This window comes from Devosia sp. LC5 (genome assembly GCF_000735585.1).
Classification (GTDB): Bacteria; Pseudomonadota; Alphaproteobacteria; order Rhizobiales; family Devosiaceae; genus Devosia.
Map to the genome: position 1 here is coordinate 222,981 of NZ_JNNO01000012.1, position 89,600 is coordinate 312,580.

The 89,600-nt window shown below is 62.6% G+C and carries 87 protein-coding genes, 2 tRNA genes and 1 pseudogene (1 of these 90 only partly in view); 50 read left to right on the forward strand and 40 right to left on the reverse strand.

Going from position 1 to position 89,600, the window contains the following annotated elements; genetic code table 11:
- The 3 genes from rpsA to aroA form a co-directional block, all read right to left on the reverse strand.
- On the reverse strand, window positions 1–1,364 hold the 5' portion of the coding sequence (gene rpsA / locus FF80_RS08550) for a 30S ribosomal protein S1 (RefSeq protein ID WP_035099273.1). 355 nt of this gene lie to the left of the window's left edge; the window shows 1,364 of its 1,719 coding nt (coding positions 1–1,364); the start codon lies at window positions 1,362–1,364; the stop codon falls past the left edge of the window.
- Window positions 1,365–1,519: 155 nt separating this feature from the next.
- Window positions 1,520–2,170: a (d)CMP kinase gene (locus FF80_RS08555; RefSeq protein ID WP_035099275.1), complete on the reverse strand. Its 651-nt coding sequence runs from the start codon at window positions 2,168–2,170 to the stop codon at window positions 1,520–1,522.
- Window positions 2,171–2,278: 108 nt separating this feature from the next.
- Window positions 2,279–3,628 (reverse strand): 3-phosphoshikimate 1-carboxyvinyltransferase, encoded by a 1,350-nt coding sequence (gene aroA, locus FF80_RS08560; protein WP_348270323.1) that lies wholly within the window; start codon window positions 3,626–3,628, stop codon window positions 2,279–2,281.
- A 179-nt stretch (window positions 3,629–3,807) separates the two neighbouring features.
- On the opposite strand from aroA, the gene FF80_RS08565 reads away from it, so the two are divergent.
- The 3 genes from FF80_RS08565 (at window position 3,808) to FF80_RS08575 (ending at window position 4,845) form a co-directional block, all read left to right on the forward strand.
- A complete protein-coding gene (locus tag FF80_RS08565; RefSeq protein ID WP_035099276.1) occupies window positions 3,808–4,212 on the forward strand; it encodes a TIGR02300 family protein in 405 nt (134 codons plus the stop codon).
- Window positions 4,213–4,350: 138 nt separating this feature from the next.
- Window positions 4,351–4,426, forward strand: a tRNA-Ala gene (locus FF80_RS08570).
- 179 nt (window positions 4,427–4,605) lie between these two features.
- Window positions 4,606–4,845, forward strand: coding sequence for a GIY-YIG nuclease family protein (locus tag FF80_RS08575; RefSeq protein ID WP_035099278.1), 240 nt, complete (start codon window positions 4,606–4,608; stop codon window positions 4,843–4,845).
- On the opposite strand, the gene dmeF is transcribed toward FF80_RS08575, so the two are convergent.
- Together dmeF and FF80_RS08585 are read right to left on the reverse strand one after the other, a co-directional pair.
- Entirely contained in the window at window positions 4,842–5,798 is a 957-nt protein-coding gene (gene dmeF, locus FF80_RS08580) for a CDF family Co(II)/Ni(II) efflux transporter DmeF (protein ID WP_152558307.1), read from the reverse strand. The genes FF80_RS08575 and dmeF overlap by 4 nt on opposite strands.
- A gap of 10 nt (window positions 5,799–5,808) precedes the next feature.
- Complete coding sequence (locus FF80_RS08585) at window positions 5,809–6,075, reverse strand: metal-sensing transcriptional repressor (RefSeq protein WP_035099281.1); 267 nt, start codon at window positions 6,073–6,075, stop codon at window positions 5,809–5,811.
- Window positions 6,076–6,188: 113 nt separating this feature from the next.
- Between FF80_RS08585 and FF80_RS08590 the strand changes: the two genes are divergently transcribed.
- From FF80_RS08590 to FF80_RS08600, 3 genes are all read left to right on the forward strand, one after another.
- Window positions 6,189–7,331, forward strand: a complete 1,143-nt coding sequence (locus tag FF80_RS08590; protein WP_035099460.1) for a crosslink repair DNA glycosylase YcaQ family protein — start codon at window positions 6,189–6,191, stop codon at window positions 7,329–7,331.
- Between the two features lie 95 nt (window positions 7,332–7,426).
- A complete protein-coding gene (gene pncB / locus FF80_RS08595; protein WP_035099282.1) occupies window positions 7,427–8,737 on the forward strand; it encodes a nicotinate phosphoribosyltransferase in 1,311 nt (436 codons plus the stop codon).
- A gap of 125 nt (window positions 8,738–8,862) precedes the next feature.
- On the forward strand, window positions 8,863–9,123 hold the full coding sequence (locus tag FF80_RS08600) for a hypothetical protein (protein ID WP_035099283.1): 261 nt from the start codon (window positions 8,863–8,865) through the stop codon (window positions 9,121–9,123).
- On the opposite strand, the gene FF80_RS08605 is transcribed toward FF80_RS08600, so the two are convergent.
- The 4 genes from FF80_RS08605 to tsaB all read right to left on the reverse strand — a co-directional run bounded on the left by FF80_RS08605 (window position 9,120) and on the right by tsaB (window position 11,152).
- Window positions 9,120–9,383: a hypothetical protein gene (locus tag FF80_RS08605; RefSeq protein WP_035099284.1), complete on the reverse strand. Its 264-nt coding sequence runs from the start codon at window positions 9,381–9,383 to the stop codon at window positions 9,120–9,122. The two genes, FF80_RS08600 and FF80_RS08605, sit on opposite strands and share 4 nt — an antisense overlap.
- Before the next feature lie 207 nt (window positions 9,384–9,590).
- Window positions 9,591–10,031 carry a Fur family transcriptional regulator gene (locus tag FF80_RS08610; protein ID WP_035099286.1) on the reverse strand — a complete coding sequence of 147 codons (441 nt, stop codon included), beginning with the start codon at window positions 10,029–10,031 and terminating at the stop codon, window positions 9,591–9,593.
- Window positions 10,032–10,064: 33 nt separating this feature from the next.
- Window positions 10,065–10,544, reverse strand: a complete 480-nt coding sequence (gene rimI / locus FF80_RS08615; RefSeq protein ID WP_052153319.1) for a ribosomal protein S18-alanine N-acetyltransferase — start codon at window positions 10,542–10,544, stop codon at window positions 10,065–10,067.
- Window positions 10,541–11,152, reverse strand: coding sequence for a tRNA (adenosine(37)-N6)-threonylcarbamoyltransferase complex dimerization subunit type 1 TsaB (gene tsaB, locus FF80_RS08620; RefSeq protein WP_052153320.1), 612 nt, complete (start codon window positions 11,150–11,152; stop codon window positions 10,541–10,543). Before tsaB ends, rimI begins: the two co-directional genes overlap by 4 nt.
- Window positions 11,153–11,266: 114 nt before the next feature.
- Between tsaB and lnt the strand changes: the two genes are divergently transcribed.
- The 4 genes from lnt (at window position 11,267) to FF80_RS08640 (ending at window position 15,648) form a co-directional block, all read left to right on the forward strand.
- The gene (gene lnt, locus FF80_RS08625; protein WP_035099288.1) at window positions 11,267–12,880 is read left to right on the forward strand and encodes an apolipoprotein N-acyltransferase; all 1,614 of its coding nucleotides are present in this window, start codon (window positions 11,267–11,269) and stop codon (window positions 12,878–12,880) included.
- A gap of 141 nt (window positions 12,881–13,021) precedes the next feature.
- Window positions 13,022–14,278, forward strand: coding sequence for a methionine adenosyltransferase (metK, locus tag FF80_RS08630; protein WP_035099289.1), 1,257 nt, complete (start codon window positions 13,022–13,024; stop codon window positions 14,276–14,278).
- Window positions 14,279–14,424: 146 nt separating this feature from the next.
- Window positions 14,425–15,129, forward strand: coding sequence for a tRNA (guanosine(46)-N7)-methyltransferase TrmB (trmB, locus tag FF80_RS08635; RefSeq protein ID WP_035099291.1), 705 nt, complete (start codon window positions 14,425–14,427; stop codon window positions 15,127–15,129).
- A 132-nt stretch (window positions 15,130–15,261) separates the two neighbouring features.
- Window positions 15,262–15,648 (forward strand): helix-turn-helix domain-containing protein, encoded by a 387-nt coding sequence (locus FF80_RS08640; protein ID WP_052153321.1) that lies wholly within the window; start codon window positions 15,262–15,264, stop codon window positions 15,646–15,648.
- Between the two features lie 55 nt (window positions 15,649–15,703).
- Here the strand turns inward: FF80_RS08640 and FF80_RS08645 are convergent, their stop codons facing one another.
- Window positions 15,704–15,991, reverse strand: a complete 288-nt coding sequence (locus tag FF80_RS08645) for a hypothetical protein (RefSeq protein WP_035099293.1) — start codon at window positions 15,989–15,991, stop codon at window positions 15,704–15,706.
- Window positions 15,992–16,591: 600 nt separating this feature from the next.
- Here FF80_RS08645 and rimP point away from each other — a divergent pair.
- From rimP to FF80_RS08670, 5 genes are all read left to right on the forward strand, one after another.
- Window positions 16,592–17,215, forward strand: coding sequence for a ribosome maturation factor RimP (gene rimP, locus FF80_RS08650; protein WP_035099295.1), 624 nt, complete (start codon window positions 16,592–16,594; stop codon window positions 17,213–17,215).
- Window positions 17,216–18,814, forward strand: coding sequence for a transcription termination factor NusA (nusA, locus tag FF80_RS08655; RefSeq protein WP_035099297.1), 1,599 nt, complete (start codon window positions 17,216–17,218; stop codon window positions 18,812–18,814).
- Window positions 18,815–18,837: 23 nt separating this feature from the next.
- Window positions 18,838–19,518 carry an RNA-binding protein gene (locus tag FF80_RS08660; protein WP_052153322.1) on the forward strand — a complete coding sequence of 227 codons (681 nt, stop codon included), beginning with the start codon at window positions 18,838–18,840 and terminating at the stop codon, window positions 19,516–19,518.
- Window positions 19,519–19,532: 14 nt separating this feature from the next.
- Window positions 19,533–22,373, forward strand: a complete 2,841-nt coding sequence (gene infB / locus FF80_RS08665) for a translation initiation factor IF-2 (protein ID WP_035099298.1) — start codon at window positions 19,533–19,535, stop codon at window positions 22,371–22,373.
- A 74-nt stretch (window positions 22,374–22,447) separates the two neighbouring features.
- Window positions 22,448–22,990 (forward strand): histidine phosphatase family protein, encoded by a 543-nt coding sequence (locus FF80_RS08670; RefSeq protein ID WP_035099300.1) that lies wholly within the window; start codon window positions 22,448–22,450, stop codon window positions 22,988–22,990.
- A 398-nt stretch (window positions 22,991–23,388) separates the two neighbouring features.
- Here FF80_RS08670 and FF80_RS08675 read toward each other — a convergent pair whose 3' ends face one another.
- The 10 genes and pseudogenes from FF80_RS08675 to FF80_RS08720 all read right to left on the reverse strand — a co-directional run bounded on the left by FF80_RS08675 (window position 23,389) and on the right by FF80_RS08720 (window position 33,240).
- Window positions 23,389–24,003 (reverse strand): L,D-transpeptidase, encoded by a 615-nt coding sequence (locus FF80_RS08675; RefSeq protein ID WP_244445742.1) that lies wholly within the window; start codon window positions 24,001–24,003, stop codon window positions 23,389–23,391.
- Window positions 24,004–24,249: 246 nt separating this feature from the next.
- Window positions 24,250–26,388, reverse strand: a complete 2,139-nt coding sequence (pnp, locus tag FF80_RS08680; protein WP_035099304.1) for a polyribonucleotide nucleotidyltransferase — start codon at window positions 26,386–26,388, stop codon at window positions 24,250–24,252.
- A 329-nt stretch (window positions 26,389–26,717) separates the two neighbouring features.
- Window positions 26,718–27,070: pseudogene (rpsO, locus tag FF80_RS08685) on the reverse strand (30S ribosomal protein S15).
- A 53-nt stretch (window positions 27,071–27,123) separates the two neighbouring features.
- Window positions 27,124–28,821, reverse strand: a complete 1,698-nt coding sequence (locus FF80_RS08690) for a sensor histidine kinase (RefSeq protein WP_052153323.1) — start codon at window positions 28,819–28,821, stop codon at window positions 27,124–27,126.
- A gap of 101 nt (window positions 28,822–28,922) precedes the next feature.
- Entirely contained in the window at window positions 28,923–30,434 is a 1,512-nt protein-coding gene (gene rpoN, locus FF80_RS08695; protein WP_035099307.1) for an RNA polymerase factor sigma-54, read from the reverse strand.
- A 121-nt stretch (window positions 30,435–30,555) separates the two neighbouring features.
- The gene (lptB, locus tag FF80_RS08700) at window positions 30,556–31,314 is read right to left on the reverse strand and encodes an LPS export ABC transporter ATP-binding protein (RefSeq protein WP_035099308.1); all 759 of its coding nucleotides are present in this window, start codon (window positions 31,312–31,314) and stop codon (window positions 30,556–30,558) included.
- A complete protein-coding gene (locus tag FF80_RS08705; protein WP_035099309.1) occupies window positions 31,311–31,763 on the reverse strand; it encodes an LptA/OstA family protein in 453 nt (150 codons plus the stop codon). Before FF80_RS08705 ends, lptB begins: the two co-directional genes overlap by 4 nt.
- Window positions 31,760–32,398: a hypothetical protein gene (locus FF80_RS08710; protein WP_035099310.1), complete on the reverse strand. Its 639-nt coding sequence runs from the start codon at window positions 32,396–32,398 to the stop codon at window positions 31,760–31,762. Before FF80_RS08710 ends, FF80_RS08705 begins: the two co-directional genes overlap by 4 nt.
- 22 nt (window positions 32,399–32,420) lie before the next feature.
- Window positions 32,421–33,035: a ribonuclease D gene (locus FF80_RS08715; RefSeq protein ID WP_035099311.1), complete on the reverse strand. Its 615-nt coding sequence runs from the start codon at window positions 33,033–33,035 to the stop codon at window positions 32,421–32,423.
- 120 nt (window positions 33,036–33,155) lie between these two features.
- Window positions 33,156–33,240 (reverse strand) — tRNA-Leu (locus FF80_RS08720).
- Between the two features lie 234 nt (window positions 33,241–33,474).
- Here FF80_RS08720 and FF80_RS08725 point away from each other — a divergent pair.
- The 5 genes from FF80_RS08725 (at window position 33,475) to FF80_RS08750 (ending at window position 40,383) form a co-directional block, all read left to right on the forward strand.
- Window positions 33,475–34,503 (forward strand): complex I NDUFA9 subunit family protein, encoded by a 1,029-nt coding sequence (locus FF80_RS08725; RefSeq protein ID WP_052153324.1) that lies wholly within the window; start codon window positions 33,475–33,477, stop codon window positions 34,501–34,503.
- Between the two features lie 313 nt (window positions 34,504–34,816).
- Window positions 34,817–35,554, forward strand: a complete 738-nt coding sequence (locus FF80_RS08735; protein ID WP_052153325.1) for a PadR family transcriptional regulator — start codon at window positions 34,817–34,819, stop codon at window positions 35,552–35,554.
- 91 nt (window positions 35,555–35,645) lie between these two features.
- Complete coding sequence (locus FF80_RS08740) at window positions 35,646–38,576, forward strand: FAD-binding and (Fe-S)-binding domain-containing protein (RefSeq protein WP_052153326.1); 2,931 nt, start codon at window positions 35,646–35,648, stop codon at window positions 38,574–38,576.
- 82 nt (window positions 38,577–38,658) lie between these two features.
- Window positions 38,659–39,852, forward strand: coding sequence for a class I SAM-dependent RNA methyltransferase (locus FF80_RS08745; RefSeq protein WP_035099313.1), 1,194 nt, complete (start codon window positions 38,659–38,661; stop codon window positions 39,850–39,852).
- Between the two features lie 111 nt (window positions 39,853–39,963).
- Window positions 39,964–40,383, forward strand: coding sequence for a hypothetical protein (locus FF80_RS08750; protein WP_035099314.1), 420 nt, complete (start codon window positions 39,964–39,966; stop codon window positions 40,381–40,383).
- Here FF80_RS08750 and FF80_RS08755 read toward each other — a convergent pair.
- The 3 genes from FF80_RS08755 to FF80_RS08765 form a co-directional block, all read right to left on the reverse strand.
- Complete coding sequence (locus FF80_RS08755) at window positions 40,380–41,204, reverse strand: sugar phosphate isomerase/epimerase family protein (RefSeq protein ID WP_035099315.1); 825 nt, start codon at window positions 41,202–41,204, stop codon at window positions 40,380–40,382. The genes FF80_RS08750 and FF80_RS08755 overlap by 4 nt on opposite strands.
- Entirely contained in the window at window positions 41,204–42,373 is a 1,170-nt protein-coding gene (locus FF80_RS08760; protein ID WP_035099317.1) for a dihydrodipicolinate synthase family protein, read from the reverse strand. The genes FF80_RS08755 and FF80_RS08760 overlap by 1 nt, the downstream gene beginning before the upstream one ends.
- A gap of 169 nt (window positions 42,374–42,542) precedes the next feature.
- Complete coding sequence (locus FF80_RS08765) at window positions 42,543–43,694, reverse strand: Gfo/Idh/MocA family oxidoreductase (RefSeq protein ID WP_035099319.1); 1,152 nt, start codon at window positions 43,692–43,694, stop codon at window positions 42,543–42,545.
- Between the two features lie 211 nt (window positions 43,695–43,905).
- Here FF80_RS08765 and FF80_RS08770 point away from each other — a divergent pair, with 211 nt between their 5' ends.
- The 11 genes from FF80_RS08770 to FF80_RS08820 all read left to right on the forward strand — a co-directional run bounded on the left by FF80_RS08770 (window position 43,906) and on the right by FF80_RS08820 (window position 54,055).
- Window positions 43,906–44,568: a TetR/AcrR family transcriptional regulator gene (locus FF80_RS08770; RefSeq protein WP_035099320.1), complete on the forward strand. Its 663-nt coding sequence runs from the start codon at window positions 43,906–43,908 to the stop codon at window positions 44,566–44,568.
- A 254-nt stretch (window positions 44,569–44,822) separates the two neighbouring features.
- Window positions 44,823–46,115, forward strand: a complete 1,293-nt coding sequence (locus FF80_RS08775; protein WP_035099322.1) for an extracellular solute-binding protein — start codon at window positions 44,823–44,825, stop codon at window positions 46,113–46,115.
- 63 nt (window positions 46,116–46,178) lie between these two features.
- Window positions 46,179–47,468, forward strand: coding sequence for an extracellular solute-binding protein (locus FF80_RS08780; RefSeq protein ID WP_035099324.1), 1,290 nt, complete (start codon window positions 46,179–46,181; stop codon window positions 47,466–47,468).
- A 2-nt stretch (window positions 47,469–47,470) separates the two neighbouring features.
- The gene (locus FF80_RS08785) at window positions 47,471–48,412 is read left to right on the forward strand and encodes a sugar ABC transporter permease (RefSeq protein WP_052153328.1); all 942 of its coding nucleotides are present in this window, start codon (window positions 47,471–47,473) and stop codon (window positions 48,410–48,412) included.
- A 34-nt stretch (window positions 48,413–48,446) separates the two neighbouring features.
- Window positions 48,447–49,292 carry a carbohydrate ABC transporter permease gene (locus FF80_RS08790; protein ID WP_152558318.1) on the forward strand — a complete coding sequence of 282 codons (846 nt, stop codon included), beginning with the start codon at window positions 48,447–48,449 and terminating at the stop codon, window positions 49,290–49,292.
- Window positions 49,293–49,296: 4 nt separating this feature from the next.
- Window positions 49,297–50,316 (forward strand): Gfo/Idh/MocA family oxidoreductase, encoded by a 1,020-nt coding sequence (locus FF80_RS08795; protein ID WP_035099330.1) that lies wholly within the window; start codon window positions 49,297–49,299, stop codon window positions 50,314–50,316.
- On the forward strand, window positions 50,313–51,398 hold the full coding sequence (locus FF80_RS08800) for a Gfo/Idh/MocA family oxidoreductase (RefSeq protein WP_035099331.1): 1,086 nt from the start codon (window positions 50,313–50,315) through the stop codon (window positions 51,396–51,398). Before FF80_RS08795 ends, FF80_RS08800 begins: the two co-directional genes overlap by 4 nt.
- Window positions 51,399–51,409: 11 nt before the next feature.
- Window positions 51,410–52,468, forward strand: coding sequence for a sn-glycerol-3-phosphate ABC transporter ATP-binding protein UgpC (gene ugpC, locus FF80_RS08805; RefSeq protein ID WP_035099333.1), 1,059 nt, complete (start codon window positions 51,410–51,412; stop codon window positions 52,466–52,468).
- Window positions 52,469–52,855: 387 nt separating this feature from the next.
- On the forward strand, window positions 52,856–53,194 hold the full coding sequence (locus FF80_RS08810; protein WP_035099337.1) for a metalloregulator ArsR/SmtB family transcription factor: 339 nt from the start codon (window positions 52,856–52,858) through the stop codon (window positions 53,192–53,194).
- Complete coding sequence (locus tag FF80_RS08815) at window positions 53,191–53,610, forward strand: SRPBCC domain-containing protein (RefSeq protein WP_035099339.1); 420 nt, start codon at window positions 53,191–53,193, stop codon at window positions 53,608–53,610. Before FF80_RS08810 ends, FF80_RS08815 begins: the two co-directional genes overlap by 4 nt.
- Window positions 53,611–53,632: 22 nt before the next feature.
- Window positions 53,633–54,055, forward strand: coding sequence for a DUF1801 domain-containing protein (locus tag FF80_RS08820; protein ID WP_035099340.1), 423 nt, complete (start codon window positions 53,633–53,635; stop codon window positions 54,053–54,055).
- Here FF80_RS08820 and FF80_RS08825 read toward each other — a convergent pair.
- Both FF80_RS08825 and FF80_RS08830 read right to left on the reverse strand, forming a co-directional pair.
- Window positions 54,052–54,516 (reverse strand): glutathione peroxidase, encoded by a 465-nt coding sequence (locus FF80_RS08825; protein ID WP_035099342.1) that lies wholly within the window; start codon window positions 54,514–54,516, stop codon window positions 54,052–54,054. The genes FF80_RS08820 and FF80_RS08825 overlap by 4 nt on opposite strands.
- Complete coding sequence (locus FF80_RS08830; protein WP_152558309.1) at window positions 54,479–55,057, reverse strand: hypothetical protein; 579 nt, start codon at window positions 55,055–55,057, stop codon at window positions 54,479–54,481. Before FF80_RS08830 ends, FF80_RS08825 begins: the two co-directional genes overlap by 38 nt.
- Window positions 55,058–55,320: 263 nt before the next feature.
- Between FF80_RS08830 and FF80_RS08835 the strand changes: the two genes are divergently transcribed.
- From FF80_RS08835 to FF80_RS08845, 3 genes are all read left to right on the forward strand, one after another.
- Window positions 55,321–56,301, forward strand: coding sequence for a hypothetical protein (locus tag FF80_RS08835; RefSeq protein ID WP_035099345.1), 981 nt, complete (start codon window positions 55,321–55,323; stop codon window positions 56,299–56,301).
- 83 nt (window positions 56,302–56,384) lie between these two features.
- A complete protein-coding gene (locus FF80_RS08840) occupies window positions 56,385–56,858 on the forward strand; it encodes a hypothetical protein (RefSeq protein ID WP_152558310.1) in 474 nt (157 codons plus the stop codon).
- Between the two features lie 54 nt (window positions 56,859–56,912).
- The gene (locus tag FF80_RS08845; RefSeq protein WP_035099348.1) at window positions 56,913–57,824 is read left to right on the forward strand and encodes an HNH endonuclease; all 912 of its coding nucleotides are present in this window, start codon (window positions 56,913–56,915) and stop codon (window positions 57,822–57,824) included.
- A gap of 302 nt (window positions 57,825–58,126) precedes the next feature.
- Here FF80_RS08845 and FF80_RS08850 read toward each other — a convergent pair whose 3' ends face one another.
- From FF80_RS08850 to FF80_RS08865, 4 genes are all read right to left on the reverse strand, one after another.
- On the reverse strand, window positions 58,127–58,468 hold the full coding sequence (locus tag FF80_RS08850; RefSeq protein ID WP_035099350.1) for a hypothetical protein: 342 nt from the start codon (window positions 58,466–58,468) through the stop codon (window positions 58,127–58,129).
- Window positions 58,469–58,550: 82 nt separating this feature from the next.
- Window positions 58,551–60,356, reverse strand: coding sequence for a translation elongation factor 4 (gene lepA, locus FF80_RS08855; RefSeq protein ID WP_035099353.1), 1,806 nt, complete (start codon window positions 60,354–60,356; stop codon window positions 58,551–58,553).
- A 94-nt stretch (window positions 60,357–60,450) separates the two neighbouring features.
- A complete protein-coding gene (locus FF80_RS08860) occupies window positions 60,451–61,194 on the reverse strand; it encodes a SprT family zinc-dependent metalloprotease (RefSeq protein ID WP_035099355.1) in 744 nt (247 codons plus the stop codon).
- Between the two features lie 226 nt (window positions 61,195–61,420).
- Window positions 61,421–61,894, reverse strand: a complete 474-nt coding sequence (locus FF80_RS08865; RefSeq protein WP_052153329.1) for a DUF2852 domain-containing protein — start codon at window positions 61,892–61,894, stop codon at window positions 61,421–61,423.
- 145 nt (window positions 61,895–62,039) lie between these two features.
- Here FF80_RS08865 and FF80_RS08870 point away from each other — a divergent pair, with 145 nt between their 5' ends.
- The 4 genes from FF80_RS08870 (at window position 62,040) to FF80_RS08885 (ending at window position 66,451) form a co-directional block, all read left to right on the forward strand.
- Window positions 62,040–63,347 (forward strand): ActS/PrrB/RegB family redox-sensitive histidine kinase, encoded by a 1,308-nt coding sequence (locus tag FF80_RS08870; protein ID WP_052153330.1) that lies wholly within the window; start codon window positions 62,040–62,042, stop codon window positions 63,345–63,347.
- A 331-nt stretch (window positions 63,348–63,678) separates the two neighbouring features.
- Window positions 63,679–63,897, forward strand: a complete 219-nt coding sequence (locus tag FF80_RS08875) for a hypothetical protein (RefSeq protein WP_035099357.1) — start codon at window positions 63,679–63,681, stop codon at window positions 63,895–63,897.
- 109 nt (window positions 63,898–64,006) lie between these two features.
- Window positions 64,007–64,558, forward strand: a complete 552-nt coding sequence (locus FF80_RS08880; protein WP_035099475.1) for an ActR/PrrA/RegA family redox response regulator transcription factor — start codon at window positions 64,007–64,009, stop codon at window positions 64,556–64,558.
- A 237-nt stretch (window positions 64,559–64,795) separates the two neighbouring features.
- The gene (locus FF80_RS08885; RefSeq protein ID WP_081917335.1) at window positions 64,796–66,451 is read left to right on the forward strand and encodes an MBL fold metallo-hydrolase; all 1,656 of its coding nucleotides are present in this window, start codon (window positions 64,796–64,798) and stop codon (window positions 66,449–66,451) included.
- A gap of 336 nt (window positions 66,452–66,787) precedes the next feature.
- Here FF80_RS08885 and FF80_RS08890 read toward each other — a convergent pair whose 3' ends face one another.
- Entirely contained in the window at window positions 66,788–67,699 is a 912-nt protein-coding gene (locus tag FF80_RS08890) for a LysR substrate-binding domain-containing protein (RefSeq protein ID WP_035099359.1), read from the reverse strand.
- 105 nt (window positions 67,700–67,804) lie between these two features.
- On the opposite strand from FF80_RS08890, the gene FF80_RS21860 reads away from it, so the two are divergent.
- The 4 genes from FF80_RS21860 (at window position 67,805) to FF80_RS08905 (ending at window position 69,683) form a co-directional block, all read left to right on the forward strand.
- Entirely contained in the window at window positions 67,805–67,951 is a 147-nt protein-coding gene (locus tag FF80_RS21860; protein ID WP_160172816.1) for a hypothetical protein, read from the forward strand.
- A gap of 68 nt (window positions 67,952–68,019) precedes the next feature.
- A complete protein-coding gene (locus FF80_RS08895) occupies window positions 68,020–68,481 on the forward strand; it encodes a hypothetical protein (RefSeq protein WP_035099361.1) in 462 nt (153 codons plus the stop codon).
- 75 nt (window positions 68,482–68,556) lie between these two features.
- Complete coding sequence (locus FF80_RS08900) at window positions 68,557–68,907, forward strand: hypothetical protein (RefSeq protein WP_152558312.1); 351 nt, start codon at window positions 68,557–68,559, stop codon at window positions 68,905–68,907.
- A gap of 80 nt (window positions 68,908–68,987) precedes the next feature.
- On the forward strand, window positions 68,988–69,683 hold the full coding sequence (locus tag FF80_RS08905; RefSeq protein ID WP_035099479.1) for a L,D-transpeptidase: 696 nt from the start codon (window positions 68,988–68,990) through the stop codon (window positions 69,681–69,683).
- A 245-nt stretch (window positions 69,684–69,928) separates the two neighbouring features.
- Here the strand turns inward: FF80_RS08905 and FF80_RS08910 are convergent, their stop codons facing one another.
- The 4 genes from FF80_RS08910 to FF80_RS08925 form a co-directional block, all read right to left on the reverse strand.
- Window positions 69,929–72,451 carry a PBP1A family penicillin-binding protein gene (locus FF80_RS08910; protein ID WP_052153331.1) on the reverse strand — a complete coding sequence of 841 codons (2,523 nt, stop codon included), beginning with the start codon at window positions 72,449–72,451 and terminating at the stop codon, window positions 69,929–69,931.
- A gap of 266 nt (window positions 72,452–72,717) precedes the next feature.
- Window positions 72,718–73,011, reverse strand: coding sequence for a type II toxin-antitoxin system HicB family antitoxin (locus FF80_RS08915; protein WP_244445738.1), 294 nt, complete (start codon window positions 73,009–73,011; stop codon window positions 72,718–72,720).
- A gap of 6 nt (window positions 73,012–73,017) precedes the next feature.
- Complete coding sequence (locus FF80_RS08920) at window positions 73,018–74,040, reverse strand: LLM class flavin-dependent oxidoreductase (protein ID WP_035099364.1); 1,023 nt, start codon at window positions 74,038–74,040, stop codon at window positions 73,018–73,020.
- A 107-nt stretch (window positions 74,041–74,147) separates the two neighbouring features.
- Window positions 74,148–74,675: a GNAT family N-acetyltransferase gene (locus tag FF80_RS08925; protein WP_035099484.1), complete on the reverse strand. Its 528-nt coding sequence runs from the start codon at window positions 74,673–74,675 to the stop codon at window positions 74,148–74,150.
- Window positions 74,676–74,799: 124 nt separating this feature from the next.
- Between FF80_RS08925 and FF80_RS08930 the strand changes: the two genes are divergently transcribed.
- A complete protein-coding gene (locus tag FF80_RS08930; protein WP_244445739.1) occupies window positions 74,800–75,696 on the forward strand; it encodes a DMT family transporter in 897 nt (298 codons plus the stop codon).
- A gap of 4 nt (window positions 75,697–75,700) precedes the next feature.
- On the opposite strand, the gene gyrB is transcribed toward FF80_RS08930, so the two are convergent.
- The 4 genes from gyrB to dnaA all read right to left on the reverse strand — a co-directional run bounded on the left by gyrB (window position 75,701) and on the right by dnaA (window position 82,656).
- The gene (gene gyrB, locus FF80_RS08935) at window positions 75,701–78,127 is read right to left on the reverse strand and encodes a DNA topoisomerase (ATP-hydrolyzing) subunit B (RefSeq protein WP_035099366.1); all 2,427 of its coding nucleotides are present in this window, start codon (window positions 78,125–78,127) and stop codon (window positions 75,701–75,703) included.
- Window positions 78,128–78,399: 272 nt separating this feature from the next.
- A complete protein-coding gene (gene recF / locus FF80_RS08940; protein ID WP_035099369.1) occupies window positions 78,400–79,512 on the reverse strand; it encodes a DNA replication/repair protein RecF in 1,113 nt (370 codons plus the stop codon).
- Between the two features lie 152 nt (window positions 79,513–79,664).
- Complete coding sequence (dnaN, locus tag FF80_RS08945) at window positions 79,665–80,786, reverse strand: DNA polymerase III subunit beta (RefSeq protein WP_035099372.1); 1,122 nt, start codon at window positions 80,784–80,786, stop codon at window positions 79,665–79,667.
- A gap of 418 nt (window positions 80,787–81,204) precedes the next feature.
- Window positions 81,205–82,656, reverse strand: coding sequence for a chromosomal replication initiator protein DnaA (dnaA, locus tag FF80_RS08950; protein WP_244445740.1), 1,452 nt, complete (start codon window positions 82,654–82,656; stop codon window positions 81,205–81,207).
- Between dnaA and FF80_RS22145 the strand changes: the two genes are divergently transcribed.
- Window positions 82,655–82,798, forward strand: a complete 144-nt coding sequence (locus FF80_RS22145; protein ID WP_160172817.1) for a hypothetical protein — start codon at window positions 82,655–82,657, stop codon at window positions 82,796–82,798. The genes dnaA and FF80_RS22145 overlap by 2 nt on opposite strands.
- Window positions 82,799–83,579: 781 nt before the next feature.
- On the opposite strand, the gene rpsT is transcribed toward FF80_RS22145, so the two are convergent.
- The gene (gene rpsT / locus FF80_RS08955) at window positions 83,580–83,843 is read right to left on the reverse strand and encodes a 30S ribosomal protein S20 (protein ID WP_035099374.1); all 264 of its coding nucleotides are present in this window, start codon (window positions 83,841–83,843) and stop codon (window positions 83,580–83,582) included.
- Between the two features lie 348 nt (window positions 83,844–84,191).
- Window positions 84,192–85,079 (reverse strand): bifunctional DNA-formamidopyrimidine glycosylase/DNA-(apurinic or apyrimidinic site) lyase, encoded by an 888-nt coding sequence (gene mutM, locus FF80_RS08960; protein WP_035099375.1) that lies wholly within the window; start codon window positions 85,077–85,079, stop codon window positions 84,192–84,194.
- Between the two features lie 98 nt (window positions 85,080–85,177).
- Here mutM and ubiE point away from each other — a divergent pair, with 98 nt between their 5' ends.
- The 6 genes from ubiE to FF80_RS22190 all read left to right on the forward strand — a co-directional run.
- The gene (gene ubiE, locus FF80_RS08965) at window positions 85,178–85,942 is read left to right on the forward strand and encodes a bifunctional demethylmenaquinone methyltransferase/2-methoxy-6-polyprenyl-1,4-benzoquinol methylase UbiE (protein ID WP_035099488.1); all 765 of its coding nucleotides are present in this window, start codon (window positions 85,178–85,180) and stop codon (window positions 85,940–85,942) included.
- Between the two features lie 160 nt (window positions 85,943–86,102).
- Window positions 86,103–87,647, forward strand: a complete 1,545-nt coding sequence (ubiB, locus tag FF80_RS08970) for a 2-polyprenylphenol 6-hydroxylase (protein ID WP_035099490.1) — start codon at window positions 86,103–86,105, stop codon at window positions 87,645–87,647.
- Window positions 87,648–87,702: 55 nt separating this feature from the next.
- Window positions 87,703–88,305, forward strand: a complete 603-nt coding sequence (locus tag FF80_RS08975; RefSeq protein WP_035099377.1) for a hypothetical protein — start codon at window positions 87,703–87,705, stop codon at window positions 88,303–88,305.
- Window positions 88,302–88,754: a dUTP diphosphatase gene (dut, locus tag FF80_RS08980; RefSeq protein WP_035099379.1), complete on the forward strand. Its 453-nt coding sequence runs from the start codon at window positions 88,302–88,304 to the stop codon at window positions 88,752–88,754. Before FF80_RS08975 ends, dut begins: the two co-directional genes overlap by 4 nt.
- Window positions 88,708–89,451 (forward strand): DUF2259 domain-containing protein, encoded by a 744-nt coding sequence (locus FF80_RS08985; protein WP_052153333.1) that lies wholly within the window; start codon window positions 88,708–88,710, stop codon window positions 89,449–89,451. Before dut ends, FF80_RS08985 begins: the two co-directional genes overlap by 47 nt.
- Before the next feature lies 1 nt (window position 89,452).
- Window positions 89,453–89,600 (forward strand): ThiF family adenylyltransferase (locus tag FF80_RS22190; protein WP_200877184.1); only part of this gene is annotated, 148 nt, incomplete at its 3' end.

Below are 89,600 nucleotides of genomic sequence, written 5' to 3' on the forward strand. Positions count from 1 at the left end.
TCGCCCGACGCAGCGGTCGCTTCGCCAGCGGCGAGCTGCTTGATGCCCAGCGAGATGCGTTCCTTTTCGACGTCAACATCGAGGACCTTGGCCGAAACCATGTCACCGCGGTTGTAGTCTTCCAGGGCCACTTCGCCCGACTTCTGCCAGTCGAGGTCGGAAAGGTGAACCATGCCGTCCACATCGCCGTCGAGGCCGATGAACAGGCCGAATTCGGTCTTGTTTTTGACTTCGCCTTCGATGACCGAACCGACGGGGAACTTCTCGGCGAAGCTCTCCCACGGATTCTGCAGGGTCTGCTTGAGACCGAGCGAAATGCGGCGCTTGTCGGGATCGACCTCGAGCACGACGACTTCGACTTCCTGGGAGGTCGAGACGATCTTGCCGGGGTGAACGTTCTTCTTGGTCCAGCTCATTTCCGAAACGTGGATCAGGCCTTCAATGCCCGGCTCCAGTTCGACGAACGCACCGTAATCGGTGATGTTGGTCACGCGGCCGGTGAACTTGGCCTCGATCGGATACTTGGCTTCGATGCCATCCCACGGATCAGCCTGAAGCTGCTTCATGCCGAGCGAGATACGGTGGGACTCGTGGTTGATGCGAACGATCTGGACCTTGATGGTCTCGCCAATCGTCAGCACTTCGGACGGATGGTTGACGCGACGCCATGCAATGTCGGTGACATGCAGCAGGCCGTCAATGCCGCCCAGGTCGACGAACGCACCGTAATCGGTGATGTTCTTGACCACGCCGTCGACAACCTGGCCCTCTTCGAGCTGCTGGACGATTTCCGAACGCTGTTCAGCGCGCGATTCTTCGAGGATCGCACGACGCGACACGACGATATTGCCGCGGCGCTTGTCCATCTTCAGAATCTGGAACGGCTGCGGCACGTTCATGAGCGGCGCAATATCGCGGATCGGGCGGATATCGACCTGCGAACGGGGCAGGAAGGCAATGGCGCCTTCGAGGTCGACGGTGAAACCACCCTTGACCTGGTTGAAGATGGTGCCTTCAACGCGCTCATTGTTGTTGTACATTTCCTCGAGCTTGACCCAGCTCTCTTCGCGGCGGGCCTTCTCGCGCGACAGCACGGCTTCACCGGCGGCGTTTTCGACGCGGTCGACATAGACCTCGACGATCGAGCCAACCTGGATGGTGCCGTCACGGCCGGCCTGGCCGAATTCCTTGAGCGCGATGCGCCCTTCGGTCTTCAGACCAACGTCGATGATCGCCAGATCCTTTTCGATCGCGACCACGGTGCCCTTAACAACGGCGCCCTCTAGGGGTTCGTTGTCGATGAACGAGTCCATCAGAAGGGATTCAAAATCTTCTTTCGTCACAGTTTGCTGTGCCAAATTCATATCTCCAGTGCACCGGGGGCTTGAGGTTGAGACCGGAAACCCGCCACTTCGCAAACGCAAAATGCCGGCGCGCGAGCGCCCGATCGATGTCTATTGGGTATGTTTCCGGACCAAAGTTTGGGTGATTGGCGGGACCGAAACACGCAAGGAGGAAATTAGGGCCTTTTGAACCCTGCCTTGTGCGCCATGGTCGTCTCGACAATCGCGATGGCTGCGCGGAGTGCGGTCTCTATATCGAGAAGCGTCGTATCGAGCAAGTGCGCGTCGTCCGCTTTATAGAATCCACCATTGGGATTGGCCATGTCGCGTGCGTCCCGCTCTTCTATCTGGTGATAGAGGGCGTAGCGATCAACCTCCAGGCCGCGCGATTCCAACTGACGGGCACGGCGCTCCATGCGCGCCTTGGAATCGGCCTGGATGAACAGTTTCACATCGGCATCGGGGCAGATATTGGTGCCGATATCGCGGCCATCGAGCACGGCGCCGCCCGGCTGGGTGGCAAAATTGCGCTGATAATCGAACAGAGCCGCCCGCACCGGGCCGATCACCGCGACCTTGCTGGCGAGCACGCCCGAGCGGGCCGAGGTCAGCTCAGTGACGTCGGCCAGGTGGCTGGCGTCGAGCGCCCGAGCGGCGGCGATGGCGGCGTCTTCAAAGCCGGGCTGGTCTTCCCTATCGGAAACGGCACGGCCGACAGCGCGATAGAGCAGGCCGGTATCAAGATGGGGCAGCCCATAATGGCGGGCGAGGCCCGAGGCCAGCGTGCCCTTGCCGGATGCGGCGGGTCCGTCAACGGCAATGATCATGGCAGCTCCCCTCGCATGCGCGTTTGTTACTTATTGGCTTTGGCATAATCACCGGCCGAAAAGAACCGGCAATCGCGCGAAATCCCCGTGCCGTGGCCGGCAAGCGCCCTACCCCGCCGAAAAGCTGGCGCCCACTGCGCTTAGTGCAGCAACAAAGCCGGGAAAGCTGGCGGCGATGGGGCGGGCGTCATCAATGGTGACGGTTTTTTTGCTGGCCAGGCCCAGCACCAGAAAGCTCATGGCGATGCGGTGATCATGGTGGGTATCGACCCGCCCGCCGCCGGACACGGTGCCATTCGCCTTGATCAGCAATTGATCGCGGCCCTCGAGGCATTCAACGCCATTGGCGGCGAGCCCCGCTGCCGTCACGGACAGGCGGTCGCATTCCTGCTCGCGCAGGACAGCAATACCTTCGATCATCGTTGAGCCATCGGCATAGGCTGCCGCGATGGCCAAGGCGGGGATATCGTCGAGCATGGCACCGGCATGGCCGGCTGTTACATGCACGCCCCGCAGCCGCGAGGAGCGGACACGCAGATCGGCGATATGTTCGCCCCCCGCCTCGCGCTGATTGATAAAGGCAATATCGCCACCCATTTCGAGCAATGCATCGATCAGTCCCGTGCGGTTGGGATTGATCAGCACATTTTCGATCACCAGATCCGAGCCGGGCACGATCAGCGCCGCGACAATGGCATAGGCGGCCGAGGATGGATCCCCCGGCACGATAACGCGGCGCGGCTTGAGTTCGGGCTGGCCGGTCAGTGTGATTGTGGCGGCACCAGCCGCGTCAAGAACCGTCGAAATCCGGGCGCCAAAATCGGCCAGCAGCTTTTCGGTATGATCGCCGGTCGGCACCGGCTCGATAATGGTGGTGATGCCGGGGCTGTCAAGACCCGCCAGCAGCAGCGCCGATTTGATCTGCTCGGATGGCGCCGGCATGGTGTGGCGGATCGGGGCGGTGGCCAGCGGCCCCTGGATGGCGATCGGCAAATGCCCGTCATCGCTATCCAATACGCTCATGCCCGTAGCACCCAGCGCATCGAGCAAAGGCTGCATCGGCCGCCGGGTCAGAGTCGGCCCGCCCGTAAAATGGCTGATGAAGCGATAAGGCGCCAAAACCCCCAGCATCAGGCGCACGCCGGTGCCGGCATTGCCGAAATCGAGCGGTGTGGCCGGCGCGAGCAGGCCATTGATCCCAAGGCCATGCACATCACAGCCGCTATCGTGCAGTTCGATGACCACACCCAGCGCGCGCAGAGCGTTTGCTGTGGACAGCACGTCCTGGGCCGCCAGCAGGCCCTCGATGCGCGTGCGGCCGACGGCTAGCGCCCCAAGGATCAGAGCCCGATGGGAAATCGCCTTGTCGCCGGGGGTGGGGAAACGCCCGGAAAGCGGGGCGGCGCGCTGGGCGGAGAGCGGCTGGGCGTGCGGATCGGCGTCGGGCATGGCGGCCATGGGCTGGTTTGCGGCGGGGCGGGTTTAGCATGGCCCGGCCGCCCGAAGCCACCGCCGAGATGGCCCGGCGCCAGCGCGCCCGCATTTTCGGTTTGACAGGGGCTTGGTTTGCCCATAACCGGACTGACCGAAGCGGCGGCACCTGCCCCCCGCAAACCCAATCCCCACGAGGAACATCGATGGCCAGTTCCGAACGCGGCACCAAGCGGACCGATCCCGATACCGGGAAGAAGTTCTACGACCTCAACATGGATCCGATCGTCTCGCCCTATACCGGCAAGAGCTATCCGCGCTCCTATTTCGAGCAGCTGCTGGTCGGCAAGCCCTCTCCCGCCACCGCCCGCAAGGTGGATGACGAGGATGAGGTCGAAGAAGAAGAGGAAGTCGAGGACGTCGCAGCGCCCGAAATCGTCTCCCTGGAAGATGCCGACGCCGAAGAATCCGGCGACGAAACCATTCCCGATACCGACGATGTCGAAGTTGACGAAGAACTCGGCGACGATGATGCGGACGTCTTCCTCGAGGAAGACGAGGACGAAGACGACGAGCTCGGCTTCGATGTCGGCGGCGACGAAGACCGCTGATTTCAAACGACTTTTCCGCCGGATTCACAAAAAATCCGGCGGGACAAAAAAGTGTCAAATAGGCACTTGCATGGGGGCGGATCATCCAATAGGTTCCGCCTCGCTCCGGACGGGAACACCCTCTGGAACCCTTGGAATGGGGCCTTAGCTCAGCTGGGAGAGCGCTTGCATGGCATGCAAGAGGTCAGCGGTTCGATCCCGCTAGGCTCCACCAGCCTTCGCTGCTCCGCAGCTTCGGCTCGGCAGGCCTTTGAGGCCTGGCCCAAAGCCTGCGGATATCACTGCGAAGGCTGTCGCGCCAAAGTTGCGTAGCAACGGCGGCGGACGAGATTGGCACTTGGGCCTCCCCTCCTCTGATATTGAAACCGCCTCGCGGTGCGCTAAACTTACGCCATGCAATATGTGTACATCCTGCGCAGTCTCGATGAGCCAGACCGGCATTATGTTGGCACAACCGGCGATCTCAAGGCGCGCCTGGCCAAGCACAATAGTGGCCAGGTGACCCACACCGCCAAGTTTATGCCATGGGCTGTCAAAACCTATTTGGGATTTGACGACGAGGCGCAGGCATGCGCCTTTGAAAAATATCTCAAGACGGCGTCCGGCCGGGCTTTTGCGAAGAAACGGCTCTAACGCCGCGTCACCTCCACCGTGACATGGGATAGCCCGGCAAGGCCGGCGAGGCGCTGCTTGTACCAGTCGGCATCATGCGCGGTTGGGGTCAGCACCGAAACGATCAGGCCGGCATGGCCGGGACCCAGGCGCCAGAAGTGGAGGTCGGTCACCGTGTCGCCGTCCGATTCGATATTGGTGCGCACTTTTTTTGCCATGGTCTGGTCGGGCACCGTATCGAGCAGCGTTGCCGAGGATTGACGGATCAACATCCACGACCAGCGCGCAATGACGGCAGCGCCGACCAGACCCACCAGCGGGTCCATCCAGAGCCAGCCGAAACTGCGGCCGGCCACCAGACCGATAATGGCGAGGACCGAGGTCAATGCATCGGCCAGCACATGCAGATAGGCCGCTCGCAGATTGGAATCATGTCCGTGATCATGGTGATGGTGATCAGCCTCGTGATCATGGTCATGATGATCATCATCATGCGCGTCGTGGTCGTGGTGATGATGGCCGTTCGAATCATGCAGCAGGAAGACGCTGACGATATTGACCACGAGTCCCAGTACGGCGACCGCGATGGCTTCATCGAACCGGATCGGGGCGGGCTGCAACAGACGTAGCACGCATTCATAGGCGATGAGCAGCGCCACCCCGCCCAGAATCACTGCGCTGGCAAAGCCGGCCAGTTCTCCGACCTTGCCGGTGCCAAAGCTATAGCGCGGATCATGGGCGTGGCGGCGGGCATAGAGATAGGCGCCGGCCGCAATGGCGAGCGCTCCGGCATGAGTGGCCATATGAAAGCCGTCGGCGAGCAGGGCCAGCGATCCGAAAGCCGCGCCGGCGGCGATTTCCGCGACCATCATGGCGGCCGTCAGCAGGATGACCCAAAAGGTCCGCCGCGCATTGCGATCGTGATCGGCACCGAGAAAGACGTGGTCGTGGGTTTGGTCAGCAGCAAGGCTCATCGGACGATACTCAGAGATATTTGGTAATTTCGCGGAACACGGCGAGCCGCGATTTGATTTCGGGCGGCAGGGGCGCGTCGCTATCGGCCAGGTGATGGTCGATATGGTCGATGATGATCAATTGCTTGGCCTTTTCGAGCGCGCTGATCACGGCCGTCATCTGCTGGGCAATGGCCAGGCCGTCCTGGCCCTCGGCGACCATCTTGACCACCTTGTTCAAATGCCCCTCGGCGCGGCGGAGACGGGCGTGGATTTGGGGGTCATCGATATGGCTCATGAGCATATCCTATCCCCCTGGAGGGGATATTGGCAAGGCGGACGAAAGCGGGTGGCGGAGACCTCTGCGCCATTCTAGGTTTGTTTCCGAAAAATCCCTTTACCGAGTCGCCCTTGCCGAAATCCCGCGCCCTGTCACCCGATCATGCTCGCCACATCTGGCTGAGCGCGCAGCGCCTCGACACTGCGGCGCCCTTTGGCGCGGGGCCGGAAGCGGTGCTGCCGGCTATTACTCATCTGGGCTATGTGCAGATCGACACCATCAATGTCATCGAACGCTGCCACCATCATATCCTGTGGTCGCGCATGCCTGATTATGCCCGCGCGCACCTGGCGCAGGCGCAATCGGCCGATAAATCGATCTTTGAATATTGGACCCACGCGCTGAGCTACGTGCCGGTGGCCGATCTGCCGTTCTTCCTGCCGGCGATGAAGCAATATCGGCAGACACCCAGCCGCTGGTTCGGCTCGGTGACCCCGCTCGAACTCCGCAAGATGGCCAAGCGGCTGCGGGACGAGGGACCGCTGTCGATTCGCGATATTGGCGATGACGAGCTGGTCGACAAGGATCATCCCTGGGCCAGCCGCAAGCCGAGCAAGCGCGTGCTGGAGATGATGTTTTTTCAGGGGCTGGTGACGATCGGCACCCGGCAGGGCATGGTCAAGACCTATGACCTGATCGGCCGCCATTTCGGCTGGGACAAGGCACCCAAGCCTGCGACCGAGCGGCAGATCACCGCTTATCTGCTCGATCGCGCGCTGCGCAGCCAGGGCATGGTCAGCCTTGATTCGGTCTGTCATCTGGATGCGCCGCGCAAAAAGGCGGTGCGCGAATTGATCGAGAGCCGGGTGCGGCGCAAGCTATTGGTGCCGGTGCATATCGAAGGCCACGACAAGGCAGAGCATTGGGCCGCGCCCGAAACGCTGGCGCATGAGCGCGTGGCGCCGCCGGGGCTCACCCATATCCTCTCGCCCTTTGATCCGCTGGTCATCCAGCGCAAGCGGCTCAAACTGTTCTTCGGCTATGAGCACCTGTTCGAGGCCTATGTGCCAGCGGCCAAGCGCAAGCTGGGCTATTTCGCCCTGCCCGTGCTGGTCGGGGACCGCATCGTCGCGGCTGTGGATCTCAAGGCAGACCGGGCGGCGGGCAAACTGCTGATCCAGAACTGGACCTGGCTGGAAGATGCCGGGGCAGAGGCCAAGGCGGCCATCGATGAGGCCCTGGGGCGGTTCGAGCGGTTCCAGTTCGGGGACTGATTGCCGGCGCCAATTGGACGGCTTTGCCCATCCCCGCCTTTCCATCCCCCGTTCGGCGCGCTACAAGGCCAGCCGCGCATTGGGGGCCAAGAGCCATGGCGACTTATACCGATATAGCCCGGCGGGTGTATAACCACACCTGGAAGCTCGATCCCATCGTGCGCAGCCTGCTCGATACCGATTTCTATAAGCTCTTGATGTTGCAGATGATCTGGGGGCTTTACCCGCGGGTCAATGCCAGCTTCTCGCTGATCAACCGCACCAGATCGGTCAGATTGGCGCAAGAGATCGACATTGATGAATTGCGGGCGCAACTCGATCATTGCCGCACTTTGCGCTTTACCAAGAAGGAAATGATCTGGCTGGCCGGTAACAGTTTTTACGGCTCCAAGCAGATTTTCGAGCCGGCCTTTCTCAAATGGCTGGAAGAATTCCGCCTGCCTGAATACCGCTTGGAACAGCGCGACGGCCAATTCGTGCTGGAATTTCCCGGGCTCTGGGTCGAGACCTCGATGTGGGAAATCCCCGCGCTCGCCATTATCAACGAATTACGTTCGCGCGCGGCGCTGAAGAATTACGGCCCCTTCGCGCTCGACGTGCTCTATGCCCGCGCCAAGGCCAAGATGTGGGAAAAGGTCGAGCGGCTGCAAAAGCTGCCCGATCTCAAGATTTCCGATTTCGGCACGCGGCGGCGCCATTCCTTCCTCTGGCAGCGCTGGTGCGTCGAGGCGCTCAAGGAAGGTATTGGCGAGGCTTTTACCGGCACCTCCAATGTCAAATTGGCCATGGACAATGATCTGGAAGCCCTGGGCACCAATGCCCATGAACTGCCCATGGTGCTGGCCGCCCTCGCCCAGACCGACGAGGCGCTGAAGGCGGCGCCTTATCAGGTGTTGCAGGATTGGGAGAGCTATTATGGCGGCAATCTCAAGATCGTGTTGCCCGATGCTTTCGGCACCGACAGCTTCTTGAAAAACGCGCCCGATTGGGTGGCCGACTGGACCGGGTTCCGTCCCGATAGCGCGCCGGCCATCGAGGGCGGCGAAAAGATCATCGCCTGGTGGCAGAGCCGGGGCCGCGACCCACGCGAAAAGCTGCTGATCTTTTCCGATGGGCTCGATGTCGACATGATCGAGGAAGCCTATCTGCATTTCGACGGCCGCGTGCGGATGACCTTTGGCTGGGGCACTAATCTCACCAATGATTTTGAAGGCTGCGCACCCGATGGCCCCAATCCGGGGCTCGATCCGATTTCCATCGTCGCCAAGGTCAGCGAGGCCAATGGCCGCCCGGCGGTTAAGCTCTCGGACAATCCGGCCAAGGCAACCGGCACGCCGGAGGAAATTGCCCGCTATCTCGGCATTTTTGGCGATGACGGCATGGCGCTGCATGCTGTCAAGGTGTGAATTCGCCTAAAAAGTGAACCGCCTGCCCGCAAAAGCGGAGAATCGGCTAGTCCCTGCCATGGCGATTAACCCGCCGTGAACCATCCGCTATTACCGTTTGCATGGGGGCTCCTCTCGGGGCCGGAATGACTTTTCAACTGATCGACATCGAAGTGCAAAGCCGGGCGGCGCATCAGCGGCTGGCCGGACGCACCACCGGACGCGTCCGCGCGGTGCTCAGCGAAACGCGTGATGGGCGCGAACAGACCCATGAATTATCGATTCCCGTCTGGGCCGACCTGCCCGCCGATGCCAGTGATGGCGATATCGACATGGCATTAATGCTCAAGGCGGCCGATATCGTGGCCCGGCTCAAGGCGCAACTTGAAGTGGGCGTGGTGAGTTAACGTGGCTCGATGCCCAGAGCCCGCTGGAAATAGGCCCGGTCACTGTGCCGGATGGCGCTGGAGCGCGGCTTGGGCAATGGGATGGCTTCGGGCCGATTGATTTGGCGGCGCATGGGGACGTGAGCGTAATAACGGGCTGCGCGAACCAGCGCCCGTTCGCTCTCCAGCCGGCGTTCGTCGCGCACGAACCAGACGATCGTGCTCACCACGATTGCCCAGATTGCCAGCAACTGCCAGGCGATTTGCACATCCATCATCATGGATGGGTTTATAGCTAACAGCAGGTTAACGCCCAAGTGCGGGCTGATATTAGGCTTAATCCGTCGCGTTTTATCGAACCCGTCTCAGGCCGCCCTGGCCCACAGCTTATGGCCGCAATTGAGCGCCACCAGCATGGCAGCTCAAAGCCTGCAGCGGGATAATCACGATCATCACCGGCACGAAGACCAAGAACGGCACGCGGAAGATCACTTGGCCTTATCCTTGCCCTCCACCGGCACGGCATAGAGTTCGAGCCGGTGATCGACCAGCCGGTAGCCCAGGCGCTTGGCTATGACATCCTGGATGGCCTCGATTTCCTCATTGCGGAATTCGATGACCGTGCCGGAGCGGATATCGATCAGGTGGTCGTGGTGCTCGTCCGGGATCAGTTCGAACCGGGCGCGGCCATCCTTGAAATCGTGCTTGGTGACGAGCCCGGCTTCTTCGAACAGGTTCACCGTGCGGTAGACGGTGGAGAGCGAAATACGCTCGTCGATTGCCGAGGCACGGCGATGGAGCTCCTCGACATCGGGGTGATCCGAGGATTCCTCGATCACCCGGGCAATGATGCGGCGCTGGTCGGTCATGCGCATGCCCTTGGCAACGCAGGCTTCTTCCAGCGTGGGGTCAGTCTGGGTCTTGCTCATGCCAAATGCTCCACTGGTCGGCCCGTTTCGGGGTTATCCAAGATCGCGAGCCATGACAAGCGCGGTTGCCGCACTGCCATCGGGCCGCGGATAATAGCCCTTGCGGCTCGAAATAGCGGCAAAACCTTCCTTGCCATAAAGCCGCACCGCCGGCGCATTCTGCTCGTCGACCTCAAGGAACATGCGCCGGGCCGGGCTCATGCGCAAATCCTCGAAGGCGGCACGCAACAGCGCCTGCCCCACCTTCTTGCCGCGCCATTTGGGATCGACCGCAATGGTCAAGAGTTCGGCCTCGTCGGCCGCGATGCGAATCAGGGCGAAACCGGCAATGCGGCGCTTGGCGTCGCAGGCCACATAGACCGGGGTGCTGCCTTCGGAGAGGAAGGACAAAAATTCCTCACGCGGCCAGCCGCGATAAAAGCCGGCCTTGTGGATACGCGCCAGCGCATCGGCATCGCGCGTCTGGCCGGGCTCGATATGCAGGCCCTGCGGCGCCATCCAGAGCTTCATCATGAATTGAGCCTTTCGATCCGCGCCGCCGTTTGCGGCTTGGCATCGGCATCGCGCACATAAGTTGCCTCGGGCACATGGGCAAGCGGGTCGGCCGCTGCGCCATAGCGGGCGAGTGCGGCGATATCGACAAAGGGCGTGGTGAGAAGAAGCGAATTGGGCAGCACCGCCTGCTGCGCCACCGCCATCGGCAGCAATTGCGGTCCGCCATCGGGCACGCCGGGGGCCAGGAAAGTCTGGAAATAAGCCTCGCCACGCCGCGCATCGAGCAGCACGGTGGTCGCGCCATTTCCGGCCAGCGACAATGCCAAAAGGCTGGGCACCCCGAGCACCGCAATATCGCGTGCTAACCCGATGCCGCGCGCTGCCGACAAGCCGATGCGCAGACCGGTGAACGAGCCGGGGCCGGTCGTGGTCACCACGCGCTGCAGATCGGAATAGCCGACACCATTGTGCGCCAGCAGCGTCGCGATCCGCTCGAAGATCAATTCGGCGTGGCCGGTGGCGATTTCGTCCACGGAAACGTCGGCGCTGCCATCGGCCCGCAGCAGCGCCAATTGCAGGCGCGGCGCGGCTGTGTCGATGGCAAGGGTGATGGGCAGAACACTCATGGCACCGCTCTAGCGCCATGGCTGAGGATTGTCGACTGAGAGCGATGACATTGACTGTCCAGGCCGACATCGCCAGCTTGCCCCCATGCGCCCTGATTCGATGACAGCTTTCCGATGACCTGGCTGGCCGAGACCGCAATGCTCAGCCATGGCTGGCGGCGTTTCCTGTTGCTGGTCGTGGCGGGTGCGCTTGCCGGCCTCTCCATCCCGCCATTGTTCATCGTTCCCACGCTGTTCGTTGCCTTTCCCATCTGGGTCTGGTGCCTTGATGGCGCCGAGCGCAAAAGCGGGCTAAGGCGGCTGTTCGGCCCGGCCTTCAGCATCGGCTTTGCCTTTGGCTGGGGCTATTTTACGGTGGCTTTCCATTGGCTGGGCGCGGCCTTTTTCGTCGATGGCGGGGTGATGATCGCGCTGATGCCCTTCGCCATTCTGGCGCTGGCGGCGTTGATCGCCCTGTTCTGGGGTGCCGCCAGCGCGCTGGCGCATCTGCTCTGGAGCCATGGCTCCTGGCGAATCCTGACGCTGGCCACGTTCGTTACCATCGCCGAATGGGCGCGTGGCCATGTGCTGACCGGGTTTCCCTTCGATCTGCTCGGCTATGCGCTGACCCCCAATGACGAAATGATGCAGATCACTTCGGTGATCGGAATTTATGGGCTGACTTTCGTCGCCGCGCTCCTGGCCATGACGCCGGCCCTGATCTGGCCGGCCGATAATCGCCCGCTCAGCCGGCGGCTATTGCCGATCTTCCTCGCCCTCGGCGTCATCGCCGCCCAGCTCGGTTACGGTTATAACAGGCTGGCCGGCACCACCGCGACACCGCGCCAGGATGTATCGATGCGGCTGGTGCAGCCCATGGTCTATGAGCATGCCGATTGGGGTAGTGCCGATCCGGTGGCGCTGATCGACCGGCTGCTCATGCTATCCGACATGCGGATGAACCCCGAAGACCAGGGCCTGGCCGATATCACCCATCTGGTCTGGCCCGAATCGAGCCTGCCCTTCTTTCTCTCGGCCTATCCCGACGCCTTGGCGCGCATTGCCCGCATGCTGCCCGACGGCGCCATGCTCCTTGCGGGAGCGCCGCGCCAGCAATATGAGCCAGGCGATGCCACGAGCGGTCAGCCGTTCAATTCCCTGCTCGCCATCGACAACAATGGCGAGGTGGTCGCCTCCTACGACAAATCCCATCTGGTGCCATTCGGCGAGTTTCTGCCCTTCCAGGAATTCTTCGGACGGCTGGGCATCAAGCAATTCGTGCCGGGCGCCGAAGGCTGGGGGCATGGGGATGCGCGGCGGCGGCTGATGAACCTGCCCAATACGCCCAAATTCCTGGCACTGATCTGCTACGAAATCCTGTTCTCGGGCGATCTGGGCGACACGGCGGGCGCGCAATATATTCTCAACATCACCAATGACGCCTGGTTCGATGGCTCGATCGGCCCGGCCCAGCATGCCCATCACGCCAGAGTCCGGGCCGTCGAAGAAGGCATGAGCCTGATCCGCGCCGCCAATTCGGGCCTGACCTTTTCTACCGACCCGCTGGGCCGCATCACGGCCGAGCTTGCTCCCCTGCAGATGGCGGCTCTCGATGTGCGCCCCGACCAGCGCCTGGCCAGCACGGTTTTTTCGCAGGTGCGATATTGGCCGCTGCTGATCGTGCTGGGAGCGGGGCTGCTGGTTTCGGTGGCGGTGTCGCGCGGCGGGCGCAAGCGCCGGACCCGCTAGGCGGGGCGCCAAACCATTCCGCTTGCAATGGCCCTGGCATATCAAGGTTTCTTTATATCCGCTTGACCGCGCGTCGCCCAAGTGTCAAAAACCAGCCCGAATAGCTCATTTTTGGCAGTTTTCGACAGATTCGAGGATAGTGTGGCGCGGTCGTCTTATCTCTTCACTTCGGAATCGGTGTCCGAAGGCCATCCCGACAAGGTCTGCGACCGCATCTCCGACGAAATCGTCGATCTGGTGTTCCGCGAGGCCAAGAAGGCCGGTATGGACCCCTCCCAGGTCCGCATCGCCTGCGAAACGCTGGCCACCACCAATCGCGTCATCATCGCCGGTGAAGTGCGTGTGCCCGAAACCCTGCTCAAGAAGGGCAAGGATGGCGCCATCGTCAAGGATGCCGCCGGCCACCCGCTGGTAAACCCGTCCAAGTTCAAGTCCACGGCCCGCAAGGCGATCCGCGCCATTGGCTATGAGCAATCGGGATTCCACTGGAAGACCGTCAAGATCGATGTGCTGCTGCATGGTCAATCTGCCGATATCGCGCAGGGCGTCGATGAATCGGGCAACAAGGATGTGGGCGCAGGCGACCAGGGCATCATGTTCGGCTATGCCAGCCGGGAGACCCCCGAGCTGCTACCGGCCCCGATCTATTATGCACACAAGATTCTCGAGACCCTGACCATTGCCCGCAAGGCCAATAACAGCGCGGCCGGCAAGCTGGGGCCCGATGCCAAGAGCCAGGTCACCGTGCGCTACGAAGACGGCAAGCCGGTGGGCGTGACCCAGATCGTGCTGTCGACCCAGCATCTGGACGAAAGCCTGACTTCGGCCGATGTGCGCGTCATTGTCGAACCCTATATCCGCCAGGCCCTGCCCGATGGCTGGATCGATGAAGCCACCGTGTGGCACGTCAACCCGACCGGCAAATTCGTCGTTGGCGGTCCCGATGGCGATGCGGGCCTGACCGGCCGCAAGATCATCGTTGATACCTATGGCGGCGCGGCTCCGCATGGCGGCGGCGCCTTTTCGGGCAAGGATCCGACCAAGGTGGATCGCTCGGCAGCCTATGCGGCGCGCTATCTGGCCAAGAATGTGGTTGCCGCCGGCATTGCCGATCGCGCCACCATCCAGCTCAGCTATGCCATTGGCGTGGCCCAGCCGCTTTCGATCTATGTCGATCTGCATGGCACCGGCAAGGTGGACGAGGCGGTGGTGGAACTGGCGCTGGCCAAGGTCATGGACCTCACCCCGCGCGGCATCCGCACCCATCTCGATCTCAATAAGCCCATCTATGCCAAGACCTCGGCCTATGGCCATTTCGGCCGCAAGGCGGGCCGCGATGGCAGCTTCTCCTGGGAAAAGACCGATCTGGTCGGCGCGCTGAAGGCTGCGGTGAAGTAATTCTCGCTGCCGAAAGCGCGGCATCTTTAGTAGACCTCATGGTGAGCCTGTCGAACCACGAGGTCGTGCCACGATAGTATCATTCTGCCACGACCTCGCCCCTCGACAAGCTCAGGGTGAGATCTACTGCGATATTGAGTAATTCGATGACCGACCATCAGCTTCCCAAAACCCGCTCGGGTGAACCGCGGGCCTTTTTCGGCCGCCGCTCCGGCAAGAAGCTGCATGGCGGACAGCAAGCCGTGTTCGACGCCACCCTGCCCGATCTTGAAATCAAGCTCGACGGCAAGCTCGATCCGAAAAGCCTGTTCCCGCAGGCGGAAAAGCTCATCATCGAAATCGGCTATGGCGGTGGCGAGCATCTGGCGCTTGAGGCCAGCCGGCACCCCAAGACCGGCTATATCGGCTGCGAGGTATTTACCGGCGGTATCGGCAAGATGGTGCAAACCATTGTGGCCGAGAACCTGAACAATATCCGGCTCTTTACCGATGATGCGCTCAAGCTGCTGTTCGCACTGCCGGACGCTTCGATCGACGAGATCTATTTGCTCTATCCCGATCCCTGGCCCAAGACGCGCCACCACAAGCGGCGCTTCGTCTCGCCGACCACGCTCAGGGAGCTGGCGCGGGTGATCCGGCCGGGTGGCCTGTTTCATTTCGCCACCGATATCGAGGATTACGCCAATTGGACACTGGCCCATATCGTACGCTCGCCCGATTTCGTCTTCCTGCCGGAACGACCGGGCGGCTGGCACGAGCCTTATGAGGGCTGGCAGGCGACGCGTTATGAGCAAAAGGCCCGGCGCGAGGGGCGGATGATCAGCTTTTATTTCAGCTTTCCGCGGCGTTGAGCCCCGCGCATCGTTCGCTGCAAGCGAACAGGCTGAATAGCTGCTATGTCAAAGTTTAATCGAACACTGGCCTAGAACCGGCCGGATTCAGCCCCATATGCGAAGCTCCGCCAGCGTCATCGAGGTTTCGTCATGTCAGCATTATCTGCCAGCCATGGAGCCGATCACGATCGCCTTGTGGTCAAGCCGGGCAAATGGACCCTGGTCGTGGTCATGCAATTGCGCAGCGAAACGCGGCGCTTCAGCGAATTGCGGCGTGGCATTGGCGAGATATCCCAGAAGACGCTGACCGTCACCCTGCGCGAACTGGAGCGCGACGGGTTTGTGTCGCGCACCATCTTTCCCACCATTCCGCCGCGGGTCGATTATGAATTGACCGCTTTGGGCCGCGAATTGCTTGAGCTGGCCGATGGCTGGCGCCAGTTTGCCGCCCGCAACCGCGTAGCGGTGGAGGCGGCCCGGCATCGATTCGACTCGGCCGCCGGTGATCCAGCCATAAGGCTGATCTCCAGCAGCTGAGAGTTATCCGGGCGTCGCCGGCCATCCGGCGGCGCCTGGAGCAGAACCGGCACGGTTACAGGTTAACCGGTGCCAGGGTGTCGCGGTCGAAATACTGCATGGTCTGCTTGCCGGACTCGTCAGAGACGAAGGCACGCACATAACCATTCCAGTCTTCAGCAGTGACGGCATTGATGCCCTTGGCGCGCAGCTTGGCAACGTCAACCTGAGCGTCCCAGGTGCTGTAACCGCCATTGTCATGCGAGGAGAACGAGGAGGTCAGCGAGTCGCTGGCATAAGTGGGAAGAGCCACGCCAACGAGACCAGCAGCGGCAACCAGGGCAAGCATTGTGTTCTTGATCATTTTAGTGTTCCTTTCGTTTGAACACCCTGGAAATGGGACCATTGCCGAACAACGGCAAGGCCTCAAATTTGTGCGTTTGCCCCTTGAAATTTGAAAACGCGTTCAGAGGGTTTTGCTAAGGAAATCAAGCGCTTCCAGTGTAACCTGGTTTCTTCCACGCCACCTGGTTTCGTCCCCGACACGATCAGCAATGGCGGGGGTTTGCGGTGGTTTGAGCCAGCTCGAGCCAAGCCATTTTGCTCCCGAACGGGCGCGCAAAACCCGAATTCCCGGGTTCGAAATCGCTCTCAAAAACGGGCGAAAACGCCGCCGATAAAAAACGAAAAAATTTCACTTTTTATCTGGCGAGTGCGCTTGCGGGAGCATTTTGCGGGGTTCGGGAACCCGGCGAACGCCTCTTATGGCCGTTGCGTGACACAATGACGACGCCGCCCGCGTTTGGCCGACCTTATATATGATATATGGCGTGGCGAAATGGGAGGGCTCCTCCCCACCCTTGCGGTATGGCGCTAACGGCGCTATATAGGCGAACAACATCTCTGGCAGTTTGCAGAGTGGGAGCCGCCCGGCCCCGCTCTTTTTTATTATCCGAAGGGACCCATGGGTTTCGATCTTACAGAGAAACGCTACATCAAGGAGACGGGCCTGGAAGCCCGGATCGCCCGCATCGTCGAGCCCGTGGCCAATGGTCTGGGCTTTTCGCTGGTGCGCATCAAGGTGACCCAGGAAAACGGCTGCACCTTGCAGATCATGGCGGAGGACGAGCATGCTCGTTTCACCATCATGGATTGCGAGGCGCTCTCCAAGGACCTCTCGCCCGTGCTCGACCTGGAAGACCCGATCGATCGCGAATATCATCTGGAAGTCAGCTCCCCCGGTATCGACCGGCCGCTGGTGCGCCGGCGTGACTTCGAGGCCCATATCGGGCACGAAGCCAAGATCGAGCTTTCCGACATGATCAATGGCCGCAAGCGCTATCGCGGCTTCATCAAGGCGACCGATGAGACGGCGGTGACCATCACGCTGCCCGACGCACCGGCCGGGACCGATCCCGACCATCGCCTGCTCTTTACCACCCTGGCCGACGCCAAATTGGTGATGACCGACGCCCTCATGGAAAAGGCGCGGCTCGACCAGGAACTCCACCCGATCGACGACGACGAGACCGAAACGGTCGAAATCGCCGCCAATGACGACGAAGATATCTCCAAGGAGACACATTAAATGGCAGTCAGCGCGAACCGCCTCGAGCTTTTGCAGATCGCAGATGCCGTTGCCCGTGAAAAGTCGATCGACCGCATGGTCGTGATCGAGGCGATGCAGGACGCCATGGAAAAGGCCGCCAAGGGTCGTTATGGCGCCGAAACCGAGATCAAGGTCGAGATCAATCCGCGTTCGGGCGAAACCCGCATGTGGCGCCTGCTCGAAATCGTCGACCAGGTCGAGGAAACCAGCCGCCAGGTCGATCTCAAGACCGCCCAGCTCAAGTCGCCCGAAGCCAAGGTCGGCGATTTCCTGACCGAGCCGCTGCCGCCGATGGAATTCGGCCGCATCGCTGCCCAGTCGGCCAAGCAGGTCATCGTGCAGAAGGTGCGCGATGCCGAGCGCGACCGCATGTATGAAGAATATTTCGGCCGCATTGGCGAGATCGTCAATGGCAGCGTCAAGCGTGTCGAATATGGCAATGTCATCGTCGATCTGGGCCGTGGCGAAGCCATTATCCGCCGTGACGAGCTGATCCCGCGCGAAATGTTCCGCTATGGCGACCGTGTTCGGGCCTATGTCTATGACGTGCGCCGCGAACAGCGCGGGCCGCAGATTTTCCTTAGCCGCACCCATCCGCAGTTCATGGCGAAGCTCTTCATGCAGGAAGTGCCCGAGATCTATGATGGCGTGATCACCATCCGCTCGATCGCCCGCGACCCGGGTTCGCGCGCCAAGATTGCCGTGACCTCCTCGGACAGCTCGATCGATCCGGTCGGGGCTTGCGTTGGTATGCGTGGTAGCCGCGTGCAGGCCGTGGTGGCCGAATTGCAGGGCGAAAAGATCGACATCATTCCCTGGACCGATACCATTGCCGACCTCGTGGTTTCGGCCCTGCAGCCGGCCGATGTGGCCAAGGTGGTGCTGGACGAGCAGGCCGAGCGCATCGAAGTCGTGGTGCCCGACGAACAGCTCTCGCTGGCCATCGGCCGCCGCGGCCAGAATGTGCGCCTTGCGAGCCAGCTGATCGGCTGGGATATCGACATCCTGACCGAGCAGGAAGAGAGCGAACGCCGCCAGAAGGAATTCACCGAACGCTCGACTTTGTTCATGAATGCCCTTGATGTCGATGAGATGGTTGCCCAGCTATTGGCTTCGGAAGGCTTCTCCTCGGTCGAGGAACTGGCCTATATCGAGCCCAATGAAATCGCCTCGATCGAGGGCTTCGACGAAGAAACGGCCGGTGAAATCCAGAACCGCGCCACCGAATACCTGGCCGAGATCGATCGCGCATTCGACGAGGAGCGCAAGGCGCTCGGCGTCGAGGACGAGCTTTACGAGATCGCCGGGCTCAATGCGGCCATGCTGGTTGCGCTGGGCAAGGATGACGTCAAGTCCGTGGAAGATTTCGCCGGTTGCGCTGCCGACGACCTGGTGGGTTGGTCGGAGCGCAAGGATGGCGAGACCAAGCGCTTTGAAGGCACGTTCAAGGATTTCCCCGTATCGCGCGAGGAAGCCGAGGACATGATTTTGCAGGCCCGCATCAAGGCCGGCTGGATCAATGCCGAAGACCTGCCGGTTGCCGATGATGGTGAATTCACCGAAGAGGCCTCGGCCTGATCGGTTCCGAGCGGGAGGGCAACATGGCCCAGCGCGAAGAAACGAGCCGCATGTGTGCCCTCACCAGGGCCGAAAAGCCGGTAGCGGAATTGATCCGCTTCGTGCTCGGCCCCGATGGGGTGCTGGTGCCCGATACCGAGGCGAAAGCCGAAGGCCGGGGCGTATGGATCAGCCTCAGCCGCGATGCGGTGGCCGAGGCGGTCAAGAAGAAGGTCTTCGCGCGCAGCCTCAAGACCGAGGTTGTGTTGCCCGAGGATCTGGCCGGGCTGACGGAATTGCGGCTGGTGCAGCGCTATCTGGGCGCGCTCAGCATGGCCAGGAAGGCCGGGCAGTTCATCAGCGGCGCGATGAAGGTGCGTGGCTTGCTCGATACGGGCAAGCTGATCGCGCTGATCACCGCGAGCGATGCCTCTGCCGATGGGCGCAGCAAGATGGTGGGTCCGCTTAAGGCCCTGCATCACGCGGCCCGCGAGGAGGGAATTTCGGGCTTTGAGGTGCCCCATTTCGAATTGCTCAGTTCTGAGCAATTGGGTTTGGCACTTGGACTCGAAAATGTGATACATGCTGCCCTAACGAGAGGGGCGGCAGCCCAAGCGGCGGTAGAAAAGGCCCGAAGACTGGCCCTTTATACCGCCAAACCGACGGATGAAGGCACCGGCCGCCCTGCGGTTGACGGTGACCTTTTGCCGAACGGACAAGTTTGAGAGACGCGAGAAGTATGGCTGATAACGACGACAAGCGCACGGACGACACTGGCGCCAAGAAGACGCTGACACTCAAGGGCGGCCCGGGCCTGGGCAATCGCCCCGGCATGTCGCGTGCACCGTCGCGCAGCACAGTGGTCGTCGAAAAGCGGACCCGCCGCGTACCGACGCCCGGTGCCCCTTCCGGCGCGCCGCAGCGCCCGCAATCGTCTGTCCCCTCGCAAGGGCAGCGCCCACAGCAAGGCCGCCCGGGCGCCCAGCAGCGTGCCCCGCTTGGCCTGAGCGCGGCCGAAGCCGAAGCCCGGCGCCAGGCGCTTGCGCTGGCCGGCGCCCGCCAGGCCGAGGATCGCGAGCGCTTTGCGGCCGAAGAGGCCCGCCGCATCGAGGACGATGCGCGCCGCCGCCAGATTCGCGAAGAAGCTGCACGCCTTGAGGAAGAGCGCCGTCAGGCTGCCGAGCCCGAGACCGGCCCGGCTGAAGCCCCGGCCGCCGCGGCAGGATCGCAGCCCGAACAGGCTTCCGCTCCGCAGGCGCCGGCAGAACCCGCCGAGCCGGTAACCCCGGCTAGCCAGCGCAATGCCGGTCCGTCCAGCGTGCGTGTCGTGGCCGGCCGTCCTGGCCAGCCGCCGCGCCCGCCGCGTGTCGAACGCCCAAGCAATACCCGCCCCGAAAGCGAACGCGGCGCCAATGCGCTGATTCGTCCCGGTGCCGCCGGTGCCCGTCCGGGCGCTCCTGGCGCGCGTCCTTCGGGCACTGCCGGCCGCCCGGCCGGTGAACGCCGTCCGGCTGGTGCCGGCATGGCCCCGATCGGCAATGTGCCGCCTGCCGGCCCCAACGAGGCTGACGGCCGCAAGGTTCGCACCGGCTCGCCTTCGGCGCGTCCGACGACGGAAGCCGAACTCGAAAATGCCCGCCGCGCCTCGCGTGCTGCCCCGGAACGTCCGACCCGTCGCGTTGGCGAAGAAGCCAATGCGCGTGGCCGCCTGACAGTCACCAATGCCGGCACCGAAAGCGATCGCGACAAGGGCCCGTCCCTGGCCGCCATGCGCCGCCGCCGCGACAAGAAGATGGGCCGCAACCAGCAGGTTGCGCCCAAGCTCAGCCGTGAAGTGGTCATTCCGGAGGCCATCACGGTCGCCGAACTGGCCAACCGCATGGCCGAACGCTCCGTCACCGTCATCAAGATGCTGATGGCGCAGGGCCAGATGGCCACCATCAACGACGTCATCGACGCCGACACCGCCGAGCTGATCGCAGCCGAGCTGGGCCACACGGTCAAGCGCGTTTCCGATGCCGACGTGGAAGAAGGCCTCTATGACATCCCCGCCGATGACAAGGCCGAGGATCTGACCGATCGTGCGCCGGTCGTGACCATTATGGGCCACGTCGACCACGGCAAGACCTCGCTGCTCGACGCGATCCGCGAAGCCAATGTGGTCTCGGGCGAAGCCGGTGGCATCACCCAGCATATCGGCGCCTACCAGGTCGAAAAGAACGGCAACAAGATCACCTTCCTCGATACCCCGGGCCACGAGGCGTTCACCGCCATGCGTGCCCGCGGCGCCCAGGCCACCGATATCGCGGTTCTGGTCGTGGCGGCCGACGACGGCGTGATGCCGCAGACCATCGAGTCCATCAAGCACGCCAAGGCGGCCGGGGTTCCGATCATCGTGGCCATCAACAAGATGGACAAGCCCGAAGCCAACCCGACCCGCGTTCGCACCGAGCTGCTGCAGCACGAAGTGTTCGTGGAATCCATGGGCGGCGACGTGCTGGACGTGGAAGTGTCGGCCAAGACCCAGGCGGGTCTCGACAAGCTGCTCGAAACCATCCTGCTGCAGGCCGAAGTGCTCGAGCTGCGCGTGGCCCGCGATGGCCGTGCCGAAGGCCTGGTCATCGAAGCCAAGCTCGATCGCGGTCGCGGTGCGGTCGCCACCGTCCTCGTGCAGCGCGGCACTCTGGCCATCGGCGACATCCTCGTCGCCGGCACCGAATTTGCCCGTGTGCGCGCCCTGATCAACGACAAGGGCGAGCAGGTCAAGGAAGCCGGTCCCTCCATTCCGGTGGAAGTGCTGGGCTTTACCGGCGTGCCGAGCGCGGGCGACCGGTTCTCTGTTGTGGAGACCGAGGCCCGCGCCCGCGAAGTCACCGAATATCGTCAGCGTGCCATCCGTGAAAAGACGGCCGGCGGCGGTGCGACGAGCCTCGAGCAGATGATGAATCAGCTCAAGGTCGCCGGCATCTCCAAGTTCCCGCTGATCATCAAGGGCGACGTGCAGGGTTCGGTCGAAGCCATCGTTGCTTCGCTCAACAAGCTGTCGACCGATGAAGTCTCCGCGCAGATCCTGATGAGCGGCGTGGGCGGCATCACCGAATCCGACGTGACCCTGGCTTCGGCCTCGAACGCCATCGTCATCGGCTTCAACGTGCGTGCCAACAAGCAGGCTACCGATCTGGCCACCCGCGACGGCATCGAAATCCGCTATTACAACATCATCTACGACCTCGTGGATGACGTGAAGGCGGCCATGTCCGGCCTGCTCAAGCCCGAGCGGCGCGAAACCTTCATCGGCAATGCCGAAATTCTGGAAGTCTTCTCGATCACCAAGGTCGGCAAGGTTGCCGGTTGCCGGATTACCGAAGGTATCGTCGAGCGCGGCGCCGGTGTGCGTCTTATCCGCGACAACGTCGTTATCCACGAAGGCAAGCTCAAGACGCTCAAGCGCTTCAAGGACGAAGTCAAGGAAGTCCAGACCGGCCAGGAATGCGGCATGGCCTTCGAGAACTACGAAGACATGCGCGCCGGCGACGTCATCGAATGCTTCCGCGTCGAGACCGTGCAGCGCACGCTGTAGGTCAATCGGCAGGCGAGATATTGCAAGGGGCGCGGCCAGCTGGCTGCGCCCTTTGTCATTGCGAGGAGAGGTAGATGGGCAAGCTGATCCTGATCCGGCACAGCGCGCCGCTGATCGATCCGGCAGTGCCGGCTCGTGACTGGATGCTAAGCACAGAGGGCCAAGCTGCCTCCGTGACGCTTGCCGAACGGCTGGCCAATCATGGCATAGGCGCCGTAATCTCCAGCGACGAGCCTAAGGCCTGCCAAACTGCCGAGGCGATCGCCGCCACCCTGCAATTGCCGCTGGAGGTCGACCGTGACCTGCGCGAGCACGAGCGGGCCAATGTCGGTTTTCTGCCAAGGCTCGAATTCGAGGCGGGTATCGCCCGTTTCTTCGCGCACCCCGGCGAACTGGTCTTCGGCGAGGAGACGGCCGACCAGGTCTTCTTGCGCTTCTCGGCAGCCGTAGAACGCAGCATGGGACAAAACCGCGGCACGATCGCGCTGCTCACCCACGGCACCGCGCTGACCCTCTATCTCGCCCGCACCACCGGTATTGCTCCGCTGCCCTTCTGGCGCGCGCTGACCCTCCCAATGGCCATAGCGGTGGAAGGCCGCGCGTTGACAGTCCTGTAGCAGGGCTCGAGGCCGCCGGCATTCCCCAGGCTGACTTGGGAAAAACCACCTTGGGCAGAGGTCTCACGGCCCTGCGAGGCTCTCCCCATCATCAGCCTTCTCCCCACCGTCATTACCCGGCTCGTCCAGGTAATCCATCTCTCCGCGCATGTTGTGGCATGGATTGCCCGGACGAGCCGGGCAATGACGGTGGGGGTGTGAGCTAGATACTTGGCCGCGCGGGAAATCTGCCATAAGCGGCAGGGTCAAAGCCTCACAAACCAAAAGACCCAGCTCTTGCAAGCTGGGTCTTCGTGAAATTTCCGGGCCATTGTCGCGGCAGCGGCAATCTTTTATTCGGTGACTACGGATTCCGAAACAAGGATCCCCGCTGTCGCGATAATGGCCCGAAGGCCGTTTTAGTTGATCACCACGACGCGGGTGCCGGTGGGAACGCGGGCATAAAGATCCAGAATGTCCTGGTTCATCAGGCGGATACAGCCCGAGGAAACATTGGTGCCGATCGTATAGGGCTCGGTCGTGCCATGCATGCGGAACAGCGTGTCCTGGCCATTCTTGTAGAGATAGAGCGCGCGCGGGCCCAGCGGATTGGTCGGACCGCCTTCCATGCCGCCGGCATAGGGGCCGTAGCGCTCGGGTTCGCGCTTGATCATGGACTGGGTGGGGGTCCAGCGCGGCCACTGGGCCTTGCGGCCGATCGTGGCGGTGCCGCGGAACACCAGGGCCTCGGTCTTGCCCACGCCGATGCCATAGCGCAGCGCCCGGCCGCCCTCGAGCACCAGATAGAGGAAGCGGGCCGGGGTATCGACAACGATGGTGCCGACCGGCTCGGAGGTCATATAGGGGACTTCCTGGCGCCACCATTGCGGGTCGACACGGCGCAGATCCATCGCTGCGATGGGGAAGGGCTCGTTATACACAGCGCCATACATGGCCTGATAATAGGGGTCGATACGGGGTTCTTCGACCACCGGGGCACGCGAAGTGGTGCAGGCGGCCAGAGCGAGGGGCATACCGATCATGAACAAACGGCGATTAAGCACAGCGAATCCTATGGGACGACGCAATTAGGTTGAGTTAGCAATGACCTATGCAGCCAAAGTGGACTTGCATAGTGCAGGAAAGCATCACTTGCCGAACGGGATGCAGGCCCATCGGTTCCTCGCAGGAAAGTGAAGCACTTATGCTTGTTGCAAAGTTACCACAAAAACGAAAAGGCCCGGAAAAATCCGGGCCTTCCAGTGGTCTAGCCGGCCGGATTATTCGGCGGCGGCTTCTTCGGACTTGATTTCCTTGCCGCTCGCCTGGTCGACGACCTTCATGGAGAGGCGGACCTTGCCGCGCTCGTCAAAGCCCAAGAGCTTGACCCAGACCTTGTCGCCTTCCTTGACCACGTCGGTGGTCTTGGCAACGCGCTGGTCGGCCAGCTGGGAGATATGCACCAGGCCATCCTTGGCGCCGAAGAAGTTCACGAAGGCGCCGAAATCGGCGGTCTTGACGACGGTGCCCTGATAGATGGCGCCCACTTCGGCTTCGTCGGTGATCGACTTGATCCACTTGATGGCCGCATCGATCTGCGCGCCGTCGCTGGAGGCAATCTTGATCGTACCATCGTCGTCGATATTGATCTTGGCGCCGGTCTTTTCGACGATCTCGCGGATCACCTTGCCACCGGTGCCGATCACTTCACGGATCTTTTCGGTCGGGATCTTGATGGTCTCGATACGCGGAGCGAACTCGCCCACTTCCGAACGGGACGCGGTGATGGCCTTGGCCATTTCGCCCAGGATGTGGATACGGCCGTCCTTGGCCTGACCCAGCGCGATCTGCATGATCTGCTCGGTGATGCCGGCGATCTTGATGTCCATCTGCAGGCTCGTGATACCCTGATCGGTACCAGCCACCTTGAAGTCCATGTCGCCCAGGTGATCTTCGTCACCCAGGATATCGCTCAGCACGGCGAATTTTTCGCCTTCGAGGATCAGGCCCATGGCAATACCCGCCACCGGACGCGCCAGCGGCACGCCGGCATCCATCAGCGCCAGCGAGGTGCCGCAGACGGTTGCCATCGAGGACGAACCATTGGATTCGGTGATCTCGGAGACGATTCGGATCGTATAGGGGAATTCCTCGACCGAAGGACGGATCGGGTTGATCGCGCGCCAGGCGAGCTTGCCATGGCCGATTTCGCGGCGGCCAGGCGAACCCATGCGGCCAGCTTCACCCACCGAATAGGGAGGGAAGTTGTAATGCAGCAGGAAGTTCTGCTTCTGGGTGCCTTCGAGCGAGTCGATATACTGCTCGTCTTCGCCGGTGCCCAGGGTTGCAACGACCAGCGCCTGGGTTTCCCCGCGGGTGAACAGCGCCGAACCATGGGTGCGGGGCAGCACGCCGACTTCGGAAACGATCGGGCGGACGGTCGACAGATCGCGGCCATCGATGCGCAGGCCGGTATCGAGCACGTTCCAGCGCACAACCTTGGCCTGCAGGTGCTTGAACACTGCGCCAACGTCTTCGGCCGAGATTTCGCCGGCTTCGATGCGGGCGGCGAAGTGGGCCTTGGCGACGGCCTTGACGGCGTCGACGGCCGCGTAGCGCTCTTCCTTCTTGGTCAGCTTATAGGCAGCGCGCAGATCGGCTTCGACCACGCCCAGCATTTCGGTTTCGATGGCGGAATGATCTTCCGGCTCGAAATCGCGGGCATCCTTGGCGGCGAGTTCGGCCAGCTTGATGATGGCGTCGATCACCTTGCGGCTCTCGGCATGGCCGAACATCACGGCGCCCAGCATGACTTCTTCGCTGAGTTCCTTGGCTTCGGATTCAACCATCAGCACGGCATCGGCAGTGCCGGCCATGACCAGGTCGAGCTTGCTGTCGGCGCGGCGGTCGACGGGCAGGTTCAGAACATATTCGCCATCGACATAACCGACGCGGGCGGCGCCGATCGGGCCCATGAAGGGAACGCCCGAAATGGTGAGGGCAGCCGAGGCCGCGACCATGGCCAGCACGTCTGGGTTGTTCTCCATGTCATGCTGGAGCACGGTTACGATGACCTGGGTCTCGTTCTTGTAGCCATCGGGGAACAGCGGGCGGATCGGACGGTCGATCAGGCGGCTGGTCAGCGTCTCGGCTTCGGTCGGGCGGCCTTCGCGCTTGAAGTAACCACCCGGGATCTTGCCGGCGGCAAAATACTTTTCCTGGTAGTTGACGGTCAGCGGGAAGAAATCGATGCCCGGCTTGGGCGATTTGGCTGACACCACGGTCGCCAGCAGCACGGTTTCACCCAGCGTGGCGAGGACGGCGCCATCGGCCTGGCGGGCAATCTTGCCGGTTTCGAGCGTCAGGGGCTGGCCGCCCCAGTTGAGCTCGACTTTATGGTGGTCGAAATTGATGGTCATCTTGTTCGTCTTTCCATTCTGCCGGCTGAGCGGGAACGCGGGGGCGTAGCAAAACCCCGCGAACTCATCCGGTGTGCCCGCACCCTTGACGCACCCCATGTGCGCAAAAGGCTCAAAATCAGGCACTGTTACGGCTGGCTAGGACGAAACATGGGCAAGACAACAAGCAGCTCCCCGGCGGAAGCGGCCAATAATCCTGCCATGCTCCGGCACTCGCCGGTCTACGCTGGCGCCCCATTTCCGCTCTCCCGATGAACGGGCTCCGGGCGGAATCTGCGGCAAAGGCGAATGCGGAGAATCCCCCGCATTCGCAAGTTCAGAAGCTGCGCTTAGCGGCGCAGGCCGAGCTTTTCGATCAAGGTCTTGTAACGGGCGTCGTCGATCTTCTTGACGTAGTCAAGCAGGCTGCGACGGGTCGAAACGAGCTTGAGCAGGCCGCGGCGGGAATGGTTGTCCTTGCCGTGATCCTTGAAGTGCTCGGTGAGATTGGCAATGCGCTCGGAGAGGATGGCAACCTGCACTTCGGGCGAGCCCGTATCGTTCGGCTTGGTTGCGTATTCCTGGATCAGAGCAGTCTTGCGCTCGGGCGTAATCGACATCGGAAATATCCTTTCAAAGGAGGATTGGGTCGCCCCGGCCGGGATGTCGTCCAGGCGGGGCCGTTGACGCCCGGTGCCCGCAAAGGCGCCGAACCTGGGGCTGCATATAGGGCAAAGCGGGGGATAACGCCAGAATTTATTCCGAATCAGGCTCGCCGGCCGGGGCAGGGGCCAGCGCCGGGTCGATGCCGGAAAGGGGTATGAGGAAGCGCCACTCCAGCCCATCGGCGCGATAGATCCGCTCGACCTTGGCATTGAGCGAGCGCCCGACCATGGATTTGAGCACTGTGGTGCCAAATCCGGTGCGCTCGCTGGCTTCCAGCCCCCGCACCAGGGTTTCCCGCCAGATCAGGTCGAGCCGCTCGCCGTCCTTTTGCCAGGTGACCGACAAATGCCCCGCGTCATCGAGAAATGCGCCATATTTGACCGCATTGGTCGCCAATTCATGCACGGCCATGCCCAGGGTCTGCGCCGCCTGGCCATTGAGCCGCACGGCGGGGCCGGCAATGTGTACGCGGCGGTCCGTAACCGGGCGGAAGGGCTCGATATGGTGCTCGATCAATTCTCCCAGCAGCACGCCGGCCGTGCCATGGGTGAGCAACAGGTCGGTCGAGCGGGCCAATCCCAGGATGCGCCGCTCGAAAGCCTGCACATAGCTGGGCAGATCGGTGGCGCCGCGGGCGGTCTGCTTGGCCATGGCGGCAATCACGGTCATCTGGTTCTTGGAGCGGTGTGCCAGTTCGCGCAGCAGGAACCGCACTTCGCGTTCGGCCGCCTGGCGGACCTCGGACGCCTGTTCCAGCGCCTCGGAGACTTCGGCAATTTCCGAGACCGGATAGGGTTTGGCGACCACGGGCTCGCCTGCGCCCAGCCGCCGCGCGTCGCGCGCCAGGCCCCGCACCGAACTGCCGATGCGCTTGCTGCCCCAGAACAGGGCCGCCAGGATCAGCCCAAGCAGCACGATGCCGCCGGCGATCAGCGTCAGCACGGCGATCAGCAATGGCTGGGAAATGCTCGACACCGGGGCCCAGGCCACCAGGCGCCAGCCGGTGGTGACTGAGCGCTGGATCACGCCCAAAGCGGCGCCCTGATCGGTGTCCAGATGTTGCCAGCCCAGGGAGAAGGCCTGCGCCATGGCGTTGAACGGGGCAAATTCCTCACCCGCTTCGCCCACGCCGGGCGTGGCGGCGATGATCCGGCCCTCATTGTCGAGTAGTGCCGTGTTCCAGCCCTCGGGCAGGCTATTGGCCGACAGCGCGCCGGCAAAATTGTTGGCCGGCTGGTTGAGCGCGATGAGCTTGGTGCCCTCGGGCCCCAGATCGACCGGCAGCAGGATATTGTAGACCCATTGCTGGGATACCGCGCCAAGCACCAGATCGGTGATCACCGGCTCGGTGCCGGCAAAGGCCCGCTCGCTGGAGGCAATGTCATTGGTCAAGCTGGGCGGGCTGTCGAAGGGCTCGCGTGTGCTGGCAAAGGTGGTGAAATCGGGATTGACGATGAACAGATTGGCATTGGTGCCGGCCAGAGCCACGACGCTGGTATTATGAAACCTGCGATAATCGCCGGCGCGCAGGGCAGGGGAGGCGGCCAGCACGCGCAGCGTCGTGATATTGGCGGCGATTTCGCGTTCCATGGCTTGCACGATGGAGCGCGACGTCGCCACGATCAGCGTTTCGACAATGCTTTCCTGCGCCGCTTGATTGCGCTGGATCAGGATGCCGGCAAACACAAAGCTGGGCACGATACCGGCAAAGGCCAGCACCAGCAGGTAGAATATGATCGAACGGGATCCAGACCGGGTGTGGATCGTCTTGGTTTCCGCCTTGCCCATGCACACTCAAATCCGGTGGCAGCAGGCGCGCGATTCGTCCCACTTCTGCCCACAAGGACCATAGGGGCTATGCCCCATATTGGGCAATCGCAAAGGCGGCTCTAGGGGGTATGCTCCAGATTCTTCTTCTGCCGGCGGCGGACCACCGAGGAGGGGATATTCATGCCCTCCCGGTATTTGGCCACAGTGCGCCGGGCCAGCTCGATCCCCTGCTCCTTGTGCAGCAGCGCGGCAATGGTGTCGTCCGAAAGCACATCGGTGATGACCTCGGCCTCGATCAATTGGCGGATGCGGTGGCGCACCGCCTCGGCGGAGTGATCCCCGCCGCCATCGCTGGAAGCGATCGCGGTGGTGAAGAAATATTTCATCTCGAACAGGCCGCGGGGCGTCGCCATATATTTGTTCGACGTTACCCGGCTGACGGTCGATTCATGCATGTCGATGGTTTCGGCGACCATTTTGAGCGTCATCGGCCGCAAATGAGCAATGCCATGCACCAGGAACTGATCCTGCTGCCGCACGATTTCGGCCGCCACTTTCAAAATCGTCTGTGCCCTTTGGTCCAGACTCTTGGTCAGCCAATTGGCGGTGGCCAGGCAATCGGACAGGAATGCCTTTTCGGCCGGCTCGCGGGTCTTCTTGGTGACGCTGGTATAATAGACGCGGTTGACCAGGACGCGCGGCAGCACTTCGGTATTGAGCTCGATCTGCCAGGCGCCATCCGGCCCCGGCCGCACGAAGACATCGGGCACCACCGCCTCGATTGGCCCGCTGTCAAAAGCCAGGCCCGGCTTGGGGTCAAGCCGGCGGATTTCGCCCAGCATGTCGGCCAGGTCCTCGCGATCGCACCCCACCGCGCGCAGCAATCCCGCCACATTATGCTCGGCCAAAAGCCCGATATTGTCGAGCAGCGCCTGCATCATCGGGTCAAGCCGGTCGCGCTCGCGCAATTGCATGGCCAGGCATTCCGGCACATTGCGGGCAAATACTCCCACCGGATCGCAGCCCTGCAGTGCCCCCAGCACGGCCTCGACATCGGCCAGTTCGGCCCCCAGCAATTCGGCAATGCTGTCCAGCTCGACCGCCAGATATCCGGCCTCGTTGAGATTGTCGATCAGGTGCCGCGCAATCATCCGGTCGGCCGGCATGCGCAGGATCAGATTGGCCTGCGCCTCCAGATGCTCGGAGAGCAAAGGCCGCGAGGCCACGAATTGATCGATATCGGGCGCGTCCCCGCCTTCGCTGGCCCCGTTGCGGTCGAGCCGGCTGGTGGGGATCAACTGGTCCTGCGCCGCCTGGTCGGGAAATACATTCTCCACCGCAGTGTCATAGCCATCGGCAATCGAGCCGGCATCCTGGATGCGCTCGCCGCGCTCCACCGTATCCTCATAGGCGCTGATTTCGGTGGTGCGCTCGGGCACCTCAACCGGTTCGGCTTCGCCCGGCTCGGCCCCGTCCTCGCGCTCGAGCAGCGGGTTGCGCAGCAATTCGGCATCGACGAAATCGTTGAGTTCGAGATGGCTCAATTGCAGCAGCCGGATCGACTGCATCAATTGCGGCGTCAGCGTCAGGCTTTGAGCCTGCCGAAATTCGAGCCGCGGCGAAAGTGCCATCCATCCGTCCCTGAAATGCAAAAATCCTGGCCGTTTCCGGCCATTTCCCGGCGGCACCATGCCCCATTTCGCGGCAGGGGGCAAGCGATAGGGCAAGTTCCGTGCCAAGTGCGGTCGCGGGCTAAATCTCGAAATTCTCGCCCAGATAGACGCGGCGGGCATCGGGGTCGGCGCTGATGGTTTCGGGTCGCCCCTGGATCATCACCTTGCCACCATGGATGACATAGGCGCGGTCGACCAGGCCCAGTGTTTCGCGCACCGCATGATCGGTGATCAGCACGCCAATGCCCCGCCGCGTCAATTGCTTGACCAGCGCCTTGACCTCGGCCACCGCGATCGGATCGACGCCCGCAAAGGGTTCATCGAGCAGCATGAACACCGGATCGGCGGCCAGCGCCCGGGCGATTTCGACGCGCCGGCGCTCCCCGCCCGACAGGGCCAGCGCATTGGCCTTGGCCAGATGTTGAATCGAGAATTCCTCGAGCAGGGATTGCAGCCTTGCCTGGCGCGCGGCCCGACCCTTCACGTGGTTTTCCAGCACCGCCATGATATTGTCGGCGACGCTCATTCCGCGGAAAATCGAGGGCTCCTGCGGCAGATAGCCAATGCCCAATTGGCCGCGCTGGAACAGGGGCAAATGGGTGATCGGCCTGCCATCGAGCCTTATGTCGCCGCTATCGGGCTTTACCAGCCCCATGATCATGGTGAAAACCGTGGTCTTGCCCGCGCCATTGGGTCCGAGCAGCCCTACGGCCTCGCCGCGCCGCACGGCCAGCGACACATCACGCACCACACTGCGCTTGCCAAAGCTCTTGGCCAGGCTATGCGCCACCAGCCACCCGGTCTGGTCGATCCGGGGTTTTGCCGCTGCATCATTCATTGTGAGTTGAAGACCCCGGTCACCCTGCCGCCGCCAGTGCTGGAAAAGGTCGATACATTGGTCTCGAGATTGACCACCAATTCGCTCGAATTGACCGTGCCGCCCGAATTGACCACCACCACATTGCCCGTCAGCCGCAGCAATTGATCGGACGGCGTGAAGACGGCGCGCTGGCCGGTCGCGGTCTGGTCCTTGGTCTCCAGCTTGACGTCGCCGGTGGCTTCAAAGCTCTTGATGTCATTGGTGCCGCCTTCGCCATAAATGGCCACGACATGGGGCGCCCACACAGTCACCGTGGGATGCTTGACCACCACATTGCCCTCGAACACGGCTTCCCGCCTGGTTTCCTCGATGGTGAATTTGTCGGCGGTGATCTCAACCTTTTGCTGCGCCCAGGCCGGACTGGCCAGCAACAGCAAGCTCATGGCGAGCAGGAGGCGCGGCATCATGGAATGGTTTCTCCAGGGGTCGAAGGCAGGGTGACAATGGCCCTGGTAAATGTCCAGGTCTGCTGTTTGGCATCATAGACCATGCCATCGGCACTGATATCGCTGCCGTCCGAATAATTGATGGTCACCGGGCCCTTGGCGGTCAGCACCGAACTGGCCCAGTCGAATTCCGATTGGTGCAATATGCCTTTGGTGCCGGTCGTATCGGTGAAATGGGCCACCCCGTCGATAAAGACCACTTGACTGGTGGTGTCGAGCAGCGCCGCTGCCGAGATGGCGCGCATGGACACCCCGCTGGTGCGGTCCACTTCGAGCACGGCATCGCTCAATTCGATCCGGTCGGTGGCATTCATCGCCGCCCGCGCCGCGCTGGCCGTCACGCGATAGGCGGCGCCATCCTCGAGCAGGCCCGCATATTCGGGAGCATCCACCGAAACCCCGTCGCGCGTCACCGAAATCTGGCCGACGCCGAAGCGGGTGCCAATGCTGGACAGATAAATCTGCCCGGCCAGCAGCACCAGCGTCAGCGCCCCCAAAGCGGGTACGCCAATACGCAGGATCGACACGATCCGGTTGCGCCGCATCAGGCGCCGATAGGTGGCCAGCCGTTCCGGCGCGTCGGCATGGATTGTCATCGCAACCCCTTGGGTTTCGCTCTCAGCTATGGGCGAAAATATCGGTTTCGTCCCAGCCCAACAGATCAAGCTCGCACCGCGTCTTGAGGAAATCAAAGCATTGGCGGGCCAGCTCGGTGCGGTTTTCGCGCTGCAGCATGCGGTCCAGGTGGCGCTTCAGATCATGCAGATAGAGTACGTCGGAGGCCGCATAATCGAGCTGGGCATCGCTGAGCTTGTCCGCCCCCCAATCCGAGCTCTGCTGCTGCTTGGACAGGTCCACATTGAGCAGTTCGCGCACCAGATCCTTGAGCCCATGCCGGTCGGTATAGGTGCGCACCAGCTTGGACGCGATCTTGGTGCAATAGATCGGCCCGGTCACCACGCCAAAGCGGTTCTTGAGCACAGCGACGTCAAAACGCGCATAGTGAAAAATCTTGGTGACTGCAGGGTCGCCCAGCAGTTTGACGAGATTGGGCGCTTCATTGCTGGCTTGGGGGATTTGCACCACATCGGCGCTGCCATCGCCGGGCGACAGCTGGATCACGCAGAGCCGGTCGCGATGGGGATCAAGACCCATCGTCTCGGTGTCGATGGCCACTTCCCTGCCATAACGGGAAAGGTCAGGCAGGTCGCCGCGATGCAGTCTGATGGCCATGGGACGTCTCGAAAATTGCACGTTCCGCTCCTCTTGGCACAGCAAGAGGGCATTGGAAAGGCGGCTCCCCGAAAAGCGAAGCGCCGGTCACGACTTCCGTCATGACCGGCGCTCAAAATTTGGTGCCCAGAAGAAGACTCGAACTTCCACACCTTGCGGTACACGGACCTGAACCGTGCGCGTCTACCAATTCCGCCATCTGGGCAAGTGGCGGTGTAACTAGGGTGCCCGTCGGCGCTTGTCAACGGGCTTTTGCGCCCATACTCAAAAGTTCGCGCCGTCCCGGTGCGTGACCGTGTTTGCGGTCCGCCGCCGGGGCGCCATCGAGGCGGTCCACCCAGAGCCAATCCGGGTTCGATGCCCTCGACAGCCACGCCCTGCCTGCGCTAGAACCCGATCAACTTGCCGCGCGCCCTCGCGCCTTTGCCGGAGCTTTTGCATGCACAGCCTCGAACCCAAACTCGTCACCATCTTTGGCGGTTCCGGCTTCGTGGGAACCCAGATCGTGCAATTGCTGGCCGATCGCGGCCATCGCATCCGCGTCGCTGTGCGCCGGCCGGACCTTGCCGGGCACCTCAAGACACTGGGCATGGTCGGGCAGATCCTGCCCATCCAGGCCAATGTGCGCAACGAGGCGTCCATCGCCCGCGCCGTCGCCAAGGCCGATATCGTCATCAATCTGGTCGGCATCGGCTATGAACGCGGTGCCCAGACCTTCAAGGTGGTGCATACCGAAGCAGCTGGGCTGATCGCTGCCGCTGCCAAGGCCGCGGGTGCCGAAACGCTCGTGCATATGTCAGCTCTCGGCGTCGATCAGGCTGCCGCCGTCAGCGCCTATGCCAGCTCCAAGCTCGAAGGCGAGGCCGCCGTGCTCGCGGCTTTCCCCAATGCCGTCATCTTCCGCCCCTCGATCATGTTCGGCCGCGATGACGGCTTCTTCAATCTCATGGGCGGTCTGGCCCGGCTGTTCCCGGCGCTGCCGCTGATCTCAGGCGATACGCGCTTCCAGCCCGTCTATGTCGGCGATGTCGCCCAGGCCTTCACCAAGGCGGCCGAAGGCGAGCTCAAGACTGGCCGCATCTACGAACTTGGCGGGCCGACGGTGGAAACCCACCGTGCCCTCTTGCAGCGCATCCTGCGCGAAGCCGGCCGCAAGAATTCGCTGCTGCCGCTCTCGCCCGGCTTTGCCAAGGCGCTGGCCGCCCCCCTCGCCATCCTGCCCTTCCCGCCACTGCTGACTGCCGACCAGGTCGATCTGCTGGGCGTCGACAATGTGGTGTCCGATATCGCTATCAAGGAAAAGCGCACCCTGGCCGGCATCGGCATCGCGCCCACTTCGATGGACACTATCCTGCCCACCTATATGTACCGCTTCCGCAAACACGGCCAATTCGACCGCGACCCGGGCCTCGACGACAAAACCTCGTTCAAGGCCGATCCCTCGCACTACGAGAAGGTCAATATCTAGCCTTCGAGCAAACCGCCGGATCTTAAGAGCCACCGCCTAGTGCGGTGGCTTTTTGTTTGCGGTTCTAATTTTTGCCGGTGTGCCCGTATCTCTCAAACCCCACCGTCATTACCCGGCTCGTCCGGGCAATCCATGCCGTCGCGTGCGCTGAGATATGGATCCCGGACGAGCCGGGCGATGACAGCGACGAGGAGATCGAGACCGGCCGCTCCCTCGCCACCTACAAAAACAATCGTAAGATATATCTTGAAATCGCCGTTATCCGCAACGATCTTAGCTTCAACGCAATTCAAAGATATATCGGAGACACATCATGGGACAATATTGGCGCGATGGAGAGCCCAATTGGCGCCGGCTTGAAGCCATGGCCCGCCGCAGCTGGGGACAGTTTGCCGGCGGCGCTGGTGGCGATGGCTGGGGCAATATGGGCGGCAATTTCCGCATCGGGCGCATGCTCGCCTCGGGCGACCTGCGGCTGGTGGCGCTCTATCTCATCGAGCAGCAACCCCGCCATGGCTATGATCTGATCAAGGCCATCGAGGAAAAATCGGGCGGCTTTTATTCGCCCAGCCCGGGCATCGTCTACCCGGCGCTGACCTTCCTCGAGGAAGCCGGCTACGTCACCTCGGAAGCTGATGGCAATAAAAAGCTCTATACCATCACCGATGAAGGCCGCACCCATCTGGCCGACAATCGCGAAGCCATTGAATCAACCCTGTCATTCCTGGCCAAAGCCGGCGAGCAGATGAACCGCTTCCGCGAATTCGCCAAGGCCGACTGGCCGTTCAACCGCGAACAGGGCCCCGATGTCGGCAATCGTCCCCATCATCGTGGTCGCGGCTTTGGCTTCGGTCCCGGCAGTCATGAGCCCGATGCCGACCGCGACCTGCGCGATGTCGTGCCCGAGCTCAACGACGCCCGCCGCGATCTCAAGGCTGCGCTCAAGAAGGCCCGCGCCGGCTCGCCCGAGCAGCAGCGCGAGGCTGCCGATATCCTGCGCCACGCTGCCGCCCAGATCGAGGCCATCGGCGAAGACGACGTCGATATCTGAGTAAATTATGGGGCGCCGCAAGTATGGCGCCCCATAATACCTATCTAATACCTCTTTCGCCGGCCCCAGCTGACATGTTAGCCTCGCCGCCATGCAGCAAGCCGCCCTCTCATCCTCCCCCGTCCATCAGCCCACGCCCGACCGCATCGCGGCCGGCGAGCGCCTTGTCGCCCGCCTCAAGGGGCAAATTGGTGGGCGCATGTTTACCGATGCGTTGATGACCTATGCCTGGAGCGGGGACGCCAGTTCCTACCGGCTGGTGCCGGCCGCCGTGGTCTTCATCAATTCCGAGGATGAGGTGCGCGCGGTGATCAAGGCCTGCCGCGCCGAACAGCTACCCCTCACTTTCCGCGCCGCCGGCACTTCGCTCTCGGGTCAGGCCGTCACCGATGGCGTCCTGGCCGTATTGGGCGATGGCTGGCGCAAGCTCGATATCCATCCCGGCGCTGACCAGATTACGCTGGGGCCGGCCATCATTGTCGCCCAGGCCAATGCCGCGCTCAAGAAATTCGACCGCAAGATCGGTCCCGATCCCGCGAGCCAGGCCACCTGCAAGATTGGCGGCGTGGTCAACAATAATTCCTCGGGCATGTGCTGCGGCGTTGCCCAGAACACCTATCACACCATGGCGCGCCTGCGGATCGTGCTGGCCGATGGCACCGCACTCGATTCAGGCGATCCGGCTTCCTGCGACGCCTTCCGCATCAGCCACGCCAATATGCTTGACGCCATCCATGACCTGCATCACCAGGTCATGGCCGACCCCGATCTGGTCGCGTTGATCAAAAAGAAATACCGCATCAAGAACACGGTGGGCTATTCGCTCAATGCGCTGGTCGATTATCACGACCCGCTCGATATCCTGATCCACCTCATGGTGGGCTCCGAAGGCACGCTCGGTTTCGTTTCCGAGGTCACCTACAATACAGTCCCCGAACACCCCTTCAAATCGACCGCATTGGTGCCCTTTCCAGACCCCTATGCTGCTGCCAGTGCTATCAGTGTGTTAGCCAATAATGGGGTTCAGGTGACAACTGGTGTCACCGCCGCCGAATATATCGAGCGCCGCGCGCTGGCCACGGTGGAGCACCTCGCCCCCATGGCGCCGCTCCTGCCCTGGCTCACCGACAACTCGCCCGCCGTACTCATCGACGTCACGGCGCCCACCGCCCAAGAGCTTGAAACAGAAGTCGAAAAAGCCGTTGCGATCCTCTCGGCCAATGGCGCGACCCATATCGATTTTTCGACCGACGAAGCCCGTTCCCACGCTCTCTGGGATATCCGCAAGGGCTTCTTCGCCTCGGGCGGCGCTGCCCGTCCCAAGGGCACCTCCATGCTCACCGAGGACGTCGCCGCGCCCATCGATCGGCTGGCCGATTTCGTCATCGCCATGCGCAATCTGCTTGATGATCACGGCTATGAAGACGCCATCATTTTCGGCCACGCCTTGGCAGGAAACCTGCATTTCCAGATGAGCGACGATTTCGCGGCGCCCGGCGCGGCGGAAAAATTCGATATGTTTTCCAAGGCCCTGTCCGGCCTGGTCTCGATCCAATTCGGCGGCTCGCTCAAGGCTGAACATGGCACCGGCCGCGCCATCGCGCCCTTTGTCGAGGCCGAATGGGGCCCCAAGGCCTATGGCCTGATGCACCAGATCAAGGCCCTGTTCGATCCCGAAAACCTGCTCAATCCCGGCGTGCTGCTCAATGCCGATGACAAGGTGCATATCAAGCATCTCAAGGTCATGCCGCTGGCCGATGAACTGGTGGACATGTGCATCGAATGCGGCTTCTGCGAGCCGGCCTGCCCCAGCCACCAGATGACGCTATCGCCGCGCCAGCGCATCGCCGTCACCCGCGAGCGCGAACGCCTGCGCGTCAGTGGCGAAAATCCCGAACGGCTGGCGATCCTCGACCGCGACTTCCAATATCCCGGCCTCGACACTTGCGCCGCCTGTAATCTCTGCTCCCTGCGCTGCCCCGTCGGCATTGAAACCGGCACCATGATCATCGGCCAGCGCGGTCAGCGCCGCGGCAGCACCGCCCGTTCGGTGGCCGGCTTTGCCGCCGATCACACCGGCAGCGTCGAAGCCTTCATGCGCGGCGGCGTGGCCCTGGCCGATATGGCCCGCGCCATCATCCCCGCGCCCGCGCTGGAGGCCATCACCGAAACCGCCCGCCGCGCCAGTGGCAATCGCATTCCGCGCCTCTCCCGTGCGCTGCGTCACGGTCCCGGCGCGCCCAAGGCACCGGCAAAAGTCTCGCGGGACGATCCACGCGACACCGGCTTCCCTCTGCCCATCGTGCAAGGCGACCGGCAGAAAATCGTCTATTTCCCCTCCTGCGCCAGCCGCATGTTCGGCGCGCCGCAAACCGGCGAGAACTTGCTGCCGGTCACTGACGCCATGCTGGCTTTGCTCGACCGGGCCGGGTTCGATGTCACCATGCCCGAGCATCTGAATGGCCAATGCTGCGGACAGCCCTTCCAGTCCAAGGGTTTCCCCGAACAGGCAACTGAGGTGGGCGGCGCGCTCAAGCGCGAGCTCTCCGCTCTCAGCGATGGCGGCGCGGTATCGGTCGTCACCGACGCTTCCACCTGCGCCAAGCACCTCAAGGAATTCCCCGGCACTGCGCCCGTACTCGACTCGGCGCAATTCCTCGTCACTCATGTGCTGCCGCGCCTGACCATCACGCAGAAGCTGCCGACGGTGGCCGTACACCACAATTGCTCGGCCCAGCGCCTCAAGGAACAGCCCTCCACCGAAGCCATTGCCTGCGCCTGCGCCGAGCATATTGCCGTGCTCAGTTCCGTCACCTGCTGCGGTTATGCCGGCGACAAGGGCCTGTTCTTCCCCGAACTCAACCAGCACGCCACCCGCTTCGCCAAAAATGACATACCTGCAGGATGCACGCTGGGCGTCTCGACAGTCTCCACCTGCGCCTCGGGGCTGAGTGAGCATGCGGGCGTGCCGTTCGTGGGCCTGGCGAGTTTGTTGGAGTGGGCCAGCCGGCCGCTGCACTAAGCCGGGTGAGGGGGCAAAAGCCCCGCCCTTCACACATCGCCCGCAAAAGGCTACTGAACCCTTCAGCAAGCCCCGGACGTTCATGACCATCACCACACACATTACCAGCCTCGGCCACAAGGGCGAGGGTGTCACCGAGATCGACGGCACCAAGATCTTCGTGCCGCTGACCCTGCCCGGCGAAATGGTGGAGATCACCGCCGACGGCGAACGCGGCACGCTGGTCTCGGTGCTCGAATCGGCCGCCAGCCGCATCACGCCATTCTGCCCGCATTTCGGCGCCTGTGGCGGCTGCCAGCTGCAGCACATGGACAGAGCCAGCTACGAAACGTTTAAGACCGGGCTGGTTGAAATCCCGCTGCGCTTCGCCGGGCTCGACCACAAAGTCACCCGTTTCATCGACGCCGCCGGCAATGGCCGCCGCCGCGCGACGCTCCATGCCCGCAAGGAAGGCGCCGGCTATATGCGGCTGCGCAGCCATCAGGTGCATGATCTGGATGCCTGCCCGATCCTGGTGCCCGAACTGGCCCGCGCCCCCGATATCGCTCGCGCCGTCATGGCGGCTCTGGGCGAGGCCGATGTGAGCTTTACCGCGACCGTTTCCGGCCTCGACGTCGCCGTGCGCACCGAGAAGAAGCAGGCCCGCGCCGATCGGCTGCAGCCGCTGGTCGGCCGCTTCCGGCTGGCGCGATTGGCGCTCAACGGCGAAATGATCCTGCAAGCCCAGGCGCCGATCATCGCCATGGGCCGCGCCCAGGTCGAACTGCCCATTGGCAGCTTTTTGCAGGCCACCGAAGCCGCCGAGACTATCCTGTCCGAATACGTGCTGAACGCCGTCGGCAAGGCCAAGAGCGTGGCCGACCTGTTCTGCGGCATCGGCCCCTTTGCCCTGCGGCTGGCCGAACAACGGCCGGTTTCGGCTTTCGACAGCGACAAACCCGGCATTCTGGCGCTCGACAAGGCCCGCCGCTTCACCAAGGGCCTGCGCGAGATCATCGCCAAGCCGCGCGACCTGTTCCGCGACCCACTCACCCAGTTCGAATTGCCCTATGAGGCAGTGGTGCTCGATCCGCCCCGCGCCGGCGCCGAGGCGCAGGTGCGCGAACTGGCCAAGTCCAAGGTGAAGACCGTGGTGATGGTCGCCTGCGATAGCAGGACCTTTGCTCGTGATGCTGCGATCTTGGTGGGCGCCGGCTATGTCATGAGCGATCTGGTGGCGGTCGACCAGTTCACCCAATCCACCCATATCGAGATCGCGGCCACCTTCCGCCGCTGATCATCACATTGTTCCGGCGGGCGCAACCCTTGCCACGGGACCGCGTTGGGAAACCCATCAAGCAAACAAGCGACTGCGTGGGGCGGGCGTTGTTGTGAATGGAGCAAACCCATGCAATTTCTAAATACTAGCCTTGTCGCCGGCCTGCTCTTGGCCAGCTCCATCCCCGCTTTCGCCCAGGATGCAGCGCCCGCCGAGGGTGAGGCAGCCCTTGCCGCCGATCCGAGCGGCGATTTCGTTGATGAATACGGCACCTCGTTCAGCTTCACCCTTTGCGGCGACAGCGGTACCGACCTTTGCGGTGTGCTGACCAATCTCGAGGGTGAATCGGCCACCGAGGAAAACCTGGCCTTTGTCGGCAAGCAGGTGATGCAGGCCCAGCAAACCGCTCCCAATGAATGGAAGGGTTCGCTGAGCGCCGGCGGGCTGACAGCCGATGCCACCATTACCCAGACCGGCCCCGATACGATCGAAATCCAGGGCTGCCGCGCCGGCATTTTGTGCCAGACGCTGGCCTATAACCGGGTCTAGCAGACCGTAGCGACGCGGTCCTTGATCACGGCGAGAACCTCGTCGCCGGGGCGTTTCCACCAATTGTCGGCGGAGAAGATTTCCACTTCCTGCGGCCCGAAAAACCCGGCATCTTCAATCATTTGGCGGATGCCAGGCAGGTCGATGACGCCGTCGCCCATCATGCCGCGATCGAGCAGCATGTCCTTGGTGGGCACCAGCCAATCGCAGATATGGTGGGCGAAAATCCGGTTCATGCGGCCGGCGCGGGCGATGGCCTGGGCCAGCCTTGGGTCCCACCAGACGTGGTAGACGTCGATGGCGACGCCGACGGTTTCGCCCAGCGTTTCGCAGATATCGAGCGCCTGATCGATCGTGTTCACGCAGGCGCGGTCGGCGGCATACATGGGGTGCAGCGGCTCAATGGCAATTCTGACGCCCGAGGCCTTGGCATGGGGCAGCATGGCGGCGATGCCGTCGCTGACCATTTGCCGCGCGCCCGTTAAGTCCTTGGAACTCCCCGGTAATCCGCCGACGACCAGCACGAGGCAATCGGCATTGAGCGCGGCTGCTTCATCGATCGCCCGCAAATTATCGTCGATATTGGCCTGCCGTCCGGCAGCACTTTCGGCCGGGAACATGCCGCCGCGGCAGACGCCGGTGACCTGGATCTTGTTGTCGCGCACAATGCGGGCGGCTTCGTCCAGGCCAATGGCGGCGATCTGGTCGCGCCAGGGGGAAATGGCGGTGATTCCGGCCTTGAGGCACCCGTCCACGGCTTCCTTGAAGCCCCAGACCTGACGGGTAGTGGCCAGGTTCAAAGAGATAGCACGCTGGGTCATTACGCTAACACACTGTTGACGTTGAGAACCGCTTTCATGCGTGAAACCGCCAATTCAGGGTCACTCAAAACCCGCGCCTTGTCGGCGAGGCGGAACAGCTGCGCGAGATGCTGCACCGAGCGGGTTGATTGCTGCCCGCCGATCATCTGGAAATGGTTCTGCAGCCCATTGAGATAGGCGAGGAAGACCACGCCGGTTTTGTAGAACCGGGTGGGGGCTGCAAAGATATGCCGGCTGAGCGGCACGGTGGGTTCGAGCAGGTCGAAGAATTCATTGGTATTGCCACGGCCCAAGGCGGCCAGGCCCGCCGAGGCGGCCGGGGCGATGGCGTCGAAAATGCCGAGCAGGGCGTGGGAATAGCCAGCATCGTCGCCGGCGATCAGTTCGGCATAGTTGAAATCGTCCCCGGTATACATCTTGACCGAAGCGGGCAGGCGGCGGCGCATGTCGATTTCCTTTTCCGCCGAGAGCAGGGAAATCTTGATGCCATCGACCTTGTCGGCATGAGCGGCAATCACGTCGAGGCAGACATCCATGGCCTCTTCATGGCTGCCCTTGCCCCAATAGCCGGCCAGCGCCGGATCGAACATTTCGCCCAGCCAATGCATGATGACGGGTTGCTTGACCTGGCTGAGGATGCGGCCATAGACCTTGGCGTAATCGTCGGGCGACTTGGCCGACGCAGCCAGCGCACGTGATGCCATCAGGATGATCTGTCCGCCTTCGCCTTCGACAAAGCCGACCTGTTCTTCATAGGCCTTGATGATGGTGTCGATGCTGACATCGGGGCCGGGGGCCAGGTGGTCGGTGCCTGCGCCATAGGCGATCAGGCTATCGTCGCGCGTACGGGCCTCGGCCTGAGCGCGGCGGATCAATTCCTGCGCCTCGGCCCAGCCCAGGCCCATGCCGCGCTGGGCGGTATCCATGGCTTCGGCAACGCCGAGCCCGAGGTCCCAAAGGCGATGGCGGAATTTGAGGGTCGTGTCCCAATCGATGGCGGGTGTGAGCCATGGATCGTTATTGGCCAGCGGATCGGCCACCACATGGGCGGCGGCGTAAGCGATGCGCGGGAAATCAGTGGCCTTGTGGCGGACAAAGGGGATGGGCTCCCCGGTGAGAGTGTAGGGCGTGATGGAGCGGTCTGGATTGGGCAGGTTGATGCTGGTCATTTTTCCTCAAAGCCTCAACAAACGCGGTGTCACCCCGGCGCAGGCCGGGGTCCATGCTGTGTTCCCTCCCAGCATTCGATGTCGCTGAAGGTCTTCAGCATGGATTCCGGCCTGCGCCGGAATGACATCGAGGTTGTGAGGGGCCGGGTGAGGGGGCCTTTGGCCCCTCCTAGAAATCCAGCTTCGGCACGTCGAGCCAGCGGCGTTCGGCCCAGCTTTTGAGGCCGAGTTCGGCCAGTTGCACGCCCTTGGCTCCGGCTTCGAGGCCATATTCCCATGGCGCGTCTTCGGCGACGTGCTTCAAGAACATTTCCCACTGCGCCTTGAAGCCATTCTGGGCCGGCCAATTGTCCGGCACTTCTTCCCAATCGTTGAAGAAGTTCATGGTCTGGGGCTGGTCGGGATTCCATACCGGCTTGGGCGTGTTGACGCGATGCTGGCTCCAGCATTTGTGCAGCCCTGCAACGGCTGAACCGTGGGTGCCATCGACATGGAAGGTCACCAGATCATCGCGGCGAACGCGGGTCGTCCAGCTCGAATTGATCTGGGCGATCACCCCGCCTTCCAGCTCGAACGTGGCATAGGCCGCGTCATCGGTATCGGCCTTGTAGCGGTTGCCCTTCTCGTCGACGCGCTCGGGAATATGCGTGGCGCCCAGGCACGAGACGGCCTTGACCTCGCCGAACAGGTTATCGAGCACATAGCGCCAGTGGCACAGCATATCGAGAATGATGCCGCCGCCATCGGCCTTGCGATAGTTCCAGGAGGGGCGCTGGGCGGGCTGCCAATCGCCCTCGAACACCCAATAACCAAACTCGCCGCGCACGGAGAGAATGTCGCCAAAGAAGCCGGAGTCGCGCAGCATCTTGAGCTTCATCAGGCCTGGCAGGAACAGCTTGTCCTGCACCACGCCATGCTTGAGGCCCGAGGCGCGGGCGGTTTTGGCGAGGTTGACGGCAATCTCGAGGGAATCGCTGGTCGGCTTTTCGCAATAGACATGCTTGCCGGCAGCCAATGCCTTTTCGATCAGGCTGGCGCGCATCAGCGTGGTGCCGGCATCGAAGAAGACTGTGTCATCGGGATTGGCCAGGGCCGCGTCGAGATCGGAACTCCAGCGGGCAATATTGTGCTTCCTGGCCAGCCGCTCGATCTTGTCGGCATCGCGGCCGACGATGATGGGGTCAACGATCAGCCGGTCGCCATTGGAGAGCGCAATACCGCCCTGGTCGCGAATGGCCAGGATCGAGCGCACCAGGTGCTGATTGTAACCCATGCGGCCGGTCACGCCATGCATGATCAGCCCAAGCCGTTGTTCCGCCATCCGAAAATCCTCCCAATCAGGCATTCTGTGTAACTGTTTAGTTACTTAGGTACACGCGGTGCCGGCCTGCCGTCAAGATGGCATTGTGCGATTGCGGGGGCGTATCGCGGTGCGGGCTGCTGGGCCCGGCCTTTACCCCAAGGGCTGGCGCTGCTATCTGAAGAGTTCAAGGCAAGCCGGGGTAACCGGCCCGTTCACACAGCGAGGCTCCATGGATCAGCGGCTGACACAGCCGGCGCCGCCAGCCAAGCGGACGCGCAATTCGAGCAAGACCAAGGCCGACATCCTGGTCGCGGGGCGTGCCGAATTTGCCGAGCGCGGCTTCGAGGGCGCCCGGGTGGATGCCATTGCCGAGCGCGCCGGGGCCAATAAGCGGCTGCTCTATCATTATTTCGGCAACAAGGAAGATCTCTACCGGGCGGTGCTGCTCGACGCCTATCAGGAGATCCGGCGCGGCGAACGGGCGCTGAGCCTGGATCAATTCGGCCCGGTCGACGCCATGGACCGGCTGGTGCGCTTCACCTTCCGCCATTTCCTTGCCAATCCCTGGTTTCCGCGCCTGCTGGGCACGGAAAATATCGAGAATGCCAGGTTTCTCAAAACCTTGCCCGATATCCAGGCACTGCATTCTCCGCTCGTCGGGCAGATCACCACCATCCTGCAGCGTGGCGCCGAGGCGGGGATTTTCCGCCGTGACGTGGATGCGGTGCAGCTCTATATCTCCATCGCAGCTTTGGGTTTTTTCTACGTGTCCAACATGGCGACGCTCTCGGTGATCTTCGCCCGCGACCTGGGTGGGGTGGCCATGCTGCAGGAGCGCGAGGCGCAGGCCGTGCAGATGGTGCTCGACTATCTGCGCACCCAACCCAGCTGACACCAGACGGCCGCAAATTCCCGCAAATTATTTGCTGTAGCGGCGGCAGCCGCCTCACGAAACATTGCGCAAATGCGCTATTTCCTTGACCTTTCATCCGCTTTATTCTTCCATACAAGAACGGCGCGGTGTGACTTGACTTCGGACCGAGACTGACACAGTGTTGTAACTAGTTGGTTATTTAGCGACGGGGAGGTCGCTAGCGACGTTTCGCCCGCAGGACGGGCGTTATCTGCATCATGGGAGGAAAGAACATGACACTTCGATTCGACAGACGGCAGTTTCTGCTCGGCAGTTCCGCGCTGGTCGCCGCTGGCGCCGCCGGCGTAATGCCGGCCTGGGCCCAGGCCGCCAATCTGCGCCTGACCTTCTGGGGCGGCCAGGCCCGCGCCGACCGCACCTATGGGGTGACCGACCTTTATGAGGCGGCCAATCCCGGCACCACGATTGAAGGCGAATTCCTGGCCTGGAACGATTACTGGCCCAAGCTGGCCACCCAGACCGCGGGCGGCAACGCGCCCGACGTGATCCAGATGGATTACCGCTACATCGTCGAATATGCCAAGCGCAATGCCATTGCCCCGCTTGACGAATTTGTCGGCGGCGCACTCAAGCTGGACGGTTTTGACCAAGACCAGCTCGAAGGCGGCAAGGTCGATGGCAAGCTCTACGGCATTTCGCTGGGCGCCAATTCGGTGGCAGCTCTGGTCAATACCGCAGCCTTCGAGGAAGCCGGCGTAGAAGTGCCGACCAATGCCTGGACCTATGACGATCTGATGACGCTCGGCGAGGCCTTCAACTCGGCCAATATCCGTGGCGGCATGAAGGTGATCGCCGACGGCTCCTATTCCGAACCCATGCTCGACAATTGGCTGCGTCAGCGCGGCAAGGCGCTCTATACCGCCGATGGCAAGCTAGGCTTCGACGAGGCCGATGCCGTGGAATGGTATACGCTGTGGAACAAGCTGCGCGATGCCGGTGTCTGCGTCACCGCAGAAAACCAGGCCATCGATACGGGCGCAGTGGAAACCACCATGCTGGTCATGGGCAAGGCGGCCATCATGCCGTCCAACTCCAACCAGCTGGTCGGCTACCAGGCCATCATGCAGGACAAGCTCGGCATGATCGGCTATCCGCGTATCGCGGCCGGCGTCGGTGGCGGTCACTACCGCAAGCCGTCCATGTTCTTCTCGGTTGCCGGCGCTTCGGCCAACAAGGAAGGCGCCGCTGCCTTCCTCAGCTATTTCGTCAATGATCCGGAAGCCGCCAAGCTGCTGGGCGTCGAACGCGGCATTCCCTGCATCGCGGCAACCCGCGATGTGGTGGCGCCGACCCTGGACGAGCAGAACCAGCTGGCGCTGAACTTCGTGGCCAATCTGGGCGATCTGCTCGGGCCTCTGCCGCCACCTCCGCCAGCTTCGGCTGGTGAAATCGACGCCTCCCTGATCCGTACCCTGGGCCAGGAAGTCGGCTTTGGCGCCAAGACGCCCGAGCAGGCTGGTCCCGAACTGATCAGCGGCGCCAACGCCATTCTCAGCCGGTCCTGATAACCGGTTTCGCCGCGCGCCCTTTTGGCGCGCGGCATTTTTATAAGCCTATGGAGTTTCATCATGGTATCGGTCGCCAGCAGACGGCAATTTCTCTTGGCCGGTTCGGCCCTTGTGGCGGCAAGTGGTCTGGGTGGGTTGCCCGCCTTCGCCCAGGATACCAGGCTCCGGCTGATATTCTGGGGCGGGCAGGCCCGCGCCGACCGCACCTATGGGGTGACCGATCTTTATACCGGCACCCATCCCGGCCTTGCCATCGAGGGCGAATTTCTGGGCTGGGCCGATTATTGGCCTAAACTGGCCACCCAGACCGCGGGCGGCAATGCGCCCGATATCATGCAGATGGATTACCGCTATATCGGGGAATATGCCCGTCGCGGCACCTTGGCCCCGCTCGACCAATATGTCGGCGCCGGGCTCGATATCGCCTCGATCGACGCGGACCAGCTGCAGAACGGTACCATTGACGGCAAGCTGATCGGCATCAGCCTGGGCGTTGCTGCGGGCGCCGCCGTCTACAATACCAAGGCGCTGGCCGATGCCGGCATCGAGATCGATCCCATGGGCTGGACCTATGATGATCTGCTGACCAAGGGCGCGGCCTTTGCCGACAGCACGGGCGGAGCCATGGCTTTGGCGCCCGATGGCAGCGGCGTCGAGTTGCTGTTCGAGAACTGGCTGCGCCAGCAGGGCAAGGCGCTCTATACCGCCGAAGGCCAGCCCGCCTTTGCCGCCGAAGACGTGACCGCCTGGTTCAAGCTCTGGGCCGAGTTGCGCCAGGCGCGCGCCATTGTCAGCCCCGACGAGCAGGCCATCGATGTGGGCAAGCTCGAAACCTCGCCTTTGGTGCGCGGCAAGGCGGCGATGAATTTCACCACCTCCAACCAGCTCGTCGCCTATCAGACGCTGGTGCCCGATCCGCTGGGGATCGCCATCTATCCGGCGACCAAGGCTGGCTCGACCGGCGGGCATTATCGCAATTCCTCGCAATATTTCGCCATTTCAGCCGGCTCGGCCGCGCCCGAACAGGCGGTGGAATTCATCAATTTCTTCGTCAATTCACCCGAGGCGGCAGCGCTACTCGGCGTCGAGCGCGGCGTGCCGGCGTCATCGGCCATGCGGGCGGCTTTAGCGCCATCGCTGGACGAACGCAGCCAGCAGGCGGTACGCTATATCGACCAATTGGGCGCCATTGCCGGCCCCGTGCCGCCGACCCCGCCGGCCGCGGCCGGGGAAATCGAAGTGGCGCTCAAGACCAAGAGCCAGGAAGTGGGTTTCGGCATGCAATCGCCTGAAGACGCCGGCCCCGCCTTTTTCGACGAAGTCGTCGCCACCCTCGCGCGGGCAGCCTGATCATGACGGTTCACTCAACCATCGCCACACCGATCGAGCAGGCGCAACGCCCCTCGGTCTGGTCGCGCATCTGGCAGAATGATGCGCCGGGCTATCTGTTCCTCCTGCCCTGGTTCATCGGCTTTTTCGGCCTGACCATCGGGCCGATGATCACCTCCTTCTATCTCAGCTTCACCAATTTCGACCTGTTGCAGGCGCCCCAATGGGTGGGCGCCAGCAATTATGTCCGCATGTTCACCGCCGATCCGAAATTCTCGGCCTCGATGCGGGTAACGCTGTTCTTCGTGATTTTCTCGGTGCCGCTCAAGCTGGCCTTCGCCTTGGCCGTGGCCATGCTGCTCAATCGCGGCATCAAGGGGCTGCCCATGTATCGGGCGCTGTTCTATCTGCCCAGCCTGCTCGGGGCTTCGGTGGCCATCGCCATCCTGTGGCGGCAGATCTTTGCCGGGGACGGACTGGTCAACAAGCTCCTCGCCCTGTTCGGCATCATTGGCCCGAGCTGGATTTCCAATCCCAATTATTCGCTATGGACGCTGATTATCCTATCCATCTGGCAGTTCGGTTCGCCGATGATCATTTTCCTGGCTGGGCTCCGCCAGATTCCGCAGGATATGTATGAAGCGGCCAGCCTCGATGGTGCCAGCAAATGGCGGCAATTCGTCAAGATCACGCTGCCGCTGCTGACCCCGGTCGTGTTCTTCAACGCTATCATCCAGACCATCGAGGCGTTCAAGAGCTTCACCCCCGCCTTCATCATTTCGGGCGGCACCGGCAATCCGATCAATTCGACGCTGTTCTACACGCTCTATCTCTACCAGGAGGCCTTCGGCTTCTTCCGCATGGGCTATGCTTCGGCTCTGGCCTGGGTATTGCTGGCACTGGTCGGGTTGTTCACGGCGTTCTCCTTCCTCACCTCCAAATACTGGGTGCACTATGACGATTAATGCCCCCGCCAAATTGACCGTGGTGACCGAGGGCATGCCCTCGCCGCTCCGTCGCCGCACCACCTCGATCATCGTCCATGTGCTGCTGATCGGCGCATCCATCCTGATGCTCTATCCGCTGCTCTGGCTGCTGGCCGCCTCGTTCCGGCCAGAAAACGAGATCTTCACCTCGGCCAGCATCTGGCCCTCCTCGTGGAGTCTGGATGCCTATTTCCGCGGCTGGAATGGGTTGCGCACCGGCTTTGGCACCTTCTATCTCAACAGCTTCATCATTTCGGGCCTGTCGGTGATCGGCAATGTGCTGGCCTGTTCCATGGCGGCTTTCGCCTTCGCGCGACTGAATTTCAAGTACAAGAACTTCTGGTTCGCCATGATGCTGATGACCCTGATGCTGCCCTATCAGGTGACGCTCATTCCCCAATATGTGCTGTTCCGCCAGCTCGGCTGGGTCAATACCTTCCTGCCTTTGGTCGTGCCCAAATTCCTCGCCGCTGACGGCTTCTTCATCTTCCTCATGGTGCAGTTCTTCCGCGGCCTGCCCAAGGAGTTGGACGAGGCGGCGCAAATGGATGGCTGCTCGCCCTGGCGCATCTATTGGCGCATCATCATTCCGCTCTCCATGCCCGTGCTGGCGACCGCCGCCATCTTCACCTTCATCTGGACCTGGGACGATTTCTTCGGGCCGCTGATCTATCTGGGCGAAATGCGCCAATATACGGTCATGCTGGGCCTGCGCACCTTCACCGACTCGACCGGGGAAAGCGATTATGGCGGGCTGTTCGCCATGTCGGCGCTCTCCCTTGTGCCGATCTTCCTGTTCTTCCTCTTCTTCCAGCGCTTGCTCATTGAAGGCATCGCCACCACCGGTATGAAACGCTAGGCTCATGACTGACATCAAATTTGCCGCCATCGGCATCAATCACGCCCATATCTACGGCCAGGTGGAATGCCTCAAGCGCGCGGGGGGCCTCTTCGTGGCCTTCCATGCGGTGGAAGACGATCTGGCTGCCACCTTCTCGGAAAAATTCCCCGAGGCGCGGCGCGTTGCCGACCCCAAGGAAATCCTTGAGGATGCTTCGATCGCCGTGATCACCACGGCCGCCATTCCCGCCGACCGCGCCGCCATCTCCCTGGCCGCCATGCGGGCCGGCAAGGATGTACTCTCCGACAAGCCCGGCATGACCACCTTTGCCCAGCTCGAAGAAATCAAACAGGTGCAGAAGGAAACCGGCCGCATCTATAGCGTGCTCTATTCCGAGCATTTCGAGGTCAAGGCCACGGTCGAAGCGGGCAATCTGGTGGCACAGGGCGCCATCGGCAAGGTGATCAATACTATCGGCATGGGGCCGCACTCGCTGCGCCTCAACAACCGGCCGGAATGGTTCTTCACCCGCAATCGCTATGGCGGCATCCTGACCGATATTGCCAGCCACCAGTTCGAACAATTCCTGTTCTTCTCGGACGCCATGGACGCCGAAGTGGTCTCGGCCAGCGTCGCCAATCGCGGCCACCCCGACAAGCCGGGCCTCCAGGATGTGGGCGATGTGCACCTCAAGGCCGATGGCACGTCGGGCTATATCCGCGTCGACTGGTTCACCCCCGAGGGCCTGCCCACCTGGGGCGACGGGCGCCTGACGATTCTGGGCACCGAAGGCTATATCGAGCTGCGCAAATATATCGACATTGCTGGCCGCCCGGGCACCGATCACCTGTTTATCGTCAACAAGGATGGCCCCCGCCATATCGATTGCTCGAGCACGGATCTCCCCTTCGGCCGGCAATTCCTCGACGACGTGCGCAACCGGACTGAAACCGCCATGCCGCAGGAGCGGTGCTTCAACGCCATGAAACTGGCACTGACCGCCCAGCAATTGGCCGAGCGCGGCACGGAGTGGGCACAATGAGCCGGGTTTTCAACGTCGCCATTGTCGGCGTCGGCATTGGCCGCAGTCATCTGGTCGAGGGCTATGTGCCCAATGCGGACAAATACAAGGTGCTGGCCCTCTGCGATCTCAATGTCGAGCGCATGACGCCCATCGCCGATGAATTCAACGTCGAGCGCCGCATCACCGATTTTGACGACATCCTGGCCATGGACGATATCGACATTATCGATATCTGCACCCCGCCCGGCCTGCACTATCCCATGGTCATGGCGGCGCTGAAGGCCGGCAAGCATGTGATCTGCGAAAAGCCGCTGGTCGGCTCGCTCGCCCAGGTCGATGAAGTGATTGCCCAGGAGAAAATCTCCAAGGGCAAGCTGATGCCTGTGTTCCAATATCGCTTCGGCGATGGCATCGAGCAGGCCAAGGCCATTATCGATGCCGGGATTGCCGGCAAGCCCTTTGTCGGCACGGTGGAAACCATGTGGCGCCGCGGCCCCGATTATTATGAAGTGCCCTGGCGCGGCAAATGGGCCACGGAATTGGGCGGCGTGCTGATGACCCACGCCATCCACCAGCATGACCTGTTCACCTATCTCATGGGCGACGTGAAGCGCCTGTTTGGCCGGGTCGCCACCCGCGTCAATGCCATTGAAGTGGAAGACTGCGTCACCGCCAGCCTCGAGCTGGAAAACGGCGCTTTGGGCAGCTTTACCGCCACGCTTGGCGCGGCCGAGGAAATTACCCGCCTGTTCCTCACCTTCGAGAATGTCACCTTCGAAAGCGATTACGAGGCCTATAATCCCGGGGCCAAGCCGTGGCGCATCCAGCCGCGCAATCCCGAGACGGCGGCGAAAATCGAGGCCCTGCTCAAGGACTGGCAGCATGTGCCCTCGCGCTTTGAAACGCAGATGGCTCGCTTCCACGCGGCGCTGCTGGACGAGGCGCCGATGCCGGTGACCTCGGCGGATTCGCGCCGGGCACTCGAGCTCGTCACCGCCTTCTACCATTCCTCGACCACCCACGAAGATGTGGCCCTGCCCATCGCGTCCGACCATCCGCGTTACCAGAGCTGGGTTCCGCCCCAGTTCCGCGCCGCCTGAGGAGACAATCCATGTCGACAAATATCGAGCTGCGCAAACTCGTCAAAGCCTATGGCGATATCGAGGTGATCCACGGCATCGACCTGACCATCAATCCGGGTGACTTCACCGTGTTTGTCGGTCCGTCCGGCTGCGGTAAATCCACCCTGCTGCGCATGATCGCCGGCCTCGAGCCGATCACCGGGGGAGACCTGTTGATCGACGGCCAGCGCATGAACGAAGTGCCGGCCGCCAAGCGCGGCATCGCCATGGTGTTCCAATCCTATGCGCTTTACCCGCATATGAATGTCTACCAGAACCTGGCTTTTGGCCTGGAAACCGCCAAGACCCCCAAGGCCGAGATCAAGGAACGGGTGCAGCGCGCCGCCGAAATCCTGCAGATCGTGCCGCTGCTCCAGCGCAAACCCAAGCAGCTTTCGGGTGGCCAGCGCCAGCGCGTCGCCATCGGCCGCGCCATCGTGCGCGAGCCCAAGATCTTCCTGTTCGATGAACCGCTGTCCAATCTCGATGCCGAACTGCGCGTGCAGATGCGCGTCGAGATCGCCAAGCTGCACAATGATCTGGGAAACACCATGATCTATGTGACGCACGATCAGGTCGAGGCCATGACCATGGCCGACAAGATCGTGGTGCTGCGCAATGGCGTCATCGAGCAGGCCGGCGCCCCGCTCGAGCTGTACAATAATCCGCGCAACCTGTTCGTTGCCGGCTTTATCGGCTCGCCCAAGATGAACTTTTTGGCCGCCAAAGCCGAAGGCAGCGGCCTCAATACGGCCGGCAATAGCGTGGCCCTGCCGCGCAATGTGGCTGGCGCAACCACGCTGGGCATCCGCCCCGAGCATATCACCCTGGCCGATGGCTCGGGCGTCAAGCTGGCCGAGGTCAAGGTGGACCTGGTGGAAAGCCTGGGCGGCCAGACCGTGGTCTACGCCACCACTGCCGACAAGCAGTCCATGACCATCGTGCTCGAAGGCCAGCGGCAGGTGGAACTGGGCTCGACGGTGACAGTGCATGCGGATCCGTCGCGGGTTCATTTGTTCGATGCGCAGGGCGATGTGATCCTGGGGTAGTGGGGCCATCCAGCTCTCCGTGAGGAGAGTGTCCGGCTTGTCTAAAACGCCTTCATCCGCAAGCTAGACGTATCGGCTCTCGCCCTCCCTCCCCCTAGAGGGGAGGGCCGGGGTGGGGGTCGTTGCGGCTCTTGCGCTAAAGCTCGTGGACCCCCACCCTCAATCCCTCCCATCAAGGGGGAGGCGTATCGTGGCTCTCCGCCTCATCGCAAAACCCCCGGTAGACCTGATCCTGAGCATGTCGAAGGACGAGGCCGTGGCACCCTGCCTTCACTCACCCGCCCTCGTGGTTCGACAGGCCCACCGTGAGGTCTCCCTGCACCCGCGAACCATCCCTTGACTCATTCATACCTATCCAGCTATACATAAACCCATAGCCCACGAGGTATGGATTTGTCGCAACCAACACCAGCGCCGGATGTGATCTTCAGAACGCTCGCCGATCCGACGCGGCGGGCGCTGTTTGAGCGTTTGTGCCGCGAAGGCGAGATCACCGTGGGGGCGCTGACCGCCAAGGCGGGGGTATCGCAGCCGGTGGTGTCGCGGCATCTGGGCGTGCTGAAACAGGCCGGGCTGGTGCGCGATCGCCATGCGGGCCGGCAGACCCATTATCGCGCGCTGCCGGGGGCATTGGCGCCCCTGGTCGATTGGACCAGCGAAATGGCCAGCTTTTGGGACGGCCGGTTTGATGCGCTCGAAAACCTGCTCGACAGGATGGACCAATGACCACGCCTCCCATTCGCACCGTCGTGCTTGAACGCGAATTCGCCGCGCCGCCGGAAAAAATCTGGCGCGCGCTGACCCAGCCGCATCTGCTCGAGGAATGGCTGATGCGGACCGATTTTGAGCCGGTCAAAGGCCGGAAATTCACCCTGCGCAACCAGCCCCGGCCCGATGTCAGCGTGGTCATCGACTGCCAGGTGCTGGCGATCGAAGAGCGCAAGACCCTGTCCTATAGCTGGGATGCCTTCGGGCTGGAAAGCGTCGTGACCTTCACGCTGGAGCCGACGCCGGCGGGCACCAGGCTGCGCATGGAACAGACCGGTTTCCGGCCGGATCAGGACCTGGCCTTCAAAGGCGCGCAGGCGGCCTGGAAGCAGTTCACAGCCCGGCTTGACGCGCTGCTGGCGCGGATCGATTGACCCCATAACAAGGAGAAAGCTCATGGCTACCAGCAAGAAGAAGACCTTTTCGGATGCCGAACTGGAGGCGATGCAGGACGCCAAGGTCGAGCGCAGGAAGGGCAAGAAAGCCGATGGCGAGGCGGACCTGGTGGCCAAGGTCGCCGAAATGAATGACAGCGACCGCGCCATCGCCGAGCGCCTGCGTGTGCTGGTGCGCGAGAATGCCCCTGAGCTCTCCCCCAAGACCTGGTATGGCATGCCGGCCTGGGCCAATGGCGCGGGCAAGGTCGTGTGCTTTTTCACCGCCGCCGGTAAATTCGACAGCCGCTATGCCAGCTTCGGCTTCAACGAGGCCGCCAAGCTCGATGATGGCATGATGTGGCCCACCGCCTTCGCCATCACCAGGCTGACGCCAGCCGACGAGGACAAGCTCGCCACGCTGATCAGGCAGGCCGCCAGCTAGAGCTGCTTTTCCACCTCCGGCACGAGATCGGCGGGCAGGACATCGGGCGCGAAGCGCGCGGCGACCTGGCCGTCGCGGCCGATGAGGAATTTGGCGAAGTTCCACTCGATATCGCCGGGATGCTCGCTCTTGAGCCAGGTATAGAGCGGGCTTTCGCCTGATCCATTGACCTCGAGCTTGGCAAACAGCGGGAAGCTCACGTCATAGGTGAGCGAGCAGAATTCGGCGATCTCCTCGGCCGTGCCCGGCTCCTGCCCCATGAACTGGTTGCAGGGAAAGCCCAGCACGACGAGGCCCTGATCCCTATAGCGCCGATAGAGCGCCTCCAGCCCCTCATATTGCGGGGTCAGCCCGCATTTGCTGGCGGTATTGACGATCAGCACGGGCCGGCCGGCATAGGCGGCAAACGGCTGGGGCGTGCCATCAAGCAGGGGGAGGGTGAAATCGGCAAGCTGGGTCATCAAAATATCCGGAACGAGTCGCCTGCCAGCATAGCGGTTCGCGCGCGGCGCGAGAAGGCGCGCCAAGGCGCCGGCCGGCGCGGGAGGGAGGCAGTTCAAAACCTGAATGTCGATTCGGCCTAGCGATTGTGGAATTGCTCGATGCGCTTGGCAAGTTTTGGCGCAGATCGGCCATTCTGGCCTTATAGGCAGCATAAGCGGGATCGGCATGCGGCGCCGCGGCGGCGACCAGTTTGGGCCGCAGCCGCTGCACCGGCAGAACCGGATCGCCCACCACTTTCCAGACAAAGGCATTGAGCTCCCCGCGCCACTCGGCATTGACCGCCTCCCAGGCATCGAGCCCGGCCAGCGCCTGGCCGAGCTGGGTCAGCAGGCCCCCATGATCCGGCGCCGCCATGGGCAGAACATCACCCAAGCCGAGAAAGACCTGCGCATCACGCAACAGCGCCTCGGCCACACTGATCGTCTGCCCGGAAACCGGCGCCTGCGCCCGCCGCGCCGCCACGGCGGCAATCTGGGCATGCAGCGCCGTCAGCCGCAACCAAAGCGCCTCATGGCGCGCAGCCAGGGCATGGGTAACACGGGGCGGTTTTTTGGGCTGGGACAAGGTGAGATCTCCTGATGCGGCGGGATGCCGGACAGGAGAGGGTAAGGCGGGGTGGATGGGCGGGGATTAGTTTTTTGGGGTTCTCTGGTCAATGGATGATGCAAATGCCGTGGATTCACAAGCCAGGTTGCGACCTCGTACTGGCGAGTAGCGATGTTCACCCGTATCTTCCAAATTAACAGGTAGGAGAATCGGGCATGGCAAAGACAACGATCCAATATCGGCAGCTGAAGACTGAAGATTTGTTTGAAGGCATTCAGTTGAAGCCAATGGTCGTGGACGTTTTGCGTCGGCGGGGATGGGCCGACAGCGCCAAGCAGAGGATACTGGACCTAGATCAGGATGGAAGTGCCGTTATTCTGAACAAGTTACTGCCGCCAGATCAATGGGACAAATCGGTCTTCGCCGGCCAGTTGATCCACGTGCAGGCCGGCGCTGATGTGCATGCTGTGATGCAGTCGCTCGATGACGACACAGCCGAATACGTTCTCCGAAGCCTAAATGTCGCCGATCAGGCACGGGTGCTTAAAGGTGTGCTGTACTTTGCCGTGGTAGACAACCATGTCGGTCTAATAGAGGGGCAACAGGTTCGCGGACGTCTATTGGAACGATATCTCACCGCACTTTTGCAAAAGGCCGGCGAACTAGAGCCCGGCGATGCCATCATCCTCAATGGCAAGTTTATGGCTGGCGACGGAAAGGAACTTGACGCTTCGACCGAGGTTACAGTGGCCGCTAAGCCTAATCGAGGCGGCGATGAAGGAGCCGTCCGAATTGCGGAGCGGGAGGCCGCTGAAGCTCGAGATCACGGGTCAACGGTGTTCGACGTGCTGCGCACGCTTGGTTGGAGTGCAGAGGCCGTTGAGAGCCTCAGGTCGGAAGTCCCCGACGATGGCTGGATCGAAGGCTTCTTCAAGGTATTCATCAAACGGAAGACGCGCGCCAAAAAACCAATATCGCGTGCCACCATCAACGAAGCACTGCGGAATGTCGACGCTGCCGATCTTGGATTGCGAGGCAACGGCAGTGAGAAAAATGGTATCGTAAAACTATCCGTGCAACGGGCCGTGCAGACAAACAACTCGCTTTTAGACCCTGCGGATGCTATGGAACAGATTGTGAACGCACTTCGGGAATGGGCAGAAGCAGGTAAGATAGATTGTCGCTTCGACCCCTAGAAATAGGTGCAATTTTCGCTGCTGCCACTGCTAGCAGCGTGCTAGGTCCTGGCACAATTTCTTCTGATGCCGGGCGTGTTCTAGTGACATTTCTAGGATTGGTTGCCGCGAGCGTTCTCCCCACCATCACTCTGCTGATTAACAGCATGACGCCCAATGGTCGCTCAGTTTACAGCATAAACAGGCTGGATGAGGAACTTCGAGCAGCGATGGACGCTCTCTTTCTGCTTTTCGGAGGAGTATGTATCGCGGTCATGGCGCTAGTCGCGCTTGCGATACCTTCTCCAGCGGTGTTTGATATCGTGCCGCATCTATCTTCGGAAGTGCTGCCGCGAGGCGGGCAAGCAATAATTGGTGGAGCGACCGCGCTTATTCTTTGGCGAATAGGTCAGATCCCGGGCATTCTACGACGTACTCTAAAAGTTCGACATGAGGCCGCCCTGGAAGAGGCAAAGTTGAAACTAGCGGCCAATGCGCCGGACGCGGGCGCGATAGGAAAAGCGTTTGCCACTCACCCCGACTTCGGAAAACCTGCGCGCAAGGAAGAAACGGGCTAGTGCAGCGCTCCCAAAGGACCGAGCTGCATTTCGAGAGAGATTGGCATTTAGATAATGAGCTTCGGCGTTTTTATCCACCGCGCAGATTCGATCTATGATGACAGTCCAGCGGAACGATATCAGTTCCCGAAGCCGTATCTGGCACGGGCTTCGGCCAGCATCGGCGATTGGATCGTCTACTATGAGCCGGTCAAAGTTCGTGGTTCGAAGGGCTACTACGCCATCGCTCGCGTATCGCAGATCGTGCCGGACCCAACGGCCAGCAACATGTACTTGGCTTTGATTGAGCCCGGTAGCTATCTGGAGTTTCCCAATCCGGTTCCCTTCGATGATGGGAACGGCCTGGTCGAAACCGGATTGTTGAATGAACAGGGCAGGGTTTCGGGGCGAGCACAGGCGGCCGTCAGGCCGATCTCGCCGAGGGATTTTGATCGCATCCTGACGCGCGGACTGGCCGAAGACCAGCCATTGTTGCCACGAATTGGACTGCCCGATGACTTAGCGGACCTCCCATTCCAGCTTGATGAGTCGCAGTCGCCGTTTGTCTATGAGCAGGAACGTGAGCGCGTAACTGCAATGACAACGCGGGTGGTGCGGGACCGGGTGTTTCGTCGTGTCGTTCTGCGCGCCTACGGTGAACGCTGCGCCGTGACGGGGCTCAAACTCATCAATGGCGGTGGTCGGGCCGAGGTGGCGGCAGCCCATATTCGACCCGTTGAACATAATGGCCCTGACATCATCAACAATGGCATAGCGCTTTCTGGCACTGTCCATTGGATGTTTGATCGTGGACTGATCACGCTATCTGATGATCTGGATATCCTGATCTCGCGCCAGGTGAACGACCGGGACGGCGTGGAGAGCCTCGTCAACAAGACTGGGCGGCTGATCGGGCCGCTGGCGGCGCGGGACCGGCCGCATCCGGCCTTTCTGAACTGGCATCGGGAGAACTGCTTCAAGCAGTGAGGCGGCTTCATCCACTGAACGGCATCTCCCCCTTGATGGGGAGTGTTCATTCTGGACTCACCCCACCGCATTCTTGAATGCCCCCAGAGTAAAGACTCCCCTCTTGATTGGGAGGCTGGGAGGGTGGTGGGAGCCACGATGGTTTGCGTGTGCGGAAGGTAGCCACGCGCTAGCCGTGCCGGCGACGGCATCGTGGGTGTGGGGCGGTTCGAAGAAGGCCCCCTCACCCGGCGCTGCGCGCCGACCTCTCCCCCGAAGGAAGAGGTGAAAGGAAGGTGTCCGCTGCCTTGACGCAATGTTGTCTAGCGCGGCTGGCAGACGAAGCGGGTGGGGCGAATGTCGGCGAAATAATTGGGGCCTTTGCCATCCACATCGCAGGCAATCTTTTCGGCCGTGTTGCCTGGCAGATTGTAGTTGCAACTTAGGGTCTGGAGGGCTCGCTCGCCCTCTATCGTATATTGGCAGGATGCCGTGCAGGCATAATTGCCGGCGCCGCTATTGGATACGGTGAGCGCGATACTGGACTTGTCGGCGTTGAAGTCGCACTTGGCCGCTGGGTAGCCTTCAATGGCTGCGGACGGCTGCAGGGCCAGAGCCATTCCGGTCAATGCGATAAACGTAGTGGCGATGATGCGAACGAGCATTTTGTAGTCCCCAAATCATGGGACCCAAAAAGCAGGTTATCGCTTCAGCAACAAGCCAAACAGCTGTCGCTGAGGGGTTTATCTAATCATCACCCATCTTCAGCGCCTTGATGAAGGCTTCCTGGGGAATATTGACGCTGCCATATTGGCGCATCTTGGCTTTGCCCTTCTTCTGCTTGTCGAGCAGCTTGCGCTTGCGCGTCGCGTCGCCGCCATAGCATTTGGCCGTCACGTCCTTGCGCATGGCGCGGACGGTTTCGCGGGCGATGATCTTGCCGCCGATGGCCGCCTGGATCGGGATGACGAACAGGTGCGGGGGGATCAGTTCCTTGAGCTTTTCGCACATGACGCGGCCGCGCGTTTCGGCGACGGAACGGTGGACCAGCATGGAAAGGGCGTCGACGGGCTCGGCATTGACCAGGATGGTCAGCTTGACCAGATCGCCCGGGCGGTGGGTATCGAGCTTGTAGTCGAAGCTGGCATAGCCCTTGGAAATGGACTTCAGGCGATCGTAGAAATCGAACACGACTTCATTGAGCGGCAGGTCATATTCGACCATGGCGCGATTGCCGACATAGCTCAGGTTGGACTGGATGCCGCGGCGATCCTGGCAGAGCTTTAGGATGGAGCCGAGATATTCGTCGGGGGTGAGAATGGTCGCCTTGATCCAGGGCTCGCGGATTTCCTCGATCTGCATCACGTCGGGCAGATCGGCCGGATTGTGCAGCTGCAGCGTTTCGCCATCGCGCATGACGATTTCATAGACCACCGAGGGGGCGGTGGCGATCAGGTCGAGATCGAATTCGCGGCTCAGGCGCTCCTGGATGATTTCCAGATGCAATAGGCCCAGGAACCCGCAGCGGAAGCCGAAGCCCAGGGCCGCCGAGGTTTCCATTTCGAAGGAGAAGCTGGCGTCGTTGAGCCTGAGCTTGCCCATGGCGGCGCGCAGCTCGTCAAAGTCCGACGCATCGACCGGGAACAGGCCGCAGAACACCACGGGCTGGGCCGGGCGGAAGTCCGGCAGGGCATGGGCGGTAGGCTTTTTGTCGTCGGTAATGGTGTCGCCGACATTGGTATCGGCCACTTCCTTGATCGAGGCGGTGAAGACGCCCAATTCGCCGGGGGTCAGTTCCTTGACCTCGACCAGCTTGGGCGTGTTGACGGCGACGCGATCCAGTTCATAGACGGCGCCCGAGGCCATCATGCGGATCTTCTGGCCCTTTTTCATCACCCCATCGATGATGCGGACGAGGACGACGACGCCCAGATAGGTGTCATACCAGCTGTCGACCAGCAGCGCCTTGAGCGGGGCCGCGATGTCGCCCTTGGGGGCGGGCAGGCGGGTGACGATGGCTTCGAGCACGCCTTCGATATTGAGGCCCGTCTTGGCCGAGATTTCGACGGCTTCACTGGCGTCGATGCCGATCACGTCCTCGATCTGCTGCTTGACGCGCGGAATGTCCGCAGCGGGCAGATCGACCTTGTTGAGGACCGGGACGATTTCGTGATTGGCGTCGAGCGCGTGATAGACATTGGCCAGCGTCTGCGCTTCGACGCCCTGGGAGGCGTCGACGACCAGCAGGCTCCCTTCGACGGCGGCCATGCTCCGGGAGACTTCATAGGCGAAGTCGACGTGACCGGGCGTGTCGATCAGGTTGAGAATATAGGTCTCCCCGTCATTGGCCTTATAGGTCAGCCGGACGGTTTGCGCCTTGATGGTAATGCCGCGCTCACGTTCGATATCCATCGAATCGAGCACCTGCTCCTTCATCTCGCGCTGCTCGAGACCACCCGTGGTCTGGATCAGGCGATCGGCGAGCGTGGATTTGCCATGGTCGATATGGGCGACGATGGAAAAATTGCGGATATGGGAGAGCGGCGTTGTCATAGGGCCGCTGATAGCAGATGCCGCAGGACCCGCAAAGATGGTTTAAGCGGGGTTAAGAGGGGCTTTTTGCAACGGGGCGGTGGCGCGGGGCAATCTAGCCGCCATAGGCCATCAATTGCCGCCCATGCGCCTTGAGCCAGGCGCGGCCGCGCTCCATGTCCGGCAGCGTGCGCTTGACCGTCGCCCAGAAGGCGGCCGAATGGTTCATTTCCACCAGATGAGCAACTTCATGGGCCGCCACATAATCGAGCACGAAGGGCGGCGCCAGGATCAGCCGCCAATTGTAATTGATGTTCCCCGTGGATGAACACGAGCCCCAGCGGCTCTTCTGCTCGCGCAGCTTGACCGCCTTGACCACCACGCCCAGCCGGGCGGCATGCACGGCACTCTGGCGCACCAGGTCGGCCTCGGCCTCGGTTTTGAGCCAATCGGTCAGCCGCCGCGCCTGATGCGCCGCATCCCCCGGCACCAGCAGAGCGGGCGCGCCATCGATTTCGGTCAGTTCCACCCGCCCGCGCAGCTTGCCGGTCGCGATGATGCGATGGTCCACCCCGCGCAGTGTCACCACGCCGCCATCGGCAAAGGGCGTCGCCTCGGGCGCCCGCTTCAGCCGGGCCGCCAGCCAATTGTGCTGCCGGTGCAGGAAATTCTCGGCCTCGGCCCATTTGCCATGCGGGGGCAGGGTGAGCACCGGCCCGCCATTATGGGGAATGGACAGGCGATAACTGCGCGCCCGCGCATGAATGCGCACGGCGACAATCACCGCCCGCCCGTCGATCTCGATCACGGTCGATGCCGGGATTTTCGGCTTTGACTTGAAGAAGAGGTTCATGGCCATCCGGGAATCAGCATTGCCAGTATATCACGCCACGACCTCGTGGTTCGACAAGCTCACCATGAGGTCTGCTGAGACGCACAGCCCCACCAGTAGACCTCATGGTGAGCTTGTCGAACCAAGAGGGCGTGGCGGGATGCCCGGTAACAAAAAAGCGCCCCGGAGTGGGGCGCCAGTTGCCGTGTCGTTGGGAAACGACTGGCCTCAGGAGGGAGCTATCGGCTGGGGATTAGCCGTTATTATTGCCCCAGCCATTGTTCGGGTCGGTATTGGTTGGCTTATTGTCGTCGGAATAGCCCTGGCGGCTGCCGCGGCGTTCGTTCATGAAGCGGTCGAATTCTTCACGATCCTTGGCCTTGTTCAGGTTCGCCATATATTCGTGGAAGGCTTCGATTTCGGCGTCGAGGCGGGCGCGTTCTTCTTCGAGGCGCCGCAGCTGTTCGGCGCGGTAATCGTCAAAGGCGGCATTGCCGCTCGAGGTCGAGCCATAGCGGTGGCTGCGGAACTGGCTTTTGCTGGACGAGCACCAGCTGCGGCCCTTGTTCCAATAGGCCTGGGCTTTTTCCGGCGAGCCGCCGAATTTTTCGCCCCAGATGATATAGGCAAGCATGGCCAGGCCGAGCGGCCAGAACACGATAAAGCCCACGACCATGAGTGCAATGGTCAGGGGCGAGAATTGAGGTTTGATGATTGCTGTGGTCATTTCGGTTTCATTCTCCCAGTCACGATGAGCATAACGTGGCCCCTCAAGGGACAGGATCAAGCATGTGCCTGCCGATTTTTGCCCTTGAAATGGAATTTGTGATCACCATAACGCCCCGGTTTCCCCGGTCTGAAAGGCCAAAAACATGAGCTTGACCCAGGCCGATGGCCTGCCTTTGCCCTCTACCTGGCGTCCCTTGCGCCAGCAAAGCCTGGTGCTGCTGCGCTGGCTGGCCGTTATCGGGCAGACCATCGGCGTGCTGTTTGTCGATTTTGGCCTGGGTTTTCCCCTGCCGCTGCTGCAATGCCTGCTGCTGATCGGCGCTTCGGTGGCGCTCAATATCTGGCTGGTGGTCCGCTTCGGTGCTGCCCATCGGCCGTCCTCGCTGTTCACTGCCGGCCAGATCGCGTTTGACCTGTGCCAGCTCGGGTGCCTGCTGGCGTTGACCGGGGGCCTGCACAATCCCTTCGCGCTGCTGCTGCTGGCGCCTGTCTCGGTTTCGGCAACGACGCTCCCCCAACGCGCCAGCACGATCATTGCAATCCTGGCCGCTGCTATCGCCTCCCTGCTCGCCATCTGGCACCTGCCTTTGCCCTGGACGCCGGGCGAGGCGCTGGTGTTCAACCGCATCTATGTGATCGGCATCTGGGTCTCGATCGTTTGCGGCGTGGTGTTCATCTCCGCCTATACCAGCCGCGTGGCTCACGACGCCCGCCAGATGGCCGATGCCCTTGCGGCGACCGAACTGGCCCTCTCGCACAAGGAACAGCTTTCCGCGCTCGATGGCCTGGCCGCCGCCGCCGCGCATGAATTGGGCACGCCCCTGTCCACCATTGCGCTGGCCGCCAAGGAAATGCGGGCCGACGCGGTGCCCGGCACCGATCTTGCCGCCGATGTCGAATTGATCATCGAACAGGCCGCCCGCTGCCGCGCCATCCTCGCCAAGCTGCGCAATCTGGACAATGAAGCCGGCGATCCCTTCGCCGCCGTGCCGCTCACCGACCTATTGGCCGAAGTGGCCCGGCCCCATGACGGGCGCGGCAAGGCCGTGCTGTTCGATGCCGCCAACACCTCCGGCCCGCCCCCGGTCTTCACCCGCAGCGTGGGCCTGCTCTATGGGCTGGGGAACCTGATCGAAAACGCCGCCGATTTCGCCGTCAGCACGGTGCGCATCGAAGCGGCCTGGGATGCCGCGGCGGTCTCGGTTGCCATCACCGATGACGGCCCCGGCTTTGCCCCCGAGCTGATCGCCCGGCTGGGCGAGCCCTATCTCACCAGCCGCCCCCGCGACGCCCAGGGCGCCGATGCCCATAAGCCGGGCGGCCTGGGCCTGGGCATTTTCATCGCCAAGACACTGCTGGAACGCAGTGGCGCGCGGCTGGCCTTCCAGAACATTGCGCCGAATGGGCATGCCCAGGTGCGGATTGTCTGGCCGCGGGAGGCGGTGGAGTAGGGCGGCCATTTGGCACAATCGCTATCCCACCCACCGGCTCTCCCTCGGGCTTGCCCCGAGGGCCTCTCCCAGCGCGGCACAAGTGGCGAATGGTCCTCGGGTCAAGCCCGAGGAAGATGCGGTGGGAAGGAGGAGACGGGATGGGTGCTCACTTTGCCCGGCTAGCCACCGGCCTCACCCTCCCCCTTGTGGGGAGGGAAGCGAGATAGGATTTAGCTTCAGCTAAATCCGTGATCGAGCAGGGTGAGGGTATGCTTCCGCAACCTCGATCAGAGCAAGACAACTATTGCGGGGTAAATAACTGGGAGCCAAAGGCAGAAGGGCTCCAAATATGTTTGATTTTTGTGTGCAGCGTTTCATTTGGGAAAACGGACAGTTTACCCAGAGCGGTATCGAACGGGTGGTTGCCAGCAGCGGGGAGAGTGCTGCGGAAGCTGTGCTTGAATGCCGCGTAGTGGATGCCGGTCCAATCCACTTTCTTGCGGTGCGTGTCTGGCAATATGGCAAGGCGAAGCGCACCAGCGACGTGCGGTATTTCTGGACCGCATGATCGAGGGGGAGTTTTCTCGGCGCATGGATTGCCGTCTCCCCCGCCCCATATCGCCGCACCCCCGTGCCATATTTTGACCTTTTCCCCGCGAACGCCTATGTCAATTGGCATGAGCACGATCGAAGACCTTCTGGCCACCGACCCCAGCCTGCTGCTCGTCGATGACGATGTGGCATTCCTGCAGCGCCTTGAACGCGCCATGGCGCGGCGGGGCTTTGATGTCCGCAGTGCCTCGAGCGTGGCCGATGGCCTGGCCGCGGTCGCCAGCAAGCCCCCCGCCTATGCGGTGGTCGATCTGCGGCTCGAGGATGGCAATGGCCTGCAGGTGGTTTCGGCGCTGCATCAGGCCCGTCCCGATGCCCGTGCCGTGGTGCTGACCGGCTATGGCAATATCGCCACCGCCGTCACCGCGGTGAAGCTGGGCGCCGTGGATTACCTGAGCAAGCCCGCCGATGCCGACGACGTCATCAATGCCCTGCTCGCCACCGGCGAGGACAAGCCCGAGCCGCCGGAAAATCCCATGTCGGCCGATCGCGTCCGCTGGGAACATATCCAGCGCGTTTATGAATTGTGCGACCGCAACGTCTCGGAAACCGCACGGCGCCTGAATATGCACCGCCGCACCCTGCAGCGGATTTTGGCGAAACGCGCGCCGAAGTAAGTTTGTATACTGCGGAACGCCTAGCTTGCGTCCCCTCGCCCCTCAGGGGAGAGGGCCAGGGTGAGGGGTGCGATGCTGGCGTTGAGTGTCATCCAACCGCTTCACCCCTCATCCGGCGCTACGCGCCACCTTCTCCCCTGAGGGGCGAAGGGAAGTCAGCTCAAAACTCCCCTCTTTCGCCGTAATGTCAAAGCGTTAGTCTAGACATCAACGGCAACGCGGCGGAGGAGCCCAGAAATGACTGTCACCCTACACTTCCATGGCGCCTCCGGCACGGTAACCGGCTCCTGCTATCGCGTCGTCCATCCCGCCGGCCAGTTCCTGGTCGATTGCGGCCTGTTCCAGGGCAATAAGTCAGTCCGCGACCTCAATCTGAAGCCCACCCCCTTCGATCCGCGGGCGATCGATTTCCTGCTGCTCACCCATGCCCATATCGATCACGCGGGGCTCTTGCCAAAGCTCTATCGCGAACGCTGGCGCGGCCCGATGTGGATGACTGAACCCACTTCGGGCCTGCTCGAATATCTGCTGCCCGACAGCGCCGGCATCCAGGAAAGCGAAGCCGAGCGCGAAACCAAGAAGCGCGGCCGCCGCGGCGATGAGCCGGCCACCCCGCTCTACACCATGGAAGATGCCGAAGAGGCCCTCAAGCACCGCTTGACCTGCAATTACGGCGAATGGATCAATCCGGGGCCCGGCGTGCGCGCCCGCTATTGGAATGCCGGCCATATTATCGGCTCGGCCTCCATCGAGGTGGAAGTGGCCAACGGCGATGGCAAGCCGGTGCGCCTGCTGTTCTCGGGCGATATCGGACCGGACGAAAAGGTGTTCTATAACGAGCCCGAAGGCCCGGCGGGCTTTGATTACATTCTGAGTGAATCCACCTATGGCGGCCGCGAGCGGGTGGATTATACTTTGGTGCAGCGCCGCGAAGCGCTCAAGGCCGAGATCAACACCGCCCTGGCGCGCGGTGGCAATCTGGTCATCCCCGCCTTTGCCGTCGAGCGCAGCCAGGAATTGCTACATGATATCGGCTATCTCATCAAATCGGGCGAGATCGATCCGCGCCTGGTGTTTCTCGATTCCCCGCTCGCCAGCAAGGTCACCGGCGTCTATCGCAAATATTCCAAAATGTTCGAGGATGTCGAACTGGGGGCCGATGAGCTGTTCAACGATCCGCGCTTCCGCATCATCGAGGCGGTGGAGGACAGCAAGGCCATCAACACCATTCGCGGCGGCGCCATTATCATGTCCGCCTCCGGCATGGCCGATGCCGGCCGCATCAAGCACCATCTGCGCAACAATCTGATCCGTGCCAATGCGACCGTGCTGTTCGTGGGCTACCAGGCGCCCGGCACTTTGGGCCAGATCATCCTCTCCGGCGCCAAGGAAGTGCGCATTCACGGCACGCTCGTGCCGGTGCGCGCCGCGGTCCGCGCCATGGGCAATTACTCCGCCCATGCCGATCACTCCGAACTGATGGCCTGGATCAAGGCTCGCCTGCCCGCACATGGCGCGATCTTTCTGACCCATGGCGAAGACGAGGAGCGCACCGCCCTGCGCGCCGCTTTGATGGCGACGGGGCTTTCCGGCGATCAGGTCATCCTGCCCCAGCTCGACGATTATTTCGAACTCACCGCCATGGGCATTTCTGCCAAGGCGCGTCCGGCGACGCCACGGATCGATCCGGCGCAATTGCCGTCCGACTGGCACAATGCCTTTTCGGACTTCACCATCCGCCTCAGCCAGGCGCTGCAAACCGGCAGCGACGCGGAAAAGCTCGCCCTGATGCGCAGCCTCCAGGCGCAGCTCTCGAGCCTGGGCGCAGCGCCCTCACCGGGCCATGTGCCCAGCCCGATCACGCCGGTGGAGACGCGGGGGTATGACGAATAGCGGGGTACTCCGATCCATCAGCCCGATCCTCGATCCATTCTCACCCACAATGTCATTCCGGCGGAGGCCGGAATCCATGCTGAAGGCCATCCCAGCGCTGGATGTGTGCGGCTCACCACGGACATGGATTCCGGCCTGCGCCGGAATGACACCGAGGTTGATGAAGTATCGGCGACGCACCCACATCTCCCCTCCGCACCATCTCCCTCGGGCTCGACCCGAGGGCCTTTCGCAACCCGGCACGAGCGGTGAGCGGCTCTCGGGTCAAGCCCGAGGGAAAGCGATTGTGTCGTTCTGGAGTGGTGCACCACCCCTTGGGCGGAAAGCGGGCAAATCTCACCCCCGCGACTGATACACATACCCCCGCACCGAAGCCGGTACCTCCGCCTCCAGCCATTCGCGGAATGCCCGCGTCTTGCGTGGTTCCCGCCTTCCCTTGGCGATGGCCAGCCAATAGCCATGCGGTCCGCTCACCGGCAGCTCGAACGGGCGCACCAGCCGCCCGTCGCTGACCGGATCGGCGCTCATCATATCCACCGCCATCAGCACGCCCTGTTCGGAAATGGCCGCATCGAACGCCAGGGATGGATCGGAATAGGTCGGCCCCACCAGCAGCCCGTCACGCGCCAGCCCGGCCGCATCCAGCCACAGGTCCCAGCTCAGCATGGTGGTCTCGTCGCGGATCATCGGCACAGCCATCAGATCGGCCGGGGTCCGGAGCTGCCGCGCCAGAACAGGTGCGCAGACCGGCTGGAACGCCTGCCCGCCGATCATCGTCGCGGTCACCCCGGGCCACTTGCCCAGCCCGAAACGGATGCCGCAATCCATGTCGGGACGGCTCAGATCGATCATCTGCGCCGTCACCGTCAGCCGAACCTCGATATCGGGATGCAGGGCGGTGAATTTGTTGATCCGCCAGATCAGCCAGCGGCTGGCAAACACGCTCCCCACTGTCAGGTTCAGTACGCCCTCGTCACTGCCCTTGAGCGTGGTCAGCCCGTCCTGCAGGGCGGCAAAGCCGGCCGTCAGTTGCGGCAGCGCCTGTTTGAGCGCCGGCAAGGGCACGAGCCCAGCTGGCGTGCGCTCGAACAATTCCATGCCCAGCCGTTCCTCGGCCCGCCGCAAATGCTGGCTGACCGCACCCATGGTCACGCCCAATTCCTCGGCCGCCGGGGCGAGCGAACCGCGCCGCGCCACGATCTCGATGGCCCGCAAGGCATTGAGGGGGATGGAAAACAGCGAACTCATATAGATTTTCTATACCTTGGCCCAGCTCTTGTCCATTGCTCGAGCCCAATGGATGGCGCATTGATTAGGTATCAAATAAATACTGACCCGAAAGGAGGTCACAAAATGTCAAACCTGATCTTGTTGCTCCGTCGCCTCACCTCCTGGCTCACCCCGCGCGATGGCACACAAACCCATCCCGACCAGATGAGCCTGCAGGAATGGGCCGATTTGCCCGCTTATCACCCCCTCGCCGACCGCGCGCCGTGCTGAGGCCATAATCACGCGCTTGAAGGGGAGGCAGAAAGCCCGCACGGGCCCCCGCCTTCAAGGAGATCGTTATGATCCGCACCTTCACCGCGCTGACCCTGCTGCTGGCCGGCACCGCTTCGCTCGCCGCCCAGGAGGCCGCCCCCGCTGCGCCCGCCACCCCGCCGGCGGCCAATATCGTGGTCGATCCGCTGGCCCAGATCGACAATACGCCCAAAAATGCCAACCTGCTCACCGGCCTCTACGCCACCAAGGCGGTGATCGAATTGTGCAGCGTCACCGTCGATCCCGCCGTGCTGACCCGCATGAGCAATGACCAGAAGCGCTTCGAGACCGGCATGGGCATGGACCAGGCCACCGGCGAAAAGGCCTATATCCAGGTCAAGGCCGATGTCGAAAAGACCAGTCCCGACTGCGCCGAAGGCAGCACCGACCGCCAGAGCGTCGATGCCGTCGTCTCCATCTATGCCAACCAGGGCGCCGCTGCCGCCGCACCGACGACTCCCCCCGCGCCGGCCACGCCTGCGCAATAATTGGCGCAGAATCCCGGAGGTCACACCTGCGTGACCTCGGTGGATCGCCCGCCCTGCTCCCCCTATAGAATGGCCATGCAGCGCTTTTTGCCGCTTATCGCCGCGCTTTTTACGCTTGCCTCGGTCTGGGGCGGGGCGAGTGGCTATGCCATGGCCTATTCGAGCGATATGCCTGGCGTGACCATCCCCGCCGGGGATGATTTTTGCCTCGCGCCCTTGGCCGAGAGCGATCCGGTCGTGTCCTTCAAGGTCTGCGGCAAGAAGAAGACCGGCATTGTCATGCCCTGCAATGGGCATCCGGGAATCTTGGCGGATGCCTGCGTCGAACCGGTCGACGCGGCCCGTGACGACCATGTTGTTCGGACCGAGCGGTTCACCCCGTCCCGGCTGATCCTCGAACAGCTCAAGCCGCCAATAGCGGGCTAGGTCCGGGCGCCATCGCGCCCTTTTCACCCTGCCCTCTTCCCCAAGCAGCCGGCATTCCGGCCGCCGAAAGACCTTTGTTCATGACCCTTTCTGTTCCCACCCCGTCGCTGACGCGACGGCAATTGCTGGCGGGTGGCACAAGCCTTGCCGCCCTGGCTCTGGCCGGTTGCACGACCACCACACCCATTCAGCGCCCCGTTATGCCCGCTGGCCCCATGACCTATGAAGTGACACCCGAAGCACTGGCCATGTATGGCCCGCTGCCGGACGAAGACTTCCCCATTCCGGCCGCGCGGGTCGATCTGCTCAATCCGGTTTACCGGCGGCAGGAAGTGGCCAATGACACCGGCGAAGCGCCCGGCACGATCATTGTCGATACCGCCAGCCGGTTCCTCTATTGGACGCTGCCGAATGGCCGCGCCATGCGCTATGGCGTGGGGATCGGCCGGGCGGGCTTTGCCTGGGAAGGACGCGCCCACATGGCCTATAAGCGCAAATGGCCGGTCTGGACGCCGCCTGCGGACATGATTGTCCGCCAGCCGGAGCTGGAAATCTACCGCCATGGCCAGAAACCGGGGCTCGACAACGCGCTGGGGCCGCGGGCGCTTTATATCCACCAGGGCAATGTGGACACGCTCTATCGCATCCATGGCAATATGGATGTGCTGTCGATCGGGCAGGCGGTGTCGAGCGGCTGCGTGCGGCTGCTGTTTCAGGATGTGATCGATTTATACGAGCGAGTGCCATCGGGCGCGCCGATTGTGGTGCTGCAATAGGGGGGGCTGCCACCTTCCCCCAGGCTCAGTTCCGCCGTCATTGCCCGGCTTGTCCGGGCAATCCATGCCTCCGCAGGCGCTGAAAGATGGATCACCCGGACAAGCCGGGTGATGACGATGAACGGAAGAACCGGCGCAGGCGACGAAGTCCTATTTGCCGAAGCGCGGCAAACAGAGGCTCCCGGTTTCGCGGGAATGACCCTGTGCTTGGAGGCAGGCGCGGTGCTGGACCGCCATCTCAGGCCCTAATTCCCGAAGATCAGGTCCATCAACGTGCGCTGCTGCTCGGGCTCCTGGTAGATCACCTGGCCACCGACCGGCTGGGGCGGGGCGAACTGGCCCTGCTGCTGGGCGGGGGCCGAGGGGACCCAGACCTGCTGGCCGGTGGAGGGATCGAGCACCAGCACCATGGGCATGCCGGTATCGGGATCGATCGGCGCCGTAGTGCCGGCATCGACGGATGGACCCTGCTGGAAGCCTTCACCCGGTTGCAGGGGCATGCCGGTGGCCGGATCGATGGCCTGACCATTGGGGTCCACGATCTGCTGGCCCACCGGCAGGCCGGTCATGGGGTCGACCATCTGGCCGGTCTGGATCGGCTGGTTGGCGGGCGCGGCGACCGGCTGGCCGGTCTGGGCATCGACATGCTGGACCATGGGCTGGCCGGTGGCGGGGTCGATGGCCTGCTGGCCGGTGGCCGGATCGATGACGGGCTGCGCCACGCTCTGCCCGGCATAGGAGCCGTGCGGAATCTGGGCGATCTGCTTGCCGGCATGGGCCTTGGTCATGAATTCGGACCAGATCACAGCTGGCACATTGCCGCCCGACAGGGTGGTCTTGGTGTCGTTGTCATTGCCCAGCCACACGCCGGTGACCATGGCCGCGGTATAGCCGACAAACAGCGCATCGCGCGCATTCTGGCTGGTGCCGGTCTTGCCGCCGAACTGCCAGCCATTCAGGTTCGCCCCTTTGCCGGTGCCCACTTCGACCGCGGTTTCCAGCATGTCGTTCATTTCGTCGAGTACATTGGGGGCGATGACGCGGCCGGGGCCGGCGTCGGACGCCTCATAAAGCTGCTCGCCGTCCTTGGTCTCGATCTTGGTGATGACATTGGGGATCACGCCCATGCCGCCATTGGCGAAGGGGGCATATGCGCCGGTCAATTCGAGCAGGTTCACTTCCTGGGTGCCCAGCGCAATGGAGGGCACAGGTGTCAGATGCGAAGAAATGCCCATGCGGGTGGCCACGTCGACCACGGCCTGGGGCGTGACGTCGATGGCAAGGCGCGCCGCGATGGTGTTGAGCGAATAGGCCAGGCCCTGCCGCAAGGTCACCGTACCGGCATATTTGCCCGAGGCATTGCGCGGGCTCCAGCCCTGATATTCGAACTGGGCATCTTCGGCCAGGGTCTCGGGCGTATAGCCCTTTTCCATGGCGGCCAGATAGACGAAGGGCTTGAAGGTCGAGCCGGGCTGGCGCTTGGCGGTGACGGCGCGGTTGTATTGGCTGGCCTGATAATCGACGCCGCCCACCATGGCGCGCACCGTGCCATCCACATCCATGGCGACCAGGGCACCCTGGTTGAAGCCGCGCTTGGGACCTTCGGAGGCCACCAATTCCTTGACGATGAACTCGGCGTCCTTCTGCATTTTCCAGTCAATGGTGGTCTGCACCACCACATCGGTTTCGATCTCCCCGATATAGGCGGTCATCAGGCTCTCGACCCAGTCGGCGACATAGGATTCCGAGCCCGCGACCCGGGTGCGCACGGATTGGTTGGGGTCGATCTGGGCGGCGGAGGCTTCCTCGCGCGTGATATAGCCTTCTTCAGCCATGGAATTGAGCGTCAGGCGCTGGCGTTCCTTGGCGCGTTCCGGATTGGATTTTGGATTATAGGCCGAGGGCGCGGGCAGGATGCCGGCCAGCATGGCGGCCTGGCCCAGCGACAGATTGCGCGCGGAGACGCCGAAATAGGTTTGCGCGGCGGCCTCGATGCCGGTGGCGCCGGCGCCGAAATAGACGCGGTTCATATAGAGTTCGAGGATTTCTTCCTTCGTATAGTTCTGCTCCAGCCACACCGCCAGAATGGCTTCCTGCACCTTGCGGCCCAGGGTCTGGTCGGGGGTGAGGAAGAGGTTCTTGGCCACCTGCTGGGTGATGGTGGAGGCGCCACGGGTGACCCCGCGCGCCTGGATCATTTCGCGCGCCACCGACAGCAGGCCAATGGGATCCACCCCGAAATGGCTCATGAAACGGCGGTCTTCGCTGGCGATGATGGCCGCGGGCACATAATAGGGCAATTCGCGATAGGTGATCGCTTCGCCACCGGTCTGGCCGCGATTGGAGATCAGGCTCCCATCAGCCGCCAGGATGCGGATATTGGGCGGGCGATCGGGAATGGCCCAGGTATTGGACGAGGGCAATTGCGCGCCGTAATAGACCACGATGCCGATAACCGCGATGCCGGCCCAAAGCGCCAGCACGAAGCCCCAGTAGAAAATGCCCATGAGCAAGCCACCGGTACGCGAACGGCGCTTCTTCGGCTTCCTGTCGCGGGCGACAGAGGCCTTGCCGCGGCGCGGTGGCTTGGGGGGCTTGCCCTTGGGATTGGGGGAGGCACCGCCCGAGCGTTCATCATCGACAAACACGCCGACCGCCTTGCCCATGGAGGGTTCGACGCGCTCGCCGCCCTTGGCGCGGCTGGCCGCAGCCGGCTTGCCCTTGGGCTGAGCGCCAACGCGATCATCGGCGGAAATGCGAAAATCCATCAATCGAACCCGAAATAGAAAGAGCCTGAGCCTTGCCTTCTACTCTCATCCGCCATCATGGCAAACAAAGAGGTTAGCAAAGCGTAAAGACCGACCAAGCCGTCCGCTGGCGCATCATTCCCGTGTTGATCGACAGGGGGCGCTTCCTGCGCGGCTACAGCAGCGTTCTCATGGGAAATTGTGGCCGGTTTATGTGAGCTTTTGCGGGTTACCCCGCCCCTGTTGCCGGTGGGCAACAAGGGGCAGTCACATTGCAGTGGGTGGGGTTATTCGGCCGCGTGATAATATTCGCGCGAGGGGCGCACTGCGGCAATGACCGCATCCTCGGCCAAGGCCTGAAATTCAGCATCCTGACGTAGAGCTTCCAGACTCCGTGCCACCGGCAAAGGACCGGACCAGTCTTCAAAGGCGAAAGCCAGAGCCGCAGCGGCTTCGGCAATGGCTTCGTCCAGCGTGTCGGCAACGGCAATGACGCCCGCAACATCGGGGAAGGAAACGCCATAGCCGGACCCGGCGTCCTTGTGGATCAGGGCGATGTAATGGGCGTCACGCATCGTCATTCTCGCTCAGCGCCAGCCCAGAGCCGGGGCGACGAGTTTCAAAATCGACTCGATGACATGGGCATTGTATTCGACGCCGAGCTGGTTGGGGACGGTGAGCAGCAGGGTATCGGCTTCGGCAATGGCTTCGTCGGCCGCCAGTTCCTTGATCAGCACATCGGGCTCGGCAGCATAGCCGCGGCCGAAAACGGCGCGCTTTTCCGGCTCGATATAGCCAAAGCTGTCCTCTTCGCGGCCACCGCCGCCGAAATAGGCGCGGTCGGTGTCATTGACCAGGGCGAAGATCGAGCGGCTGACCGAGACGCGTGGTTCATGGGCGTGGCCGGCTTCTTTCCAGGCGGCGCGATAGGCGCGGATCTGTTCGGCCTGCTGGATATGGAAGGGCTTGCCGCTTTCGTCGAATTTGAGCGTCGAGCTTTGCAGATGCATGCCCAGCCTGGCCGCCCAGATGGCAGTCGCGTCGGTGGCCGCGCCCCACCAGATGCGCTGGCGCAGGCCCTCGGAAAAGGGTTCGAGCCGCAGCTTGCCGGGCGGATTGGGGAACATGGGGCGCGGATTGGGCTCGGCAAAACCATGGCCCTTGAGTACTTCGAGCAGCACTTCGGTCTGGCTGCGGGCCATATCGGCGTCACTCTGGCCCTCGGCCGGGGCATAGCCGAAATAGCGCCAGCCGTCGATCACCTGTTCGGGCGAGCCGCGGCTGATGCCCAATTGCAACCGGCCGCCCGCGATCAGGTCGGCCGCGCCGGCATCCTCGGCCATGTAGAGCGGGTTTTCATAGCGCATGTCGATGACAGCGGTGCCGATCTCGATTTTCCTGGTCCGGGCGCCGATGGCGGCCAGCAGCGGAAAGGGCGAGGCCAGCTGGCGGGCAAAATGATGCACCCGGAAATAGGCGCCATCGGCCCCCAATTCTTCGGCGGCAACTGCCAGGTCGATCGATTGCAGCAGCGCATCGCCCGCCGTGCGGGTGCCGGACTGCGGCGAGGGCGACCAATGGCCGAAGGACAGAAAGCCGATCTTTTTCATGGCAGAACCCGTGTGCTTGCTCCCACTGGCGGGAACATTGGCTAGATATGTCGCCGCTGGCGCGGGAAAAAGCCAGATAGGAAGAACGCATTGTTCAGGGCGCGGCTCTAAGCCAGCGCGATCCAGTACAGCCGCTTGGCCGGATCGGTGGGTGAATGCCCGCCAAAGACGCCGCCCTGGCTCTCGATCACCCGTCGCGAGCCGGTATTGCTCTCGTTACAGGTGAGCAGGACGCGCTCGATATCGAGGTCGCGGGCGAGGATAAGCGCCTGCCGCAGGATTTCGGAGGCGTGGCCCCGCCGGCGGTGTGAGCGCAGGATGCCGAAGCCGATATGGCCGCCATTGGTGCGCAATTGATCGTTGAGCGCGTGGCGCAGCGACAGGCGGCCAACGATCTCCCCATCGACTTCGGCAAGGAGAAAGGTTTCGGGAACCTCGCCCGGCGCCAGACCCTGCCCCAGCCGCCGCGCATCGAGATGGGCCACGTAGCCGGCAAATGCGCTTGCCGTATCGAGCCCAAAGGCGAAGGTAAAACCCTCTGCGGCCAGTTCGCGCGCCGCAGCACGGATTGCGGCCTCGTCGCCAAGGGCGACAGGTCGCAGGTGCAATGGGCTTGCCTGGTCGATCTTTTTCATGAAGCACGCCGTGGATTTGAGTGCCGAAAGTGGGCTTGGCACTAACCAGCTATAGCGGGGTTCCGAGGCGAAAAGCCAGCGGGCTGGGCCGTTGATGACAATGGCGGGGCGGGAGCGTAGGCTGATGGCCCGCCGCGCAATGGGCTGCATCATGCTTCGACTTGCCGGGCTGACCTTGATTGCCATCCTCGCTTTTGCCGCCAATTCGGTGCTGGCCCGGCTGGCGCTGGCGGGCGGCACGACCGATGCGGGGCTCTATACCGGGGTGCGCCTTCTTTCGGGGGCGCTGGTCTTGGCCGGGCTGGTTCTGCTGCGCCGGCACGGCTTGCGGCCGGTGCTGGTAGCCGGAAGCTGGGTGGGGGCAGGGGGATTGTGCGCCTATGCCTTGGCGTTCTCCTACGCCTATATAGCCTTGGGCGCCGGGACCGGGGCGTTGATCCTGTTTGCCAGCGTCCAGTTCACCATGCTGGGATGGGGCGTCCACAAGGGCGAAGCGCCCGGACCGGCGGAATGGCTGGGCATCGGCGTGGCGCTGCTGGCCTTTGGCTTTCTGGTCTGGCCCGGCCTCACCGCGCCTGACCCCGTGGCAGCCGGGCTGATGATGCTGGCGGGCACAAGCTGGGCCGTCTATTCCCTGGTCGGCCGCGGCTCGAGCAGCCCGCTGCTCGACACGGCCGGGAACTTCCTGCGCAGTGTTCCACTGGCGCTGCTGCTGATCGGGCTGGGCCTGCTGCATCCGCTGGGCGATTGGTGGGGTCTGTTATGGGCGGTGCTCTCCGGCGCCGTGGCCTCGGGGCTGGGTTATGCCGTGTGGTACGCGGCCCTGCCCGGCCTGCAGCGCAAGCAGGCAGCAATCGTGCAATTGAGCGTTCCGGCCGTGGCCGCCATTGGCGGCGTGGTTTTCCTGGGCGAGACGCTGACAGGCCGGCTGCTGATCTGCAGCCTGGCCATCCTGGGCGGCGTATTGCTGGCCATAATTGCCGGCGAGAGGCGGCGCCGGATCGCCGCCATCTCGGCCTAGCCCATCAGACGTCCAGATTGCTCACGCTGAGCGCATTGTCCTGGATGAAGTCGCGGCGGGGTTCGACGAGGTCCCCCATCAGCGCCGTGAAGATGGCGTCGGCTTCGGTGGTTTCGTCGATTTCCACCTTGAGCAGGGTGCGGGCATTGGGGTCGAGCGTGGTTTCCCAGAGCTGGGAGGCGTTCATTTCGCCCAGGCCCTTATAGCGCTGCAGCGACACGCCCTTGCGGCCCGCATCGGTGACCGCTTTGAACAGGGTTGCGGGGCCATAGATCGGGATGGTTTCGCCCTTGCGGGTGAGGGTCGGCACGCCGCCGAACAGTTCGTCAAGGCGGCTGGCCAATTGGCGCAGCTTGCGGGCGTCGGCGCTTTGCAGGAGGGCCCGGTCGAGCAGGTGCTTTTCGGTGACGCCGCGCACGGTGCGCGAGAAGGCCAGGCCCTCGTCATCGGTCAATTCGCCGGTCCAGCCGCGTTCCAACTCGTCCGAAATCCGGTCGAGCCGGTTGGCGACGCGGCTCATGGTCTCTCCGATCCGGTCCGGATCGCTCAGCCCCTCAGGGTCGAGCCCGCCCACGATGGCGGCCTGTTCGACAAGGCTTCGATTGTAGCGCGTGTTGAGATTGTCGATCGCTTTGACGATGTCGCGTGCCTGCTGGAGAATATTGAGCAGGTCGGGGCCGGCATGTTCGACGCCATCGCGCGTCTTGAACACGGCTTCGTCCAGCCCCGCATCGAGCAAATAGTCTTCGAGCGCCCGCTCGTCCTTCAGATACTGCTCGGACTTGCCGCGCATGGCTTTGTAGAGCGGGGGCTGGGCGATGTAGATATGGCCGCGCTCGAGCAGTTCGGGCGTCTGCCGGTAGAAGAAGGTGAGCAGAAGCGTACGGATATGGGCGCCGTCCACGTCGGCGTCGGTCATGATGATGATCTTGTGGTAGCGCAGCTTGTCGGCGTTGAACTCTTCGCGGCCAATGCCGGTGCCAAGCGCCGTGATCAGCGTGCCGACCTGGTCCGAGGAGATCATGCGGTCAAACCGGGCGCGCTCCACATTGAGGATCTTGCCGCGCAGCGGCAGCACGGCCTGGTTGGAGCGGTCACGCCCCTGCTTGGCCGAGCCACCGGCCGAGTCACCCTCGACGATGAAGATTTCGGACTTGGCGGGATCGCGTTCCTGGCAATCGGCCAGCTTGCCGGGCAGGGAGGAGATTTCGAGCGCGCCCTTGCGGCGGGTCAGCTCGCGCGCCTTGCGGGCGGCCTCGCGGGCGGCGGCGGCTTCCGCCACCTTGCCGACAATGACCTTGGCCTCGTTGGGATGTTCCTCGAACCACTGGCCCAGCTTCTCGTTGACGATGTTTTCAACGACGGGGCGCACTTCGGAGGAGACCAGCTTGTCCTTGGTCTGCGAAGAAAATTTCGGGTCGGGAACTTTTACAGACAGCACGCATGTAAGTCCCTCGCGCGTGTCATCGCCGGTGACCGACACCTTTTCCTTCTTGGAAATGCCCGAGCTTTCGGCATAGCCGACCACCTGGCGCGTCAAGGCGCCGCGCAGGCCGGCCAGATGCGTGCCGCCATCGCGCTGGGGGATGTTGTTGGTGAAGCAGAGCACGTTTTCGTGGTAGCTGTCATTCCACTGCAGCGCCACTTCGACGGTGATGCCGTCCTTTTCGCTGATCATGGTGATCGGCTTGTCGATCACTGCCTGCTTGGACTTGTCGAGGTAATTGACGAAGGCTTCGAGCCCCCCCTCATAGAACAGGTCGATATCGACCGGCTCGGGATGGCGGCGATCGGCGAGCAGGATATGCACGCCCGAATTGAGGAAAGCCAGCTCGCGCAGGCGGTGTTCGAGCGTCTTGAAATCGAACTCGATCATGGTGAAGGTTTCGGACGAGGGCATGAAGCTGACCTCGGTGCCGTTGCGCCCTTCATAGGTGCCGGTAACCGTGAGCGGACCATCGGCATTGCCATGGGTGAAGCTCATCTCGTGGATCTGGCCGCCGCTGCGGATCTTGAGCTTGAGCCAGACCGAAAGCGCGTTCACCACGGACACGCCCACGCCATGCAGGCCCCCCGAAACCTTGTAGGAATTCTGGTCGAACTTACCCCCGGCATGCAGCTGGGTCATGATGACCTCGGCCGCCGAAACGCCCTCTTCCTTGTGGATGCCGGTGGGAATGCCGCGGCCATTATCGGTCACTGTGACCGAGCCATCGGCATTGAGCGTCACCGTCACCAGGTCCGCATGGCCCGCCAGGGCCTCGTCGATGGCATTGTCGACCACCTCATAGACCATGTGATGCAGGCCCGATCCGTCATCGGTATCCCCGATATACATGCCGGGGCGCTTGCGCACGGCATCGAGCCCCTTGAGCACTTTAATGCTGTCGGCATCATATTCGGTCGGGACGGGAATTTGGCTATCGGTCATGGGGTCCGAATCAGGTCATTTCAGAGTGAATTAGTTCTAACGGAACAGGGGGCTATCCCCAAGCAAAATGGCCTTTTTAGGGGCTTTTGGCGGGGGATGAAGGCTGGATTTGAGGGCCGGAATTCCGGCCATCGGGCGATCCCTGTCTTCGTCACCCCCACCGGCTCTCCCTCGGGCCTGACCCGAGGGCCTTTATCAGCCCGGCACAAGTGGCGAATGGCCCTCGGGTCAGGCCCGAGGGAGAGCCGGTGGGTGGGGTCAGCAAGGCGGTTTCAATCCTTGTAGAGCCGTCCATCACGCACCGTGATCGCCTGCGCCCGCGGGCCCAGCGCTTCGAACAGCAGCCGGTCGGTGCCGGTGAGGAAGCATTGCGTTCCCAGCCCGTCCAAGGCGGAAAACAGGGCCCGGCGGCGGTCCGGATCGAGATGGGCGGCGATTTCGTCGAGCAGCAGGAATGGAGTGATCGCGGTGCGCAGCTTGACCAATCTGGCATGGGCCAGGATCAGCCCGACCAGCAGGGCCTTTTGCTCGCCGGTCGAGCCTAAAGCAGCCGGCATGCCCTTTTGGGCATAGGTCACTTCCAGATCAACACGGTGTGGTCCAGATATGGTGCGTCCGGCGGCGCGATCAAGGGCGCGCGAAGCCTGCCAGGTCTCGATCAGAGCGGTTTCGAGCGCGGCCGAGGAAGTGGGTTCGCCCTGGTTTTCAAACAAGGGCGTCAGCGCCAGATGGGCGGCGGGGAAGCTCACATCATCCAGGCTCTGTTCGATCAGCGCCTGCAAATGCGTGAGGCTATCGGTGCGGGCCAGATGGATGGAGGCACCCAGTTCGGCGAGCTGGACTTCCACCGCCGAGAGCCAACGGGCGTCGCCACCCTCTTCGAGCAGGCGATTGCGCTGCCGCATGGCCTTGTCATAGTCGGCAACCGATGAAGAATGGCTGGGAATGAGCGTCGTCACCAGGCGGTCCAAAAACCGCCGCCGGTCGCTGGCGGGGCCGGAAAACAGCCCATCCATGGAAGGGGTGAGCCAGAGCACGCGCAGATAATCGCTCATCGCCTCGATGGAGCGGGCATTGGCGCCATTGATGCGCACGCGGCGGCCGCCATCCGGCGTGGCGCCGGTGCCGATATCGGCGGGGCCATCATCGGTCTCGACGGTTGCAGCGACCGCCCAGCCGATATCGCTGCCTTGCGCTTGCACAGTATCGAAACTGGCGCGCCGCAGGCCGCGGCCGGGCGAGAGCAGGCTCACCGCTTCAAGCAGATTGGTCTTGCCGGCGCCATTGGGGCCGGTGAGGACCAGATGGCGATCATCGAGGTCCAATGCCGCCGCCGTGTAATTGCGGAAGGCGGTAAGGCGGAGGCGGGAGAGGTGACGGGTCATCGGCACGCTCCGATAGAAGGCCCCCTCACCGCTCTCCCCCCAGGGAGAGGTGAAGGAGGGCTCTCGTCGCGCAGCGACACCTCTCCCTTTGGGGGAGAGGTCGGCCCGCAGGGCCGGGTGAGGGGGCCTTCATGACGAAGCGATATTGCCGATCAAACCCGCATCGGCATCAGGACATAGAGCGCCTTGGTCTCGCCTTCGTCCTTGACCAGCGTGGGGGAGCCGGCGTCGTTAAACATGAAGATGGCGCTTTCGCTGCGGATCTGCCCGATGATATCAAGCAGATAGCGCGCGTTGAAGCCGATCTCGAAGCCATCGGTGTCGAATTCGACGGCCAGTTCTTCGCTGGCCGTGCCGTGGTCGGGATTGGTCACCGAAAGTTCGAGCAGGCCATCCTTGGCCGAGAGTTTTACCGCCTTGCCGCCACGATCCGACGCAATGGTGGAGACGCGATCGACCGCGGTGGCAAAGCTCGCCCGGTCGACATTCATCTGCTTGTCATTGTTCTTGGGGGTCACCCGATCGTAATCGGGGAAAGTGCCCTCGATGAGCTTACTGAGCAGCACGACCGGGCCGACCGTGAAGCGGATCTTGGTGTCGGAGACTTCGACCTTGACCTCGCCCTCGGCGCCGTCGAGCAGTTTCTGCACTTCGCCCACGGTCTTTTTCGGCACGATAATGCCAGGCATGCCCTTGGCGCCCTCGGGCGCTTCGATTTCGGCGCGGGCCATGCGGTGGCCATCGGTGGCGACGGCGCGCAGCACGGTGCCGGTCGCCGAATTTTCCACGGCATGGAAATAGATGCCGTTGAGATAATAGCGCGTCTCTTCGTTGGAAATCGCGAATTGGGTGCGCTCGATCAATTCGCGCAGGGCGGAGGCGGCAATGGAAAATTCATGGCCGAAACTGCCCGATTTCAGATCCGGGAAACTGTCGGGGCTGAGACACGCCAGATTGAAGCGCGAGCGGCCGGAAGTGAGAACCATGTTCTCGCCGCCATCGGTCTCGAGCCGCACTTCGGCGCCATCGCTGAGCTTGCGCACGATTTCGTAGAGCGTATGGGCGGGAACCGTGGTGGTGCCGGGAGTGGAGACCATGGCCGGCACGGCCTCGGTCACTTCGATATCGAGATCGGTGGCGCGCAGCTCCACCCGGTCCTCGGCCGCCTTGAACAGCACATTGGCGAGGATGGGATAGGTGTTGCGCCGCTCGACCACGCGATGCACATGGCTCAGCGACTTGAGCAGATGATTGCGTTCGAGCGTGACTTTCATTGACGATCAATCCTTGGCACTACGCGGCCGCCCTTGGGAGCGACAAAAAACCCCGGCAAGCCGGGGTTGGACATTTACAATTTGTGATCGCAAAGGCAAGGGCAGCAGGCAGTTTGCCGCAGGGATTCCACAAAGAGACGCGGCGAGGACACTCGCGGTGGCATGACCTCATGATTCGACGGGCTCACCATGAGGCCTGCTCTGAGGCCGCCGCCGTCCCGGCGTCATTCCCGCGAAAGCGGGAACCCCTGTTTCCTGACCAGCATCGCCAACGGAGGTTCCCGCTTTCGCGGGAATGACACCGTGGGTGGGGCGAAGCTTCAGTGTAAGCCCTCGCATGGATCACCCGGACAAGCCGGGTGATGACGGCGGCGGGCAGAATGGCGCTGAGCACCACCGCAGCAAAAGGGCCAAAAACCTATTCTTCCAGCATGCGTTTCAGCAATTCGATCTCCTGGCAGAGCTCGATATCGTCCTTCATCATCGATTCCACCTTGCGCACCGAATGCAGCACCGTGGTGTGATCGCGCCCGCCGAAGCGGCGGCCGATTTCGGGGAGCGAGCGGGAGGTCAAGGCCTTGGCGAGGAACATGGCGATCTGGCGCGGGCGCACCACGTCGCGGCTGCGGCGGGCCGAGAGCAATTCGTTGCGCGGCACTTTGTAATGGCGCGAGACTATCCGGAGAATGTCCTCGATGCGGACGCGCTTGGCGTCGCGGGCGCGGATCAGGTCGGCCAGGGTCTTTTCGGCCAGGGGCACGGTGATCAATTCGCCGGTCAGCTGATTGGCAGCGACGAGGCGATTGACGGCGCCATCGAGGTCGCGGCCATGGCTGACCACGGCGCGCGAGACATAATCGATCACCGGGGTGGGGAAATGCATGCCGTAGCGGGCGCTGGCCTGGTCGGCGCGGCGCTGCACGATGGCGCGGCGCAATTCCATGTCAAAGCCGGTGATCGGCACGACCAGCCCACCCGACAGGCGCGAGCGAATGCGCTCGTCGATCATTTCGAGATCCCGGGGGGGCGCGTCGCCGGCCACCACGACCTGCTTGGCGCCGGTCAGCAGCGTTCCCAGCGTATGGCCGAATTCGGTGGCGGACTTGCCCTGCAGGAATTGCATGTCATCGATCAGCAGCAGATCGACCCGGCGCAGCCATTCCTTGAAGCCGAGCGCGGACTGGCGCTGCACGGCGGTGATGAAATGGTACATGAAATGGTCGGCGGTCAGATAGACGATGTTCTTGGATGCATCGGCCGATTGCACCGCATGGGCGATGGCGTTGAGCAGGTGGGATTTGCCCAGCCCGACCGTCGAATGAATATAGACCGGATTGAAGGTCACCGAATTGTTGGCGGCGGCATGGGCGATCTGCTTGGCGACGCCAAAGGCCATTTCATTGGCCGCGCCGGGCACGAAAGTCTCGAACGTCATGCGCTGGTCGATGGCGCTGCCGGCCAGGGCATCGCCCTTGCTTGCACTATTGTCGCGCACCAGCCGCGGCGTGGCGGGCGCCTGGGGGGCAGCAGCCACACTTGCAGGCGCACCCGCATCGCCGCTCGGGGCGATTTCGGCGGCGGGGGCCAGTTTCTTGGTGGCCTGGCCATTGACGCGCAGGGTGACCTGCAGGCGCGTGACGCTGTCGACGTCCTGGCGGAAGGATTCAATGATGCGGTCGGCGTAATTGGATTGGACCCACGAGCACAGGAACCGCGTGGGCGCCGACAGATGCACCAGATCGTCGACGATTTCTTCCAGCTCGAGCCGGGCGAACCAGGAGGTAAACACATCTTCGCCCACGGCGGCCTTGAGGCGGGCGCGCACCCGGTTGAAGAGGTCGCGCTGCGCTTCGGAACCGGAGGTGATCATGACAGACATTTCGCCTTTAAGTGTCGGAGTGGTGGAGGATGGCTGGGGATTTCCCCAATCGTCCTTTCCGGCGGTCTGCATCATCATCGTGAGTGCCCCATTTGCTGTTGCTTCGGCCGGTCCGCAAAGCCCGGCCAAGTGACTGTCCAAGCCGGATAGCGAAAACGCCGGCCCCTTGGTTCTTCGTTCTCGCCACGCCGCCTGGACTTGCCCGTCCAATTGGCCATAGCTTCGCCGGGGCGCCCGATGACACGGACGCAATACACCAGCCCGGTGGGAACGCCACCGTTAGCCTGCATTACTCTTTGACGTGAAGCCGGACCGAAACGGCCGGCGCTCTACTGAACCCAATTTGCCCGGGATTACCGGAAAAACCGCCCCGGCATTGCTGCCGAAACGCGCCCAAAACAACGCCCCGAAATATGACCCCATCCGCTCGGTGAGAAGGTCCTTGATGGCCCCCGTTTTCGAGCTGACCAGGCCATAGTAGTGGCTCGATTTTAGGGGGGCAATGCCCCTTTTCCGAAAATGAGGGCTTGACTCTGACTATGTCTTTTCCGCCACCCGGCCTGAGGAAAACATGGCTCCGGCAAGGCTCTGTGACTCCATGCAGATTCTTGTCACAAGCCGAGCGCCCCAACCAAAATTATATTTCCCCAAACCACAGTTTGGAGTGGTTCCAACGGTTTCGTGACAATTGCAAAAACCCCAAATGGGCTCACAAATCCTTGCGCGTACTGACTATTTTGCAAGGATGGGTGAAAACACCGGGATGTCGCAATCGCGTCATCTGGATGACATCAAACCGTCAAGGCGGAAAATCCTTGCCGCGATTCCGTGTGCTGGAAAGGGCAAAGAAAATGGGCCCCCGAGGGAGCCCATTGGCATCCTGTCGCAGCCATGCTGCGCAGGGTCTGGCCGGGTCAGGCGAGAGCCTTGACGCGGCTATTGAGGCGGCTGACCTTGCGGGCCGCCAGATTGGCATGAACGATGCCCTTGGTGGCGGCGCGGGTGATTTCGGGCTCGGCAGCCTTGAGGGCGGCAAAGGCCACGGCATGATCGCCGGCCACGATGGCTTCTTCAACCTTGCGGATGAAGGTGCGGACGCGCGAGCGGCGCGACTTGTTGACCGCGGTGCGGGCTTCGATCTTGCGGGTAGCCTTTTTGGCTGACGGCGTATTGGCCATAACGGTCCTCTTGGCGTCCAACCGGCCGAAGGCGCCTTGGCAGCGCACCGTCCGGGATGAAATGAAAGCGGCGGCCTTACGTCAAGCCGCCAAGTGGGGCGGTCTATAGGGGAAAGGGGGGGAAGCGTCAACTGGATTCAGGGGACGCATGGCTGCCATGGAGGTGATGAGATCACTGTTGCCAGCGGGTAGCCCCCCGCCCTCTCAGTTCCATCGTCATTGCCCGGCTTGTCCGGGCAATCCATGCCTCAGCATATGCGGGACGATGGATCACCCGGACGAGCCGGGTGATGACGACGACGAGGAGATTGGTGTCCCAGCAAGGCTCGACTGGCAGATCAAACCCGTTCACGCCTTCTTCTGGCACACCCGACAAAAGAACGTCGAGCGCCCCGATTGGACGATGCGTTCGATCGTGCCCGTACACATTGGCGTGGGGCAGGGCTCCCCTTCCCGGTCATAGACGGCAAAGCGGTGCTGGAAATAGCCCGAGCCGCCCTCGGCATTGCGGAAATCGCGCAGCGTGGAGCCGCCCACTTCGATGGCTTCGATCAACACCTGCCGCACGGCATGGGCGAGGTCTTCGAGCACCGGTTTGGGCTGGCCCCCGGCGGTGACCAGGGTGCCGGCGAGAACCGTGGGCAGGATATGGGCGCGATGCAGGGCTTCGGCGACATAGATATTGCCCAGGCCCGCCACCACGCGCTGGTCGAGCAAAGCCGCCTTGATCGGGGTCTTCTTGCCCTTGAATTTTTCGGCCATTTCCTCGGCGTTGAAATCATTGCCCAGGGGCTCGGGGCCAAGACCCTTGAGATAGGGGCTGTCCTCGACATGATCATAAAGATCGACAAAGCCGAAACGGCGCGGATCGGCATAGATGAGGTGGCTCTTGCCATGCTTGGGATGGGAAATGTCCCAGACCATATGATCGTGCCTGGGCACCGGCTCGACCTCATAATAGCGCGGCGGCTTGTCGATGCCGTGTTCGGCAAAGCGATAGCTGCCGGTCATGCCCAGATGGCTGAGCAGGGTCTTGCCATTGGACAGCCCGATCAGCAGATATTTGGCGCGGCGGCCCACCGAGACTATTTCTTGCCCCTCGAGCGCCGATTGCAAATCCTTGGGGAAGGGGAAGCGCAGATTGGCGCGGTTGAGCGTGACCTTCTCGATAGTGGCGCCCTCGATCCAGGGCTCAAGACCACGCCTTACGGTTTCGACCTCGGGCAGTTCGGGCATCTCAACCTCATGTCCCATGTGCCGCTTTGCGCAATTGGCAAAGCACCAGACGCTTCTATATGGTGCGCGCGAAACGCAAAAGAGAAGCGAGCAATGCCATGACCGAGGCGCGTGAAACCACCCATTTCGGCGAACAGACTGTGGCGCTCGAAGACAAGCAGGGCCTGGTCAACAAGGTCTTTCACGACGTGGCCGACCGCTACGATCTGATGAACGATCTGATGAGCGGGGGCATTCACCGCATCTGGAAGGATGCCATGGTGGCCGATCTCGCCCCGCCCAAGACCGGTTCGCGCCCCTATCGGGTGCTCGACATGGCCGGCGGCACGGGGGACGTGGCCGAGCGCATCATCAATGCCTCGGTGGGCTATGCCCAGGTCGTGGTCGCCGACATCAATGCGGACATGCTGCGGGTCGGCGCCGAACGCGCCAAGTCCTGGCGCTTTCCGGCCCAGGCCAGTTTCGTCGAGGCCAATGCCGAAGAGCTGCCATTCCCCGACAGCAGCTTTGACGCCTATACGATCGCTTTCGGCATTCGCAACGTCCCGCGTATCCAGCAGGCTTTGGGCGAAGCCCATCGCGTGCTCAAGCGCGGCGGGCGCATCCTGGTGCTCGAATTTTCCCAGGTCGACGTGCCCGGGCTCGATAGCCTCTACAATGCCTTTTCCGACCGGGTGATCCCACCCATGGGCCGCATGGTCACCGGGGACGGGCAGCCCTATCAATATCTGGTCGAATCGATCCGCAAATTCCCCAGCCCGCCAATGTTCTCGGGCATGCTGGCCGAGGCCGGGTTCAAGCGGGTGAAACACACGCCCTATACCGGCAATATCGCGGCGCTGTTTTCGGGGTGGAAGATTTGAGCTCGATGCTGCAACGCGCCTCGGCCGTTCCCACCCAAGCCCCTCACCCCCACAATGTCATCCCCGCGAAAGCGGGGACCTCTGTTTGCTTGGAGAGCCCGGTAAACGGAGGTTCCCGCTTTCGCGGGAATGACACTGTGATTGTATGGGCGAAAACCGCATGCTGATCTCCGCCTATTACCGGCTCGCCCGGGCCGGCTATGTGCTGGCGCGCGAGGGGGCGCTCTCGATCGTCTCGGCCAGGGACCTGCCCGGCCCGCTCAAGCTGGGCATCTTTCTGGGGCGGCTGATCGAGCGGCCCAGCGTGCGCAAGACCGGCCATGTCGAACGGCTGAACAAGGCGCTCAACCGCTTGGGGCCGACCTATGTCAAATTCGGCCAGACGCTGGCCACCCGTCCCGATGTGGTGGGGCCGCAAATCGCCAATGACCTGGCGGGCCTGCAGGACAAGATGGACCCGTTCGATGCCGCGCTCGTGCCGGCCATCCTCAGCGAGGCGCTGGAAAGCAAGGCGGCGGAGTTGACCGAATTGAGCCCGCCCATTGCGGCGGCCTCCATCGCGCAGGTCCACAAAGCCCGCCTCGTGCCGGCCAATGGTCTGCCCAGGACCGTTGCAGTCAAGATCCTGCGGCCCGGCGTGGCCCAGCGCTTCATGGCCGATATCGAAAGCTATTATGCGGGTGCCGCTTTGGCGGAACGCTTCGTGCGCTCGACCAAGCGCCTCAAGCCCACCCAGGTGGTGGAAACGCTGGACCGCTCGGCCCGGCTCGAACTCGACCTGCGGCTCGAAGCCGCCGCCATTTCCGAAATGGCCGAGAATATCAAGGATGACACCGGCTTTGTGATCCCCAGTGTCTCTTGGGACCATGTGGCGCAGAATGTGCTGACCACTTCCTGGGTCGATGGCATCCCGATCCGCGATCATGCAGCGCTCGAGGCGGCCGGGGTGGACCGCAAGGCTTTGGCGGCCAAGGTGCTGCAGAGCTTTTTGCGCCATGCCATTCGCGACGGCTTCTTCCATGCCGACATGCATCCGGGGAACCTGTTTGCCGATCCGCGGACGGGCGACGTGATCGCGGTGGATTTCGGCATTATGGGCCGCATCAATCGCCGGGAGCGCCGGTTCCTCGCCGATATCCTTTATGGCTTCATCACCCGCAATTATCGCCTCGTGGCCGAACGCCATTTCGATATCGGCTATGTGCCCAAGGACCAGTCGGTCGACGATTTTGCCCTGGCCATCCGCTCCATCGGCGAGCCGCTGCATGGCCGCACCGCGCAGGATATTTCCATGGCGCGGGTGCTGGGCCAGCTCTTTGTCATCACCGATCTGTTCAACATGCAGACCCGGCCCGAACTGGTGCTGCTGCAGAAATCCATGGTGCTGGTGGAAGGTGTCGCCCGCGCGCTCGATCCGGGCCTCGATATCTGGACCGTGGCCGAGCCCGTGGTGGGCGATTGGCTGCGCAAGGAGGAAGGCCCGCTCGGCCGGGTGCAGGATATCAGGGATCATCTGAGCGTCTTTGCCGAGGCGGCGCAGCGGGTGCCGGTCATCCTGGGGCAGGCCGAACTGGCGCTTGCCGATTACCACGCCAATAAGCGCCCGCCAGACCGGCTGATGCGCGTGGCCCTGTTGCTGGTTGCGGCGGCCGGCACCATTTTCTTTGCCGTGGCCACGGTGCGCGTGCTGCTCTCGACCTCCTGACTTGCCCTCCCCGATAGCGGTCCCTAGATTGCCGGCACGTTTCAAGAGGACGATCATGGCCGCCAAACTGCTTTCCAGGCTCGCCGCCATGGTCGGGCTGGGCCTGATACTCACCGGCTGTATCGACGCCAAGGTGGATATCGCGCTGACCAGTCCGACCACGGCCCGGGCCAGCCTCACCCAGGTCATGGCGGCCGATTTCTATGCCATGCTCAAGATGAATTCGGGCCCCGCCGGCAGCAAGGACGATGACCGTTTCTGCACCAGCGGCAAGCTCACCGAAAACCAGGATGGCAGCGCCACGTGCCTCGTCGACCAGGAAGGCCGCTTTGCTAGCCTGGATCTGGGCGAGGTCGAGGCGCCGGTGCATTTCCGCAGCGCCGGGCGCGGGCTGGTGCGCATCTCGGTTTCCACCAGGCAAATGAAGACCGAAGTGGATATGGGCGAGGAACTGGATGCCGAAACCAGGCAGATGCTCGAAGCCTTCTTTGCCAAGCGCACCATCACCCTGCGCTTCTCCGGCCTTTCCGTCACCCAGACGAATATGAAACGCTCCCCCGATGGTTCATCCGCCGAAATGGTCATTCCCATTCTCGACCTGATCGACGGCACCGCCGTCTTGCCCGACGAAATCTATGCCGTGGTGCGCGCGCCATGAGTGTGCGGATTGGTCTGCGCTGGTTGCCCCATGGCGAGGGCCTGCCCCTGCCGCGCCAGCAGACATCGGGCGCCGCCGGGCTTGATCTGGCGGCCGCTTTGGCGCCCGATGAGAGTATCGAGATCGCGCCGGGCGCCTATGCCATGATCCCCACCGGCTTCGCCATCGCGCTGCCCGAGGGCTATGAGGCGCAGGTCCGGCCCCGCTCGGGCCTGGCGGCCAGGCATGGTATTACCGTGCTCAATTCGCCCGGCACGGTGGACGCCGATTATCGTGGCGAGGTCAAAGTTCTGTTGATCAACCATGGCGCGGCGCCCTTTATCGTCCGCCGGGGTGAACGCATTGCCCAGATGGTGGTGGCGCCGGTCAGTAGCGTAGTATTGATCGAGATGGAGGCACTGGATGATACGGAACGCGGCCAAGGCGGCCACGGCTCGACTGGCCGCTAGTTTTTTCGCATTTTTGGTACTGATGCTGCCCGCCTGGGCCGGGGATCGGGCGGGGATCGACTTCATCGGCTTTTCCGAGGATGGCGATTATTTCGCCTTCGAGGAATTCGGCATTCAGGATGGCTCGGGCTTTGCCTATGCCAATCTCTACGTCATCGACATGGCGCGCGACGCCTGGGCCAAGGGCACCCCGATCCGCATCCGCGTGGACGACGAGACCATTACCCTCGCCGAAGTCAGGCGGCGGGCGCAGCGCCAGGCCAGGCCGGTGCTGGATCGCCTGGGGATCGACGGGGCTCTCGAAGTGCTGGCGCTCAATGGCGATGGCGCGCTGGGCACCAATCCTGGCGAGTTGAGCTTCGGCCTGCCCGGCTATGGCCGGGACGAACCGCGCGGCGACTATAGCCTCAGCCTGGCCAGCCACATCGTCACCTCCCCGCTCCCCTGTGCCGATTGGTTCAGCATGCCGCCCATGGGTTTTCAGCTGACGTTGAGTGAGGGTGAGAACACGCGGCTGGTGCATGACGAGACCAGCATTCCCGAATCGCGCGGCTGTGCGCAGGAATACCGCCTCTATGCGGTGCTGCAGCCCTTCTGGGCGCAACAGATCGACAAGGCCGTGGCCATTATCGCCGTCTATCCCGGCGGCTTTGAGGGGCCCGACCGGCGCTTCATTGCCGTGCCGCTGGGCGACTAGCATGGTGTTTTCGCCCGAGGAGAGCCGCCGCTATGCCCGCCATCTGGTGCTCAAGGGCATGGGCGGGGGCGGCCAGCAGGCGCTGCAACGCGCCCGCGTGCTGGTCGTGGGCGCCGGCGGGTTGGGCAGCCCGGTCATCGCCTATCTGG

Bases quoted from the DNA above. Each gene is read 5' to 3' on its own strand.
- FF80_RS08880 (WP_035099475.1), top strand. From the start codon at position 64,007: ATGAGCACGATCGAAGACCTTCTGGCCACCGACCCCAGCCTGCTGCTC.
- ubiE (WP_035099488.1), top strand. From the start codon at position 85,178: ATGACCGAGGCGCGTGAAACCACCCATTTCGGCGAACAGACTGTGGCG.
- FF80_RS08895 (WP_035099361.1), top strand. From the start codon at position 68,020: ATGATCCGCACCTTCACCGCGCTGACCCTGCTGCTGGCCGGCACCGCT.
- dmeF (WP_152558307.1), bottom strand. From the start codon at position 5,798: ATGAGCCTTGCTGCTGACCAAACCCACGACCACGTCTTTCTCGGTGCC.
- lptB (WP_035099308.1), bottom strand. From the start codon at position 31,314: ATGAATGATGCAGCGGCAAAACCCCGGATCGACCAGACCGGGTGGCTG.
- FF80_RS08750 (WP_035099314.1), top strand. From the start codon at position 39,964: ATGCAATTTCTAAATACTAGCCTTGTCGCCGGCCTGCTCTTGGCCAGC.
- FF80_RS08705 (WP_035099309.1), bottom strand. From the start codon at position 31,763: ATGATGCCGCGCCTCCTGCTCGCCATGAGCTTGCTGTTGCTGGCCAGT.
- FF80_RS08645 (WP_035099293.1), bottom strand. From the start codon at position 15,991: ATGATCAAGAACACAATGCTTGCCCTGGTTGCCGCTGCTGGTCTCGTT.
- mutM (WP_035099375.1), bottom strand. From the start codon at position 85,079: ATGCCCGAACTGCCCGAGGTCGAAACCGTAAGGCGTGGTCTTGAGCCC.
- lnt (WP_035099288.1), top strand. From the start codon at position 11,267: ATGACCTGGCTGGCCGAGACCGCAATGCTCAGCCATGGCTGGCGGCGT.
- FF80_RS08915 (WP_244445738.1), bottom strand. From the start codon at position 73,011: ATGACGATGCGTGACGCCCATTACATCGCCCTGATCCACAAGGACGCC.
- rpsT (WP_035099374.1), bottom strand. From the start codon at position 83,843: ATGGCCAATACGCCGTCAGCCAAAAAGGCTACCCGCAAGATCGAAGCC.
- FF80_RS08900 (WP_152558312.1), top strand. From the start codon at position 68,557: ATGCAGCGCTTTTTGCCGCTTATCGCCGCGCTTTTTACGCTTGCCTCG.
- FF80_RS08795 (WP_035099330.1), top strand. From the start codon at position 49,297: ATGACTGACATCAAATTTGCCGCCATCGGCATCAATCACGCCCATATC.
- recF (WP_035099369.1), bottom strand. From the start codon at position 79,512: ATGACCCGTCACCTCTCCCGCCTCCGCCTTACCGCCTTCCGCAATTAC.
- FF80_RS08770 (WP_035099320.1), top strand. From the start codon at position 43,906: ATGGATCAGCGGCTGACACAGCCGGCGCCGCCAGCCAAGCGGACGCGC.
- ubiB (WP_035099490.1), top strand. From the start codon at position 86,103: ATGCTGATCTCCGCCTATTACCGGCTCGCCCGGGCCGGCTATGTGCTG.
- FF80_RS08785 (WP_052153328.1), top strand. From the start codon at position 47,471: ATGACGGTTCACTCAACCATCGCCACACCGATCGAGCAGGCGCAACGC.
- nusA (WP_035099297.1), top strand. From the start codon at position 17,216: ATGGCAGTCAGCGCGAACCGCCTCGAGCTTTTGCAGATCGCAGATGCC.
- rpoN (WP_035099307.1), bottom strand. From the start codon at position 30,434: ATGGCACTTTCGCCGCGGCTCGAATTTCGGCAGGCTCAAAGCCTGACG.
- FF80_RS08885 (WP_081917335.1), top strand. From the start codon at position 64,796: ATGACTGTCACCCTACACTTCCATGGCGCCTCCGGCACGGTAACCGGC.
- FF80_RS08725 (WP_052153324.1), top strand. From the start codon at position 33,475: ATGCACAGCCTCGAACCCAAACTCGTCACCATCTTTGGCGGTTCCGGC.
- FF80_RS08920 (WP_035099364.1), bottom strand. From the start codon at position 74,040: ATGAAAAAGATCGGCTTTCTGTCCTTCGGCCATTGGTCGCCCTCGCCG.
- FF80_RS08670 (WP_035099300.1), top strand. From the start codon at position 22,448: ATGGGCAAGCTGATCCTGATCCGGCACAGCGCGCCGCTGATCGATCCG.
- FF80_RS08925 (WP_035099484.1), bottom strand. From the start codon at position 74,675: ATGAAAAAGATCGACCAGGCAAGCCCATTGCACCTGCGACCTGTCGCC.
- FF80_RS08985 (WP_052153333.1), top strand. From the start codon at position 88,708: ATGATACGGAACGCGGCCAAGGCGGCCACGGCTCGACTGGCCGCTAGT.
- FF80_RS08735 (WP_052153325.1), top strand. From the start codon at position 34,817: ATGGGACAATATTGGCGCGATGGAGAGCCCAATTGGCGCCGGCTTGAA.
- rimP (WP_035099295.1), top strand. From the start codon at position 16,592: ATGGGTTTCGATCTTACAGAGAAACGCTACATCAAGGAGACGGGCCTG.
- FF80_RS08930 (WP_244445739.1), top strand. From the start codon at position 74,800: ATGGCCCGCCGCGCAATGGGCTGCATCATGCTTCGACTTGCCGGGCTG.
- FF80_RS08845 (WP_035099348.1), top strand. From the start codon at position 56,913: ATGAGCTTCGGCGTTTTTATCCACCGCGCAGATTCGATCTATGATGAC.
- FF80_RS08775 (WP_035099322.1), top strand. From the start codon at position 44,823: ATGACACTTCGATTCGACAGACGGCAGTTTCTGCTCGGCAGTTCCGCG.
- FF80_RS08575 (WP_035099278.1), top strand. From the start codon at position 4,606: ATGCAATATGTGTACATCCTGCGCAGTCTCGATGAGCCAGACCGGCAT.
- dut (WP_035099379.1), top strand. From the start codon at position 88,302: ATGAGTGTGCGGATTGGTCTGCGCTGGTTGCCCCATGGCGAGGGCCTG.
- FF80_RS08975 (WP_035099377.1), top strand. From the start codon at position 87,703: ATGGCCGCCAAACTGCTTTCCAGGCTCGCCGCCATGGTCGGGCTGGGC.
- FF80_RS08555 (WP_035099275.1), bottom strand. From the start codon at position 2,170: ATGATCATTGCCGTTGACGGACCCGCCGCATCCGGCAAGGGCACGCTG.
- dnaA (WP_244445740.1), bottom strand. From the start codon at position 82,656: ATGATCACCTCCGGTTCCGAAGCGCAGCGCGACCTCTTCAACCGGGTG.
- tsaB (WP_052153320.1), bottom strand. From the start codon at position 11,152: ATGAGTGTTCTGCCCATCACCCTTGCCATCGACACAGCCGCGCCGCGC.
- FF80_RS08675 (WP_244445742.1), bottom strand. From the start codon at position 24,003: ATGCCCCTCGCTCTGGCCGCCTGCACCACTTCGCGTGCCCCGGTGGTC.
- FF80_RS08860 (WP_035099355.1), bottom strand. From the start codon at position 61,194: ATGGCCATGAACCTCTTCTTCAAGTCAAAGCCGAAAATCCCGGCATCG.
- pncB (WP_035099282.1), top strand. From the start codon at position 7,427: ATGGCGACTTATACCGATATAGCCCGGCGGGTGTATAACCACACCTGG.
- FF80_RS08660 (WP_052153322.1), top strand. From the start codon at position 18,838: ATGGCCCAGCGCGAAGAAACGAGCCGCATGTGTGCCCTCACCAGGGCC.
- FF80_RS08710 (WP_035099310.1), bottom strand. From the start codon at position 32,398: ATGACAATCCATGCCGACGCGCCGGAACGGCTGGCCACCTATCGGCGC.
- FF80_RS08800 (WP_035099331.1), top strand. From the start codon at position 50,313: ATGAGCCGGGTTTTCAACGTCGCCATTGTCGGCGTCGGCATTGGCCGC.
- infB (WP_035099298.1), top strand. From the start codon at position 19,533: ATGGCTGATAACGACGACAAGCGCACGGACGACACTGGCGCCAAGAAG.
- FF80_RS08640 (WP_052153321.1), top strand. From the start codon at position 15,262: ATGTCAGCATTATCTGCCAGCCATGGAGCCGATCACGATCGCCTTGTG.
- FF80_RS08875 (WP_035099357.1), top strand. From the start codon at position 63,679: ATGTTTGATTTTTGTGTGCAGCGTTTCATTTGGGAAAACGGACAGTTT.
- FF80_RS08565 (WP_035099276.1), top strand. From the start codon at position 3,808: ATGGCCAGTTCCGAACGCGGCACCAAGCGGACCGATCCCGATACCGGG.
- FF80_RS08780 (WP_035099324.1), top strand. From the start codon at position 46,179: ATGGTATCGGTCGCCAGCAGACGGCAATTTCTCTTGGCCGGTTCGGCC.
- ugpC (WP_035099333.1), top strand. From the start codon at position 51,410: ATGTCGACAAATATCGAGCTGCGCAAACTCGTCAAAGCCTATGGCGAT.
- FF80_RS08740 (WP_052153326.1), top strand. From the start codon at position 35,646: ATGCAGCAAGCCGCCCTCTCATCCTCCCCCGTCCATCAGCCCACGCCC.
- FF80_RS08605 (WP_035099284.1), bottom strand. From the start codon at position 9,383: ATGATGATGGATGTGCAAATCGCCTGGCAGTTGCTGGCAATCTGGGCA.
- FF80_RS08600 (WP_035099283.1), top strand. From the start codon at position 8,863: ATGACTTTTCAACTGATCGACATCGAAGTGCAAAGCCGGGCGGCGCAT.
- FF80_RS08825 (WP_035099342.1), bottom strand. From the start codon at position 54,516: ATGACCCAGCTTGCCGATTTCACCCTCCCCCTGCTTGATGGCACGCCC.
- FF80_RS08815 (WP_035099339.1), top strand. From the start codon at position 53,191: ATGACCACGCCTCCCATTCGCACCGTCGTGCTTGAACGCGAATTCGCC.
- FF80_RS08865 (WP_052153329.1), bottom strand. From the start codon at position 61,894: ATGACCACAGCAATCATCAAACCTCAATTCTCGCCCCTGACCATTGCA.
- FF80_RS08910 (WP_052153331.1), bottom strand. From the start codon at position 72,451: ATGGATTTTCGCATTTCCGCCGATGATCGCGTTGGCGCTCAGCCCAAG.
- FF80_RS08820 (WP_035099340.1), top strand. From the start codon at position 53,633: ATGGCTACCAGCAAGAAGAAGACCTTTTCGGATGCCGAACTGGAGGCG.
- FF80_RS08760 (WP_035099317.1), bottom strand. From the start codon at position 42,373: ATGACCAGCATCAACCTGCCCAATCCAGACCGCTCCATCACGCCCTAC.
- gyrB (WP_035099366.1), bottom strand. From the start codon at position 78,127: ATGACCGATAGCCAAATTCCCGTCCCGACCGAATATGATGCCGACAGC.
- FF80_RS21860 (WP_160172816.1), top strand. From the start codon at position 67,805: ATGTCAAACCTGATCTTGTTGCTCCGTCGCCTCACCTCCTGGCTCACC.
- trmB (WP_035099291.1), top strand. From the start codon at position 14,425: ATGACCGACCATCAGCTTCCCAAAACCCGCTCGGGTGAACCGCGGGCC.
- FF80_RS08585 (WP_035099281.1), bottom strand. From the start codon at position 6,075: ATGAGCCATATCGATGACCCCCAAATCCACGCCCGTCTCCGCCGCGCC.
- pnp (WP_035099304.1), bottom strand. From the start codon at position 26,388: ATGACCATCAATTTCGACCACCATAAAGTCGAGCTCAACTGGGGCGGC.
- FF80_RS08870 (WP_052153330.1), top strand. From the start codon at position 62,040: ATGAGCTTGACCCAGGCCGATGGCCTGCCTTTGCCCTCTACCTGGCGT.
- FF80_RS22145 (WP_160172817.1), top strand. From the start codon at position 82,655: ATGACAGACATTTCGCCTTTAAGTGTCGGAGTGGTGGAGGATGGCTGG.
- FF80_RS08755 (WP_035099315.1), bottom strand. From the start codon at position 41,204: ATGACCCAGCGTGCTATCTCTTTGAACCTGGCCACTACCCGTCAGGTC.
- lepA (WP_035099353.1), bottom strand. From the start codon at position 60,356: ATGACAACGCCGCTCTCCCATATCCGCAATTTTTCCATCGTCGCCCAT.
- FF80_RS08850 (WP_035099350.1), bottom strand. From the start codon at position 58,468: ATGCTCGTTCGCATCATCGCCACTACGTTTATCGCATTGACCGGAATG.
- FF80_RS08715 (WP_035099311.1), bottom strand. From the start codon at position 33,035: ATGGCCATCAGACTGCATCGCGGCGACCTGCCTGACCTTTCCCGTTAT.
- FF80_RS08905 (WP_035099479.1), top strand. From the start codon at position 68,988: ATGACCCTTTCTGTTCCCACCCCGTCGCTGACGCGACGGCAATTGCTG.
- aroA (WP_348270323.1), bottom strand. From the start codon at position 3,628: ATGGCCGCCATGCCCGACGCCGATCCGCACGCCCAGCCGCTCTCCGCC.
- FF80_RS08810 (WP_035099337.1), top strand. From the start codon at position 52,856: ATGGATTTGTCGCAACCAACACCAGCGCCGGATGTGATCTTCAGAACG.
- FF80_RS08610 (WP_035099286.1), bottom strand. From the start codon at position 10,031: ATGAGCAAGACCCAGACTGACCCCACGCTGGAAGAAGCCTGCGTTGCC.
- rimI (WP_052153319.1), bottom strand. From the start codon at position 10,544: ATGATGAAGCTCTGGATGGCGCCGCAGGGCCTGCATATCGAGCCCGGC.
- FF80_RS08835 (WP_035099345.1), top strand. From the start codon at position 55,321: ATGGCAAAGACAACGATCCAATATCGGCAGCTGAAGACTGAAGATTTG.
- FF80_RS08890 (WP_035099359.1), bottom strand. From the start codon at position 67,699: ATGAGTTCGCTGTTTTCCATCCCCCTCAATGCCTTGCGGGCCATCGAG.
- FF80_RS08690 (WP_052153323.1), bottom strand. From the start codon at position 28,821: ATGGGCAAGGCGGAAACCAAGACGATCCACACCCGGTCTGGATCCCGT.
- FF80_RS08790 (WP_152558318.1), top strand. From the start codon at position 48,447: ATGCCCTCGCCGCTCCGTCGCCGCACCACCTCGATCATCGTCCATGTG.
- FF80_RS08765 (WP_035099319.1), bottom strand. From the start codon at position 43,694: ATGGCGGAACAACGGCTTGGGCTGATCATGCATGGCGTGACCGGCCGC.
- dnaN (WP_035099372.1), bottom strand. From the start codon at position 80,786: ATGAAAGTCACGCTCGAACGCAATCATCTGCTCAAGTCGCTGAGCCAT.
- FF80_RS08745 (WP_035099313.1), top strand. From the start codon at position 38,659: ATGACCATCACCACACACATTACCAGCCTCGGCCACAAGGGCGAGGGT.